The sequence below is a fragment of the Chitinophaga sp. 01L420 genome (genome assembly GCF_056399985.1).
In genome coordinates, this window is sequence record NZ_JBFTSK010000032.1 from 1 (window position 1) to 83,752 (window position 83,752).

Sequence of the window (83,752 nt, forward strand, 5' to 3'; positions counted from 1 at the left end):
TTATATTTATATAAGAAGTTCGCGGCATGGACTATGGCCGTTTCGCTTTTAGCTACTATTTCAGGTAAATTTATGCGCTTTTCTTTTGCTAAATCTTCCAATTTTGCCTTGTAAATATCTTTTTGAAGAGCAGCTATTATTGTTCTAAAAATAAAAATTCGTTCTAGGTCTGAAAACCTGTATTCAATAATTTTTTCAAGTATTTCATCGATTCTGTCGGAAAGTTTAAAACCTTCCTTCCCCTCTTTATAAGTCAATGCAGAAAGCATTTGATCTGCTGTTACGTTTAATCCCCTAGTATTTAATCGAGAGAATATTTCAACAGCACTATTCAAATCTCCTCCTTTGATTTGTATTATTGCTATTTTATATGTTAAAATTGACTGAGCCAATTTTTGTGCTCTATTTATTAATTCCGTTGAGTCCTTATCATCTATATTTTGGATTCTTTTGCATTCGTCCAAAAAAGAAATAGTTGATATGACTTTGTTCATTGGTAAAAGATACGGGTTATAATGACTCTGGTTTACATATTGAAATTCTTCATTTTGTAGATCAAAAAATAAGTTCCAAAGAGAAGTCTCTTCTAGAGAATTTTGATCCGCTGAGTTAAGATATAAGACGCCAAATAAACTAGATATTCTTTGATGTCCATCAAGAATATAATTTATTTCATTTTTAGAAGTTAGAGGAAGGACGAAACTACCTATTTTAGGAAAGCTTTCGAGTTTTTTATCTGTTTCCCAAAATAACAAACTTCCTATGGGATAACCTTTATATATGCTGTCAAATAGGCCCACTACATCGCTTTGTCTCCAAACATAAGGTCTTTGGAAATTTGGTACACGAATAATCCCCTTCGAAATATCCGCTATAATTTCTGTTAAGTATCTTACTTGAGGACTTACTGTTGAATTATTGCTTATTTCCACTTATATAAATTTGTTAATTTCTAATATTAAATTTTTTACTTCTTCAGGATCAGGCTGGTGCACACATTTTTGATCTAAATCTATCCTTGTAAAATCAGGATCACTGAAGTATTGATACATCTCTTTTTTCGAATCGAATGTTTTTATTTCTGAAAACCCTTTTTTTAGAATTCTTAGTTCCGCTGGATCTAAATTATCGTATAAGGCTTTAGCATTATCCTTAATTCCTTTCTCCAAATCGTAGAAGTCTTTCTGTTCAGGTGATAATTGAAGAAATGACTTAACGATTTTTTGTGCTTCGTTTGGTACTCTTTTTATTAATAATGTTTCGGTTAAATAGTTTTCTATTTCTCTTTTATATAATATATGATATGGTATGTTGTTCTGATTGCAAAAAGTTTCTATTGCTTGGATCTCCTTTGAATAAGGTTGGGTTGGGAATTCCTTGTCGCTATCTATTATGACAAAGAATCGTGGCGTTAATTTTTTATGAAGTTTGCTCAGACAGATTTTGGGAATTTGTGTTTTACCTCCAGCATGGCAAAATTCTATCCAGCCATTTTCAATCCCAGCCAAGATACCTTTTGCCTGTTTTTTAAACAGTGGCAAAACGCTTTCAAGAAATAATTTATCACTTCCAATATCCTCAAGAACAATGAATAGTGGTTTAACTAGTTGATAATATATTCTTTCTCCTTCTTCGGATGAGTCGATTGTAACTATATTTTTACTTTTTATTGTAACATTTCCTAAGTGCGCAGTTCTTGTGATGGATTTTTGAATTAAGCTAATAACGATATCTATATGTCTTTCTCCTAAAGATTTAACCCAACCACTTTCCATTATATCGTCTTCTTGGCCATTAGGAATGAATAGATCATGCTTGCCATCTTCAGTTAAAGCTAGGATCTCATCCAGTTTCTTATACCATGCTTCATTATTTAATAGGGAGCCGTCAATACTAAAGAACATTTTCTTTTATTTTCTTAAAGCTTTTCTAATTGCTAATATTTCAGTATAATCTTCAGAAAACACGCCTTCTGGCCAATCTGATAATTCTCCTTCTTTATTTATCTCAATACGACTTATTAGCTCTCCTTCTACTATTTCATCATTAACCCAATAAATAATTACATCTTTTTCGTTAAGGACTCCCTCAACAATTAAGCGTCTTATTCGAAGTATTATGTTTTCAGAATGAGTTTCTATGATAAAGTTTGTATCCCGTTTTATAGCAGTCTCGACCAATAATTGGCTAAGTTGTGAATGAGCCGCTGGGTGTAAGTGTAGTTCTGGTTGTTCAATGATATCTATCGAAGGTTCCACCTCGAACTCATAAAAACATCTGACGATTAAAGGTAAAATTTGGCTCATACCTTGGCCTACATCAACTATATTAACTTTTACTGTTGGGCTATTGGGATTAACTAAGACTATTTCGAAAGAATTTATATCATTATTTAAATCAAGTTTCCAACCTCCCAAATTTTCCTGGTACCAGTTACTAACGTTATTTACTAACTGAGTCCCTAGATAATCACTCATTCCAAGGATTTGTGGTGAGAACTCTCCTTTTGTGCCAATTTTAGGAGGCGTAGTACCTGAATGTTTATATACTCTATTAGGAAATGCTCTGAAAGGGCCAAGGTAATTTACTGTTGATGCCCAAACATGGAGAGACTCAATTAATGTATCAATACCGTCAACTATTTTAATTAGTTGATTATTTTCTTCGTTGATTATTTTTGTTGGCAAAACTCCTTTGAAGTTTACGATCACTGGTACTCCTTGCTCTCCATTACTATATACATATTTCAGATCTTTGAAAGAGTGAGGGGTATATCTACTGAAATCTAGCTCCATTCTTACTTGAGTTTGACCAGATTTGAATTCCCATGTTTTGATTATTTGGATTGGTGAATCATGAAAATTTTGTACTACAAATGAAATAATAAGATCTTCTCCCTTTTCGTCTACGAAGCACAATTCAAATGTAATGCTCCCGTGTTCGAATCGATTATGAACCAGATCAATGAAACTTCCGCCAAATTCTATATCTGCAATTTGAATAGCCAACGGCTGCAGGGCGTCTTTACTGAATGAATTTGATAATAATAATGGAAGTCTTGACAAGGCGCTTTTTCCTGAACTATTCTTGCCAATGACAATTGTTATTGGTCTGATTTCAAGAATATGTTCTTTTTCAAAGCATTTATAGTTTGTAAATTTTATATGTTTTAATTTAATCATTATTAAAGATTATTTCAGAATGGAGATTGCTGCTGTTCTTATAAATATACTCAATATTAGGCATTTATGTCATGACTGCAAGGGGGGAATCGAATATTTATCGAAATAACCTAATGGTTGTCAGGTTTTTATATTAAATAAAAAAATAAAGGATTTTAAACATAGAATTAGATTATCTGGATTTCCGTGTAAGTCGGTATCACAAGAGATTTCGTTTTTTTAATTGCCTCAAAATTAGCATAATTTAAATCAAGTTTAAAACTAACTATGCAATTTCCACGCTTCGCTGGAACCGCCAGATGTTCGGTTGTATCACAACCGATCTTTCCGCTCACCTGCTTCGCGGTGATCTGATGTCAGGTTGTATCACAACCTGCTTTTTTTGCGCTTTCCCTCCGAAGTCGGAAAGCTGGTTAACCTATTTAAAATTTGATGGGGTTGAGTTTTTTTTTGAACTTTTAATTATTTTCTAATAGATAAGTAGCCCCAATAATTTTAAAAGCAAAGTGTATGAGTGAAAGTGTGCGTAATGAAAATGCTATGCCCCCGATGTTATTCCCCTTCGACCCAGATCAATTTTGGCGGCAAATTAGATTGATAATCCGAGAAGAATTGGCCGTCAAAGAAAAAACGGATTCCCCTAAACTTGTTATGAGACTCCTGGATTGCTTTATAAGCCCATCTATAAGATTGCAGAAGTATGTGAATTATTTCAGGTGACCCGGCAAACGGTGCATGATTGGGTAAGGATCGGTAAGTTAAAGCGCCATAAAGTGAGATCCCGTGTTTTCTTTTTGAAGGAGGAAATTTGGCAGGTATTCCGCGAAGAGGATAAGCACACGGATGGTTAATAGAGATGAAATTGGCCGCTGCCGCGGGCTTGCACTTTTTACCGAATGATTTTCGCAGCTTCAAGTCATTTTTCAGCTTTTGCGGGAAAAATCATTCGGTAAAAAGTACATGGTTTAAGAGCGATGATATTAGGATGAGAAAGCTTATGCTTTGGGAAATAGCTGATATAGATCTGCCTCCAAGGCTTCAGCCAGCTTTACGATAGAATGAAATTCAATATTCTTTTGTCCATTCTCAATTCTACTTATATCGCCATGATCGATACCTGATCTAACTTCAAGATCCAGCTGCGTTAATTTTTTTTCTTTCCTCAGCTGTCGTAGGCGTTTCCCTAGTTTGATAAGTTCGTCTGAATATCTATCTGTAGCCATTTTCTTTATTAAGTATTCCAAGCTCGCAGAAAACCGCAATAAAAAATTTGGTTTATAACACAAATTATAAGAAAGATGTTTATCTTTGCAATGTGAGAATGGTTTTGTGTAAATGTTTATTTTAGCGAACCCTTAAGATATTAAGGCTTTCGCTTAATCCTCATCTTGGGAACCTGAGAAATTCTAAAGGGAATGAGGACGATAAGTGAAAAGTCCATGCTATGCGTGGGCCCACTTACTCGTTCCCTAAGGCTTCTCAGGGCCTCCAAGACGGGTAATACTGGGCCTGCGTTTTTTTTGTTTAATTAACTCTCCGCAGGTCTTAGATAGTCTCTCAGATTTTAATGATAAGGTTTAGTTAACCGGTCATTTTGACCGGTAAGGAGAATCGTTTGGGATAATCAGACCTGTAGCCCTTTTAATCATTCTTTAAAATTGAAATGTAATGGAAAGTTTATTAAGTACCCTGTGCAACATTACCCCATACAGCACTAAAACCGGCTTTGCTAATCTCTGCTGGCATTCCCTAAGTCGGGTCATCGCCAGTAAAGATGCTGATAAGTGGACTGCGGAGCAGCGCGATCATTTTATGGTATTCACTCAGTATTTTATTAGATGTGGAGAGGCTGTATTTATTGTAAAAGATGCACTGATCAGAGATAGCGCTACTGATCTTAATAGTAAACTGGTTGCAGAATTGGTTGAATCATTAGACTGGCTTGAGGAATTTGCCTCAGGTGTGGAGCTAAAGGAGTTGAATGAGACAATTGATGAATACACTGAAATACTCCTGAACATAGAAACCCGCATGATGGACGCGGAGGTGACCGAATTTGCAGCTAATCATTTTAAGTTTTTCTTCCAGACAGTTTATTCTTTAGATATTGAAGAACGAACAAAGAGTGGGAGGCTTGTCAATCACCATTAAATCTTAACCCATGAAAAATTTAAAAGACGAGAACGTATTATTTATGTTTCATACTGAGTTTACTACTGTGGCCCAGCATTTCAGAGACAGGGTGTGTGAAGAATGCAATTTCAGTGTTCCCACTTTTTATCGGAAGGTGAGAGGCAGGAACAAAATTATTGACGGCAGGTACATTCCCGCTCTAAGTAACGCCGAAAAGGATAAGATCCAGGAGATTGGGGAAAACATTAAGAATGAAATCATTTCATCAATAGCAGACCTCACGGCGAAAAAGTAATTATTTTTTGTGTCGTTACAACAATGGTGCTTGATTTCTCTTGCGCCATTTTTAATTGCTACAGATTCCGGTTAGCATGAAGTTACCGGTACTAGCATAGATATGCGATGTCCAATATTATTCGATGTTTTTTTCCAATAGTGCTTTATTAGCCGCAGCTATCCAGTCACTCCAAGCTGCAGGGTCAGCAGGCTCACCATCATTTAGTAATCGAAATCCGCCCAATAAACCTGCCAAATCATCCGAGTTTGTGCGTTCATATAAGCCCTCTAAAAATAGATACATAGTTAAGTATGCTTGTTTGAGAGTTAGTTTTTCCATCTTGTTTTGGTCTGTAGATTAAGCAGTATTATGTAATGATTTGATTCAGAGGAAGGCGTCATCTTTTTAAGATATAGATATCATGTTTTCCTTCTGTCTCCAAATATAATCCTTAACTAATGGATTCTGTCTCTTTATTTGCTCGTTGCTGCCACAGCTCTTTAATCTTCTTACCAGCTTCTTCCGGACTAATACGAATATACTTGTAGAAATCTTGTAAACTCTTATGTCCGCTAATTTTCATGATAAGTTCAACAGGAGTGCCTGCCAGAAACTCATTTGTACAAAAGGAGCGGCGGCAGGTATGAGAGGTGATCCATCCGTACTTTGGCCTAATGACCTCAATATCCTTGTTCCCTCTTTTGTAGGAGAACTTCACTGCTTCGCAAATGCCCGCCAGGTGACCAGTGTAACCTTTCTCTCTGTAATGCTTCACTGATCAGGGTTTTTGGACTTCAAACCAAAACAATTAACACCAAACAACACCAAAGGCGTTAACCTAAAACCACAAAGAACATGAAAGTCAGTCAAGAATTATCAATTTCATTCTGGTTAAGGAAGGACAACAAGAGTTCATGAGTGTTTCTGAGTTTTGTCAGTATACCGGACTGAAAGTAGAGGAAGTGAACCTGTACTTGAGGCATTAACTGCGCGTTAAAGCCAGGTCAAAGGGTTGTATAAAGTATGGTAAGACTGTATTGTAGATGCTATGTTCTCTCAAACCTGATCAGATTGAGTTATTCCGGGTGGCAACAAAAAAGGCAACACTGGCTTTTGAAGCCGTGAAAGCCGCGATATACAAGGCATTGTCCTAGTCTCAAGAGATCACAAAAGGTGCACATTTGTGCGTGCGCCTTTTGTGATCTCTTGATCATCCTGGTGGTGATGTCCGCTAAACGCCAACGTGGGATGAATTTATTTTGTACCTAAATCAATACTGAGTGTTTTCCTAATACCAATATTCGATTTCAATTTCTATTTTGTGAAGGGATCTGTTTTGTTTGCCCGCCACCAGATATTGGGGCTTGTGCGGTTTGTTGCGTCCCTACCAAAATATGCGTAGACAGAACCTACAGGAGTAATAAAGATTTCAACAATTCTAATCGTTTGTGAAAGAGAAAATACTGAGCTGTCCTATTTTAGACAGTTTCGTCTAACAACAGCCACAATAAAGCCCATTGGAGAAGGATACAACACTCTTTCCTTGGTTAATAGAGCTATTGAGCACTCTACTCAGAAAAAATATGATCAGGTTTGGTGCGTCTTTGACAGGGACAGCTTCGCTTCATATAACTTTAATCAGGCAATTATTCTGGCTGAAAAGAATAAATTCGGCGTTGCCTATTCTAATCAAGTATTCGAATACTGGATTTGTAGAATAAATCATTAAATTATACCTTCAGGCTTTAATTGCTTGGCAGTGAACAGGTATCTTATTCTTATGAGATATTTTTTTTATGCTTTGAAAAGTGAAATAATCCTTTTTATTACCATCTATGAATATGTTTATTGACCACCAGGACTGTCATGCGCAAAGTAGTGCATTTTCACTTTTATTGAGGAAACTGATCAGCAGTAATTTAAAAACATTGATAGCAGGTCTATCACAGATGTTTTTAATTTTTACATCTGTGCAACTGTACGCTCAAAGTAAGGATCTGCAAGCTGCAATAGGGCCGTCTCCTAATGTCGCGAGCTTATTTAAGTTCAAAGATCAGCCTATTTCACTGTATACAGGAACGGCAGCTGTAACTATCCCTGTTTATACTATTAAACAAGGTATTATAGAGATACCGATTAGTTTGATGTACCATTCGGGAGGAGTAAAGGTATCTGAAAATGCATCGTGGGTTGGGCTCAGTTGGGCATTAAATGCCGGGGGGGCGGTAACCCAGGGTATATCGGGCAAACCAGATTTACCCTGGGTTACAAGTGGTACGCGTTACAATAAACCAGCATTGATTGATCGATGTCTGCTTACTTCCATTATGGATGGCAATTATGACTGTCAGCCTGATATGTTTCAATTTGCAGGCCCTGGTATTAGTGGCGCTTTTTATATGAATGACAATTTCCAGTTCTGCCAGATTCCTTATTCCAATGTGAAAATAGAGATGCTGCCAACTTTCCAGGGTGGGGGAGCTGCATGGCGATTTACTAATACTAATGGAGTAAGTTACATCTTCTCAAAGGCGGAATCGGTAGTTTCTTCCAGTCTGATCATTAACAACAGCAATGGAATGAACAATGGAGGTTCTGCCATCCTGGGACCAATGAATAACTACAATGTCAGTTCCAATAGCTGGCACTTGACCCATATTGTTTCTCCCCTTAAAGATACTGTTTCAATAGACTATGAATTATACAATAGCCAAGTGGTAAATTTTATTGGTGAGAACAATTATGTGGGTGCTCCCGGGGGCGGCGAGGTATCTCCTAACACCACAAATTACGAATTACAACGTATCACCGGCTGGAGAATCAAGCAAATCAATTCAAGGAACGGCATCGTGAAGTTTGTCACTGGTGGTAACAGGTGCGATATCTATAATGACAAGTATTTGTCAGAAATACAAGTGCTAAATAATTCCGGGAAAATTGTTAAAAAAGTACAACTAAGGTACAAGTATCTTGTGAATGGCTCTTTGCAAGACCTTGCGGCCATAGATTGCAGCACAGAAGGGCCTCCTTCTTCTGGAGCGATAGATGTAAACAGGCCTGAATTGACAAGGCGTTTAATGTTGGTAGGGGTTGATGAAACAGATCCGGTAACAAACCAGGTGTCGGGCAGCTATACTATGAGTTATCAAAATGCTATTGGATCTGGCTATTTGCCTTCTAAATTCTCAGCACAGCAGGACTTTTGGGGATATTATAATAACAATCAACAGAATTCGCTGCTGCAAACATTACAGGCAACAACATCCTATGTTCAGGGCATAAATATACCTGCTATTGGAAACCGGGACCCTAATCTGCAATATGCTGTTCAGGGTATGCTCAACAAAATTACATATCCGACTGGCGGTAGTTCCAGTTTTACTTATGAATTGAACTCCGTGAGACAGGAAGGTTATACCGGATGTGGTAACGTCATCGCAATCCCTACAAAAACGTATTCGCTCACTGCCAATGTTGGTGGGCAGCAGTTGGGTACATTTACTGTAAACAGTTGTCATGGTGGAGATAGCGTGGCGTTCCAGATAAGCGGGTGCAATTTTTCAGACGCGATGAGCCCAACGACAAATTTGCCATATGGATTTAATGTCACCTGGGCCGGAACTACATATGTTACCAGTCAGACTGTCATTAGTCAATCTGGCGGACATGCGGTTACCGGTACCAAATTTTATCTCCCTAATGGTACATATACCATCACGTCTTTCTCAACTACTGGCCCACCGTGTACATATACGCTGACAGTACCAGGGCGTAATGAGCAACAAAAAGAAACAGTGAGTGCACAAAATGAAAAACCTGTAGGTGGCTTAAGAGTAAAACAGATTGTAACCACAGATCCTACCGGAAACGTAAATCTCATCAAAAAGTTTGAGTACGTAACAACCATCAATGGGATAACTGCTTCCAGTGGAACTGTTTGCGACCAGATATACGCGCCATTTAGCAATACTTATGTCACCGCAAAAGACGTTACTACATCTGATGGTTTTTTCACTTATGTTTCTGACCCGTATACGATTTTAACAGTTAGTTCAAACACCAATTACCCTTTAAGGATGACCCATGGTGCGCAGGTAGGTTATTCAAGGGTTGTAGAGCGGATGGCCGACGACAATGGTAAAGACAATGGCTATGTTGTATACAATTATACTACAGATGGAGATGAGAAATTTCAGTCGCCCCAGATTATCAATTCTGATATTCGTGGCGGTATTTCTTTTGATGCCAGCGGACTTTATCCATTTGCACCCTCTTTTAGTTATGAATGGACAAGGGGAAATATGCTGGCTACTGAATATTATAAAAATGACGGCAATGGCGGGTATGCCTTAATGAAGAAAGAGGAAAACCGCTATTCATCCGTGAGAACAAAAGACACTACTGAGGCATATGTTGCGGCATACTATTTACATTCAACAGCTCCTTACAAGATGAGCTGCGCTTCCGGAGGATTATTTGGCTCTTATGATATATTCAAGTATACACCATACAAGTTGTATTCGCAATACCGAACATTAGACTCTACCATCACTACTACCATAGAGGATAACGGGGTAGTACTATCAGATACTACTACTTACGCTTATAAAGAGGGCTATCAATTACCATCAGTTACTAAGAAAATTGACGCAAAGAGAAGATCAGTTACCATAAACTCTAGGTATGTTTATGACTTTAATATCCCTGCATCGACATCTGATCCTATTGCCCTTGGAGTAAAAAGACAACAGGATCTTAATGTCCTCAGCCCGGTTGAGACATACACACAGATCTCTAATTTGGATGGTACAAATGTCCAAACAGTCAATGGATTTTTTACCAGGTACAACACGAGTATACCGTTGCCTGATATGATCTACTCACTTGAAATACCCACACCGATAACCGACTATACCAGTGCAACAATCGGTTCCGCAACTTCTGGTATAGATAGCAGATACAAGCCTGCAATTAGTTTTGATGCATACGATGGTATTGGAAATTTGCTTCAGCAGCATAAATCGAATGATGTGTTGCATGCCTATATATGGGATTACACAGGTATGTATCCTGTTGCTGAAGTAACAAATGCCGATCGGTCCAATATAGCATATACAAGTTTTGAAACAACGACTAATGGTAATTGGACAATTACTGGTGGAACCATCAATTCATCAGACGCTTTAACAGGAGAAAAAAGTTTGAGTCTGGCAAGCGGAAATGTTGTGGCTAAGGCCTCTTTAACTACCGCGGACTATACAGTGACTTACTGGTCAAAATCAGGCTCATTTAATGTAAATGGTACAACAGGCAGCAGTAAGGGAAGCAGAAAAGGATGGACACTATATGAGCATAAGCTGGTAGCAATAACGGCTGTTAGTTTGACAGGGACGGGAGTAATCGATGAATTGCGACTTTATCCAACCGGCGCTCAAATGAAAACTTATACGTATTCTCCACCAGTTGGTGTTACCAGCGAAACAGATGTTAACAACAAAACAACCTATTATCAGTATGACAATTTAATGCGTTTACAACTGGTGCGTGATCAGGATGGCAATATCCTGAAACAAAATGATTACAAATACGTGCAACCCGTTACACAATAAAATAGTGGGAGTTTCCTTCTGCGAATATAGCCCATGACGAAACAGACTAGTGGTGGAAGGAACTATCGGCGCCCGGAGAGTGAAGGTTACGTAAAGCATAGCGCAACGCAAGTAATTGGAAATACTAAAAAGGAATTGAAGAAGAAAAATTAGCCGCGCCGGACAAGACGGGCACAGTAATGATTAATAACTCTGTTGAAAGAAATATTATGTATAGGTTATATCTGTTTGTTATATTGCTGGCTTTCGTGGTAAGGGTGCAGTCACAAAATAGGCCTGATGTCACAGTTCGTCCGCAGGCTACACCTGTGGCCCTGCCAGGCGCTTATAGCAATACCACTATTAATTATATCCGCACCTGGAAGCCGATGGTGCCTAGCACAGATACGGCGTTTGTTGCATCTTCAAGTCGTCAGGTAACGGAAGTATGGCAATCCACACAATACTTTGATGGACTGGGCCGTCCTTTGCAAACGGTATCAAAAGGAATGAGTCCCGCAGGAAAAGATTTGGTAGGCACTGTTGTGTATGATGCTTTTGGACGCGAACAGTTTAAGTATCTGCCTTATGTGCAACAAAGCGGTAATACCAGTGATGGTAAATTTAAAACTGATCCTTTTAATGCTCAGAAGGCATTTTACCAGAATGCGACGCTGGCGCCTGGTGGAACTGGAGAAGCGGTGTATTACAGCAGTGCCGATTATGAGGCTTCTCCTTTAAACCGAACTCTTAAAACTTATGCTCCCGGCAACAGCTGGGCAAAGAATGATCCGGCTACCGTAGAGCGGGGAGGTAACCGACCAGTGGAGACCCGGTATCAGCTCAACGCTACAGCGGACTCAGTGCGGATATGGGATTTTTCCGGTGGGGCGGTTATCCCTGGCAGCGCAGCCGGCAAAATTTATGGCGCAGGCCAACTTTATAAAAATCTTAGTATTGATGAAGCTGGTAATCAGGTGGTAGAATACAAGGACAAGGAGGGCAAAGTAGTTTTAAAGAAAGTACAGTTATCCGCCACACCAGGAACAGCACACATGGGCTGGCTGTGTACCTATTACGTTTTCGATGACCTGGGTAACCTCCGTTTTGTCGTTCCTCCGAAGGCGGTGGAAGCCATCATTAGCAACTGGACAATCACTGCGGGCATCGCTGCGGAGCTTTGTTTTATTTATAGGTATGATGGGCGTAGCCGTATGATCGTTAAAAAAGTGCCTGGTGCCGATTCCACTGAAATGGTATATGATGTACGCGACAGATTGGCCTTTTCCCGGGATGGTAATATGAAGGGCAATAACTGGCTTGTGACTTTCTATGATAACCTGAACAGGCCTACGCTGAATGCGCTGTATAGTGATAACACCAGCAGAGATGCACTGCAAACGGTCATGAATGCTGCTACGGGCAATACACAAAGCATACCTTATACTTTTCCGGGAACTGCTGACCTGATATTGGCATCTTATGATGGAACCACTTCTTTGTATGAAGCAACAAATAGTATTTGGCTTACTGATGGGTTTAATACAGGAGCCGGAGCAGACGTGTCATTTGAAATTAATGCTTCAGCAATTAACGGCAGCACAATAATCGCCGCTTCTAATCCATTTCCTAATATTCCAGTCAATAAGTTAACACCACTGGTATATACTTTTTATGGTGATTACAGCTTTACGGGGAAGAGAAATTATGTTGCAGGTGATATTACCAAGCCGCAGGCAGGGAGCAATCTTTATGCGGAAGCGCTGCCAGCAACAGCCAGTACAATGGTCAATGGCCTGGTTACCGGTACACGAGTAAGAGTCCTCGGAACAGATCAGTGGCTTACAACGACTTCCTACTATAATGACAAAGGCCGTCAGATACAGACGATATCCGACAATATTAGCGGCGGGTTTGATGTTACTACTAATTTGTATGATTTTAATGGTAAACTGCTGAGTTCCTATTTGAGACATAAGAATCAGCGTAGTGGCACCATTCCACAAGCCACTATGCTTACTATGATGACCTATGATGCCGGCGGACGTCTGCTCAGTGTTAAGAAGAGGTTAAATGATGATGTGGCTCTGGAAAGAACGGTTGCCACAAATGAATATGATGAGCTGGGCCAACTGAAGAAAAAACGTTTAGGTGTTAGTGGTACCACTACGCAGCTGGAAACATTAAACTATGATTATAATATTCGTGGCTGGCTGAAAGGGATCAACAGAGACTTTACTTCCACACCAGGAAGTACCACCAACTGGTTTGGACAGGAACTGAGCTATAATTATGGTTTTTCAACTACCCAATTCAATGGAAATATAGCAGGAGCTACCTGGAAGAGTCGTGGTGACGGTATACAACGGGCATATGGCTATTCTTACGATAATGTAAATCGCCTCACCTCTGGCGATTTTAATCAGCAAAATGGGAGTAATTGGACGAATACGACCATGAACTTTTCTGTGAGTGGGCTTTCCTACGATGCCAATGGAAATATCCTCTTCATGAATCAGAAAGGCATGAACGGTACCCAACCACAAACGATAGATAGTCTGAAGTATAGCTATTCCGCTGTTAGCAATAAGTTATCTTTTGTAACAGATAGAAGTAATAACCCTCAAAGCACGTTGGGCGACTTCAAGGAAATCAACAACAACGAAACGATAGACTACGCCTATGATGCGAACGGTAATCTCACCAAAGATGCCAACAAAAATATAGCAGCTATTCGTTACAATTTTTTGAATCTTCCGGATAGCATTGCTATTACAGGTAAGGGAGTGATCAAATATCAATATGATGCCTCAGGCAATAAACAGCGCAAAATAGTTACAGACAATGCGGTTACTCCTGCCAAAATAACAACAACCGACTATATCAGTGGGTTTGTTTACGAGAACGATACCTTACAATTCTTAGCACATGAGGAGGGACGCATCCGGACAATCTTAAAGTCAGGGCAGCCGGTGGCTTATAAATACGATTATTTTATAAAGGATCACCTGGGCAATGTACGGATGGTATTAACGGAGCAATCTGATACCGGCGTTTACGCGGCTACCATGGAAAATACGCTAGCGCCTGCCGAAAATGCCCTATTCAGTAACATTGATAACACCCGAGCAGTCAAACCGGTAGGCTACCCAGCAGATGCAACTACTTCTCCCAATGATTATGTGGCCAGATTGAATGCCGCCAATGGGCAGAAGATAGGTCCATCCCTGGTACTGAGAGTGATGGCAGGTGATACGCTGCAAGTTGGTAGCAAAGCATTTTATAAAAGTACTGGTGCCAGCACCTCCGCTGCCACTACTGCTAATATGCTAGCGGCCCTATTACAGGCTTTTGGTGGCGATGGTATCAGGGATGGTGTTCACAGTGCGACTGGCGCAGGTTCCCCGCTGGCTGTAACGTTTAATAACACGGCTTATGATAATTTAAAGCAGAAGGATCCTTCACAGAATCTGCCCGACAAGCCTAAATCCTATCTCAATTACGCACTGTTTGATGACCAGTTTAATATTGTCAATGAAAATAGCGGTGTAAAGCAGGTACAGGGAACTCCCGATGCCTTACAAACCATTGCCACCGATAAAATGGTCATTAAAAAGACCGGATTTATCTATATTTATACAAGTAATGAAAGTGCGCAAGACGTGTTCTTTGATAATCTGGTAGTATCACATAACAGTGGTCCGTTGCTGGAAGAGACACATTATTATCCATTTGGGTTGACGATGGCAGGGATTAGTTCGAATGCATTGAAGGGAGCGAATTATGCGGAGAATAGGATAAAGTATAATGGGAAAGAGCTCCAGTCCAAAGAGTTCAGTGATGGTAGTGGGTTAGAGTGGTATGATTATGGGGCAAGAATGTATGACGCGCAGATAGGGAAGTGGCATGTTGTGGATCCATTGTCTGAGAAAATGCGCAGACATTCACCATATAATTATGCGTTTGATAATCCGATAAGATTTATTGATTCTGATGGCATGGGGCCAGAGGATATTATCTTTCAGGGAAGCGATAAGAAACAAATCAGAATATTAACAGCCGGAGAAGATAAAGTAATAAATGTTCCAGTTGCGTTAGGTAGTGATCGGACTCTTGATGTGGGAGTAAGTCAAGTGAATCCTAATAACTTCGTATATGGCTATACGCTAAGTGCAGATGCAGGTGCTGCAGTAGGCATGGGAGTTCAATGGGGTGGAGAGGTCAGCGTCGCCAATTTTACAGATAATAAGTATAGTGGCTATAATTATGTGTTTGCGGGAGGACATACTACAGAGCAGATAGGTGCGCAGGCTGGTTTTGGAGCAAGTGCTGGAGTTAGCCTTTTTGTAGGATACGACACGCATCCCTCCACAGATCCATCAACTTTTGCAGGCGCAACCTATAGTACCTCTTTATCAGCTGATATAAAGGCCATTGCAGGTGGGGGAGTTTCTGTATCCGGATTTTCATCCACAGCAAATTTGAAAGAGCTTGGTTGGAAAGGTATTTCCATTGGTGTGAGTGTATCTGCGGGACTTTCCGTGAATCTTGGTAGTATCGGAGCACAACAGTCTAGTACTATTTTGATGAATGACGTAAAGCCGACATCAGAAAGAGGATTTTTTGATAGAGTATCTAATGCAGCATTTCCAATTCTGTCATCATTTACAAAATCTGGTTATACGAATGCGAAAAAACTTTTAGATTAATATTTATGACAAAATGTAAAGTATGGATTTTACTATCCATGATGCTTTTGATGAACGTTTGTTTCTGGAGCTGCTTATCAGACCAATATACGAAGGCTAATTCCCGGGTATTGAATCATGTGAAGTTCTCTGGGAAAATTATCTCTCTGGATGTATCTGGAAATCACGCTTATGGGATAATTGGAATTTCGGTTTTGACAACAAATAAAAGTGAATTTGTAGATACCATGCAATCTGTCATGTTTCCATATAGATTGAGTCAGGGGTATGCGGAATTTTACGGCTATGTGCCCGTTGAAACAAAGATTGGTTTCAATATTGAGCTTGACTCAGATAAACGGATAATGAAGATTTATGACAATGACAAACTGGTCAGGGAAACAGCAGTAGCAGTTTCTCTAGAGGGAAGGAACATTGAATTTGTCGGGAAGCATTCGAAGTTTAAATTTATTAGCCCCAAATAGACGATACAGGAATAATTTTTTTAGGAGATCGTAATAGAGGCAACCTTGTTCCCTGTCTTCCTACGGCTTCTTTTTATGAGTTAAAAGCTTTTTTAGCCTTGGTGTTTTGAAGGTCACAAGTTTCCTTAGGGTATTGGATTTTCCCAAAATTCATTGGTATATCTAAATGATCTACGGGGATTTATTTTACATTATTTTGCACCAGTTCAGCAAATATCTTCGTACTTTTATAACGATAAAAAGTTCTTTCAAACCTGATCAAATGAAGCTATTCCGGGTGGTAACAAAAAAGGTTACACTAACTTTTAAAACCCTGAAAAGCCGCGATATATAAGGCATTGATGTAGTCCCAAGGGGATCACTGGAGAAACGGGAAACCTGCGCTGAGCGCAGGTTTTTTGTTTTTGGTCTATTTGTTAGTCTATTAAAGTGCGAAATTGCTTTTCGTGGTTACTTAGTTTTATTTGGGTTGACTTGTCAATACTAATTTATGACATTTCGATTTTAAGTACATATTTGTTTCTAGTTGTAATTCCAGTTTTAAGAGCATTCCTTTTGCGGTAAAGTGGTCATCTATAATTTAAACCTGTTATTTTGCGATACCCTTGGCGGCATAATCTTTTACTATCTTTACATACTTTACCACAAATAGATTTATAGAATGGAAGATATTAATCTTTGGTTAGACCAACCCAAAAAGGGTTAGTCAGAAGTTAAAAATAAAGAGATTTTGTTTAAGCAAAATCCTTTTGATGAGCAACCTTGAAGTTTTTCAAGGTATTTTACTATGCTCGTCTATCAAGGCTTTCAAAAGCTTATTTTTTTAACTTCATAAAGAAAAGATGAATACTATTTTGTGGATAATACAGGGGCTTCTCTCTACATTTTTTATTATGCCTGGTTATGGAAAAATTTCAGGCAGTAAAGAAAAACATGTCGCAGACGGACATTTGAAACCGAACAACTCTATAATACCAATCCGAATATTGGGGGTTCTTGAATTATTAGGATGTATCGGCATTATAGTCCCGTGGCTTTTAGGCATTGCACCAATTTTGACACCTATGGCAGCAACGGCCTTTTGCTCAATTATGTTAGCAGGCATGTTTGTTCACGCCAAAAAGAAGGAATACAAAATGCTCCCAATGTTGATTATAGTTTTTATCCTATCAACAGTTGTTGCATATTTTAGGTTTGCAGCTTTAGCATCGCAATAGAAAATCGCTGAATTGAATATAGCAACATTTAGCCAAACACCGCCATTAACTGCTACTTGCAGCCATTAATTTAAGAGCAGTGCAAGCTGCTCTTAAATTCACGCAATTTGTGCTAATTTTCGCAGTTCAAATAGAAAAAGGTTCGAGTTTTGTATCATTTAGGGATCACTCTACTTCTAAAACCTGCGCTAGTGCAGGTTTTTCTTTTTTAGTTGAGTGTTTAGCTGAGTTCCTTCTATATAACCTCAATTTGTTTCCCATGCTTTATATTGGTTAACTAGCTTTTACTAAGATACGAAAGTCATCACCGGCGCCGCGAAGAGTGAACAGAGGCAGTTTAATATAGAGGAGGGTATATTATTTTAATTGTAGTAGTTCGGCCAATTGCTTTAAATTTTCGAGGAATTGGTTCGAGAATTGTCCAACCGGGATCACCATCAGGAGTAAAAGTAAATACTCTGACGTAATTAAAACCTTGTAGAAGCTTATTCTACAAGGTTTTTTTGTTTTTAGTGGTAAAGTTGTGAAAAGATAGATAAGGATAGAAAAGTAAGCGTTGCGGTTAGCAATATAATTATTAAATTGTGCTAACCGTCACAGGCCCCAAATGCTGCACCGTGTTTCGTTTGACCAATACCTTTAGGTGGTTCGCTACAACATAAGGTGATAAGTTTTGTTTCTACATCCCCATCCGCTTTATCTCATATATTCTACTTGTTGGTTTTCACTCCAGGGCTGCTTCCATTCCTTCTTCCATAAATCGTTCTTTACCCGATCTATAGTACGCGTACCCATCCTAAAGGCTTTACTAATTTGATCATTTGTTTTTTACTGCTCTGCGCGCAATAGGCCCAATACTTTCGGGCCGCTGTGGATTACTTTTCCTTAGCAGCCCCGGCTGCAAATCAGCATGCTGTGTATAGGGTCGCAGGGATTTTCTGTCAACGGATCAGAAATCAGGCGGCCAGCCATATTATTGACGGGTGCTGTACTCAGTCGTGCAATAATTTTTTTGCTCAAAACGAGTTTTTGTGAAGGCATTTTCTTTTTCATAACTTTTTCAATTTGTGGTGACAGAGAAACATCTGTACTTTAAGGTACTGGATAATTTGCTGCCACGGTATCCCGTAAAAGCGGGGTTTTTTGTAAGTATCCCTATTGTGGCGACAGCATAAACTTGGGAAAAATTGGATAACACTTAGGTAACAATATCTGATTCTAAAATCTGAACTAATCAATATAAAGGAGTGGCGTAGCTTTAAATTGGTGATTAAATAAATGGTATTAAACTATATTCCTTTACTCTAATACGTTGCGGCCCTTTGTTTAGAACAATAATAAAGCGATCATAAATAATTTTCCCATCCTGTTTTAAATCATATATCCGTTGAGGTAATGACCTCACGCTTAAATCGTCCAGGGCTTTAAATTTTGTGAGAGTATTCCCTTTAGAAAGGAATTCGTACACGATGGCATTTTCATCTTTAACTGGAAAAATTGCAACCATATAAAAAGTAGTTTATTATCAATATGAGAATTATAGTCAATCTGAGCTCCCCCGAAGTCGAAAAATGAAAAGCTGCCTCATTTATTTATGAGACAGCTTTTCATTTTTTAGTATTTCACAACTTTCATCGTCTTGCTTTGAGTACCCTGACTGATATTGATATAGTAAACACCTGGTAGCAGATGTTGACCAACCTGGTAATTGGCACCGGCATTTATTTTTGTAGAATAAATAACGTTGCCTGCGCTATTAACAATGATAAGCACTGCCGGTACTTTTGAGGAAGAAGCCATTTTTACATTAAACACGCTGTTTGAAGGATTAGGATATACTGTTGTTGTAAAATCCTGGTTACTGCTGGTGTTTAATTTGTTGCCGGTTACTGCGATCCCGTTTTGATTTTCGTTCAAACTTTGCAGGGAGTCTGCAGGCGTTAATGTCCGCACCTCGATAGCAGCTATTGAACCACTGTAAGGATCATACAATCCTTTTTTAGGATAGAAGAATACCAGTATCATACCTGCGCTGTTTGCCGTTGCCCTGATGGTGCGTGTAACAGCGGTGTTCAACCTGTTGCCTGCGGCCTGGTATATGTTGAAATCCGTAAGACTGTCGAGACCATTAGTGGCTTTTACGCTGAATATCCTTTTATTTTTTTCTGCATCCTGTGCCTCAACGAAGTGCAGGCGGATAGCATAAACGGTATTGGGAGTGAGCCCGCGCAGATAATAACGCATCTGGGTGATGTTATCTTTGAATACGCGTAAATACTCGTATACCTGGGGGGGAGCCGGATCGGTTACATAAGACACGTCTACGGGTGAAGATACTCTTTGTATCCAGGTATACCCCGCATGCCATAGTTTATCCGTGCCGGTAGGACCTTCGGGAACATATTGGGCAAAGGTAGTATTGGCATAAGGACCAGGAGGCGTACTCGTGGTACCGGCGTTTATGCCGTAAACAGCGGATTTATTTGTCTTTAGCACTTCTATGCAATAATCATCCGCCCATACCGTGCCGAATCCTACCTTAGCCACCCAATAAGTAAGCCCTGTGGCACTGTCGGGTACATTGATGGTGTCTCTTATCTGAGCCCAGTTATCCCGGTATGCGGTCACATTGTCTATTTGTTTTTGGTAAGCAGTACCGGTAGCTGCGCCCTGGTTATCTACAAACCCAACACCATATCCTGACCACCACGGATAACCCATAGCGTCTTTTTCTACTTTGACCCACTGGCTGAATACAATGACGCTGCCGCCTCTCACTGGTATGGAGTCTTTTATGTTCAAAGAGGTGTTTGCTGTAGTGGAACCGAGTGTAACGGCTTTATCGCCGGAATGGCCTTTCCCGCTAACGGCATATACAGCGCCCACTGTAGGAACAGATTCTTTATAAGCGATCCAGTTAATAAGGCCACTTTCAAAACCATAATTGGGTATTCCTCCGCATGAATCAAACGGCACCACGGTTACCGGCAAGGCAACTGAAACGCCTGAGCCATCCTGTGTATTGACGTTAATGGTAACAGCGCCCTGTTTAATGGCAGTGACAAGGCCTGTACTGTCAACCGTAGCAAAGGTTGTATTAGAACTGCTCCAGGTTACTTTTTTAATGGAGGTATTAGATGGCAGGAAAGTAACTTTTACCCGCAGCGTATCCCTTTCCCCGATAGTGGCGGTGGACGGTTGCAAACTCAGACCGGTGGCCAGTACATTGGCTACATGAATATTGGCCTGTGCTGTAATAGCCGGGTTGTCTGCCGAGGTAGCGGTTATTATTACATCGCCTTGTTTGATACCGCTGATAGTGCCATTGTTGGTTATTTTGGCCACGGTGGTATCTGAAGATGTCCATATTACCCCTTTATTGCTTGCTTTTGGGGGAGTGATGATGGTATTGAGTTGTAAAGTTGATCCTACAAATACATTGGCTGAAGTGCTGTCCAGCATTAAGGATGCAACAGGTATATAGATAACTGTATAGGTTTTGGCAGCCGTAAAACTACTTTCCGCAGATGTAGCGGTGATAGTAACCATGCCGGCACCTTTTCCTGTTACCACACCGTTCAGGTCTACAGTAGCTATCGCGTCGTTGGAAGATTTGTACACCAGGTTCCGGTTAGTGGCATTTGCCGGTGTAGTGGTCAGTTTCAGGGTGTCTTTATAACTTACATAAAGATTACTGCTGTCTGAATTAATGCTGATCCCCTGGAGGGGGATGATAGATGCCTCAAGGGCGGATATAGAAGCGCTGTAAGGATCGTTGGTACCCGTTTTAGGAATGAACATCACGGTTATTACACCAGCGTTGTCAGCTTTTGCCTGAAGGGTGCGTGTAATCACGGTATTCAATTTATTACCGGCAGCCTGGTAAATGTTGAAGTTGATGAGGCTGTCGCCACTGGTCTTCAYGTTAAACACCCGATTAGCTTTGTCGGTATTGCTGGGCTCAACAAAATGCAGGCGCAGCGAATAGTTGGCATTGGGAATCAGGTTGCGGAAATAATAGCGTAGCTGGGCCGAAGTATTTTTGGAGATGCGCATGTACTCATATACCTGGGGAGGAGCAGGCGTTGTTACCTGGCTCAGGTCCATCGTTGCTGTGTTACGAACGCTCCAGGTATACCCTGCATGCCATAGTTTATCGGTTCCTGCAGGCCCTTCGGGTATATATTGGCCGACCGCTGTATTCTGAAGTGGCGTTGCCGGGCTTCCCGTTGTTGCTGTTGTACCTGCATTGATGGCTGTTACAATGGTGTTCACGATCAGTTGCACGGTTTTAGCGGGCCCCCCGTCTGCCGGGGAGATGGTGAGGGAGGTAGTGCCCATTTTTAAACCGGTCACCACACCATTGGCATCCACTTTTGCAATGGTGCTATCCGCCACGGACCAGTTCAGCGTTTTATTGGTGGTATTTGAAGGCGCAAGAGCAGCGGCAATCTGCCTGGGCGTATTCATAGTGCCATACACGACACTGTCTATCACGATACTGGTGGATATAGTGGGCGGAACGACGACGATCTGTCTTGTATTCGTTTTTCCTCCATCGACTGATGTAACGGTAATAATGGCGATACCTGCATTAATGCCGCTTACCTTCCCGATCTGATCTACTTTAGCGATTGTAGTATCAGAGGAGTTCCAGGTAACAGCGGGATTGGTGGGATACGTGGGTGTGAGCTTTACGTTCAGTTTCACGGAGAATCCTCTTACAATAGTGTCTGATGCGGGATTAACTATTTCCACCGACTGAACAGGGCCGGCTACCGGGGAGCCGAAAAAAATGCCATTTCCGCTGATGGCAAGAAACATTCTTCCTTTATTGTCTGCCGTAATATTCTGCACCACGCCTGGTACCCTGTCTAAGATGGTGGTCCAGGTACGGCCGGTATCATCTGAGCGGAAGGCGCCATAGGTAATGCCATTGATGGGAAGGATCTGGGCGGTAGCGTATAAAGCCAGGTGCGCGTTGGCGGTGGTGTCGGACATGGCGGCAGCTATCCATTTGGGTTTGAAATTTTCGCCACCTACCTTACTGAATGTTTTACCAGTGTCTGAAGTATGATAAAGGGAGGCATATTGAGGATAGGCGTCATCGTAAAATGCAATCCATACATCCCCTGTTTTCCCAGGCGTTGCTTCAATGTTGGAGGTAGTGGCATAAGAAGAGCCATTGGGATTGCTGCCGGCGTTTGCAGTAAGACCAGTGGCGGTTGTTTTCTGGAATGATTTCCCGCCATTAGTGCTTACATAAAAAGAACCACGGTCCCAGATATAGAAATAATCGCCGTTCACCTTGTCGGCTACGAGATGGTTTTGCCCGGGGTACAGATTGAACTGCGGGCCCGAGGGCAAGATCCCGGAAGAGGCACCGGTGGATTTGGTCCAGGTGGCGCCCAGATCTTCCGACCAGTAAACGTTACCGGGAGCGTCATTAACATCTATTTGGGTGAGCCAGAGGATATTCCTGCGATCAGCGGATACGGCTACACGCCCACGCAAACCGGGCGATTTTGGAAAAAGGGTGTATGTATCACCACCATCGGTGGAGTAACCCGCGCGCGATGCCTCGATCCTATTAGCCGCAGGGCCGTCGCAACCTACCCGCACCACAAAATTAGGATCGGTATACTGGAAAGCTACTCCCTGCATATTAAACGCAGAGAAGATGCTGTAGTGCAGTGCGGTGCCGGAAACAGCGCCCTGGTTCAACGGTTCTGTAAGGGAACGGTGATGGGCGCCTCCCACATCTGCGGTAGCAGTGAGCAACAGGTTCTTGCCACTCGGAGGTGCTGCCATAGGGCCTGTTACCACAATTTCTTCCAGGCCTACTACGCGGATCTTCCAGTTGCAAATGGGGTCAAAGATATTATCTGTGGAAAGCACGTCCAGCATATCGTTGATCCATATCCGGTTCGGGTAAAAAGGGTCCCAGGTAAATGCAGCAGCATTATGCCCTGGTGAATTATAATATAATCCGTCATTCGACGAGTGTGGCGCTTCCGAATTATCGCGGGTGATCTTTCCCTGTGTATAGGAGCCGGGGGCGCCGCCCTGCCTTGAAATGTAATAGGGATCTTTTTGCCAGCTACCACGAGTGCTTACAACAATATCATTTGAATTGGCGGGGTTTACCGCCACTTTAGAGAAGTATCTGTCACTATTAACCGGATCTGGATCTAAAGTTACCGGAGAGACGTCCTGCCAGGTGCCGTTCTTGTACTTGTAGACACCTTTTTTTTGATTATCGGTTCCGGCAGATACGTACAGGGTTCCATCTACGTGAATCACGGCCCGGATAGGATACTGTGGACTGTTGCTCATTAGTGTAAAAGAAGCGCCACCATCTTCTGATACCCATACGCCTGTAGACCTGCCGATGTAAATGCGCCTGGTAACATTCTGGCCGTTCACAGCAATGGTACCGGAACTCTGGTCGAAAAGAATAAAGGCACAGGAGCCGGGCGTAGTGATGGCGCTTACCTGGGTCCAGCTGGCGCCGGCATTGTCCGTTTTCAAGGCGCCATTCTGGTCGGTAACCACCCACACGGTATTACTATTGGAGGGATCCACCTGTATACGATCCCCGTAAGCCTGCGTGCTGTTTGGGTGCACAACAATGGGAACCTGCAGGTCTGTCCAGGAATCGCCCCTGTCGGTGCTCTTCATGATAGTACCTACCGAGCTTGCACCTTTGCCAGGCGCTGAACCGGCGCTGTTTTCCACGGTAGCATAAAGAATATTGCCGGTACTGTCACTGGGATCTATGCCGATGCTGCCGCAACGCTGGTTAACTTCCCAGTTCCAGTAGTTGACCGGTATTTTTTTAAAGAGCATTAAATGCTCCCACTTCTGCAGGTTCTTATTCCATCGGTAAGGAGTGCCAACATCGGTGGTGATGAAATAAAGATCAGGTACCTTAGGATGCGCCACAAAAGAGGGCAATGCACCGGACCCGCCAATCCGGACCTGGTTCCAGGTATACGTTTGCGCACGTAGTTCCTGCGAGGTGGTCAGAAAAAAAATGGATAGTAATAGCGTGTAGCAAATCTTTTTCATATTCATAGTGGAATTATATGGTAATGGGCTACGGGGTACTTCCTGCCGGTGGTTAATCCATGCTGTTTTATAATTAGTTCCAGCCGTTGTTGATGTCTTTGGCTACATTAGGATTATAGTTTTTTTCTACATCGGGAATAGGGAACAACAGGTGTTTATCCTGGAAAGGTTGGGTGCCCGTGCCAGGTTCTGCTGCCTTTTCTGCATTGATAGTTTGTTTGATAATACCCCAGCGCAACAAGTCGAAATACCGGGATTGTTCGCCGCATAATTCCAGTTGCCGTTCGCGCATCAGTATTTTCATTGCATTTGTTTTGTCGCCTAATGTGGTGTATAAAAATGCGTGAGAGCGGGAACGTATACTGTCTATCAGCGCCAATGGAGCATTGCCTGTATTGCCTTGCTGGATCTGTGCTTCGGCCAGCATCAGCATTACATCTGCCAGGCGGATTACCTGCCCGTTAATCGGGCTTTTAGGGTCACCATATTTTTCCATGAGATTATAATACTCATACTTCTTCCAGCGATAATCGCCCTGGGGATCGGCGGGATCAAAAGGATACGGCTTTGCACCGGCAGCGCATTGCTGACAGTAAACGGTTTCACCACCGGAAGCGGGAGTGCCGTAAAAAGTAGATTTAGCGCGGGGATCTGTATATTGCAGACCATTTGCAGGATTGGGATATGTAAATGCTTTCACAGCGGCGTTGCTGATGTATACATTCTTCCAGTCGTTCCATCCATACTCCATAGCACGCCCACTATGCGTTTGTTTACCTACCTGTTCTGCACCGTTACCAAACATATAGTAGGGCGAACCAATGCCCCAGTCGGTCCACTGTTGATTCATGATCTGGAAAATGCTTTCCGGTGTGTTCTGATTGGTGGTACTGAAAACATTATCAAAGGAAGAATCGAGTTTGTACGTATAAGGCGCACCCATCAGTTTTTCCAATTCTGTTTGTGCAGGTACCCATTTTTTCTGGTACAAATAAACTTTGCCGAGCAGGGCTGTCACGGCGCCTTTGGTGGCTCTGCCCAATTCCGCAGTTGGGTATACAGTGGGCAGTTCCGCTGTGGCCTGGGCTTCTGTCAGGTCTTTTTCTATTTGTTTCCACACGTCAGCAGCAGGGCTGCGGGATAAATAGTTTTTATTAAGTGTGGTTTGATAGTCGATATACAGTGGTACATCTCCCCATAATGTTACCAGGTGAAAGTAGGCATATGCCCGGAGGAATTTTACTTCTGCGAGGTATTGATTCAGTTTTGCACGATCGGCGGTAGCGGTAGGATTCCAGGCGGCGGCGCGGTCCAGTACCAGGTTGGTTCTGAAAATCATCCGGTATAGGGAATTCCATAGGGAACTAAGATCGGCGTTGCTGGTGCCAAAGCTGTAATCGCCCAGCTCCTGTTCTGGACCCAATAAAAAGCTGGCCCGTTTGGCATCGTGCCCGAGGAGGTCGAAGATAAAATAATATTCCCGCGCCCATAATCCGGGATGCAGCAATGTAGCGTAACTGGCTACAGTGGCCTGGTTAAGCGCGCTGATGTTAGTGAAATAAGTATCGTACGCATAGGCGCTCTGGTCTACCAGGTCGAGGCGTGATTTTTTACATCCGGGTGCAATGGCGACCAGCGTGGCTATGAGGAGCGATTGATATATATACTTCTTCATAAAATACATTTTAAGAATTAAAACCCTAGTTGAATACCTGCCAGGAAAGTTTTGGGCTGCGGTACCTGTCCCTGATCAATACCACGTGCAAACAGGTAGTCACCCGCTATTTCCGGATCGTAGCCGGTGTAATTGGTGAAGGTGAATAAGTTTTGTGCTGCCACATAAATGCGGAGTGATTTAACGGTGCCTTTGGTCACCGTGCTTAGCACTGACGCGGGAGCGTTGTAGCCAATGGTAATGTTCCGTAAACGCAGGTAGCTGCCATCTTCCAGCCACCAATCGGAGGGGCGGAGGTTTCCGTTGCCGGTAGCATTCTGACCTATTCTCGGCAAAGCCGCTACATCACCTGGTTGGCGCCATCTGTTGAGGATGTCGGTAGATGCATTATGACCGGTGGCCATAATGCTGGTATTTAATTTTAAGCCATTGAGTAATTTCAATCCGCTAATGCCGGACAACACCAGGTTCAGGTCAAAATTTTTATAGGTTACGCCGGCGTTGATACCGTAAATAAATTTTGGAATAGCATTGCCTAATATTTCCTGGTCCTTAGCGGTGATAATACCATCGCCGTCAATGTCTTTATAAATAAAATCTCCGGGTAATAATCCATCCTGGTATTTAGCATTTGGCTTGCCTGTTTTCTTTGCGGCTTCCTGGTCCAGGGTAGCCACTTCGGCAGCATCTCTGGCCACATGATCCAGGCGGTAACCATAAAAGGAACCGATGGAGTAGCCGGCGGCGGTATAGGTAGTGGCAGGAACGGGAGAGAAGGCGCCTGCCTGGATGGGCGCGGAAAACTGATCGCCTAACGACAATACCTTGTTGCTGTTAACAGATCCGTTTACGCTTACGTTGTAGCTGAAGTTATTATTGATCTTATTCTTATAACCGATGGTGAGTTCAAATCCTTTGTTTTGCGCATTCGCAGCATTCACTGTTTTCCTGGGCTGGGTACCGGTAGGACTCACACCTATGCTGGCTGGCAACAGGGTAGTAACTAACAGCCCCGTACTTTTCCGGTTGTACCAGTCGGCTTCAACGGTGAGGCGGTTATTTAAAAATGCAAGGTCGATGCCGATATCTGTTTGATTGGTTTGCTCCCATTTTAAATTAGGGTTGCTTAAAGTCGTCAGTGTAGTGCCGGATACAAATGATTCCGTGCTGCCAAAGGAATATACCAGCGCGCCTCCGGGCGTACCCTGGTAAGTTTTCGCTGTATTCAGGAAGTTGGGTATGCTGTTGTTGCCGGTTTGTCCCCAGCTTACGCTGAGTTTACCATCCGATAAAACAGGAACTGTATTCTTTATAAATGACTCCTCTGAAAAGCGCCACGACAAGCCTCCGGCGGCGAAGTTGCCATAGCGGTTATTAACGCCGAAGTTGGATGCGCCATCTCTGCGGTAGCTGGTTGTCAGTATATATTTGTCATCAAAAGTATAGTTGAGCCGCCCGTAATAAGAGATGACGGAAGGACGGGCGTAGTTGGAATAGGAGTTGGTAACAGACTGGGAGGAAGCTACGCCAACGTTGGTAATATTATCATTGGGTTGACCGGTACCTCTTATGGTAGAACCATTGGTTATGCCGGGATCAATATAGCTTTGTCCGGCTATTAAAAAGAGCTGGTGTTTGCCCAATATTTTTTCATATGACAGGTAATTCTCCAACATGTAATACGAGTTCTCTGTAAAGGCAAGCGTAGACTGGCGGGCCTGGTTCAGGAAGTTGGATGACTGGTACTGTTGCTGGTAGCTGTTGCTCCGGGTGGAGTTTACTTCTGCGGCAAACTGCGAACGGAATTTTAGTCCGTCGATGATCCGCACTTCACCGGACAACTGTGGGAAAAAAGCCAGCGCCTTAGTTGTTTGACTCCTCATCGCAATATCCTGCAGTGGATTGCTGGCGTTGCTGTAATCATCGATATTTGACAGGATAGAATATCCGCCCTGTATAGAGGGGTCCAGTACAGGTTTATACGGCGCGTACTGGATAGCATTGATAATATTGGCGTAATTACCGTTGCCCACATTCTGTCTGAATACCAGGTTCTGTGTAAACCGGAAGCGTCCCAGTGTTTCTTCGAGACCCACGCGTGCCTGGAATCTTTTGTTGGTAGCATTGGTTAAGATGGCCTGCTGATTAATGTAGGTAGCGGACACCGAATAGCTTACCTTTTCACCGCCGCCGCTGATGTTCAGATCGTTTTCAGATACAAGGGCGTTGTGGAAAATAGCATCCTGCCAGTCGGTGCTATCCTGTAACACCGCCGGGGTATTAAATTTTGCCGGCAGTACCGCATTCTTGGTAGCGGCCAGATCTTTCAGCGCATCTACGTACTGTGCGGCATTCAGCAGATCCAGTTTCTTCCATGCTTTGGCGATGCCCCATTGAGAGGTAAAGCTGACACGCGGAGGTCCGGGCTTCCCTTTTTTGGTGGTAATGATCACCACGCCGTTGGCCGCTGCGGAGCCATAGATAGCGGTGGAAGAAGCATCTTTCAGAATAGTGATGCTTTCTATATCCTGGGGATTGATTGTATTAAAAAGATTTTTAGTACCCTGGATACCATCGATCACGTATAATGGATTGATGTCGGTGAAACTGCCGGTACCGCGGATAATGATCTGGGCATCTGCACCGGCGGCGCCGCTGCTTTGCAGTACCTGTACGCCGGCGGCTTTACCGATGAGTAATTGAGAAGGGTTGGTCGCGTTTACTGCACCGGCTTCTTTGACGGTTACCACGTTGAATGCGCCTACTACATCTTTTTTCCGCGCAGTGCCATAACCGATTACCACGATGTCGCCCAGCGCTGCCACCGTTCTGACGAGGCGTACAGAGAATGTTAATGTGGCGCCAGGTTTAAGAAGAACGTTGTTGAGCTGTTGTGTTTCAAAACCCATGTAAGAAACGCTGAGTAAATATTTACCCTCAGGTGGTAACCCGGAGAAACGGAATACGCCGTTGCTGTCGGTGATTACACCAGCCGAATATTTTGTTTTTTCATTCAGCGCCACTACGGAAGCATTTGGGAGGAGTTCCCCCTGGTCGGTACGTACAGTGCCGGTTACCTGCATGCGGCCCTGTGCCTGTGCGGACATGGACACGCCTGAGATCATCATGCATAGCGCCAGGAGCAGGCGCCATTTTGGTCGATAGAACATCTTCATAACTGGAACGTGGTTTTTAAATCCGGGGCATAGCAAGCCCCGGGCGCCTTTGCGCCTTTTAGGGAATAGAACTGTAATGATTGAATTATTTCTTCTTAATAATAAATCCGCTATCGTTTCGAATCAGCTTCAGATTATTGGGAAGTGTTAAATCGGTCAGGATTTTCGCCAGTGAGTCCGTGTTCTCAAACTTGCCATCGAAATAAATCTCCATCACGTCTGACGGATAATAATAGATGGCTACGCCGTAATAGTTACTCAACTGATCGAGTACCTGTGCCATTGGTTGATTGTTAAACTTATACCAGTCGGGTGTTGCATGACTGTCGCCGTTGTTTCCTGCTTTTACTAATATATCCGTGCCCGTAGTATTGAAGTTGGCTACGATGGCTTTCCCTGTTTTGCGATAATAACGGAGTTCTTTGCCCGGTGTGAGCACTACATCATTGATGACCTTCTTTTTATCGGTGGCGCCCTGTACCAGTACTTTACCGGTGTTCAGTCGTACGGTGATCATATCATCCCCGGGAATGGCTTTTACATGAAAAAAGGTGCCCAGGGCGGTGGTAAATAATTCGCTGCTATAAACAACGAAGGGATGTAATTTATCGGCGGTTACAGTAAAATCCGCTTCTCCCGTGATGTATATGTTTCTGTTTTCCCTGAACTGTTTATTATATACTATGCTGGCTGCCGGTTGCAGTTGTACCACAGATCCATCCGGTAATACAAGGGCCATCACCTTGCTGCCGGTGTTTTCTTTCCGCTCCTCTTGCCCGGGTGGAATTGTTGCCACTGTTGTGCTGGCAACGCCGGTTGCTTTTTTATGATCGCGATTCACCAATAACAACGTTCCTCCTATCAGCACACCTGTTGTAACAGCGGCGATAGCCAACCGTTTGGCCCATTTTGTCCGGCTGCCGGCAAATACCGTTTGCTGATGAATATTTTTCAGCCACTGCCGGGAAACCGTTTCCGGGAAGTAGCCGTCTTCCTGTAATTGCAGGAATTCTTCTTCCGGCAGGTATTTCTCCAGCATATCAGGATGGTCCTGCAGGTAATGGGCTATCCTGCGAGCTTCTTCCGGTGTGCATTGATTGCTGAGAAACCGTTTTAGTAATTCATCATTTATCATATTATATATGGCTGATAGATAAGTAATACGTTTGTAACGCGAGAACTACGTAGTCTGACTCAAAAAAAATTAAAACCGGATAAGCCAGGCCAGGAGGGAGACTATGAGCCCGAGATAATGTTTTATCTGTTTGAGGGCCTGGAAAATATGTGTTTCCACAGTTCTGGATGATAAGGAAAGTTCGTGTGCAATCTGTTGGTAGCTMATGCCTTTAAAACGACTCATTTCAAATACTTTACGGCGCATCGGAGGCATTTCTTTCAAGGCATTTGCCAGCTTCACCTGTAGTTCTTTTTCCGCCAGCTTTCCCCATAGGTCGTCTACCGGTAGGATATACTGGTCTATTACATGGATTACTTTTTCTTTGTAAACGGTTTCCTTGCGGAGAAAGTCGATCAGGGTAGTGCGGGCAATGCGGAACAGCTGTAACTGTATATTGAGGTCATCAGCGAGATTTTCCCGGTAGTTCCAGCATTTGATGAATGTGAGCTGGGTCACCTCTTCTGCAATGAAGGATGACCGGGTTTTTTGAAGAACAAAATGGTAGACCTTTTTGTGCCAGGAATAATAGACTTCGTTAAACACCAAAAGGTTTCCTTGTTTCAAAGCAGCTATAATATTCAAAACGTGGCAATTTACCGCAGCAATTTAAATAAATAAATGTGGAAATTCCTAGAGATATTGCTGCGCAACCGGATTTCCTTGTTTATACTTACAACATGAGAGGCTGGCTGCAGGGAATTGGGATATCCCCATCCAATGTTAGGCTGACCAGTTAATTTCTTCCAAAGTATCCCCGGTTTGCGTAGATAATCAATTAGATTAAATAAAAAACGATATTATTGATTCGTCAGGCAACGCATTATTAAATTATGAGCATTTATATTAACAAGGAACATTTACTTAAGGAAATTGAATATCCAAGCCGCTATCTTCCCGGCATCCTGCTCAAAACATCGGCTGTTATCTTTGGTATTATCGTTACTCGTTAGCTAGAGTAAGACAGGCATCAAAAAGCGTGATACAATTCCTGTAAAAGAAATGTATCACGTTTTGTTGTGTGTTTAAATGGTAGAAGCCCCTAAAAATCGATGATGCGTCCTTTGTATCCTTTGATATACTGTTATGCATTTAATGTCAAGGCGGCATATTGCAAATACCCTGGTGGGTTTTTTATGCTTCATCTTCGTTACCAGGGTATTTCTCCTGTTTCAGGATTATTTTCCTCACTAAAAAATTTTCCTGTTGGGCCATCATTATCAATCAGCGCATATTTTACTATCCGTTTTCCGGCATCTTTAACAGTTCCGGGTCCACGATGTCCATTGAAATCTGTTTTTGTATATCCCGGGCAAACGGCATTTATTTTGAAGTTGGTATTTTTTAATTCGTATGCCAAAACGACAGTGTACATATTCAAGGCTGATTTTGAAGAAAGATATACAACGCCTTTGTAGTCGTAGTATTTATAGGCAGGATCGCTGTGCAGGGTAATTGAACCCTGACTTGAACTTACATTTACAATACGAGGTGCTGACGACTTTTTCAATAAATCAATAAATGTCTGTGTAACTCGCACCACGCCGTAAACATTTGCATCATAAGTTGCTTTAAACTGGTCAATAGTTGAGTCAAGTGCCGTTTGTGGGTAGCCACCATAAATACCCGCATTATTAATAAGTATGTCCAACACTTTTGTTTTTTTACCTATTTCTTTACGGGCTTTAATTACTGATTCGTCATCTGTAATGTCAAGCTGAATAACTTCTACATTGTTTAATCCCTTCGCTTTTAATTTAGCAAGGGCTTCAACACCATTTTCTAAATTACGGCTGCCGAGGTAAACATAAATTCCTTTTTGAGCAAGTTGCTGTGCAACTTCAAAGCCAATGCTTTTGTTAGCTCCTGTTACTAATGCAAATTTCATTTCTTGTATGAATTTTATAAGGCAAAAGTAGAGGGCTAAAAAATAGCGGAGATGGACAATTCATTCTATTTCCCCGACAAATCTTGCTTGGGCAGAAATTCACTTGCACTTTTTCCTGTGCTTTTTTTGAAGAGCTTTGAAAAATAATCAGGGTCATTAAAGCCCAATTCATAGGCCAATTCTTTGATAGAAGTATTAGAATAACGCAATTTTCTCTGAGCTTCGGCCATCAAACGGTTAATAAAATAATCCTTTGGCGATGTTCCGGCATATTCTTTTACAATCCGATATAAACTGTTTGTAGATAAAGCTAATTTTTCTGCAATTGCGTTGATAGAAGGCTGCTCTGTAAGGTACGTTTCCACGACTAATTTGAACTCCACAAACTTTGAAAGGTTAGTGTTTAAGATATTGACTGGTTCTTTGTTTTTGAAATAAGCGCTGTTTAATTCTGATAGCAACGAGTGCAGATAAGCTAATATTATTTCAGTATCGGTTGCATTTTTATCTAAGTGAAGTATCTGATTTAAAATTCCAAAAACCTTTATTACTCTTTCTTTTGCAGGACTGTCAAGAACTATGGTTGGTGCGTTTAAAGGGTTGACCAAAAAGGGGAATTGTTGTGGCAACAATGCCAATGTATTTTCATCAAACAGCAGCTTGAAATATTTAAGATTGTCTGTTTTAGCGGGTGGCGTAAAAATTTGATTTGGCATTGCAAAAAGCAAGTGCCCGTCAGTAAGCGTAAAGTCTTGTAAGTCTAAATTGTATGTAATTGAACCACTTTCAATTAATACAATAAAATAAGAAGATAATCTGCGAGGTAGCAGCAATTTTTTTTGGATATCAACTGAAAGATAAGGATTGTCGTTTGAGCGAATTTTTATTCCCAGCTCATCATCCTGTGTGCCCTCATATTTCTCTTTTTGTTCTTGCATATTATTTGCTCAAAAGTTTGTAGGGTGTCGCTGTATAATGACCGCTAACTTGTGATTGAGTTATTACAAAATTCGCACTCTTTTTTTATATAATCACTTTTTTATCCCTTGAAGAGTATAGTTTGTAAGCAGATCCTGCCTTCCCGCCTGGGGGAAGTGGATTACCTTTGGTTGAAGGATTTCCTTTACCGCCTCCTGGGCCTACAGTGTCATATTAACCAGATTTGGGAGCTGGTTGCCCCGGTCTAAGATTTTTAGGCATAACTTTTTGACTATTGAAGGTAGTGTTTTTTTGCTATGTCATTCGCTAGTTAATAACAATAGGCCTCGCCGAGAGTGGGTGTCTAATAAGTTTTAACAATATTTATATTGTATAAAATAGGGATTATTGATATTAGTGAGCTTTTATATAACAGGAAAGTTTTTTTATTCGGTTGAAAACTTAGATCAGGGGCAAGCTGTATAGGGATTAAGCGGAAATTTTCAGGCTATAGAGGTTGTATCAAAAATAATTTGATGGACATGAACATCGCGTTAACGAAATAGGTATCCGAATAAAACCGGGCAAAAATTACTTTTGATACAACCTCAGGGATCTTACAAATCTATCATTAGCCCTTGAAGGCAAATCCGCTTTTCCGCAAACGTAGCCACAGTAATGCGCCCAATATAAAAAATACACTTTCAATGACCAGCCATTGTGTACCAAAAGCCCCCAGTGGTCCTTCTACCATCCAGGTAATCATCCTCGACAGCGCATATAACCCCCAAAGCCAACACAAGAAAATTACACCCTGTTGTATATCTTTAAACGCCCAACGTACCAGCATGATGGTGATGGTGAGCCCTACGCCGCCATATACCCCTCTGATAGAACTGAAAGCATCGCTGTTAGGCAACTTCACCTGTACAAGGTCCATCACCGCCTGGGGGCTGAAAAAGCCCATCATACTTACCATTAAAAAACTTCCCGCAGACAGGAACAGGTATAAGCGGGATAATACATTGATAGTTCGGGAATGATTCATATTGCTCTTTTTATAGCGCAAATTTGGCGGCATTGCACAAATAAAATCTTTGTGCATATCAAGATTTTTGTGCAAATGATCACTTTCAATGCAACTTTTTTGTCCACGTTGTGTCTGTAGTTGGAAGTTTAGATGTATTCATGGTATTTAGACCTAAATCATAATCAAGATGAATTTCAACAAGAAAGGGGGGCATAATGTCATAGATGGAGAAATTGGATTCATTGAAAAATTTGAATTCAATATGAACAGCGTGCTGAATACGCTCCTCTTTGCACCTTTTACAGCTACAATTGATCGGGTCGCTGGCACTGGCAGCGTAGCGGTACCGGCATTTAACGCGAAAAAAGGAGTAGCTACCATAAAATAAAAAATGATTAAACAGCAGCAGGTGATGATATGAAACCTGATCTGTAAAAAAATCATCTTCATCTATTGAGAGCAAAAATAACATCTGTAAAAGTCAATTTTGAACTAGTTTGAAAAAAATATGTCCTCTACTTTAGCTGGCAGTGAACAGAAAGTCTTTATGTATCCTTGAATTGGATTAAATATGTCAACCATTTAAACTACTTGCTCAGTTGTCAGGCTGACTCCATGATATCTGATATTCTTACTGTAACCGGGCAAATTGCTTTTTTACCATACAAGTTTTTGGATACCGCGCTATGAGCTTAGATATAATAGATGATGAGGATTGTTATTGCCGGCTGAAAGCGGGAGAAGAAGGGGCGTTTCGTTACCTGATTCGGGTGTATGTACCAGTGCTTTGTCATTACGCAAACAAGATGATCATGAACAAGGTAGCGGCGGAAGATATTGTGATGGATACCATTGTAAAAATCTGGGAAAAACGTGATACTTTTCAATCCTTTGGCAATATAAAAAATTTCTTCTACATAGCGGTCCGGAATGCCTGTTTGAATTATAAAAGAGACAGGGAACGGGAGCAGAAAAAGTTTGAAGTTTTCAATGAAATCAATGATGACATTGCCGTTGATGAAATCATTTACGCCGAGTTGTTGATGGAAGTGAGAAAGGTAATAGATGGGTTGCCCTCAAAAATGCGCGAAATTTTTATTTTGAGCTATGTTCAGCAACTAAATAATCAGGCTATTGCATTGCAGCTGGGCCTGTCTGATCAAACCGTCCGTAACCAGAAAACAAAAGCCCTTGCCATTATCAGGGGAAAACTGGAAAACATGCCAGACATTGAAATTTCGTTGGTGGTACTGCTGCTACTCTACTAACGGATACTCCCAACTTCTTCGCCCTGGTCAACATCTGTTACAGGTATTCTTTTCTTTATCGCTAATTGTTCCGGTTATTATTGCGGTTATTTTTTTGTACGCATGGTACAAAATGGTATATCGGTGTAATAAGAATGATAAACACCTGTTGATGCCATGAAAGATGACAAAATAGACGAAGCATTAGGCGTTGCTGCACTAATACAGCAACTGCAGACCGGTAAGATAACCGGGGAAGAACTGCAGGCGCTGCGGGCGTGGCTGGATGCCAATGAACATAACAAGACTGTATTTAACGGAATAGCCTCGTTATCTCATTGGGAAAATAGCCTAAAGGCTGTTGAAAGTTRCGATATAGATATACTGACTAAAAGAATATTTGAATCGGCAGGATTGGCTGAACCAACCTTTGCTGCCCAGCCTCAGCCCCATGTTTACCGGCTCCGGGGAAAATTACGTAAGTACCGGGTTGGAATGGCAGCCGCTGTAATAGTGTGCCTCATCATTATGGCATGGGGAAGCCGCTACTACATCCTGGGTAGAAGAACTGTTGCACTGGCGATAAATAAAAACACACTTATTATTAAGCCAGGCTCCAACAAGGCCATGCTTACTCTGGGGAATGGCACTACCATGGTCCTAAGTGATACCGTCGGGAATATTGTAACCGCACCTGGCAATAACCAGACAGCCTTGGCAAAAGGGGGCATAATCGTTTATGGGAAGCCTGCTGCACAGCAGCAAATTGCAATGACCTGGAATGTGATCACCACTCCCAAGGGAGGTAAATACGAAGTGGTGTTATCTGATGGCACGCATGTATTCCTCAACTCAGCTTCGTCTCTGAAATTCCCGGTGTCCTTCAATAGCGATACCCGCGAAGTAATCGTTACCGGTGAAGCCTATTTTGAGGTGTCGCACATATCTCATGAAAAAAGACCTTGGCCGTTCCTGGTTAAAATAAGCCGTGCCGGTGGTGATGGCGGCGAAGTAAGAGTGCTGGGTACCCATTTTGATATAATGGCTTATGATGATGAAAAAACAATCAAGGCCACCCTCGTGGAAGGACTCATAAGCATGCGTAAAGCAAATGATTCTATACTGCTTAAACAGGGGCAGCAGTCTGTGTGGTCAGAGCAAACGCAGCGGTTGGAAGTGAAGTCGGCCGATATCGAAGCAGAAACCGCATGGAAAAACGGGCGGTTCCTGTTCCGGTCTACAGACATCAAAACCATTATGCGGCAGCTTGCCAGATGGTATGATATAGACGTCGCATACAGCGGAGATTTAACCAATATAAGATTTGCGGGAAACATACAACGGAAGGAAGATATCAGGGAGTTGATAGAAATACTGGAAGCTGACGGGAGGTTACGTTTCAATATTACCGGCAAGAAAATCATTGTATCACATCTTACAGAACAAGGAGGGTCTATGAAATAATTACATATCACATTATCTCTGAAAATATAAAACCGGAATGCCGCCTGGCAGCGGATTCCGGTGGTAAATGTCCAGCTTTTTGCAAGGGCCTTGCAGTCCCATAGTATCAAAACTAAACTATACAAATATATGTATTTGCTAGTGCAAAACATTCTTTTGCTTTGTCTAAGAGTGTGCCAAACCAAAATCTCATCGCGCGTTATTATGAGAATCACGTCAATTATCTTACTGGCCACTTGTCTGCAGGTACAGGCAAGTGCTTATTCTCAGAATGTTACCTTATCAGGCAAACGTCTTTCTCTTGAAAAGGTATTCTGGGAAATAGAACATCAAACCGGTAGCCAGATCATATTCAATCCTGATCTTGTAAAGGGCATCACCGATATCGACATAGATATGAAGAATGCATCTTTGCCGGAAGTGCTGACCTATTGCCTGAAAGGGCGTGGCCTGGCCTATGAGATCAGGTATAATACAATCATCCTGCAAAAAATACAGGCAGACAAACGTTTAAGTACTGTTGGCGTTGTAGCTATGTTGGCCATACGTGGCCGTGTTACCAATGAAAAAGGGGAGCCCCTTGAAAGAGTAGGGGTACAGGAAAAAGGCACGTCCAACGGCACCTACACAGATAAAAAGGGAGAGTTTGTTATCAATGTTAAAGACGGGCATGCGTTGCTGTTATTCACTTATCTGGGATATAAAAGCAAAGTGCTGCCTGCAGACGGGCAGGCAGCTATAGAAGTACAACTGGAGCCGGCTGCCATAGGTATTGATTCTGTTGTAGTAACAGGATTTAATACGAAGCAGAAAAAAATCAGCGTGGTAGGCGCTGTTACCACTATCTCTCCACAGGAGCTGAAAAGCCCCAGCAGTACTTTATCTTCCTCATTTGCCGGGAAATTGTCGGGAGTGATTGCCAGACAGTCGACCGGAGAACCCGGTAGTGGTGCGCAGTTCTGGATCAGGGGGGTATCTACTTATGGCGGTACTGGTGCGCTGATTTTCCTGAATGGGGTTGAAATCTCCGGAGCTGATCTCAACAGCATCGACCCTTCCAATATTGAAAGCTTTTCCATTCTGAAGGATGCCTCTTCCACAGCACTGTATGGAGCGCGGGGAGCAAATGGTGTCATACTCATCGAAACAAAGCGGGGGAAAATATTGGATAAGCCAAAGATATCTGCACTACTGGAAAGCACAGTGTCTTCTCCTACCCAGATTGTAAAGTTCACTGACGGTGTTTCCTACATGAAACTATACAATGAAGCGCTGCGAAACGACAATCCTTATAACGCGGACCGCTATTCGCAGGAAAAAATTGAGGGTACCATCAAAGGATTGGATCCTTACATATATCCGAATGTTGACTGGTATAAGATGTTGTTCAAGGACTATGCATTTAGTCATCATGCCAACATGAATGTACAGGGCGGAGGACAGGTAGCACGGTATTATATGGGTATTGCCTATTATAAAGATCAGGGCATACTTCGTAACGCCCCTTTATTGAGTGGATTCAAAAACAATATTAATAATAACCGTTTCAATTTTGTGAACAACGTAAATGTGAAGGTGACTAAAACAACGGAACTGGAGCTGAATATCAACGCTGACTATTATCAGAATACAGGTCCTGCCAACGGTGTATCATCGTTGTTCGGCAGCGTAATGGGGGCCAATGGCGTAGACTTCCCGGCTTATTATCCAACGCCTGCTGATGGAACGCCGGATCATATTTATTTTGGAAATAAAACAGATGGTTTCCTGACGGCCAATACCCGTGATAACCCGTATGCAGATCTGGTATATGGATATGGCCAGTCTGCGGCATCTACACTGCTTACCACATTGAGAGGGACACAGAAATTAGACGCAATAGTGAAGGGTTTGGCCTTTAATGCCATGATCTCTTTTAAGAACTGGAGTAGCAGCAGCATAAACAGAACGTACGCCCCTTACTATTATAACCTGGAGAGTTATCACAAGGATACAGATGGAAAGTATGCATACAATCTTAACTGGATTGCCCCGGCAGGCGGATCTACCGCATTATCGCAATCCGGCAACAATAGTGGAGACCGGACATTGTACATGCAAACCACATTGAACTACAACCGTGTTTTTAATGAGCGGCATGACGTTTCCGGGATGCTTGTTTTTTTGAGGAATGAATATAATACCAATACTCCCGGTGGCGCCATTGTAGATGCGCTGCCTTCCCGCAAACAGGGATGGGCCGGCAGACTTGCATACGGATTTGATACACGTTATTTTGCAGAAGTGAACCTGGGCTATACCGGCTCAGAGAACTTTGCAGCAGGACACCGTTACGGGTTCTTTCCGGCAGGTGGATTATCGTGGGTTGCCTCCAACGAATCTTTCTTCAGGCAGATGATGTGGACCAGTCATGTCAACCTGTTAAAACTGCGTGCTTCCTACGGTTTATCAGGTAACGACCAGATACAAAGTGACCGTTTTCCCTATCTCAGTGTAGTGAATATGAACAGCGGAAATGGTTTTACCACCGGGTACAATTTCGACAACGGCATGTCGGGTATACAGATAACAAGGTATCCTAATAATAATATACAATGGGAGATCAGCAAGAAGCTGAATATAGGAATGGACCTGGGGTTATTTAATGACCTTACGCTAAATATAGACTGGTTCCGGGAGATACGGAGTAATATCTATCAGCAGCGGGGTACCATACCGGCAACGGCAGGTGTGCTGAGTGCATTGCCCTATTCCAATATAGGACGGGTGCTGAACCATGGTATTGATGCTACTTTGTTGTACAGTCACAGTGTTAACAGGGACCTGCAGGTTTCTTTCAGAGGTACATTCACTTATGCACGAAATAAGATATTATACTATGATGAACCTGATTATGCGGCGTTAGGACTCCAGAACCTGTCGTTCAAAGACCATCCGCTGAACACCAATTTTGGTCTTGTGGCAGAGCGTTTATTTATTGATGATAAAGAGGCGGCCAATAGTCCTGTATTCATTGCATCAAAAGCCGGAGATATCAAATACAAGGATATTAATGGTGATGGGGTGATTAATAATAATGACCGTGTAGCCATGGGGTATCCAAGGGTGCCGGAGATTGTGTATGGCGCCGGTTTTACCATTACATACAAGAAACTGGATTTTGGGGTTTTCTTCCAGGGCTTGTCCCATATGTCTGATTATATAAACGGATTCCGTCCATTCGGGCGCTCTCAGAACAACCTGCTGGCAGCCATCGCAGCTGACCATTGGTCGCAGGATAACCAGCGTCTCAACGCCTTTTATCCACGGCTCACGGCACTAGAGTCGGCTCCTAATAACGAGCAGTCTTCCACCTGGTGGTTACGCGATTTTTCCTTCCTGCGTCTGAAGCAATTAGAGTTAGGCTACACTCCTGCGAAATATGTAAGGGTGTATCTCAGGGGTAATAATCTGCTCACCTTTTCGAAATTCAAACTATGGGATCCCGAGCAGGGAGGTGGCAACGGGCTGGGATATCCTCCACAGTCAGTTGTTAACCTGGGCGCGCAGTTCAATCTCTGAGATCATCGGTTCATCATCTGAAAAAATAAGGCTATGAATTTATTCAAATCCAAATATATACTTGCAGGCGCCTTTCTATGGCTATTTACAACAGGCCTGTTTTCATGCAGTAAATACCTGGACATTGTGCCACCTAATACTGCCAACATTAATACTGCATTTCAGAATTACAGCACTGCCCTGCGTTTCCTATACTCGCTATATTCATACCTCCCGGTAGAGAATGATGCGAGTTATGGTAATATCAGCGCCTGCGCTACAGACCAGGCTATCCCGGTATGGCAGGGGAATGTGATTGTACGTCTGTTACGCGGTGAGCAGAACTCGTCTAATCCTCTATTCAATTATTGGGAGGGCAAAAATAGTTTGCCGAATATTAGCCTTTTCGAAGGTATCAGGCAATGCTATATTTTCCTGGACAATGTTGACAAGGTACCGGGCGTAACTCCCGAAGATGTGAAACGCTGGAAGGGAGAAGCTACTTTTCTGGCAGCATACTATCACTATATCCTGCTGCGTCAATACGGCCCTATTCCCCTGATCGATCACCAGGTAGACTTTAATGCCACTACCGGTAGTGATATCTTTCCTGAACGTAAGCCTTATGATGCGTGTGTGGATTATATCGCCCGCCGTTTTGATGAATCCATTTCCATGCTGCCGGTTAATACCCCTTCACAGAATGAGCTGGGAAGGGTAACTTCAGTGATAGTGAAAGCGATAAAAGCCCGTATGCTGCTTACAGCAGCGTCTCCCTTGTTCAATGGTAACAGCGATTATTACAGCAACTTTAAAAGTAAAGCCGGTGCTCCACTGATGAATCTTTCCTATGACAAGGAAAAATGGAAACGCGCTATCGACGCCATCAAAGATGCGATGGATGCGGCATCGCAGGCAGGTAAACACCTGTACCAATTTACGGATTATAAAGGCCCCAATGATTTCTTTGACGCAACGCATCGTGACACCGGTATGATCGCTTACCGTTTTGCCATGGTAGATCCCTGGAACGCAGAGCTGATATGGGGATATTCCGTACCTGAAGGCTGGTATCAATGGCAGCAGAACTGTGCCCCGCTAACCGGGAACTCGTACAATGGTATAGGTCCCAGCCTGAGAACAGTAGAGTCATTTTATACAGAGAACGGATTGCCAATAGACAAAGATCCTACCTGGAATTATGCCAGTCGTTACGATGTAGATCCCGATGCTCACACCATGAACGTGAATCTGCACCGCGAGCCACGGTATTATGCCTCTGTAGCCTATGATAATGGCTCATTCCTGGTAAACGGCACTGCCGAAACCATGCACTTCAAAGGAGGCGAAGACCAGGGCTGGCACTCCGGAGCCACCAATTATTCCATTACCGGATTCCTTGTGCAGAAAGTAGTACATCCGCAGACAGTTGCCACCGACAACAACTTTACATTAGTTAAATATCCCTGGCCTATCATCCGTCTGGCTGAGTTATACCTCTCTTATGCAGAAGCTTTTAATGAATACTATGGAACCGCTCAGCAACAAACAGTACTGGATTATCTCAATATGATCAGGAAAAGATCTATGCTGCCTACTGTGCAGGCCTCATGGGCGATTGCCGGACATGGCCCCGTATTCACGCAAGATGAAATGAGGACCATTATCCGCCAGGAACGCTCCATTGAACTTGTTTTTGAAGGACAGTATTTCTGGGATATCCGCAGATGGAAACAAGGTGATAAATATTTCAATCAAACTGTTTACGGTATGAACTTCCAGGGAACTGACGAAAGCAGTTTTAACCGGGTTACACCGGTAATGACACAGGTTTTCCGGACGCCTGCCAGCTACCTCTTCCCACTCAGTGTACAGGAACTGAGCAAGAACAATAACCTGGTGCAGAATCCCGGCTGGTGATCATACTTTCTGTTGCTCCCCCGGTCACAAAAGGGGGAGCTTGATGAGTTATTAATAACATAAAATACGCTTTATGCTGCATAAGAATTTTTTTGTTGTTATCTTCTTCACTGTACTGGTATTTGCCCTTGCAAGCTGCAGTAAGAAAGATGATATCGGCGCCCCTCCTCCCGCATTGATCAATATTAAAGGTACACCCGGTTATGGTGAGGCTATCTTCAGTTGGGACCCTGTTAGTCACGCCCCAGAGGATTCAGCACGCTACCTTTATACTTCTATCAGCTATACAGACAGTACTGGTAAAGTGAATGAGCATAAGTTTAGCCGTTATACCGATACTGCTGTTATCAGCAGTTTATCCGACAAACCTTATTCGTTTACGGTCAGAACAGTAGGGCCACAGGGTGCCATTACTGATGTAACAACATTGTCTGTTACGCCATTGCCTCCGGTATACATTGCCATTGCAAAAACGCTGCAAATAACAGCTACCATTGGTGGCGCCGAAGTAAACTGGGTGAATAATTCCGGTAAAACGGTGATAGTAAATGCTGCTTATACGGATCCATCCACCAACAAAGTGGTTACCAAATCATTCACGTCAGCAAAGGCACAGGGGCAGGGAATTGTATCCGGCATACCGGGAGGCAGCCCTGTTGTGATTGTAGTAACGGTAACGGATGTATCGAGAAGACAGTCCGCCCCCGTGAGCACCACCGTAACACCATTGCAGGAAATAAAACTTCCTCGTACTAACTGGTCGATAGCCGGGTTCAGCGATGAAGAAGCCGGCGGAGAAGGGCCCGTTAGCGGATATGCTACCGCCGCAATTGACGGAAATATCAGCACATACTGGCACACCTCATGGGCCAATGCAGAAACACCCTACCCACATTGGATCATTGTTAAAACCGGGGCGCCGGTGACAGTTTCCAGAGTTGGGCTGCTCAACAGACAAGGTAATAGCAGCGGGCAAACAGAGATACAGTTAATGGGCAGTGAAGACGGACAAACCTGGACAGATCTTGGCACCTTCCCTTTCCAGCAGAAGAACCCGGAACAATTCTTTCCGGTTGCACCCCGGAAATGGTCATACATCAAAGTTGTTTTGACTAAAGGACCTAATTTTTATGGTTTCCTGGCAGAAATCAATTTATACGGGGCACAGTGATAAATTCTTTTAATTCCCAAAAATATAAAGGCGTATGAGATGGAAAAATATACTGCTGGCAAGTTGTTGCGGAGTTTTGTTCTTCTCGCTTGCCGGTTGCGGTAAGCATACTACGGATGCTAACAATGCGGATACAAAAAATGAACCTGCAGGAATAAACAAAAGCACTTACAAATTAAATGTCGTGTATTTTCTGCCGCAGGGGCAAGATTCACTACCAGGGTTCCACAAACGGCTGACCGATATGCTGTTCTATTTCAGGGATTTTTATGGTCATGAAATGAAGCGTAACGGATTTGGGAACAAAACGTTCGGATTGCAAACCGATGCGGCAGGTCAACAAGTAGTATTTTCCGTTATCAGGGGTGCATACCCGGCTTCAAAGTATCCCTACGAAGGCGGCTCCGGGGCGATGATGGAGGAAATCAAAGCATATTTTGATCAGCACCCCTCTGAAAAGAGAAGTGAGCATTACCTGGTGATCACCCCTGTACCGGATATCACCCACGCAGATGTGCCTTACTATGGTATAGGCAACTGGGCTTTTATACTTGATTATGATAAGCTGGATATTAAAAAATACGGAGTGGGGATAGACTGGCTGGCTGGCAATGCTCATGAATTGGGCCATGGACTTGGATTACCACATGATAGAGAGAAGAAAAGTGAGGCCTCCACAATCGGCACATCTGTAATGAGTAGTACCGACTTTACCAAAGGCGCCATACTAACACAGGCCGCCTGCGCAATTCTCAACAATTGCCAGTTGTTCAATAATGAGACTGTAAGTGACTATCAGCAAGCATTTAAGGCCTATCTCAGGAAAGTAAATATCAGCTATGTAAACGGCAGCATGGTCATATCCGGTCGGTTTTATGCCGACAAACCGGTTAACGGAATAAACATTTACCAGGATCCGGATGCAGCCGATGATGCCTATGATGCGCCAAGTTGGTCTGCCGCACCTGTGGGTACAGACAGCTTTTACATATCCACGCCTGTAAATGAGCTATGGGACAGGGAAGGAGGTTACATGCTAAGAGTAAATATACTGGGTACTAACGGCTATGTACAAACGATAGCTTCCTATCACTATTCCTTTATCAACCAGGAACCTGTACTGGACCCTGTCATAGGAAGTAAACAGGAGGTTTCTAAAACCGGGTGGACCATTGCTGATGTTGATTCGGAAGAAGGTGGCTATCCAGCCGGCAATGCACTGGATAACGATCCTTCCACTTACTGGCATACACAATACAGCGGAGCTGAGCCCACTCATCCACATCAGCTATCCATTGATATGCACGCATCGCATGTGTTGAATGGACTTACATTCAGAGATCGACAGGGAGTATGGCCGGGCATCAGGACGCTGACGGTTTTTGTGAAGGCTACTGCCGATGGCAACTGGATCCAGAAAGGTGAATTTACCCTTAGGAAAACAGATATAGATCAATTTATTTCGTTCTCTCAACCTACGTCCGCAAGGTACTTCCGGATTGTAACGACAGACAGTTATGATGATGGAAAGTCTTGTTCGCTGGCGGAGATTGGGGCCTATTAGCAACAGTTAATCGCAAGACACGATATTATCTGTTTTGTGAGAACGTGAAAAATAGGTTTAAGAACAGAATTTAGAATGGTGAATTAAATGATAGTAACAGTTAGATTTCGCTGGTCTCAGCGAAATAATTATTCTCATATTTTTTGCTTTGACCGCTAAGATGGGAAAGCATTTCTTACGCTATCTGAATTTTAAACAAGATGCCACTTTCATCGTTTGTTATTTTCCCTTAACAGCCTTATGCCGGTATTTCAAAGGACTTAGCCCGTATTGATTCAGAAATTGCCGGTTGAAATTGGAAATATTATTAAAACCACATTCATAGCATATTTCAGTTACAGGGATTTCGTTTTTCTCCAGCATTCTGATAGCTTTTTGCAGGCGTAGTTCCTGTACAAATTTGGAGAATGTTTTACGGGTACGTAGGGAAAAGAAACGGGAAAAGGCATTCTCCTGCATTTCCGCGATGGCAGCAACCTCGCTCAAACGGATATCGCGTTCAAAGTTTGCATAAATCCAGTCGAATACATTACTCAGGCGATTGGATTCTTTTTGATTATATCCTACAAAGGAGGCTCGTGTAATGGAGGTCAGGCTTCTGGACTCCGCCATATCCTGCAGTATGTCTATCAGGCATAGCCAACGTCGCATGCCGCTTAGTTGCACAATATCTTGTAATTTTTGGCTGACCTTCTTTTGGGTAGCCCCGGTGACATCCAGTCCGCAGACTGAACGCTCAAATAGTTTTCGCAAACGTACCGCTTCAGGCAGGTTCAGCAAATCTTCCCCTAACGAAGCTTCAGTGAAATGAATCACAATGGCGCGGGCGTGCAGGTTAGCACCAGTCGCTAAATATTTATCCTCATTTCGGTAATAGTGTGGAAGGTTGGGACCTATTACTGCCAGGTTGCCGGGCTGAAATTCAGAGAGGTGATCCCCGATAAAGCGTTTGCCCGTACTCTCTGTTACCAGTACGATCTCATATTCCGGGTGGTAATGCCATAGCGTAGGATAGTGGTTATAATTAATTTCCTTCACTGCGAAAGAGTGATACTGATCCTTTGGCAGATGTGCTATTGCCGGCCTCATATTAATTGTATTATGTTATTAAGTTAAATAAAATTAACAAATTATGCTATGAAAGTATAGAAATTGAAAGAAAAAATGGTGGTTTGATGGTCTACTGGTTTATAGTTTTGTATGAAAGAAAAGGTGCGTCTGGGAGATACTAAAAACGGGCGCTTTCTCAACAATAAAAATGGCGAAATCCTGAAGTAAGATGAGATGTCTGCAACAATACAGTGACAGTGAATTATTCCGCCAGGTACGGGACGAGGACAGCAGTGCTGCATTTGAAATGCTGTATAACCGGTATTGGGAAAAGTTGATCCTGCAGGCAAAATTTAAAACCGGATCTGAAGAGGATGCAGAAGAAATTGTACAGCACGTTTTTCTGAATATCTGGAAAACCAGGAAGAACATTCAACTCCAGCATTCTTTCTACACGTATATCGGTTCCTGTGTAAAATATGAGATTATGGCAGTATTGATCCGAAATAAAAAACAAAAGGATGCATACTATGCCCTGTATAAGGTCACTGGATCAACAGCTGACAACCATACCGCTGAATGGGTAGATTATGAGTTTGCTTGCCGGCAACTGGAATCCACTATCCGGCTCCTTCCGGATAAGTGTCGCCTGGTGTTTCGTTTGAGCCGGGAAAAGGGGCTATCAGAAAAACAGATTGCTATGGAGTTAAGTATTTCTCAAAAAACGGTGCAGGCTCATATGACGCGTGCATTGAAATTATTGCGGATGGTTTTGCAGTATCGCTAAGCATTTTATGGGAGATCTTCTTCCGGTGTTATATTAAAGTTACGATAGTAGGAACTATCAGGATCCACCCCCTTCATGCCTGCCAGCTTTACCGCAGCCAACTGAATGGGTATGATGTTGATGATTGGTCGTAAAAGCCGGGGGCATTCCGGTATTTCAGCAATATGCCCTTTCAGGTTTTGCGGTAAATGCTGGCCAATAGTGAGAACATTTACGCCACGTTCCACAAGATCACATACCAGTTGTACATCATGTTCACGGGCTTTACGATTATCCAGCCATATGGCTACGTTGAGAGGATGGTTGCTGGCTCCCAGGGGACTATATCTGAAAGCACCGGTGCTGAGTGCTCCGGCGGGGTGTTGGGCCACTTCTTCCCATATCAGCATACCTTCGTGGGCGGAGGCCAGGTTAGCCCCTCTGGCGAGGAAGTAGGTGTGATAGAGTGGATTGGGCCAGGAGGAAGTATCCAGCGCTTCCTTGTATCGTGTGAGGTTTGTATGCATCTTCTGTAAGGACGCTTTTATATTGTTATAGTACGTTCCGTTGCTGAATTGTAATTTAAAAAAACGTGTTAGCAGGATACCGGTGAGAATGGTGGCGGCATAAGTGCTGACGGAAATATTGTGATCGAACGTTATACTGGTACGCAGACACACGTCTGCGCCAAGACCCAATGGACTTTCCGGCGTGTTTGTGATGGTAATAATAGTGGCATTTGCCTCTCTGCATTTGGGTATTGCATTCACGAGCTCAACGCATCTTCCACTTCTGGATAAAAAAATGACGGCAGCACCTGGCGGTATTTGGGTGAAATGCAGGAAGTCCGCAGCATGACACAGTATCGCCTGTATGCCGGTTTCATTGAATGCAACCTGTATGGCAATGCCTGCATTCCAGCTAGCGCCGATTCCTGCGAGGAACACATGATTGGCTTGTGAAATAAGCACCGCTGCTTTTATTATAGCACCGCAACCGCCATTCATACTATATTCCAAAGATGCCTGTAGTTGTTCCGGTTGTTCGAGAATATCTTTTAGAAATAAGTTCATTCGTTTGATTTTATGATTTCATTATCTGTTTTTCAATAGCACCTAAACCTGCAGGCTGAAAATCGCGCATCGGGTGCCATTAAGTGCAGATAAGGGTGCAAGCAGATAAAAGCGCTCCAAGGAATATAGAGTATGATTTTAGTTGTAACCCTTAGGCAAAAAAATAGAAAATATTATAGTAGAAAAGCGAATGGCTATAGGCTCGATTAATGGGGTGGCATGTTAATTTTATTTATTGAAATGTCAATAAAACGCACTGCCATATTGATGGTGCAAATATTCTCGCAGACATAGTCAAGAAAGCATTAGTTGTTTTGTGTCTTAATTACAAATTTTACCAGTGTTAATTAACATTAGTCGAGCGCATATTACCCCGGGTTGGAGCATCAGTCACCTGGGTGTTTTCTGAATATTAGATCGAGAAGCCAATTTCCCCTAAAATGAATTTCATTATTGCAGCATATCAAGGCTGTTGGAAGGATATGTCCTAAATAGCAATGAGCAACTAAAGCTTTTGTCAAGCTTGAAATGGCAGGTTATCTGAAAGATAATTAAAATAAATCCCCGTTATGTATTATAAAGGAGTGAGACTGCTGTCTAAATTGTTGCTGCCGGTAAAAAAATATTCTTTATGATAAAGAATGTAAAAAGAGTAACAGCAAAACGTAAACTACTGAGGGAAATCAGGATTGCCAATGAAATTTTAATGAACAGGCCAGAGGAATCTATTACTGAGCAACCCGTTTTTGTGGAAATAAATACCCATCACATTTTTTACGCTATTGAGTTTAGTCTCAATTGATCGGGTTAACTGCAGGTATTTAAAATAAGGAATAGAATAAATTGACTAATATTTTTTGAGAATAGTTTATTAATTGCAGATTGGGATAAATAGTCGGTTTAGGACTATCAGGCAACTGGCGGCATTAGTTCCAGTTGCTTTTCTTTTTGTTAGGGCCCTGCTTCTCTCAATGCGCCATATGTATCATCATTCATGATTAACCTGATTTTTTGCTTTAACGGATCAGGGTTACCGCACCCTTTATCAACCGGGTGCTGCCATCGAGGAATTCTACTGTGGCAAAATAAACATAGGCGCCCATAGGTGCGGGCTTACCATTCATATTGCCATCCCATCCATAGCTTTTGTCGTTGGCGGGTGTATTATGTGTTTCAAATACCACGTTGCCCAATCGGTTGTATACATGAAAATCTCTTATCAACCGTATATCCCAACTGCCGATGACATAGAACCAGTCATTTTTTCCATCTCCATTAGGTGTAAAAGCAGTGGGCATGGTAATACCTGCACTGGTGAAGGTTTTGATATGTATCAAAGCGGTATCCGTACAGTAATACCGGTTGGCAGCACTTACCATATAACGCATTGAAGAAGTAGCGGCTGCTATGGGGGTGGCGCAGTTGTTGCACGACAATCCTTCTACTGGTGTCCAGGCATAAGAAACAGCCGGACCACCGTCTATAACAGGATGCAGGTTCATGGCCACGGGCCTTGGCAATTCTATCACAGATGGGAGGAAGCTTACTGTGAATGGAGTATATGCGAGGCTTGCGTGGTTGTTGAGGTAGTTGGTTTCATCCAGCATAAAATTTGTTTCCTTGTTCACAATGGCAGACACCTCATTCGTTTGTGGCGCCGACAATATAGTAGTGAAATTTTGACAAACACCATCCGTAACGGGTGTGTAGAATAAAGGCGACAGTAATTTTGTTTGTCCGCTGGCCGGATCACCATTATAGAAAGATACCGGTACGCCTGCGTGTATACTATCGTAACCATTTGCCGTGCATATTTTGAATTCCACGATGATGTGATCATTATCATAACAATCTGTTTGCAGCAGGTTGATCGTAAAATCAGGTGGAAAAATCCGGATATATTGCCTGTCTTTGATCACACATCCATATTTATTCGTGAGTTGTACGCCGACAAAAGCACTGTCTTTCATCGCTGCCTGTGGCATGGCACATTTATTACAGCTTAGCGTATATGCATTATTTGTATTCCATAAAATATCTGCCGGTGTGAAATCAGAAACGTGATAGTAAAGAGGGAAGTTCGCCTTTCTTATCACAATGGTGTCCTTCGGAAATACAGAAACAACAGGTGCTTTGTATAGCCGGTTATGGGTATTATTGTCGTAGTTGGTTTCATTCAGCCCTGTTACAGGGGGATGTGCACTACGATCGTTGTTTACAATAGCAAATACGCTACCCGTTGGGGTCTGTTTAATATAACTGCTGTAATCTACGCAAGGGCCTGCACTTTGCAGGGAAGTGATAAATGCATTGCCCAGTAACGATGCCACCGGATCGAGTGGCGACCGGTCGTAAAAATCTACTCTTAGCTGTGCGGGAACATTTCCTTTTGCATATAAATTGCACAGGGAGAAATCTACATGTATGCTATCGCCTCCGGCGCAATCCACATTTTTTATTGTAACAGTATAATCATCCACTACCGGTATATGCAACTTTGCGGTAGTACTGTCGTAGCAGGCGTAATTGGTGTATGCCATTACCTTTACATCAGTAACAGTATCTTTCCGGTATGGGGCAGTAAAAGTGGCATCTACACAGTCAGTGCAGCTAAGATAATTGCCTGTCCATTTGGCACTTTGTATAGTGCCGTTAGTTCCCTGTGGACTCAATACCACCTGTGCTTCCGGTACCAGCGTATAATCTGCGGGGTTTAAAGCTACCGTAAACTTAAATCCGTGTTTTACACTGATATTGTTGCCATAATTGGTTTCTACGAGGCTTGTATTTGGTAAGGCAAGCGGCAAGGTAGTGCCATCATCGTTCAGCACAATCCCCAGATCGTTAAGACCTGCGCTACCAACATCCACGTTGGTGGCCAATAGTGTAGAGGAGCATTTACCTTCGATATTTTCAGGTAGCGGCCAGGTTCCGAGTTTCTTTACGCCTGGTTTACGGGGATCGCCGTTGTAGAAAGATACCGGTGTATTTTTAGGAATAGTATGATAACCAAAGTTGTGAAAATAGAGGGTTACCCGTACCTTGGTTTGTTGATAACACTCTACTTTCGTAACATATACTGCTCCGTCGGCAGTAGGGTCATCTACAATAATTTTTACGGCGTTAGAAGTATCAAAGCAATGCCCGTCAGTAGCAGCTAGTCGAACAAGATAGTTTCCAGGTGTCTTAAAAATGTATTTTAGTTGTTCATCGGTGCTAATAGACTGTTCTGCCATTCCTTTGTCGTTGCTCATCAGCCAGCTCCAGCTGGTAGCATTCCGGGAACGGTTGTTAAAATAAACGCTGTCCAGCTCGATCCCGTCTTTGGAAGCGATTTTTCGTTTACTGGGCCAGAAGCGGGCCACTACACCGCAACTTACCTGGATAACATCATTGGTGGTAGCAGAACAACCGCTCACGGTGTTGGTTACACGAAGAATAATTTCATAATTTTTTTTCTGGCTTACTGTTAATCGCAGGATGGGGGTGTTGCCACTGGAAACGCCATCTACCAGCCATTCATAGGCATTTCCTCCTATACTGGTGCTGGTAAAGGTAACCACATCTCCCACTACAGGATACGTTATATCCCTGGTAAAAGAAGCGGTAATATTTTCTGTACAGGGGTCATTGCAAACGGTGGTGTTCAGCATGCCTGGCAGCGCTACATCGATAAAATCATGCATACGCTTCGCCTGGCCGGGTGTAAAACCTAGGATACACCCGGTACCTTGTCCATAGTCCATGAAATTATCCGGCAGGTCCGGCACATCTGTTGTAAAGCCGGAAAGGGTATCCGTGCTACAGGAGTTTTGAGGCATTGCGCAGGCGTATCCGCCGGTAATGGTTTTCTCCGGAGGTGTATCGCATACCATGTCTCCGTCTTTGGTGCAGTCATTATTCTTACAATCCCTGTTGGCAAAGGTATGTGCGAGGCTCAGGTAATGTCCCATTTCGTGCGCGAGTACGCCAACGCCAAGTCCGGCTACCACAATGTCGCCTCCCGCGCCGGCATAGCCTCCCATTTTGAGACGGGTCCATTTGCCACATTCAAAATCCTGCATATATTCCGACTTGATATCGGTAACTACCCAAATATTAATATATCGGCTGCCATCCCATTTTCCTAATGCAACAAGGTCGCTTCCTTCCATTTCATTGTCAAAGTCAGATAAATAGGAATGGGTTCTGACGATCCCGTTGGTTCTGCCGCCATCAGGTGCGGTTCTGGCCAGGCAAAACTGGATCTTTGTATCTGTGCGTCCGCCGGTAAATGCGCCGGTGGTGGCATATGCATCATTTAACTCTTTCAGTGCAGCCAATACTGCCGCATCCGGGAAAGCGGCCGGATCTTCATTAATGATGTGAAACACTACCGGCAACACTACCAATCCTGCCGCCTTTGCAGGCATCCCTGGAACAGTGATATATTGTTTTTGTAAGATGGCATTATTAATAGCGCGCTCCCGCGCGAGGAAAGACGCATCTTTCCTCCATAATTCCTGTAAGGCATCCGTACCACATGGGCGAACGGTTGCGGGCATTCCCTCTTGTGCCTTTACTATAACAGGAAATAGAAGGCACAGGAATAACAGTGTGTATAGGTTTTTCATAGCTGGCTAGTGCATCGACAATAGATATACTGTGGGAACAAAAATACATATCCGTTTCCGTCAGTATTAAGAATGCCATGTTTTTTAGTGATCTCTAATGACAGTTTTTTATTACTATTTCTCAAAAACGCCTGGTACAATTTATTTGATCTACAAAACGTGTGCTAATGTAGATTATTGTTGATACATGATGGATGTATCTTACGAATATCCAGGATCCATATGGCACCGTTGAAAAGCTTGTCAATCTTTCATAATGCGGTTCTGTACTGATATTTGAAGTTAGCTAATTGGGAATAAGATATTGGTGGAAATAAGATAATTGCAAATTAAACATATGATTTGGTCAAAATAGCATCTGTAGGAAAATTTATTTGTTCATTAGTTAAAATAGGTATTGCTGTAAATAATTCAGATGATTTTTTAGCGAATGTCGTTTTGTTAAAGGTTCTTCGTAATATAGTTACGATAATAATCGGTTTGCTGTCATTCAGTCTTATTTGCTATTTCGGTCAATGCCTCCTATCTGAATGGACTTATTATAATATAGAAAAGCAGCCAGCATATGCCGGCTGCCTTTGTTCAGGATATGGATTATAACGAAAGGTTCCAATTATTTCTTTGGCTCGTAATAATATGATTCTCCCCAGATGGTTACCGCAACCGGATATTTTGATTTTTTCAGCGTTTCATAATTGAAGCCAAGATATTCATCATCACCCCAATAAGGTAGCTGGTCCCAAACAGTATGCCCCATTTCAATTTCATGCCCCGGCATCACCAGCTTAGTGTTAAATCCTCTTACAATCCGGAAAATGTCTGTTGTCCATGCGTTGGGCATTACAACATCCACTTTATGTTTTTGAGCTACACTGTCAATCCAATCATAATCCACCATAAAATTCCCCTCGTTAATCTGATCCCCAGATGGGCCAGTGAAATTCCTTCGGGCGTAGTAACCAGGTAAACATTGTTGTCTATCGCTTTCATTTGATGACCCGGATATACAATGATGTCCAGAGAATATTTGTGCATGTATTACAACTAAAGAAAATAATAAGATTGCCGGCAACATGATCTTCATAACAGATTTCAACATGTCTGATTAATTTAACCGCTTATTATTTGGCGTATACCGATTCAATTGGTGGCAATATTTTTTGCGGAGCAGTGTAGTGGAAGCCCAGCAATTCGGCCATTGTTGCGGCTAATTGTCCCTGGTAGATCTGCATGGGTGTTTTCACTTCTCCAACAGGTTTGGTGTCTGGTCCTATAACGGCGAACCAGATACTTTCGGAATGATCTATTTTGATTCCGTGTGAAGTCCATTCTCCGTTTTCTGCGTCTCCCCGGCCGTGATCACAGGTAACAATCAGGGTAGTCTTATCTTTATATTCAGGAAGTGATTGCAGGAGGTTCCAGATATCTGCTATCATGGCATCTTCGGCCTGTGCTGCTCCGAGAAAGAAATCATATATACCCATATGTGCAAAGGCATCGGTTTCGCCCATTGGAATATACAATACTTTAGGACGATACGTTTTGAGGTATTCCCTTGCTGCGAAGTAGGTCAGCAGGTCCGGCCGCTCACCGGTAGGCATTGCTGTCAGCTTTTGCATGTCGTTGAGCAGTTTCATCTGGGGGGTATTGTACGGCAGAGAATCTTTATCGGCATTTACGATAAGGCCGTTCCTCCATTTGTTTAATATATAGGGAAATAAAACCGAGGTGGCGAAAGTAGCTACTTTGCCCTGGTAACCTGGTTGTCGGTTAATAAATTCCAGTACGTTGGCGTTCTTGTTGATGATCAGCGCATTTGACCTGATAGTGGTATCGGGGTTTCCTGTAACGGTTTCACTAAATCCTGGATAGGTTACCTTGTATGGATTGGCTACATCTACGTAATTGTTTAATTCGCGATTTCCATATAGTTGTCCTTTTGCTGCAATAGTGGTCCATAAAAAAGGCATCAGTTTTTTCCGGCGTTCCGCCTTATCACTTACCCATAGTTTTTTTTCCAGTGAGCCGGCATCCCTGGTGAATTTCTTATTGTGAATCAGACCGGAATCCGCGCCGCCAAAAATTTCCTGCCAGCGCATGCCGTCCAGGGCAATCATAACGATATTTTCCGTTTTTCCTGGCCGTTTGTTATTATGTTGCTGCGCAAATAAGGAACTCCCGGGGCATAGGAAGAAAACCGAAAGCAGAAGCCATGCAGACGTTGATATTTTTATATTCATTTTAATAGTGTTTAGCGATTGTAAGCGTATCTGAATAAAGCTGCTATACAGGTTTTAACCTGAAACTAAATCCTGTATAGCAACTCCTGATATTTACCGGTTTGGTATTAAGGTTTAAGCAGCCACATAGCACTACTTATTTTGTCGCCATCGGTGCTGAATTGACGGGTAATAGCATTATTGAGGTGTTGAGTATTGGTGTTTATCTCCGCCTGTGGATACATATACCGTAAAGGTAGTTTCCCGTTATTTTGTACGCCGCCACCATCAAGTTTAAGAACAGGCTTACCTGTTCTACGCAGGTTATACCAGGCTTCGTATCCTGAGTTCATATAGAAGCTGATATATTTTTGCAGGAGTATTTTGTCGAGCCCATTTACGGGATCGTACTTCACCGCATCGTTTGCATACATCGCATCAAAGTAATTGCCGGAAGTATACCCACCGTAGGTAGCGTAAAAATCCATAGATGCTTTGATCCCATTTTTATAGAAACTCTCGGCATCACCCGGTATCCAGCCACGGGCAGCAGCTTCCGCCAGATTAAACTGCAGTTCAGGATAACCTACTGCTACGTTAGGCTCATTTACAGCATTGAAAATATAACGACTGTTCATCAGGCTGTAGTTTCCGCTGATTACCTGGGCGGCGAGATCAGGATAGGGCTGGCTACCATCCACACCGGCATAGGCGGAAAAATCAGTGGTGCTGCTACCGGCTGTTTTGGCTTTGGATGTGATGTTGGCAAAGCTGAATAACCGGGGATCTTTTACGTTGATCAGAAAGTCGCACAGTTTCTTTTCTATGTACGTCCTTTGATCGTCTGTAGCCTGGTATAGCGGGTACCTGTTATTGGCAATATCACTGTAAGTGAGCATGGCACCATCTCCATTACCCTGAAAAATGGGGTAGGTATCAGGGTCCTTAAACACTTTTGCAAATTCAGATACTATTTTTAAGTCTGTATCGGCTGTTTTTGCGGAAAGTGCCATCAGCACCCGGAGACGGAAGGAGTTGATCAGTTTTCTCCATTTTAAGGTATTGCCTGCATAAATTACATCGCCGGTAACGGGATTTGCATTAGCCGGAGCAATTGCTTTTAAAGTAGTATTGGCGCTGTCGAGTTTTGCAAGGATACCGGTAATGACGCTTTTCTGCGCATCATAAGTGGGTGAAAAGTTATCTTTCGTTGCCTGCATTGCCTGGGAGTATGGTACATCGCCAAAAGTCATTGTCAGCACATAATAAAAATAAGCCTTAAAGAATTGGCTGATGGCCAGGTATTCTTTTAGATCCCGCTTCTGTGCTTCTGCTTCCATTTGTTGAACCTGCAGTAAATTGTTATAGTCGCCAAAATTCCCGCGATCAAAAGTAAAATACTGTTCAGGCTTTGCCCCGGCGGAGTTACATTGCAGATGTGCCAGGAAGCAGGGATTGCTGCCTTTGGCGCCAAAAGCGTTTACTTCAATACCTGTTAATAATAACGAAGGGTGAACAGAAGTAGGTCTGTTAGGATCCAGCAGTAGCTCCTCGAAATGGGATTTGGAACAACTGCTGACTAACACCGCAATAATGATGTATAAAGATATTTTTTTCACGACTAACAGTTTTATTTAGAATTTGACATTGAGGTTAAATCCAAAGTTTCTTGGTGCTGGTGTTTGTAAATTATCAGAACCGGCATCAGGATCGGCGTAATTTTTCAATATAGAGTTGGAAATAATCAGCAGGTTTTTTCCAACGAGGGAAAAGCTGGCATCTTTCAATGAGGTGGCCGCTAAAAGGCTTTTGGGCAAGTTATAGGTAATGGACACTTCCCTCAGCTTTGCAAAAGTTCCGCTCAGATAGTTAAAGTTTGCCCTGCTGCTGCTGTTGTAGGCGTTAAAGTAATCGTAGGTGGAAATGGCCTTGGTATTTTGTACATATTTAGAATTGGATGCATCCCATAACACACCGTCAATCACCATGCTGGCAATGCCCTTGTTAAATTGTCTTCTGTTAAATTCATCGTCTGTAATAACATCTACCCCTGCTGATACCATTTTTTCTCTTGTCTGGGAGTAGATGGTGCCTCCGAAACGGCCATCCAGGTCTATTTTAAGGGCGAAATTCCTGTAAAGGAATGTGTTTGACCATCCACCGCTCCAATCAGGGTTAGAATAGCCTCTTAGTACGTTATTGGGATTCCTGGTGGGTAAGCCATTGTTGCCTACAATTATTTTCCCTTCCGGCATATAGGCAAATGCGCTATTAATGATCTGGTCCAGTCTTTCCCCTTCCTTCATACCGTTGTAGTTGCCATTCAATACAGGATCAAGCGTTTTGACGGTTTGTTTGAAGGTTCCCCAGTTAACAGAGGTATTCCACCGGAAATTGCCGTGCTGTACAGGTGTGGCGCCAAGGGATACTTCACCGCCTTTGCGGAAAAACTCGTTGGCATTTTTTGTATGGCTGCTAAAACCGGCTGCAGGCGAGCTTGGTAACTGAATAATCTGGTTTTGATCAAGCGTTCTGAAATAAGCCATATCCAGTCTTAGGCGGTTGCCAAAGAAATAAATTTCCCCACCCACTTCGGTAGTGGTGCTTTTGGCCGGCATAATGTTCGGATTATTGAGATTGCCGGGCATGTTTACTGACGTGTTTCCACTCCAGATAATGCCGGGATTGTAAGCCTGCGCGAGCTGGTATACCGCCAGATCGCTGGAAACCTGTGCCACTGAACTCCGGATTTTTGCATATGAAATATATTGCGGCATCCGTATCAGGTCAGAAACTACCACTGCCAGTGCTGCAGAGGGGTAGAAGTACCTGTTATTGCTGATAGGCAATGCAGAAGATTGGTCCATTCGCCCTGTTAATCCCAGGTTAAATGCTTTGAAAAAAGATATATCGGCAGAGATATAGAGACTATTTACCTGTTGCTTATTCAGGAAATTGGTTTGCCGGTCTATATAGGTAACATCGGCTTGCGGCAACAAGAGTGGGTTGCTGGCGTTGGCAAAGGTATATACGCCCGGTACGTTCAATCCATCGGCTTTTAAGCCCTGCATCCTGTTTTCCGCATAGCGAACGTTTCCTCCACCAACCAACTGTATCTGTAAATTCTGACTAAAGCGTTTGTTGTAGGTAGCCAGGAAGTCCGTATTCAGGTCAAAATTCGTCTCATTTTCTGTCTGATATCCACCCTTAAGACCAAAGGAGATAGTTCTTCCCTGGTACTCCATAAAGCTATAGGGCACCTGCAAAGACCCAAACCGGGATGAGTTATTTACCGTAACCCTGCCCATAAGGCTAAACGAAGGCGTAATATCATACGTAAGTGAAAGGTGACCGGTTATTACATCTTTTTTATGTTCGTGCAGAAATTCGTGTGCCACGAACCAGGGATTGTTATACTCTGAATAGTTATACCAGAGTTGACGGTATCCTTCTTTTCCTTTTTGCCAGTAGTTTTTAAAATCCCTGATATCGGTATCCACGCCTTCCCATATCAGGATATTGTAAATGGAATTTTTTCTGCCATACCCGGCAAACGGGTAGTTAGGTGTATATTGTTTTGTATAGCTCAAATAACCATCCGCATGTAATTTTGAAGTGAGATTAACATTTGAAGCCAGGGAGAATCCGGTGATATTTAATTTGGTATTAGGAATCTGTCCTTTTTGGTACATATGAGAAAGGGAAAAGCGAAGACTTCCTTTTTCGAAGCTTTTTGAAACACTCAGGTTATTAGAAGAAATAAGCCCGTTTTGTACGAAATTTTTGAGATTGTTTTTTCCCCGGGATACCCATGGAGTAGGGGTGCGCTTTCCTGTTGCAGGATCAATGGGGCTGTCCCACTGTACCACATTATTCCCTGCATCCAGCTCAGGCCCCCAGGATCCGGCTCCTCCGCCTGCATCACCGTTTGGACTGTTTAGATCTTCTGTTAAGGTATACTGACCGTTATTACCCGTACCCCATTTTTTTTGTGTTTGGGGCAGGGTAAGGAAGCCAATCTGGAACATGTTGCTGGAATTTAGCTGAACCTCCACGCCATTTTTTCCTATGTTCCCTCTTTTGGTGGTAATCATAATGGCGCCATCTTTACCCCTGGATCCATATAGTGCCGATGCCGTAGTACCTTTCAGTACACTGATGCTCTCAATGTCATCAGGTTTAACGTCATAGAAGTTGGTAGATACAGGTACCCCATCTATAACGATTACCGGTGTAGCTCCTCTCAGGTTATATTGTGGAGCATTCAGCATTTCGTTGTTATTGTAAATATTCAAACCGGAAACTTTTCCGGTCAGACCGCTTAACGGATTCGCATCAGGAGCTTTTGTTAAACCATCTCCCTTTACTACCTGTACGGAATATCCCAGTTTGCTTTGTTCACGTTTGATACCAAGAGCGGTAACCACTACTTCCCCCAGCTTTTTTGTATCGGGTTGCAAGCGTATGATCAATGAATTATTGTCTTTTCCATTGATTTGGTAATTGTAAAGCGTATCATTTTTGTAGCCGGCAAACATGGTGATTAAGTTTACCTGGCTGCCGGCAGTCAGATTATCTACAATAAAAATCCCTTTTGCATTTGTGATAGCAGTCAATGGTGTGCCATTTCCATTTGGAAACACTTTAACAATTGCGCCATTCAGAAGCTCGCCTTTTTCTGACGCAATAGTACCCTTCAATACGGCTGCCTGCTGAGCTTTTAGTCCTATGCCGGAACAGACCAGGAGTACCGTTAAACTGTACTTTAGATTAATTTTGTTTTGTTTCATACCTGTTCTTTTTTTTACATACTGATGTTAGTTAGAATGCTGGTAGCGTTCTATCAGATTAAAAGACGTTTTGATTGAGAAGTTAGTAGTGACTATTATTTAGTGATCAYGATTTCATTCGAGTTGAGTTTATAATGCAAGTCGTTCATGTTACAAATGATATCCAGAATAGCCTGTAAGGAGTCTGTATCGGTATATGATCCGGTGAATGTAAAATTCTCAAGATCTTTTCTATTGTACCGTATTGGTATAGCAAATCTGTTTTCCAGCCCGATGAACACATCAGGCAGTGGTGTTTTATTGAAGACTAATGATTTTTCTGTACTGTTCGGTTGTTCCTGGCGGGAAACTTTAGCCTTTGTCAACAAATTACCTTTTGGTTGTTTATTGATGATAAAGTGGTCGACTAAATATCTACCGGTTTTGTCATCAATTGATATTTGCTCACCAGGCTGAAGATAAGTATCACGCATGCTTATTTCAGTGCATACAGACCGTACAACAATCTTCCCTTCCAGTAATTGTATTTTCACGTGACTATTGTTTGTATTAACAGTAAATGATGTTCCGAGTGCAGTGGTAACAATTCCATGAGCGTATACACTAAGTGGTTTGCCTGCATCTGTAGCCACTTCAAACCGGGCCATACCAGTGATGCTGATATCCCTTGATTTTATGAATGGAAAGTTGAAAGATATCGCGGCACCAGGCTCGAGTGTGACAACTGTGCCATCAGGTAATGTTTTAGCTACTGCTTTATTGGAGGGATTTGTTAACTGAAGTAACCGGGTTGCCTGTTGCTTTGCAACAATTTTTCCCGCAGGTGCATTAAACGAATGTATTGCCCAGGCAGTTACTGCTACAACGCCAGCTATAGTAGCGGCAGCCATCCAACGGAAATTGGGCAATGAAAACACGCTTTTCCTTTGTTGCAATGTAGAATGGGAATTTGCCTTTGCCCATATCCTGGCATAGTGTTCATCTGATTCTTCATCTGAGATGAATATGGTAGGATAAATAAGTTCTCCTTTGTATTCTTTTTGCAAATACATTTTTAACGCTTCGTCATTTGATTCCAGTGCCTTTAAGAGCTCCTGCATTTCATCTGGCGAGGCATTATTTTCAGAAAACTTATGTAATAATTCTAAAATCCGGTTCATATGCCCATTAAATGTACCAGATGCAAAAACAGGGGGTGGTTTTTTGTGTTACCAAAATGTTACCAATGCTAACGACACATATTCATAACGGTTAACAGGGCAAGAATAAGCTCTGGTGGAGGGTTTTGGCCTTGTATAGATTTCTTCAGGGATATAACGGCGGATTTGACGTAATCTTTTGCGGTAGATTCTGAGATATTTAAAGCGATAGCTATTTCCCGATGATTCCTTCCCTCCAGCTTGCGCAGTTTAAATGCCTGTTTTTGCCGGTTGGGGAGGTTTTCTATGGCTTGAGATAGCATAGACAACCGTCTTTTATAGTTGTCTTCATATGAGTGGATATCAGTATCAGCTTCCGTTGGTCCGGCAATGCTATCATTGATAAGGATAATTGCCTGTTTAATTGCCTGTTTAAGATGGCTCATGCTTTTATAATAACTGGTGGTAAAGAGCCAGCCAGCTATTGAATGAGAAGGACTGATTTTATGCCTGGAATTCCATAGTTCTATAAAAACGTCCTGGAGAATGTCTTCTGCCTCCGGGCGTCGTATATTAAGCTTAAGGATATTCGCCAATATTGCCCTGCTGTATCTATGATAGATGTCAGCAAATGCTTTTTCATCTCCTGATTTTAAGCTTTCTAACAGATCGATATTTTGGGAATTTTCCTGCATGTGTTATTTACTCAAAGTTATATGTGGCTTTCAATAACTGAAATTAAGTTTGAGTTAACCCTGGTTTTGTATTGGTTTGAATTTAAAGTAACGAATGCTGTATAGCGCTATACCTATGCTATATTGATCATGATGTATACTATATTGATTTCGCCTGTGCAATGTTTCCTGATAAAAGAGCTGTTTTCATTTTTTAATATTTATAAAAATGTCCCGCTGACAATTACTGAATAAGGATATAACTCGTTACTATTATTAGTTGCGGATTTTCCTTGTCGGTGCTGCAAAAAAAGCATCATAATTAATCAAATTTGAGGTGGTTCGTTCAGGAATAACTGTCGACTTTTACATCAACTACATGTCGGGAATAGCAAATTAAGGAGACTATGCACGGAATTATATTCGCTAAGCATTCGGAGAGCAACATCTACTACAGACCTCTAAATTGGAAGAAATTCAAAATACGGATTGGAGCAAATAAATACCAGGATACTGATCGAAAGAAATCTAACGTTATCTCTGGTTTATGGACATTTTTTCATCAAAAAATTGATTCGTGGATTCCGGCTGTTCCTATAGCTAATATGTGATTGTTGCAAGTGACAAAGTGATTTTTGATGCCATATTCAGTGATTTCCTAAGCAAACAAGTTGGCTACATTTATCCTTTGTGAGTTCACAGTGTCCGGTTATACAGAGGGTCTCAATGGCACTGATGAATTCACGTGGAATATAACAGATTTCGCCGTTCCCGGCGAAATGTAATAAAATCAGGTGTGGCTATAGTCGTGACGTGACAGTGGTATGGTATCTGTAAGGTGCTGAAGAACACTGATAGCTTGCTATGAAAATTATATACACTCAGGCTTTATCATACCCTTATTGGGTGAATGATAAATTATTAATAATTGACATGAGCATAAATAGGAAGTACAAGTCACATTGGCAAAATTGTGATGACATAACAGATTTCGCCGTTCCCGGCGAAATGTTTTAACAGACCTGTCTATAACGTAGTAAACCGGCACATGTGAGAGCATCGCATCGCTTCTTATATTTGCGCTTCTCCATTTATACGATATTATGGAAAGCATTGATAAATTTTTTTCTCATCACTAAGGGTAACCGTCAAAATTATACTCTACATGGGTAGTATACCGTTGTCAGGGAAAATAACCTGTGGTGGTATGGTAGTGGGGGATTTATCATTGGGACTCAGGTTTATTAAATTCGTCTTGATTGGTTTTACAATATCCTGGATTAAAGACACAAATTGGCATTTCGGTTTAAGTGATAATAACTGGTAGATTTCGCTGATCTCAGCGAAATGATTGTTCTCAGTTTTTGCTTTGACTTATCTATTATATTTTAAATTGTTTTCAGTTTTTGATGAAAGTAACAGAGCGATGTTTGCTCTATTTTAAATTTATTCCGTAAGGAGCATTTCTGTAAGGTGCAGCTTGAAGTCAGGTAGAACGGGTAGGGGAGTCCTCTTCATTGATCTCTCTCAATGTCGGGTGGCTCCCACCTGGTCTCCTGGAGATAGTTTTAGGAAAGTAATTAATTGATATAATGGTAGTAAGCTAAATTTCTACCTGGGTTTTTACCGGAACTTCCGCAAACAAAAAAGAGCCCTGATAGAACGGTCAACAGTCGTTGCTGTTTAATCTATTTCGTATCACTGGCCGCTCAAAACACTGAATAACTGTGCAAGGGACAAGTATTCATTTGTAGCGAAAAGGCCGGCAGGAACTATCAATGTCATGCATGCTTCATTGCCCGTTTCCCTGGTATATATTGATCATAAATAACAAGGAGAAACAATAGATACTGCAGCAATAATTTTTTTTCACCACTAAGGGTAACCGTTAAAATTATACTCTATATCGGTAGCATGCCGTTATCCTGGATTCGGGAGGATACCCCTGGATCCGGAGAAGGAATTACTTGTTTTTTCTGCTGGTTTTTTATTGATGATGTCACTGACTTATTCAGTGATGCCTTTTTTTTTTGTGTGTCTGTTAAGCGCTTATTGGTGATTAATCATTACGATTCTTTGTTAGGACTGCCTAAAACCATTTCGTCAATGACTTACGCAGAGCTGAAAAAAGTAAAAGCAATAAAGGGAGGTTATAGCCCTATTCTTTTTGAAGAGGTTTTGCAGTTAATGGAAAAGAATAATGTATGAATAATGGTTGAAACCATCAATATTTCGGGCATTCAGGCTTTATTAAATAAAGCATTGATCGTTTTTTATGTCTTAGGTTTAAGGATACAAATTGGCATGGCGGATTAAATGATCATAACTGTTAGATTTCGCTGATCTCAGCGAAATAATTATTCTTATAGTTTTTGCCTGGCCGGTAAATAAAATGATACAAGCTATGAGTAGGCAACGATAGGTCAATACCATCTTTTCACTGAAGGTCAAGAGATGCCGTGAATAACCTTTATCGTCAGTTGGTTCAGCAGACGGCAGCGGGCGAGTTCCGAAAGGGGCCTATCGCTTTGGTTTTGATCCGTATGAGGAACCAGTAGTACAGAACCTGACAGTGCTCGTCTTAGCGTAGGAGGGAAGCGTGCAGAATTGACCTTTTGCTATAGTGAGTAAGGTTTAACTATGCTTGCTTAGCCCTGTATCCTGCCCCGCGATATGATAGGATTCTAAGATATTGTCTGAAAATATTATATAAGTCTTTGAAGTCAATGAGAAGAAAGTTCGATTTCTGTAATCCGTGGCCTGGTTTAAGGTTCTAAGTTATAATATTTACAAAGCTGTAGGTAATCCATCTTGCTTATATCAGAGGAAGTCCTTGCTGATATTCCTCCGGGAATARGCATATAGCGGAATTTGAAATTAGAAGCGTTAGCACTTGCATTAATTTCTATCTTTCCTATTGCAGCATTCTGTACAAGCGAAAAATTGCCAAAATAATAGTTTAGTTTATACACGAATGTTCCATTTGTCATATAAACTATTATTTCCCCTTTGTCCATGATCTCCTTTGTAAGTTTTGGGACCGCAATTTCGGCCCTCCAATTAGTAACAACCGGGACAAAGGTTAAAGATAGCCAACCGGAATAAATAACATTGGCTGTTCCGGTGGTACCAGGTGCACCGGTAGTGCCCCTTTCTCCCGGTATGCCCTGCTGGCCGGGAGGACCTTCTTTTTTGCATGAAAAAAGCAAAAGGACGCCGCTAAAAAGCAAAAATGCGATAAATTGTTTCATGGCTAATATTATTATATAATTTATGTTGGAAAATCATGTTTAAATGTAAACTTCTGCTGCCCGAATAGAAGGACCATTTAGCCATTTGCGGAAATGGGTGAGCAGTAGGTGGATTGAGAACAGTTTATTGGTGGGTTACCGGTACCTTTATCGCTGGAGAATTTTAGCTGGTTCCAATATAGGCTTAGGAACTTATCGTCAGCTACAGGGCAGTGAATTTCTAAGCTCGCGCTAGTCGCGGGCTTTTCTTTTTTGCTTTATAATAATCGTGTTTGGCTACTGAGTTTACATGGCTTTACAAAGCGCTGAACTCCTTGCGAATTAGCGCTTTTAAATTATGAAAAACCTGCACTCAAATTTTTAAGCCTTTTATATAATTAAATAAAAACAGTCCTGCAAAAGCGATCATTGATAAGATCAATACATTTATGTTAACTGATAATGAACAATGGCTAACAGGTTCTTACAATTATCTTCTGTTAGCGGCGAGCTGTTGGGCAGGTTGCTTGTCATTGGATAATTCAGGGTAAGCGGTGTAGCCGTTAACGGAAGTGTTTTATTGACCGATGAAACAGTACCATGCATCCATGCACCAAATACATTATCCTGGGCCAGTTTTATAGGAGAGAAACTGGCCGCCAGCAGCTTCAGTTCTATATGATCTACAGGGTCCTGTGTTTCTGCTATCCATTCTATGGAAGTGATCTTTACTTTGTTGCCTTGTGCAAAATAAGGGAACCGGTCAGGGCTGATATTAATGGTCAGCACCTGCTGATCTGTTGGATTTGCAGGATGGAGGAACTTATACCATTCTGTTGGGAATTCATGCCGGAAATCGAAGAGACGCATCAGCCCTTTATCTTTTTGTGATACCAGCATCACATTGATAGCATTGGTAATATTGGTGATAGCCGCCTGTTTTAATCCATCTCCTCCTTCACGGGCAGTATAGCGCAAATGAATGATCACATCGCTGATGGTATCATAATCAAATTGCCGGAGTGCAGCAGGTAGTTGTAACCGCCATAGACTGATAGCCCCGGCACCTTCAAAAGGCAGGTACCGCTCATCTTTGAAGTTGAGTTCAAACAGCCCGTTGTCGTTTTGGCCGCTGCTGGTAGCGATCGACTGAATGGCCCCCACCGCATCCCTGAACCTTGGATCGTCTGCAGGCACACCGGTTGCCATTTTGCGTGGATAGCTGCCGGAGGCATTGGCGTTGATCCGTAATGAGTTTTTGTTGAGTGTCAGCGTACAGCTAATAGTAGTATAGGGCCCTGTAACACAAGGAATGGTGAGGCTCACGGACTTAATACGGCGCATGAATTGACCCGGATAGTCCAGATCAAATAGTTCTTCCGGCAGATTGATCCAGCAGTCACCTGTTGTTTTCAGTTTCAGGAGTGCCGCCGCATCCAGTTGCGCCAGTGAAATATGCTTGGTTAATTCATATTCCCGTTTATTCAGCTCGTAATAAGCCAGCTCCAAACGATGCAGGTCATTCATCAGTTGTTCTCCGCTTAGCAATCCTTTCTTCAGACTGTCCCAATAGGCAAAACGGATATAGGCGGAATCTGTCAATGCCAGCTCATACCGTAAGCATTGCTCTGCTTTTTTAGCCGTTGCATAAGCCAGGTTATATCCTTGAAAATACACCGTAGATATCTGGGTGATCATCCAGTTATACAGGTCTTCATTGGTAAATTTGCTGTGCATAAGCTCATTGGAAACCTGCGCATTATCGATCTGTAATTGTTGGTTGGTGACTTCTGTATTGGCAATATCCAGTTTAATTTGTGCTCCCAGGATTTGTTTGTCAATTTGCTCCTGTTCTTTGGTAGCGAGGTTTACCTGGTATTGCCATTCATCGCTGCGTCGTGCATACCCGGCAAGGGTACTGGCAATAGCCGCACCTTTATCCAGGGCGGTGGCTATAGAGGAGAGTGTTTTCACGGCGTCTTCTGCAGAGTCTCCGAAACTGGTACCACCTGTTTGCGCAGTAACAGTAGGGGAGCCTCCAAAACCAGCAGCCCCTATCATAAAGTCGGGCACCAGTTTTAACCCGCCAGATAAGGCATAGCCGATGGCGATGGCTGCATCAATAACAGTAGATGCTGTATTGAGCCCTATCGCTACTGACTCGCCGGTGTTAAGGCCGGATTTTATCAGGTTTTGGTAGTACTGTTGCCGGATGGTGATCAGCTCTTTCTGCTTATTAAGGTTGTCAAGTGCTATCTGAGCATCCGTGATTTGTTTGTTCTTTACATTCATGACTGCCTTCAGCACACTTATTTCCTGACCAGAACGCAGGAGCGACAATGTTTCCGCATCTTTCTTCTCCAGCGCCACTAACAAAGATGCTCCCAATGATTTTACCTCTACGGTTAATTCTGTTGCTTTCTGAATCATCACCTGGAACCGGTAGAATGGCAGGGGACTGTTCAGGTCATTGAGGATACTTCCAAGGTCAAGGCCTTGCGCGGCAGCACGTACCAGTAATCCCGGATTGATAGGAGGTGCAAATAAGGAAAGAGGACTGAAAACGCCTTCAATATTCAGGCAATGACGGATGTTATACAACCGCTGTGCTACGGTATCCCAATAACCTAGTAACTGATCGTTTGCAGGCAAACAGAAATATAAGGTCTGCAAAGTTGGCATTTTGGGCTGCGGCTTCACACCATCATAACCAATAATTGTTTGTAGAGGCATGAGGTTTTCAATATCTACCATTGCATTGGACAAGGCATCTAACTTCTGTTCCAATTGATAGTAATTATCTACAGGACGCTCGTAGGCAGGGGGTATCGTTTCCGGCCTTGGCCCCAGAATCTGTGCGGCCAGCAAATACAATTGGGTAGCTTCATTCACCGATTCCATGGTATCCTGTGTAAACAGGTTGTCGCCCCAGGCAATCAGGTGATCAATGTATTTCATGACAGCCGTTTTCTGGTAAGCCACTGTACGGTAGGAAGCAATAAGATGAGGCTGGAAAGGATTATTACGCCAGGCGGTAACATCTTTTACCAGGTCCTGATCACCTGCATTCACACCCAACAAAATGTTATCAATCAACTGCTTATTATATTTATCATTTACGTTGATGAAGAAAGGTTTGGTGACCCAGAATTTGTCTGGTGATGCAAATGCAGAAGTATCGGTGGGATTGAAGATATATTTATACCATTTATCTGCATCTTCAAATTGCTGGTTCTGATCAAGTCTTTCTGCTATCATCAGGGGTGCATGAAAGAACAGTTCCCAGTTGTAAAGAGAATAGCCTGCTTCCGGATTAAAATCGACATCCTCTCTCGGGTAGCCGGGCGTGAGGTCTGTTACCGGATTGGGCAGCGCATTAGGATAGCTCGCCGGATTAAGGGCATCGTTGTAAACAAGGGCGGAAGGATTATAGAAATCTTTGAAATTAAATTTATCCGGATTGCTATCATAAGCCACATCACCTTTGAGCTGTGTATCCCTGCTCATCAAACCATCAACACCTTTGGTAAATAATACCCGCATGAAATAGCAGGCAAGTGGATGGTAGAAATTGAAATAATGATGCATCAGAAAAAACTGCGAGTTTTTGGGAACAGTAGACATGATCTCATTGATTCTTGCTGTGTTCTGCTCTATGATGGCAAAGAAAAGATCTTCGAAATCGCTGTACAGAAATTCAAAGTTGCCATTATCAGTCAATTCGGGCCTTACATAATAAGTGCGGCTGCCATCCTGATAAAAATAAGACATGAAAGTACCCAGGGAAACTTTTATTACCCGTTCGTTGCTAGCGAATTTAAGACCACTTGTGCCCAGCAGTTCGTAAAGAACGGCAATATACCTGTCCAGAAAGCCCATCTGGAAGGGGATCACATTTCTAAACGCGGTAGGCGTATTGTTTAATATGGGAACACTGGACAAAGACAATACATGGTTGCTTTGCTCGCCATCAAGCATGTTTTGAAGGGCACTGTTGTCAAACAGCCATGGATGGATGCCGACAGGTGCATGTACACGTTCCGGATAGCCCCTGCAGGGATCCAGCTTAAATGACCCCTTGTAATTATAATAAGGATTTCCGGACTGATCAGACTCTGTATAATAGCAATTGATGATAAGATCCCCGTTCTTTGAAAGTGCTTTTTCTATGGCCTGTAGCAGGAACTGGGCAAGGTCTTGCTTTTTGTTGCCTGCCTCGTATTGTTTCACCAGCGCTACCAGATCAATCTGCGGCATATCCAGGGGGGTAAACAGGAAGGATGACTTGTATGGGTGATAGAGGGTGACTCCTGAATTTTGTTGAACGGTGAGCATGCCACTATCATCATAGGCAGAAATCTTTTTAGGCATCCATTTACCCTGCCGGTATTCGCTGTATCCCATTTGTATTAACCAGTCCTTATCAGCCGGCTGCAAAGGGAAACCAGATTGTTTGGGTTCGGGGATATCCAAACTGACAGGTGGATCTGACTTCTCTGTAAAAACAGCCCAGAAAAGATAGAACCGGTTATTATACATTACAGGCACTATATGATCACTGTTAATATCCAGGTCAATTTTCTCCCACGGCGTCCACAATCTTTCCACTATCGATAACTTCCGGAAGTAATATATTTTAGGATCACCACCATAAGTTCGTGCCACTACATAAAGTGTTTTGCCGGCATCATCATACCACATCCCTTTCACTTCAAGACGGGCTACGCTATCCAGTCCGTGCAAATAGGTCATAAAGGCATCTTCTACATTGGGACCGGTGACCTCATTTTGCGATAGATTAGTTTCCAGGTCTTTGAAGAAAGACGATTTAACAGGCAACAGCTCGGGCTCTATCCAGTTTTCAGGATAGAGAAATACTTTATAGTTAGCCTGGCTTAACCTGTAAAACTTCATCCATTCCCACTGGCTCCAATCGCTATCTACTGCTACATCCACTGTAACAGCCGGTTCCAATGCCAGGAAGCAACGTTGCACAAAAAGCTGTACTGAGTTAGTGGCCTGAACGATCCTTGAAGTAGGCTGGCAGGCACACATTTCCACGTCCAGCAGAAAATAACTGTATAGCTCTGCATCTGTAGCCCAGTGTTGCGTACCCGGATTGGCCAGCAGATAAGCAATCAGTGCATCCCGTTTCTTTTCCCGCAACTGATCCTGTAATGGCTGGCTAACAGGAAGCCAGTCTTCATCAGCATAATTAGATTTCAACGTCTGTACAATCTTCACGGCATCATCATAAGTGAGTGAAGGCTTACTCCAGGCGATCGCGTCGTCGGCTCCGATATTAAGCGTGGATAGAACAGAAAAACATTTATCCAGGCGCGACAGGATTAACGGAGAGGTAAAGTCAACAGGAGCTGCCAGGTTCAAATAATCAGGCGTCTCTACAAGCTTTTTAAGATCGTCCTGATTCCAGCCGGTAAGCGTCACCAGATCTGCTTCGATGGCAGCGATGGATTTGGCACTGATGGCATCCAGCAGTATATCATATACAGACAGGGTAAGCGAAGGCGTAACGGTAGCATCCAATGTTTTTTGCGGATGCCGCTGCGCAAATTTTAAGATGCAGACCAGGGCTTCGAATTGAACGAAAGTTGTTACAGCGCCCGGCACGGCCACCAGCGGGAGCAACAAATAATCGAGACTGCCGGCAGCAGCAGCATGTGCAAGTTGCCATTGAAGGTCTGTTACTGATAGTTTGAGCTTAACAGCCAGGAAACAGATCTTTTGCAGTTGCAGGTACAGATTAAACTGTGCCGGGTAGTTGGTGGGCGTCAGGTCCTGCTGTTTATTAATAAAGGCATTGTTGGTATAAACTGTAAATATATTGGAGATAGACAGCATCAGTTGTGCCGTGAGTTGTTTGGCCACACTGAACCAGGTGGTGAGCTGCGCCGCAATGGTTTGTTGTTGCCGGATACTGTTGTACACCGGCGAAATAATTTGAAGGAAATAAGCAAACCTATTTGCAACATCAGCCCAGGTAATAGCTGTTAATGTGGCCAGGTCGGCAGGAGTATGAATGAAAATATTAGGCGGCGTATTATCTGTTAGTAAAGACTGGCCAAATACATTGTTAACAGCGTTTTTAAATTCAGGGGTACCACTCAGCAGCCCTGTCAGGGCTGCCTGATCTGCAGCGCTCATATACCCATGCCACACCAGTTGCTTAGCGGCATTGTCATAGCTTACCTGCGCTGTATAGCTATCCCAGATTGTTTGATCGCCCGCGCTGAAAACAGGTAGTGTGGGCAGGGTAGCAATGATAGTAGTTGTATTATATTGAACCCTGAGGTTATTTAAGAAATTGGCAGCATTAACAATTTTCTGTGCATACTCCACATCGTCGGCTGTGTTCAGTATATCCAACAGCTTATTCACCATACCAGGGTCCCAGTTCAATAAAGGATCAGAGAGCCATTTGGTGAGCAAGGCGCCCTGTGGATCAGGAGAAACAGTCGTGGTGGCAGCTACTTGCAACAACGAAGATTGTAATGCTGCAAGCGAGGCGGAAATTTGTTTCGTGCTGGCTATATATGTATTATCCGCAGTGTCCTGATGCCGAAGCACATAATTGAGTTCGTCTATTGTAAATCCAGCATTGGCGACTCCGGTAAATTTTTCTTTGAATAATGAGGTAAACACCGGGCTGGAGAATGGATCAATATTGATAAGATCAAATCCATCCAGTTCACTGGCAACAGGAACAGACAAGGATTGTGAAAGCAAGTAAACCCTGTAAAAATAAGACAGGTTCTTCAGTGATAATTTTCCGTCTGTACGGCTAATCAGCAAGTGAAGGTCTTCCGGTAATAAGCCGGTAGCAGCAGTAATCACTGCCTCATGCAGCGTGGTGATCGCCGTAGTCCCTGCAGTAACCGCGGCAATGGAAAAATCAGGATTAACGGGGTTGGTGATCGATCTGTTCTGGAAAAGCTGGATGTACAGGCTGTTATCTCCTGCAGTATCAATGTCCTGATAAAAAGTAAGTAACTGTGCCGTACTAAGCGACCATGCCTGCTGTAGCTGCAGAAAATGATGCAAGGCTACCGCAAAAGGAGTGTCAATATTTCCATTTCCTACCACAGACCGGATGATGGCGTCCAGGTCAGGCATGGAAAGGCTGGTTTTCTTCCAGAGGCGGAGAAAACGATGGATGCGGTCAAACGCATCCGGCGACAGGTGAATGATATGTTTGGTGGATGTATCGCATGACAGGTCTTTATGTTCTATAACGATCTTCTGACCCGGATTGATAAATGGCTGACTGAGTAATAACAGTATATCCGTATATGCGAGGCCGGAAGCTTTTTCAAAATCTTTTATCCCTGCACTGGTTCCCGCCGCCATAGGGCCCCAATAGGTGGTTTGATGAGTAGTATCCGGCTGAAAGATCAGCGCACTTTCTGCTTCATTTATACCAAGGTATGCATACGCTACCTGCAAATCACCATTGGACGGTGGTCCGGAGATATCATGTTCTTTGTTGAATGTTTTTATCAGGTCATATTTATTGATGCCCAGCTTGATCAGATAAAGTTCCCCTTCCGTTTCAAACAAATCAAATGGTAATGCAAATGGACGCGTGGCATTGTTCAATATACCCTTGGTGCCATTTGCGATGTTATCCTGGTAAACGGGTAGATTGATATATTCAGGATTGGCACTGATTTCGTCCCTGCTGAGCAAGGTCTGATGTAACAATTGTATATTGACATTGGCGCCGGCAGGTGTGGCTTTCAGCACTACCAGTTTATCGCGGATGATCCAATGTGTTTCCGTCATCTTATTGGTACCATCAAACCGTATACTGCTATACATATCAGATACCATTGCGTCTGTTGTTAGCAGGTTGCTTACATTTTCAAAACCAGCTGCTTTGAATCCGCCGGAGATGGAAGTATAGGTGCTGTTATCGATAACGCCTTTTTTTAGCGGAGGGATGGCCAGTGAAATAACAGGAGGATTGATATAATCTTCCATCAATTCACAGGCGATGTCTATATAAGGGGTTTCTGTGTTTGTATTGGCGCAATTTAAATCGATGTCGCCGATGTCGGGACGACGCAACAGTAGCCAGTCTTTTGCTGAAACACCGATAGTATTGGAGTTGCGTTTGGCCAGGTAATGCAGTATATCAGTGAGATAAGAGGCAGCGCCACCTACTGAGTTACATTCATCACATTCGCAATAGTCCCCGTTGCCAAACAGGGTAACCAGATCAGGAATTTCTGCTGTCAGACTGCTGTATAATTTTTTATAATCAGGAAATACTTTAAGTAGCGAGGCGTCAGACAACGACTTGATATTAGTAGCAAAGGCCAGCGACTGGCTATGCACCTGGGTGGCCTTCTGGAAAATATCATCGGCGGTTTTGGTATCCAGTTTACCGGCATACTGACGGATGAAATTATCCTTGCCGATCTGGTATATCTGGGATGCCGAATGAATATTGTCTTCCAATAAAGCAGCGGTGGCGGTGTAGGTAGGTGCCAGCTTGAATACGCGTTGTACTCTTTTCAAATGATCCGCAAATGTGGTAGCATCCAGGTTGGTTTGGGAGGCCGTTTTTTTGTCTGATGTAATGTTTTTAGAAGAAAAAGAAGCCGGATGTGTTTTGGCAAATTGGTGTATCCTGGTATGTAAGAGATCAAAGTTAGGATGTGCATTTAAAAAGCCGGCAATAGTTGCAGCATGGGAAATGGAAGAATTATTGTCTTTCTCCAGGCGGGCCGTAAAGGCGGCAGTCGGGAATTTGCGGGTAAAATTAGCTTCCAGTTTTGTAGCAGATAAACCACTGGCTATTTCTTTTTTGGAAAGGATAGCTTCCCAGTCTTCGCTGTTATAGCGTGCCAGTTTTTTGAGATCATCCGGTTGTGTGATCATGCCTGATTTTATCAGATGTGTTGTCAGGGTCATGTTTCCGCCGGTAAGTTCGCTGAGCTGAAAAACGGCATTCAGTTTGTCATTATGACGGGCAAGATTGGGATGCGTTTGCAGGTTGGTAAATAACTGATCGATGGTGCCAAGATGTGCTGAATAGCTGGTCATGAACTCATCTGAATCTTCCTTGCTAAGGCCGGCGATCTGTAATTTAGCGAATATGGCGCCCGGGTCGCCGGTAACAGGATGTGATCTGTTATATTCCTGTATGGCAGCCGTCAGTTGTTTTTTTAAGCCGTCCAGGTTGGCCAGGAAGCGATAGGCAATAATATTATCACTCACGGCCTTTTTAATACCATTGAGGAGCACGGCTATATTTTCATGCATGAGCCCATCGAGTATAAAGCTCAGTTGTGGCTCGTACACATCATTGGTAAGATGGGAAAGGGTATTGCTAAGTGTATTTCCGGGCAGTCCTTCACGCAGCAGCCCGTAAAAAATTGCCGCTTCTACCTTGGTTAAACTAAAGAAACGGTAAGCCATGGCAAAGTCTTCGATCTTATCCTGCGGCAACCCTGTTTTATTGATCAGGAAGCTGATGTCTTTTACCTTTTCATTCTCTGAAAGAGCAGATAGGTCTAGTTGTCCGGTATAAGGAATAATGCCTGCCTGCATTTGCTCAAATTCAGAGCTCCCCCGGAAAGCCTGTCCGCTTAAGTCAATATCAATATTCAGTTGCGCCTTTGCGTTAAAGGTAACCGGTGATTCATAGAGGATGGCGGCATTTGCATCATAGAGTCGCACAAATACATCGGCGGCATTTTTATCCGTATAGGAGAAGTTTTCTGGGGTGTAGCTAATTTCATAATATCCTTTAGCATCTGTTTGCACGCGGCCCAACTGCTGCTCGCTTCGGATGTCTTTATCAAAAGCGCCAATGGTAACATTGGCAAGCGGTTGCTGGTATTTATCTCTTACGTTGCCATACACTTTGCTGGCGGTGGTAGCTGCTGCTGAAAATGTCTTTTCCATGAAAAGGGTTTTTAAATGAAAGCATATGATGGGGTGCCTAAAAACGTCCTATAATTGTAATGACTCCTCCATTTCCCGACATGGGTGGCATCGGCGGTAGGGGGGATCCCAGGTTAGCTTTGTCGTTGAATCTCGGATCAAAAGGAATGGCAGTTGCTGCCGGGGCCCCAATGAAAGCTGAGCCGGTAAGTTTTACGTTGTTACCCAAGCCCAATCCTATACCGGCGGTAAAATTCTTTTGCCCTGTTTGATTGGCTTTTAATCCAACGTTGAGGTCAAGGGTTCCCAGCCTGGTTGGCGTGGAAACTTTGAGTTGACCTTCATAGCCTGCGCCTATTTTTCCGGATAGCGTCACCGAAGTAGCACCACTACCTGATGATGCACCTGGCGTAGTTTTCTGGCTGGCGGAGGCAGCAGGTTTGTCTGGTAACCCGGTAGGGGCGCCAGCCGATGGGGTGCCGCTGGTTTTAGCCGGACTGTCTTTCTTTGTATTGTCCTCCGGCTTAGCCGAAGTATCGCCGGCAGTCACTTTCAGCTCGAAACTGTAAACGTCGGCTCCATCTTTCTTTTCATAGCCAAAGTTAACAGACAGGTGACCTTTGGTGAGGGCTTCTGAGAGCGCCTGTGTGCCAGCGCCGGCCAGTCCCATCACCAGTTGCCTTGTAGGAACGTCGCCTACTATCGGAACATTCAGGTTGTTGTTTTGAATAGCAAGAAGAACCAGCACTGTTAATGCCGGAGCTACTATTGTTACTCCTCCGATCACTACGCTTACCTTATTTTCCGACCATTCTTTCTTGGCGTCTTTACCTAATTTTTCCAACTGGGGATCAATGAATTTCTTTTTCAGCTCTTTTACAAAATCCTGTTTCAGGAGTTCATCGCCTAATGCTTTGGCTACTTTGCCGGCATCTTTCAGTGCCTGGTCGCCTGTAGACTGGTATACCGGTTCGCCGTTAGGGCCTGTACTCAGCACTCCGGGCTTATCGTCTGTGCCATTGGGGTCCAGCAGTTTTATAGGATTGTTTTTTACGTATGCATAGTCGTTAATGCCGGCTTCTATCCCAATAGGATCTGCTGCCGTCCATCTTGCCAGCCAGGGCGCATAATACCGGGCCCCATGAAAATACAAGCCACTTTCTTCATCCCGTTCTTTACCGGTATAACGGTAACGCTTACCCGTTTCCGTCAGGTTGTCCATTGCCTGATAGGAGGTGCTGCCAAACGGATAATATTCTTCATAAGAAATAATGGCTGCATACTGATCAGTTTCCAGGCAGGCAGTTGAAAGATGATTGCCGTATTGATAACGAATGAGAAAAAGCAGTCCATTATCATTGCCTTTGGTACGTACTTCAATCATGGCAATGCGCTGGGTATTATCCATTACATGCACGGTTTCCCGTTCCACCTGTAAGGTATTGCCTTGTGTTTCACGGTAGCGTTCATACGCTCCGAGATAGATGCGCTCTTTTATAAGTGCACCGTTTTCGATCACTTTACGTACCCGCTGTCCGGTGCCATCGTACACATAATAGGCCGTACCTCCACCGCCTAAATCTGTCTTCCGGAGATGATCAAAAAAATCCCAGTCAAGGGCAAAGCTGGCGTTTTGCAATTGCAGCATATTCCCATGCAGGTCATAGCTATAATTGGTAACAGGAGCACCTACCTGTGTTTGTTCCAGCCGGTTATCTTTTGTGTGGCAGGTAAATTGCCTGGTCCAGCGATGGGTAAATCCGCCATTACCAGCATTGTGGATCATTTCCAGCATATTACCTACCTGATCATAACTATATAGCTGCTCATAGCTTTGCATGGCATTCATGTCACCTTTCAGCAGCAGCCTGTTGCCGCCGCCATCTTTTGTTTTGTCGGAATCGAACTGGTCGGCAACTGCATTGGTCCCTGCATATTCGCGTCCCGTTGCATAGATGAGCCGGTAGATGGCGTCGTATTGGAATTTATTGCCGGGATCTACTTTGGCATTATTAAAGAAAACAGTTTGCTGTGCGTTGTCAATGATCTGGGTGATATTGTTTACCGGATCATAAGTATAGTTCAGATCCTGTAGTATATCTGCCCCTGCATTGCGGGTAGTGAGGAGCCGTATAAGGCGGTAGGTGGTATCCTCATAAGTATAGCTGGTAGCGGTGTTATTGCCGTATACAATACTGTCACGTTGTCCTTTGGCATTATAGGTAATACTTTGTACAAACGGTTCGGTGGTGAGCTGAGAGCTGATCCATACATTCACCTTATTCAGCAGCCCGCTCAGGTTATATGCTGTCATTATCCTGCTGCCATCAGGCGTACTCAGTTCTGCAGGCCGGTTGGTGGCATTGAATTTTAATGCGGTATTGAATGTTTCTGTTGTATTTAAGAGGGTGTTTTTATCGGCTACATTCCAGTTGATGGTATGCTTATAATCGATGGTGAATTGTTTGAAATTCTTTTTCAGGCTGCCTTTGAAATTATATGCGGTCATTTGTAACAGGCCGGATTGATCGAACTGTTGAAAAACCGCGCCCCGTAAATTCAGTTGCATATCATTCGGTTGCCCTTCACCGTACACAATAACGGCGATATTATTCAGTGTACTACCCATCGTAGTAGTAGAAGTTAACCAGAGGTTGGTAGGGCGGTGCAGCGCATCGTATTCGTGCCGGAAAAGAAGACTAACCGGTTTGCCCAGGCTATCGGTATTATTGGTAAACTCCTGAACCGGAGCTCCTACCACATCCAGTAATGTCCATTTTTCGCCCTTGTCCATACTATGCAGGTATGCTTTGCGGCCCACCATATCGTAATGGAATTGCACTACCATATTGTTCCGGTCATCGATCACAGCTAGTGTATTGTTTTCTATGTCAAGTATATTTTGCGTGGCATAGTTTCCATCACCGGCATTATTGGAGATGGTATAAAACTTTCTTCCCAGTGTATCCAGGTAGGTATTTTCAGGTGTGTTGGCATGTTTGGCGGCCAACCATGCTGCACGGGTAGCAGGAGCTACCGGTTCCGGACCAAGTGGGTTGGGGCTGCCCTGCGCAGTATACCAGCCGCTTTCCAGCACCGTATCATTTTCATCCCAGGTGAGTTGTTGCCAGGCATCAAATTCAACGCGTGATAAGGTATCATTGGGATGCCTGATAAGGATATTTCTACCCAAAGGATCATAGTAATGTATAGATGAAAAGCCAATTTCCACGAGCGCCGCTTCCTGCTCATATTTGTAGGTAGTGCTGTAGAAGGGCTCATATGCTATAACGGGATTACCTTTGTTATTGAAAATAGTTCTGCCGCTACCTATCCAACGGGGATCGGGACTAGTATCTACCGTAACCAGTAAATTGCCGGACCATTGCAGGGCATTACCAGGATCAGCCTGTATTTTTGTTTGCAGGCTGTGGCCCAGGCCACTGCTATATCCTACGCTTAGCAATACCCGGGTTTTTTCTCCCACCTGCAGTTCACTTTCATGTGTTTCACGTACTATTCCTGCAAAACATACCGGCGTAGCGGCGTTTACCCAGGCATTAAGATCGTAGTAAAAAAAAGAGGTGRCTTGCTGTAAAAATTTAAGCGGGTTGGTCATTACTTCATCGAGGTTAGCCGGTTCAATGATGGAGTATCCACTCAGGGGTTTATCGCCATGCATGCCATCTTCTTCTTCGCCATAAGTGGAGGTAGCTATCACCATTCCCAATTCATCCAACAGCGCTTCGCTGATATTGGCATTTCTGTCTTTTAGCCGGGTAGGTTGCAACAGGCGGTAATCTATTGCTTCTATTGTATCCACATTATGTACAGCATCTGTTGTGCTGGTGAGTGCAAGAAAATAAGGATCGTAGTGAAGTTTGGTTTCACTGTTGAGTGGATCTTTTACCGCAACAGGCATATAAAACCGTTGCTGTGCATTGGCTGTCATTTCGCCCATGTTAAGATAAACCTGCATGCCGGAAGGAGCCCACCAGTTTACCCCATCGGCCTGTACATAACCTGCGCCGGTGAGCACGGGGTTATTAACAGCAACCGTATTGCTGCCAAAGAGATGGGTGAGCAGGGAGGGTGTAAATGTTAGTTTGTACTGTTGGTATATTAATCCCAGCGTATCTGTATTGCCTAAAACGAGAGGGGTAGTAAGATCATTGTTGAGATAAATAGCGTTTACCTGTTCAATAAGACGTTTTTGAAGAGAAACATTGTTAGGAATGTCCTCATATTTTATCCCTGTTGCGGTAGAAAAATTATTGATCAGTTCCGCTCCTGTAAAAGCATTGCCGGTAAGGGGCAACAGCCCGGTAAGCTCATAGGTTTTTGTTTCGGCAGGTAGCGGTAGCCGGTAGGTGCCGGGATCGTCAAAATGATTGGTGACACTATGGATGGTATATTGTACATGGAGCCTGCCATGTACTTCCTGTACAACTGTTGGCAAAGAAGGATCTACGGTTTTTCTTCCATATACTACGGATGCCGACTGCAATACATTTCCGAAATCATCCACTTCCAGGTTGAAGGTATGTGAAATGCGCGGATCAGCAGGATTCCTTTCATTGTAAAAGCTCGCGGCTTCGCTTTCATGATTATAGAAAGCTGCATACTGATTACCGTTGCGGGGTTGCAATAGTTTAATAAGACAGTTGTGTGTATCTGCGGTGTAAGTGAATGGTTGCAGAGGAGTGCCATCCATCGCATATACTTCCCGCCGCAGGATCATGCCTTTGCAGGCACGAAGCGCTTCCCGGATTTCAATAGCATTGAGCCCGGGAGGGAGCAATGGTGCAGGCAAGTCAAATTCCAAAGGGCTTTTATTATATTCATGCGCAAACTGGTTGAGTATTTTTGCTTCATCTATATAAGCACCGGTATGGTACCATGTAACTACTTTTACGGGAGGCTGGTGCAGGTCTTTTTCTACCACATTGCTGCCAGCAGATAGCATGAAGTGCATAAAATCTTCCGTATCAGTTTGTTCTACCCTGCCAAAGCCACGGAACTCTCTTTCCGCATGGTCATAGTAGCCGTGATGATAACTATAGCTGTTGGTAAGATATATACCTGACGTAAGATCGTTGGTCATTAATTTGCTTACGCAATGCACCGGGAAGGGGAGCCTGGTGACCCAGGGAGTTCCCGCTTGCTTATCCTGCAAATAATACACGGAGGAGCTGGTATATTCACAGGTCACCACTTTACCCAGGCCATTGGCATAAGACGAAATGATGTAAGGCTTTTTGCCACCCATAAGATCGATGTAGCGGAATGGTGCATATTCATACCCTGGCAGGGAAGAAGACCACACAATGGTAGCTGTTCCATTACCCAGGAAATCAACTACTGTTACCTGGCTGGGTAATGCAGCGTCGGGAAATGGATGAATGGAAATATCGTCGCTCCAGGCATTTCCACTAAGGTTAAGCCAAACATGGCATTGGCCGTTACCAATGTATAAAATGTCAGTGGCCCCTGTACCGCTTACATCGGCCAGGTGCAGATAAGCAGGGTTAAACATATCGGGTGCATCAAATATCGGGGCATCGCTCATATTCACTTTGGCGCCAAATTTTCCGTAACCCAGATTAGGCCAGTAGCATATTTCTCCATTACGGATGCGTACAATATCGGTGAGGCCATCTCCACTCATATCCGTCAGGAAAATACTTTTCTCCGGATCGCGGAATGTAATGGCGGCACCTTTCTCTTCATCATAAGGTTTATGCGCCAGTTCGGCCGAATCATATCCCATCATGCCCTGGTTGCCATACCAGGTGAATACATGTTCATCTGCTATAATAATATCCGGCCGGCCATCGCCATTGAGGTCAATGAATTTTATATTGGGATCGTTCAGGTCTACCTGGGCAAGTTGGGGGAWGGGGGTGAAAGATTGCCATCCGTTATTTTCGTCATTCAATTCAAAATATCCTCTTACAGGATCTTTCAGGCTTACAATAAATTTCCTGCCGTCGGCTTCCAGGTCCTGTAGTTGTAATCCTCCATTGAACATCCCTGTGAAAGATGGCCTGGACATCACCGCTGCTGCGCGGGAAAAATTACCATTCCCCAGATTGGATTTATAAAACCATCCACCTGCCTGTTCGGTCAGTATCCCTGAGATGCCTTCATTCCATAAGTCCAGCCATTGATAATTATCTCCTATTCCAATAGGTGCATTTGCCCTGCTGGCTGCCGGTACATCCTGAACAAGGGTATTCCATTTTAATTCCTGGTACGTAAATCCAATGGGTGGCAGGCTTTTTTTCGTATAACCGGTAGCTGTTTTTTTATAACCGGATTGGGTAACGGAAAGGATATAATCTGTTTCTGCATTGCGTTTTTCAGGTATGGTGGCTGCGGGGTTATTACAATAACGGTATTGTATATTTAGCGACCGTACAAGCACCGGTTCCTGGTCAATGTTATTACCCAGCTCTTTAAAGTAGTGAAAGAAGAGTATACGCTGGCAAAGGCGATAAGTACGGATTTCAAAACCGGCGCGGTAATCGGAAAACGCATCCGCTCTGGCAAGCCAGTCTTGCTGTATGGCAGGCAGCGGGGTATCGGCGTTATGGTCACCAAAGTCAAAAACAATTTCATATACATATTGCGGATTGGCAGGCGGGGCGGGATTATAAGGGTCGGTTGAGTCAACACTATATGGAAGGGTGTTGCCGTATTTTACCCGTTTCAGGTAACTGTTGGTGAATGCCGCCAGCCCATTGATGCGGTTTTGTTCATGCAATTGTGAAGCTACATTTAACCTGTTTTCTGTAACGTATTCATATTCCAGGCAGTTGCCCTTATCGTCAAAACTGAATTCAGGCAACCATTTGAAGATCTTATCAGGATAAAGGGGGTCGATTATCTGCGCCTGTTTACTGCGCCCATAAATGGTGGTGATATTGGCAGCACTGGTAATCTTCCAGTAGAACTGCGTACTGTTTGGAGGTGTAATTCTTTCTATCCGGCTGAAGCCTGTTTCTATTCGTGGCCGGTAACGCCTTATCCGTTCTTTTTTCGGAGAAGTGGTTTCATCTATCTGCCAGTTATCCAGCGCATCTTTTTGTAACACGGGCACCAGGTCTTCTGATCCGGTAAGCATAAAAATGTCTGTATCAGTTGCATCTTTATATTCCGGCAGTTTCTTATCCGTTCTACGCTGAATAGCAGAAAGGGAAAGGCTCCAGCCCAGCCCGAAACAGCTATTGCCTGATCCGGAATTATAATTTAAGGAAAGGGCAGGCGCAAAATCGCTGCGGGTTTTTGAAATGGGCAGAGGAAGTGAATAAGAGGCGGTGCCATTCATCGCATTGACTTCAAATTTCTCGTCAATATTTTTCAATGCCCCTCCACCTTTGGGAAGGTTGACTGACGGTACACTGATGGAAAAATTATCACCTTTTGAAGAAGATGTGCTACCGGCTTTTATTGGCCCTGCATTGTTTTCCATAAATAGCTTTTAAGATGTTTTGGGGTTCTCATTATCTATACCTGTCAGTCACCTGAATCGTGTCTGATGTAAAAAATCAGGCATACAATACAATAACGTGTGAACAACATGATATAACAAAAGCAAGTATTAAGAAATAATCCAGTTTGGAGTTTAAGGCCAGCTTAGCGTTTTTGGGGTTTGAGGTTTATTATGGTGAAGATAAGGAAATAAAGTATACAAAACACTCCCATTTTTCCACAGGGAATCAGTACCCGGCTGCTTTTTTATAACTGCCGGTAAACCTGGGGAATAGTGTAAATTTTAAGCATAAAGTTTAGTTAATCTATAAAGGAAGAAATCTACAGATCTATGGTTGCCAGTTGTCCGAAAGCGGGTATCACGGATGTTTTGGGCGGAATTTTATCTTCATACGCTGTTAAGATATAGTACATAAAGCACCCCCATCATTATAGTCAACATTACCTCTTCATTATGGAGCATCCGTCTATGCTATGCTTAGCACCCGCTTAGTACCTATAGAAACAGTGCAGGAGAGGTGGACTTGATGCAGGGATGAGTTCCGGATGTATAACCGGGGTGAAATTGAATGAGAAGAGGGATGGAGGTCAGAAATGGCAATAGCAGGGCTGCTTCAGTGCCAGGCTGTAGCTGCGGAAAGAGATGTACTATTGAAAGAAAGCAGGTATAAAAGGATTATTCATCAAAATATCTCCGGGCAAGATGGCTTTATTCCAGTTGAATGATAGCTGGATATGCGTGTGTGTAGATAAGTTTGGGAAGCAATTTCGTGCGCTTTGGGTACCTACGTTTATTGGCGTGTTTGGGTGCCTTTGGCGCTGCCACTGCGATAATATCGGCCGCGGTATATCGTCTGCTGTTGGATGGGCTATCTTTGTACATAGCCCTTACCTGGAAAACGACTACCAGTGAACCTTCCCCGGGTACATCGAATGAAACATTTGTTTCCTGGAAAGTGGTATCGGTGTCTATCATGAGCGTAATCGTTTCGCTACCTGTCACCCGGCGTGATGTAAAATCAATACGCGTTGCGATCACTTTTACTTCCAGCGCAGCAATGCCTTTATACCCGTCGATGGTTTGTGCGGGAATGTTTAAGATTCCGTTACTCAAAAGCCGGGGAGCCACTGGAAAGAAACGATCTACGCCGGTATGCTGATTGAAGCGGAAGCCTGTCAGCGCCTCGTGATGATCACCGGCAGCAATGAGTAGCTTGTTTAGCCGATTGATGTGGGCGCCGTCACAATGGATATCCAGGTGGGGGTAGAAAGCATGCCGGATAAAAGCGCCTTTCCTGCTGGCGATGCCAAAGCGCCGGGATGCGCGGCGGGTAGCAGCCGTTTGCTGCACGCTTTGCGGCATGGAGCGCAGGAAGTAGTTGCC

General features: G+C 43.2%; 47 protein-coding genes. 19 read left to right on the top strand and 28 right to left on the bottom strand.

Annotated elements, in window-relative coordinates:
• The 3 genes from AC1DP6_RS25185 to AC1DP6_RS25195 all read right to left on the bottom strand — a co-directional run.
• A partial coding sequence (locus tag AC1DP6_RS25185; RefSeq protein WP_477057308.1) for a DUF262 domain-containing protein occupies positions 1-932 on the bottom strand: 932 nt, incomplete at its 3' end.
• Positions 933-1,904: a hypothetical protein gene (locus AC1DP6_RS25190; protein ID WP_477057309.1), complete on the bottom strand. Its 972-nt coding sequence runs from the start codon at positions 1,902-1,904 to the stop codon at positions 933-935.
• Between the two features lie 6 nt (positions 1,905-1,910).
• Positions 1,911-3,182 (bottom strand): AAA family ATPase, encoded by a 1,272-nt coding sequence (locus tag AC1DP6_RS25195; RefSeq protein WP_477057310.1) that lies wholly within the window; start codon positions 3,180-3,182, stop codon positions 1,911-1,913.
• Positions 3,183-3,913: 731 nt separating this feature from the next.
• On the opposite strand from AC1DP6_RS25195, the gene AC1DP6_RS25200 reads away from it, so the two are divergent.
• Entirely contained in the window at positions 3,914-4,033 is a 120-nt protein-coding gene (locus tag AC1DP6_RS25200; protein ID WP_477057353.1) for a hypothetical protein, read from the top strand.
• Positions 4,034-4,177: 144 nt separating this feature from the next.
• On the opposite strand, the gene AC1DP6_RS25205 is transcribed toward AC1DP6_RS25200, so the two are convergent.
• Positions 4,178-4,405, bottom strand: a complete 228-nt coding sequence (locus AC1DP6_RS25205; RefSeq protein WP_477057311.1) for a helix-turn-helix domain-containing protein — start codon at positions 4,403-4,405, stop codon at positions 4,178-4,180.
• A gap of 445 nt (positions 4,406-4,850) precedes the next feature.
• On the opposite strand from AC1DP6_RS25205, the gene AC1DP6_RS25210 reads away from it, so the two are divergent.
• Positions 4,851-5,333: a hypothetical protein gene (locus tag AC1DP6_RS25210; RefSeq protein WP_477057312.1), complete on the top strand. Its 483-nt coding sequence runs from the start codon at positions 4,851-4,853 to the stop codon at positions 5,331-5,333.
• Positions 5,334-5,343: 10 nt separating this feature from the next.
• A complete protein-coding gene (locus tag AC1DP6_RS25215) occupies positions 5,344-5,610 on the top strand; it encodes a hypothetical protein (RefSeq protein ID WP_477057313.1) in 267 nt (88 codons plus the stop codon).
• A 117-nt stretch (positions 5,611-5,727) separates the two neighbouring features.
• On the opposite strand, the gene AC1DP6_RS25220 is transcribed toward AC1DP6_RS25215, so the two are convergent.
• Complete coding sequence (locus AC1DP6_RS25220) at positions 5,728-5,931, bottom strand: hypothetical protein (protein ID WP_477057314.1); 204 nt, start codon at positions 5,929-5,931, stop codon at positions 5,728-5,730.
• Positions 5,932-6,157: 226 nt separating this feature from the next.
• Between AC1DP6_RS25220 and AC1DP6_RS25225 the strand changes: the two genes are divergently transcribed.
• The 6 genes from AC1DP6_RS25225 to AC1DP6_RS25250 all read left to right on the top strand — a co-directional run bounded on the left by AC1DP6_RS25225 (position 6,158) and on the right by AC1DP6_RS25250 (position 17,570).
• Positions 6,158-6,370 carry a hypothetical protein gene (locus AC1DP6_RS25225; protein WP_477057315.1) on the top strand — a complete coding sequence of 71 codons (213 nt, stop codon included), beginning with the start codon at positions 6,158-6,160 and terminating at the stop codon, positions 6,368-6,370.
• A 663-nt stretch (positions 6,371-7,033) separates the two neighbouring features.
• Positions 7,034-7,321, top strand: a complete 288-nt coding sequence (locus AC1DP6_RS25230) for an RloB family protein (RefSeq protein ID WP_477057354.1) — start codon at positions 7,034-7,036, stop codon at positions 7,319-7,321.
• 106 nt (positions 7,322-7,427) lie between these two features.
• Positions 7,428-11,201, top strand: coding sequence for an RHS repeat domain-containing protein (locus AC1DP6_RS25235; protein ID WP_477057316.1), 3,774 nt, complete (start codon positions 7,428-7,430; stop codon positions 11,199-11,201).
• A 209-nt stretch (positions 11,202-11,410) separates the two neighbouring features.
• Positions 11,411-15,889 carry a DUF6443 domain-containing protein gene (locus tag AC1DP6_RS25240; protein ID WP_477057317.1) on the top strand — a complete coding sequence of 1,493 codons (4,479 nt, stop codon included), beginning with the start codon at positions 11,411-11,413 and terminating at the stop codon, positions 15,887-15,889.
• A gap of 5 nt (positions 15,890-15,894) precedes the next feature.
• Complete coding sequence (locus AC1DP6_RS25245; protein ID WP_477057318.1) at positions 15,895-16,353, top strand: hypothetical protein; 459 nt, start codon at positions 15,895-15,897, stop codon at positions 16,351-16,353.
• A gap of 842 nt (positions 16,354-17,195) precedes the next feature.
• Positions 17,196-17,570 (top strand): DoxX family protein, encoded by a 375-nt coding sequence (locus AC1DP6_RS25250; protein WP_477057319.1) that lies wholly within the window; start codon positions 17,196-17,198, stop codon positions 17,568-17,570.
• Positions 17,571-18,455: 885 nt separating this feature from the next.
• Here AC1DP6_RS25250 and AC1DP6_RS25255 read toward each other — a convergent pair.
• From AC1DP6_RS25255 to AC1DP6_RS25300, 10 genes are all read right to left on the bottom strand, one after another.
• Complete coding sequence (locus AC1DP6_RS25255; RefSeq protein ID WP_477057320.1) at positions 18,456-18,623, bottom strand: hypothetical protein; 168 nt, start codon at positions 18,621-18,623, stop codon at positions 18,456-18,458.
• Between the two features lie 217 nt (positions 18,624-18,840).
• Positions 18,841-19,077 (bottom strand): helix-turn-helix domain-containing protein, encoded by a 237-nt coding sequence (locus tag AC1DP6_RS25260; RefSeq protein WP_477057321.1) that lies wholly within the window; start codon positions 19,075-19,077, stop codon positions 18,841-18,843.
• 107 nt (positions 19,078-19,184) lie between these two features.
• Positions 19,185-24,641 (bottom strand): Ig-like domain-containing protein, encoded by a 5,457-nt coding sequence (locus AC1DP6_RS25265; protein WP_477057322.1) that lies wholly within the window; start codon positions 24,639-24,641, stop codon positions 19,185-19,187.
• Positions 24,642-24,714: 73 nt separating this feature from the next.
• Positions 24,715-26,316, bottom strand: a complete 1,602-nt coding sequence (locus AC1DP6_RS25270) for a RagB/SusD family nutrient uptake outer membrane protein (RefSeq protein ID WP_477057323.1) — start codon at positions 26,314-26,316, stop codon at positions 24,715-24,717.
• 17 nt (positions 26,317-26,333) lie between these two features.
• Entirely contained in the window at positions 26,334-29,492 is a 3,159-nt protein-coding gene (locus AC1DP6_RS25275) for a SusC/RagA family TonB-linked outer membrane protein (RefSeq protein ID WP_477057324.1), read from the bottom strand.
• Between the two features lie 85 nt (positions 29,493-29,577).
• Positions 29,578-30,627 carry a FecR family protein gene (locus tag AC1DP6_RS25280; RefSeq protein ID WP_477057325.1) on the bottom strand — a complete coding sequence of 350 codons (1,050 nt, stop codon included), beginning with the start codon at positions 30,625-30,627 and terminating at the stop codon, positions 29,578-29,580.
• 69 nt (positions 30,628-30,696) lie between these two features.
• Positions 30,697-31,251, bottom strand: coding sequence for a sigma-70 family RNA polymerase sigma factor (locus tag AC1DP6_RS25285; protein ID WP_477057326.1), 555 nt, complete (start codon positions 31,249-31,251; stop codon positions 30,697-30,699).
• Positions 31,252-31,816: 565 nt separating this feature from the next.
• Positions 31,817-32,554, bottom strand: coding sequence for an SDR family oxidoreductase (locus AC1DP6_RS25290; RefSeq protein WP_477057327.1), 738 nt, complete (start codon positions 32,552-32,554; stop codon positions 31,817-31,819).
• 65 nt (positions 32,555-32,619) lie between these two features.
• A complete protein-coding gene (locus AC1DP6_RS25295; RefSeq protein ID WP_477057328.1) occupies positions 32,620-33,492 on the bottom strand; it encodes a helix-turn-helix domain-containing protein in 873 nt (290 codons plus the stop codon).
• Positions 33,493-34,103: 611 nt separating this feature from the next.
• Positions 34,104-34,520 (bottom strand): DUF4345 domain-containing protein, encoded by a 417-nt coding sequence (locus tag AC1DP6_RS25300; RefSeq protein ID WP_477057329.1) that lies wholly within the window; start codon positions 34,518-34,520, stop codon positions 34,104-34,106.
• A gap of 169 nt (positions 34,521-34,689) precedes the next feature.
• Here AC1DP6_RS25300 and AC1DP6_RS25305 point away from each other — a divergent pair, with 169 nt between their 5' ends.
• The 7 genes from AC1DP6_RS25305 to AC1DP6_RS25335 all read left to right on the top strand — a co-directional run bounded on the left by AC1DP6_RS25305 (position 34,690) and on the right by AC1DP6_RS25335 (position 45,408).
• On the top strand, positions 34,690-34,890 hold the full coding sequence (locus tag AC1DP6_RS25305) for a hypothetical protein (protein WP_477057330.1): 201 nt from the start codon (positions 34,690-34,692) through the stop codon (positions 34,888-34,890).
• Between the two features lie 298 nt (positions 34,891-35,188).
• Positions 35,189-35,770, top strand: a complete 582-nt coding sequence (locus AC1DP6_RS25310; RefSeq protein ID WP_477057331.1) for an RNA polymerase sigma-70 factor — start codon at positions 35,189-35,191, stop codon at positions 35,768-35,770.
• A 156-nt stretch (positions 35,771-35,926) separates the two neighbouring features.
• A complete protein-coding gene (locus tag AC1DP6_RS25315; RefSeq protein WP_477057332.1) occupies positions 35,927-37,213 on the top strand; it encodes a FecR family protein in 1,287 nt (428 codons plus the stop codon).
• Positions 37,214-37,417: 204 nt separating this feature from the next.
• The gene (locus AC1DP6_RS25320) at positions 37,418-40,774 is read left to right on the top strand and encodes a TonB-dependent receptor (protein WP_477057333.1); all 3,357 of its coding nucleotides are present in this window, start codon (positions 37,418-37,420) and stop codon (positions 40,772-40,774) included.
• Positions 40,775-40,807: 33 nt separating this feature from the next.
• Entirely contained in the window at positions 40,808-42,673 is a 1,866-nt protein-coding gene (locus AC1DP6_RS25325) for a RagB/SusD family nutrient uptake outer membrane protein (protein WP_477057334.1), read from the top strand.
• A 73-nt stretch (positions 42,674-42,746) separates the two neighbouring features.
• Positions 42,747-43,844 (top strand): discoidin domain-containing protein, encoded by a 1,098-nt coding sequence (locus AC1DP6_RS25330; RefSeq protein WP_477057335.1) that lies wholly within the window; start codon positions 42,747-42,749, stop codon positions 43,842-43,844.
• Between the two features lie 34 nt (positions 43,845-43,878).
• Complete coding sequence (locus AC1DP6_RS25335; protein ID WP_477057336.1) at positions 43,879-45,408, top strand: discoidin domain-containing protein; 1,530 nt, start codon at positions 43,879-43,881, stop codon at positions 45,406-45,408.
• Positions 45,409-45,627: 219 nt separating this feature from the next.
• Here the strand turns inward: AC1DP6_RS25335 and AC1DP6_RS25340 are convergent, their stop codons facing one another.
• Entirely contained in the window at positions 45,628-46,497 is an 870-nt protein-coding gene (locus tag AC1DP6_RS25340) for a helix-turn-helix domain-containing protein (protein WP_477057337.1), read from the bottom strand.
• A 190-nt stretch (positions 46,498-46,687) separates the two neighbouring features.
• On the opposite strand from AC1DP6_RS25340, the gene AC1DP6_RS25345 reads away from it, so the two are divergent.
• Positions 46,688-47,245, top strand: a complete 558-nt coding sequence (locus tag AC1DP6_RS25345) for an RNA polymerase sigma-70 factor (RefSeq protein ID WP_477057338.1) — start codon at positions 46,688-46,690, stop codon at positions 47,243-47,245.
• A gap of 5 nt (positions 47,246-47,250) precedes the next feature.
• On the opposite strand, the gene AC1DP6_RS25350 is transcribed toward AC1DP6_RS25345, so the two are convergent.
• The gene (locus tag AC1DP6_RS25350; protein ID WP_477057339.1) at positions 47,251-48,297 is read right to left on the bottom strand and encodes an SIS domain-containing protein; all 1,047 of its coding nucleotides are present in this window, start codon (positions 48,295-48,297) and stop codon (positions 47,251-47,253) included.
• A gap of 631 nt (positions 48,298-48,928) precedes the next feature.
• Here AC1DP6_RS25350 and AC1DP6_RS25355 point away from each other — a divergent pair.
• Positions 48,929-49,099 carry a hypothetical protein gene (locus AC1DP6_RS25355; RefSeq protein ID WP_477057340.1) on the top strand — a complete coding sequence of 57 codons (171 nt, stop codon included), beginning with the start codon at positions 48,929-48,931 and terminating at the stop codon, positions 49,097-49,099.
• Positions 49,100-49,313: 214 nt separating this feature from the next.
• Here AC1DP6_RS25355 and AC1DP6_RS25360 read toward each other — a convergent pair whose 3' ends face one another.
• From AC1DP6_RS25360 to AC1DP6_RS25390, 7 genes are all read right to left on the bottom strand, one after another.
• Positions 49,314-52,841: a T9SS type B sorting domain-containing protein gene (locus AC1DP6_RS25360; protein WP_477057341.1), complete on the bottom strand. Its 3,528-nt coding sequence runs from the start codon at positions 52,839-52,841 to the stop codon at positions 49,314-49,316.
• A 682-nt stretch (positions 52,842-53,523) separates the two neighbouring features.
• Entirely contained in the window at positions 53,524-54,009 is a 486-nt protein-coding gene (locus tag AC1DP6_RS25365; protein WP_477057342.1) for a hypothetical protein, read from the bottom strand.
• Positions 54,010-54,031: 22 nt separating this feature from the next.
• Positions 54,032-55,027 carry a hypothetical protein gene (locus AC1DP6_RS25370; protein WP_477057343.1) on the bottom strand — a complete coding sequence of 332 codons (996 nt, stop codon included), beginning with the start codon at positions 55,025-55,027 and terminating at the stop codon, positions 54,032-54,034.
• A 230-nt stretch (positions 55,028-55,257) separates the two neighbouring features.
• On the bottom strand, positions 55,258-56,748 hold the full coding sequence (locus AC1DP6_RS25375; RefSeq protein ID WP_477057344.1) for a SusD/RagB family nutrient-binding outer membrane lipoprotein: 1,491 nt from the start codon (positions 56,746-56,748) through the stop codon (positions 55,258-55,260).
• 15 nt (positions 56,749-56,763) lie between these two features.
• Positions 56,764-59,919 (bottom strand): SusC/RagA family TonB-linked outer membrane protein, encoded by a 3,156-nt coding sequence (locus tag AC1DP6_RS25380; RefSeq protein ID WP_477057345.1) that lies wholly within the window; start codon positions 59,917-59,919, stop codon positions 56,764-56,766.
• A 95-nt stretch (positions 59,920-60,014) separates the two neighbouring features.
• Positions 60,015-61,079 carry a FecR family protein gene (locus AC1DP6_RS25385; RefSeq protein ID WP_477057346.1) on the bottom strand — a complete coding sequence of 355 codons (1,065 nt, stop codon included), beginning with the start codon at positions 61,077-61,079 and terminating at the stop codon, positions 60,015-60,017.
• Positions 61,080-61,147: 68 nt separating this feature from the next.
• On the bottom strand, positions 61,148-61,753 hold the full coding sequence (locus AC1DP6_RS25390) for an RNA polymerase sigma factor (protein ID WP_477057347.1): 606 nt from the start codon (positions 61,751-61,753) through the stop codon (positions 61,148-61,150).
• A gap of 1,893 nt (positions 61,754-63,646) precedes the next feature.
• On the opposite strand from AC1DP6_RS25390, the gene AC1DP6_RS25395 reads away from it, so the two are divergent.
• A complete protein-coding gene (locus AC1DP6_RS25395) occupies positions 63,647-63,940 on the top strand; it encodes a hypothetical protein (protein WP_477057348.1) in 294 nt (97 codons plus the stop codon).
• Positions 63,941-64,497: 557 nt separating this feature from the next.
• Here AC1DP6_RS25395 and AC1DP6_RS25400 read toward each other — a convergent pair.
• From AC1DP6_RS25400 to AC1DP6_RS25415, 4 genes are all read right to left on the bottom strand, one after another.
• Positions 64,498-64,983, bottom strand: coding sequence for a hypothetical protein (locus AC1DP6_RS25400; RefSeq protein ID WP_477057349.1), 486 nt, complete (start codon positions 64,981-64,983; stop codon positions 64,498-64,500).
• A 426-nt stretch (positions 64,984-65,409) separates the two neighbouring features.
• Positions 65,410-74,895, bottom strand: coding sequence for a Tc toxin subunit A-related protein (locus tag AC1DP6_RS25405; protein ID WP_477057350.1), 9,486 nt, complete (start codon positions 74,893-74,895; stop codon positions 65,410-65,412).
• 37 nt (positions 74,896-74,932) lie between these two features.
• Positions 74,933-82,348 carry a SpvB/TcaC N-terminal domain-containing protein gene (locus AC1DP6_RS25410; protein WP_477057351.1) on the bottom strand — a complete coding sequence of 2,472 codons (7,416 nt, stop codon included), beginning with the start codon at positions 82,346-82,348 and terminating at the stop codon, positions 74,933-74,935.
• Between the two features lie 729 nt (positions 82,349-83,077).
• Positions 83,078-83,752 (bottom strand): hypothetical protein (locus AC1DP6_RS25415; protein ID WP_477057352.1); only part of this gene is annotated, 675 nt, incomplete at its 5' end.

Bases quoted from the DNA above. Each gene is read 5' to 3' on its own strand.
- AC1DP6_RS25310 (WP_477057331.1), top strand. From the start codon at position 35,189: ATGAGCTTAGATATAATAGATGATGAGGATTGTTATTGCCGGCTGAAA.
- AC1DP6_RS25405 (WP_477057350.1), bottom strand. From the start codon at position 74,895: ATGGAAAAGACATTTTCAGCAGCAGCTACCACCGCCAGCAAAGTGTAT.
- AC1DP6_RS25305 (WP_477057330.1), top strand. From the start codon at position 34,690: ATGAATTTCAACAAGAAAGGGGGGCATAATGTCATAGATGGAGAAATT.
- AC1DP6_RS25380 (WP_477057345.1), bottom strand. From the start codon at position 59,919: ATGAAACAAAACAAAATTAATCTAAAGTACAGTTTAACGGTACTCCTG.
- AC1DP6_RS25395 (WP_477057348.1), top strand. From the start codon at position 63,647: ATGCCGTTATCCTGGATTCGGGAGGATACCCCTGGATCCGGAGAAGGA.
- AC1DP6_RS25260 (WP_477057321.1), bottom strand. From the start codon at position 19,077: ATGGTTGCAATTTTTCCAGTTAAAGATGAAAATGCCATCGTGTACGAA.
- AC1DP6_RS25390 (WP_477057347.1), bottom strand. From the start codon at position 61,753: ATGCAGGAAAATTCCCAAAATATCGATCTGTTAGAAAGCTTAAAATCA.
- AC1DP6_RS25220 (WP_477057314.1), bottom strand. From the start codon at position 5,931: ATGGAAAAACTAACTCTCAAACAAGCATACTTAACTATGTATCTATTT.
- AC1DP6_RS25365 (WP_477057342.1), bottom strand. From the start codon at position 54,009: ATGTTGAAATCTGTTATGAAGATCATGTTGCCGGCAATCTTATTATTT.
- AC1DP6_RS25225 (WP_477057315.1), top strand. From the start codon at position 6,158: ATGTCCGCTAATTTTCATGATAAGTTCAACAGGAGTGCCTGCCAGAAA.
- AC1DP6_RS25195 (WP_477057310.1), bottom strand. From the start codon at position 3,182: ATGATTAAATTAAAACATATAAAATTTACAAACTATAAATGCTTTGAA.
- AC1DP6_RS25335 (WP_477057336.1), top strand. From the start codon at position 43,879: ATGAGATGGAAAAATATACTGCTGGCAAGTTGTTGCGGAGTTTTGTTC.
- AC1DP6_RS25370 (WP_477057343.1), bottom strand. From the start codon at position 55,027: ATGATTGCCCTGGACGGCATGCGCTGGCAGGAAATTTTTGGCGGCGCG.
- AC1DP6_RS25275 (WP_477057324.1), bottom strand. From the start codon at position 29,492: ATGAAGATGTTCTATCGACCAAAATGGCGCCTGCTCCTGGCGCTATGC.
- AC1DP6_RS25295 (WP_477057328.1), bottom strand. From the start codon at position 33,492: ATGCAAGAACAAAAAGAGAAATATGAGGGCACACAGGATGATGAGCTG.
- AC1DP6_RS25320 (WP_477057333.1), top strand. From the start codon at position 37,418: ATGAGAATCACGTCAATTATCTTACTGGCCACTTGTCTGCAGGTACAG.
- AC1DP6_RS25350 (WP_477057339.1), bottom strand. From the start codon at position 48,297: ATGAACTTATTTCTAAAAGATATTCTCGAACAACCGGAACAACTACAG.
- AC1DP6_RS25360 (WP_477057341.1), bottom strand. From the start codon at position 52,841: ATGCCCGCAACCGTTCGCCCATGTGGTACGGATGCCTTACAGGAATTA.
- AC1DP6_RS25345 (WP_477057338.1), top strand. From the start codon at position 46,688: ATGAGATGTCTGCAACAATACAGTGACAGTGAATTATTCCGCCAGGTA.
- AC1DP6_RS25235 (WP_477057316.1), top strand. From the start codon at position 7,428: ATGAATATGTTTATTGACCACCAGGACTGTCATGCGCAAAGTAGTGCA.
- AC1DP6_RS25255 (WP_477057320.1), bottom strand. From the start codon at position 18,623: ATGAAAAAGAAAATGCCTTCACAAAAACTCGTTTTGAGCAAAAAAATT.
- AC1DP6_RS25290 (WP_477057327.1), bottom strand. From the start codon at position 32,554: ATGAAATTTGCATTAGTAACAGGAGCTAACAAAAGCATTGGCTTTGAA.
- AC1DP6_RS25340 (WP_477057337.1), bottom strand. From the start codon at position 46,497: ATGAGGCCGGCAATAGCACATCTGCCAAAGGATCAGTATCACTCTTTC.
- AC1DP6_RS25300 (WP_477057329.1), bottom strand. From the start codon at position 34,520: ATGAATCATTCCCGAACTATCAATGTATTATCCCGCTTATACCTGTTC.
- AC1DP6_RS25325 (WP_477057334.1), top strand. From the start codon at position 40,808: ATGAATTTATTCAAATCCAAATATATACTTGCAGGCGCCTTTCTATGG.
- AC1DP6_RS25240 (WP_477057317.1), top strand. From the start codon at position 11,411: ATGTATAGGTTATATCTGTTTGTTATATTGCTGGCTTTCGTGGTAAGG.
- AC1DP6_RS25270 (WP_477057323.1), bottom strand. From the start codon at position 26,316: ATGAAGAAGTATATATATCAATCGCTCCTCATAGCCACGCTGGTCGCC.
- AC1DP6_RS25245 (WP_477057318.1), top strand. From the start codon at position 15,895: ATGACAAAATGTAAAGTATGGATTTTACTATCCATGATGCTTTTGATG.
- AC1DP6_RS25355 (WP_477057340.1), top strand. From the start codon at position 48,929: ATGATAAAGAATGTAAAAAGAGTAACAGCAAAACGTAAACTACTGAGG.
- AC1DP6_RS25215 (WP_477057313.1), top strand. From the start codon at position 5,344: ATGAAAAATTTAAAAGACGAGAACGTATTATTTATGTTTCATACTGAG.
- AC1DP6_RS25190 (WP_477057309.1), bottom strand. From the start codon at position 1,904: ATGTTCTTTAGTATTGACGGCTCCCTATTAAATAATGAAGCATGGTAT.
- AC1DP6_RS25330 (WP_477057335.1), top strand. From the start codon at position 42,747: ATGCTGCATAAGAATTTTTTTGTTGTTATCTTCTTCACTGTACTGGTA.
- AC1DP6_RS25205 (WP_477057311.1), bottom strand. From the start codon at position 4,405: ATGGCTACAGATAGATATTCAGACGAACTTATCAAACTAGGGAAACGC.
- AC1DP6_RS25280 (WP_477057325.1), bottom strand. From the start codon at position 30,627: ATGATAAATGATGAATTACTAAAACGGTTTCTCAGCAATCAATGCACA.
- AC1DP6_RS25250 (WP_477057319.1), top strand. From the start codon at position 17,196: ATGAATACTATTTTGTGGATAATACAGGGGCTTCTCTCTACATTTTTT.
- AC1DP6_RS25210 (WP_477057312.1), top strand. From the start codon at position 4,851: ATGGAAAGTTTATTAAGTACCCTGTGCAACATTACCCCATACAGCACT.